The following is a 98,753-nucleotide window of genomic DNA, read 5'->3' on the forward strand; positions in this document are numbered from 1 at the left end:
GGGCGCTTACACGAATTTGGCTCAGATCGCGATTGGTATAGAGCAGCCGACCATCGGGCGCAAAGTGGATACTCCAGGGCACACCGCCCAGACCACTCTTAACTTCTTCTACCCGAAAGCTGATGAAGCCGGGAGGGGGATCGGTTTGTTGACAACCAATCAGGCCGAGGGTTAGCAACGCAAAAATGGAAAGTGGTCTCATGGACTCTCCTGGATAGGGTTTGACTACGAGCCATCGAACAAACTCTTGAGTTAAAACCTATGTCGAACTCCTGAGTGCTTTCTGAAATAGCGTTCAACAGTTCAAAACTGAAACAGGCTTTTTCGTATTCCCTTACCCTCTCCCCACGGTGGGAGAGGGTGGCAACAGTGCACGTTTGTTGGATTCCCCTTTTGATGGTCTGGAACTTTACCGACGGCAACCCCGTGTCGTCGGGTGAGGGGCTCTGCCCAAGACATCTAGCTGGATGATAAAAGCCTGAAACTGGACTTGCCTGATGGATGTTTGACCGTGAGCAGTTTAGAATGACGCGGAAGTACAGTAGAGGAGGAATCATGCGCCGTAGAGACGTACTAAAAGCAGGTTTGGTTGGCGGAGCAGCCCTGGCGGGTCTGACCAAGGCCCAGAGTGGTGGCAACTTCACCATGACCATCGTCCACATCAACGATACCCACGCCCGGCTCGAGCCGACCGGCGGCCTGACCTTAGGGGGCCAGCAGAACCAGCGCCTTGGGGGCTTTGCTCGAGTAATCTCCCTGTTCGACCGGCTGCGGGGCACCGCTATCAACCCTCTGTTCTTGCACGCGGGAGATGTGTTCCAGGGCACTTTGTACTTCAACCAGTACCAGGGGCTGGCTGACCGCTACTTTATGCACCGCATGGGTATTCGGGCCATGGCTCCCGGCAACCACGAGTACAACCTAGGGCCGGATGGCTTGGCGAACTTTTTGAACGGGGCGCGCTTTCCGGTGGTCTCGGCCAACACCGATGTCTCGAGGGAACCCAAGCTGGCGGGGCGCATCAAGCCCTATGCGGTGGTGAGCGTGGGAGGTCAGCAGGTGGGCATCATTGGCCTCACCACCCCCGAGACCTCCATCCTCTCGAGCCCTGGCCCCAATGTGCGCTTTACCGATCCGGTGGCCGCCACGCAACAGGCGGTAGTGGAGTTGCTGGCTCGTGGCGTGAAGAATATCGTGGTGCTGTCGCACCTGGGCTACCAGGAAGACCAGCAACTTGCTCGCCGGGTGACGGGCGTGCAGGTAATTGTGGGCGGCCACAGCCACACCCTCCTGGGCCAGACCCCTTTTCCGGAGCTGCGCCCAGGCGGGGCCTACCCCACCATTGTCAAGAACCCTGAGAACAAGGATGTGCTGGTGGTACAGGCCTGGGAGTGGGCCAAGGTAGTGGGCCGTTTGCAGGTCACCTTTAACGCCCAGGGTGAACTGGTGGCGTACCAGGGCCAGGTGATCCCGATGACCGCTAACCTGCCCGAGGATCGCTTCGCGCTGGACGCCATTACGGCCTATGGTCTGCCCATTGCCGCGCTGCGGGCGCAGGTGGTTTCCAGGGCGGCGGTGGCCCTCAACGGCGAACGCAACGATGTGCGCCGCCGCGAGACCAACCTGGCCAACCTGATTGCCGACGCCATGCTCTGGAAGACCCGCCAGGCTGGGGCTACCATCGCGCTGCAAAACGGCGGGGGCATCCGGGCCAGCATCCCGGCAGGGAACATCACCGTGGGGCAGGTCAACGAGGTACTGCCCTTTGGAAATACCCTGACGGTGCTCGAGCTAAAGGGCAGCGAGATTCTGGCGGCTCTGGAAAATGGGGTTTCCCAGTGGGAGCAGATTGCAGGACGCTTCCTGTCGGGTGTGGCCGGTATCCGCTACACCTTCGACCTGAGTCGCCCGGCGGGTAGCCGCGTGACCCAGGTTCAGGTTCAGACCCAGACCGGCTTCCAACCGCTTGACCCCAACGCCACCTACCGTGTTGTGACCAACAGCTTTACCGCCGCAGGCGGCGACGGCTTTACCTCCTTCCGCGACGCCAGAGGCTTCCGGGTAGACACCGGCTTCAGCGATGCCGAGGTGTTGATCGAGTACCTGCGCACCCAGCCCTCCTGGGAGCCCCGCCTGGAGAACCGCATCACCATCCTCAACGAACCCAGGGGCCAGCGCTGGGAGGGGCCGTTCTACGTGGATAGCTTCCTCCGGGTAGGGGTCTAGGCCACGAAGATAGCTCGACCTGAGCCAGCAAAACCTCCTTCCGCCCTCCCCCTGTACGGAGGGGGAGGGGTTTCTAGTGGTCTGGTAATCAATATTCCAGCATGATAACCCTACGAGACAAGCACCACCAGGATTCACCTGAGCGCCGGGGAACGTGGGCATTTGGAGCAGATGGTCAAGAAGATGGAGTGCGGGGCACGGAAGTACAAACGGGCCAGAACTCTGCTGCTCCTGGATCGAAGCCAGGGGGAACAGCGCAGTGGAAGGGAAGTGGCGAGGCTGATGGACTTGCGGCCCGGTACCGTGAGCCAGATCGCCCGGCGCTACGTCTCGGGGGGTTGGAGGAGGCCTTGGAAGACAGACCCTGCTAGGGCAGACTGCCCAAGATCACGGGTGAATGGAAGCGCATCTGATCGCCCTGGCCTGCCAGAGACCCGGGCAGGGCACAGGCCAGGCCCGGTGGACACTGCGGCTGCTGGCGGACAAGCTGGTGGAGCTGGGACAGGGCTTTTTATTGCCGGATGGCTCAAAAAATGTAAGAGCGCTCTAAACTAAGTTACCAGACCACTATTTTGGAAGAAAAAAACTTTCGATATCAGAATCTCAAATCAATATCAAAAGTCGCTTGGGCTTTTCGTTTAGCCTTCAACGCCCCCTCCAGAACTGTGAGGGCAATGCCCACCATTAAGTACACATCCCCCAGGCTTATCACATTGGTATAGCCCAGAATTCGTACCGGAATCACGTCGGCCAGAAACCACAGCCGGGAAGACTCGCTTATCAGGGTATGAACGGCGTCGTACTGCTGCTGGAGTTTGGGAATGAAGGACTCCATGCCCACCTTGTATAGCGCCTCGGCGCTCACCGGCATGTGCCCTTTGTTGGCGAAAATCACCAGCGCATTGCAGGCCAAGCCCAGCCCCACAAACCACAGCCCGCGCAGGTGGGCATTGGCCCACAACCCGTACCCCACCAGCAAAAGCACCAGTGTTTTGGCAGTGGGGCCTGCTATTTCGGGGGCAATCAGGCCGCGTGAGGTTGCAAAGGCCAGCCCGCCTTCTAGCAGCGCGGCTCCTACAAAAGCCCAGGCGGCCCTCAGCTCGATGTGGGCAAGGTCACGGAAGCTGGCCCGGAACGCGAGGGCGAGGACAATGCCGACAAGTGCGCTGGCGAGGTATAGCGTCGTAAGAATTCCTCCCGGTCTTTCCAGATGGGATCCTCGAGCCACAGCTCCTCGAAGAGCTTCACCACCTGCGGGTCGAACTGCCGCCCCGCAAGCATGATTATCTCATTCAGGGCTTCCTGGGGAGATTTGGCGGGGGAATAGGCCCGGCCCGCAGTCATGGCCTCGTAGGCATCGGCCAGCGCAACGATACGCGCCCATAGCGGTATTTTGTCGCCTTTGAGCCTGCTAGGATAGCCGGTTCCGTCCCAGCGCTCGTGATGGTGCACAATCACCCCTTGTACGTCCTTGGACAGCCGCTGTTTCATGGGGTGCAACACCTCCAGGCCCTTGCCTGTATGGCTCTTGATGAGTTCAAACTCATCGTCGGTCAGCTTGCTGGGCTTGAGCAGAACCGAGTCGGGGATGGCCACCTTGCCTATATCGTGAATACGCGCTGCGTAGGTGATGCGCTTGACATCCTGTTCGTCGAACCCCATCCTTTTGGCAATGCTCTCCGAAATAGCCGCCACCCGCTCGGAGTGCAGCCGGGTAAAGGGGTCTTTGGCGTCCAGCGCCGCCACCAGTACCTCGATGGTCTCGTCGAAGGACTCCTCCAGCTTTACCTTCTCGTCCCAGTAATAGCGCGAAAAGTAGAGCAGCAACATCATGAACAGCACCGTAAACCCGCCCCACCCCCCAATAAGCGGAGTCTGATACGCCTTGGCCAGCAACAACCCCACCGGTGCCTGAACCAGATAGCTAACCCAGAGCCAGCTATAGTTTTCAGACCAGATTTTGCGAATGCTGGCCCCACTAGCAAGGTGGATCACATATGTTACTGAAAACACATTAACCACAAAATATGTGATAGATGCCGCTACAATAGCCACAAAATCAAGTAAAACATGGTTCATACCACCAGTGAGACTGTTCGTTTGGAAAAACCACCAGGTCAAAGCTGCAAAACTTGTTGACAACGCGGACTGCGTCCGATTGAACAAATCCTTATACCACGGGTAAGAGGGTTTCCCTGCTTCCTTGTCAAAGTTAAAGAGGAATAGCAGCAAAGGTGCGAGCCAGGTAGGAAAAATCGTTACGCAAGCCAGGGCGACGATAAATGTATGGGACATTGCCGCATTGAAAGGTAGATTAATAGCCGTTCTTTTGGCAATGAATACGAGCGCTGCCCAGAATAGTATGTCGTGTACATTGAAATCGTATTTGTTTATGTTAGAAATATACGGAAGATAGAATTGCAAGAATAGATACACTAGCAGCAAGCCGAGAATGAACACGAGGACATTTTTAGGGGGAAGACTGAGGCCAGACTGCACAACTGAGAGTTTATGCCATCAGATAAATACAGCGGGTGCAGATTTCACACCCGCACCCGCAAAAGCGTTACGTAATTTATCGCCAGGAAGTTTCAGCGCCAGCAGCCACAGCCAGGGCAACAAGGGCGGCGACCAGGGTCATGATTTTGAAGGCGATCTTTTTCATGTTTTCCTCCTTCTGAACGGCTTGGAAGCGCTTTTATTTGTTTACTTCCAACCTTGGGGGAAACAATACGACAAGACTTCCCGTAAGGTCAAGACATACGGGAATATCTGCACTTGATTTAGAATGTATCAAGATTACAATATGCCTAATTTTGCAGCGCCTACCGAAGTAGACGTTTTTAGGGTAAAGGTTCTCCATAGCATGGGTGGTGATTTTTTCACCAAAAAATGGGCGTAAGCGTTACGTGCCGGAAGGGGAAGCCAGGGTTCAGGCGGATACAAAAAAAGCCGCCCTGGGGCGGCTTTGTGGGGGGTAAGGGCCCTTCAGGACAGAGCCACCTCGATGGTGGCTTGGTCGAGGGTGAGCTCGAGGCGGTGGGCGGTCAAGTCATTCACCACCATACGAAAACCTGTGTTGGGAGCAACTTCTTCAATCTGGAGCGGGGTGCCTTCGGGGCTGATCAGCGCAACTTTGGCCGAACAGGATGCTCCACCCTCATGCAATAGCTGGCCCAGCAAGAGGCCCTGCTTGCCGTCGTGCTTGTAGCTAAGGTCGAGGTAGTAGTCTCTGGCCTGGAATAGTTTGGTCCAGCCAGAGCCGTGTGAGGTAGAGCGAAGCGCTGGGCGGGTGACTCCATCCGATGCCATAATGAGAACGGCTTGTTCCTTCATCTTACCCTGCCTTTCAATGCCTTGCGAACGATGATCTTCTGCCCCTGGGTGTTATCTGTGCCGTAATCCGATGAAGTAGTGGATTGAAACAGGTTAGCCACACCTTTGAATGATTATAATCTAAAGAAGCGGAGTGCTTCTAGCGATTATGCCCAAAAAAACACCAGGACAGTATTTTTTGAGCAAGGGCATTTTGCCTGGCAAGCTCACCGATCACCTCGAGCGGCTCTACCCCCGCGAGCGTGAGGTCTTGTTGGCGCGGGCCTCGGGTGAAACCCTGCGGGCGATTGGGAAGCGCCTGGATCTGACCCCTGAAGGGGTACGCCAGGTTGAGTATCGGGCACTGAGAAAGCTGAAGGGCGAGAACACCAAAGAACAGGTTCAGGGCCGGCGCTTTCGCCTGGCCGTTGAGCAGCGTACAGGTGAGCCGCTGGAGCGGGTGGTTGAGCGTCTGTCCAGGGCTGAGCGAGAAGTGGTGCTGGCCTATGCCAACGGCGCTTCGCTGGCGGATCTGGCCCCTACGCTCGGAATGAGCGTCATCGAGGTCACTATTTTGCGAGACCAGGTAGTGGCCCGCTTGTTGGGTGAAGAGCGCGGCTCTCGGGCCGGGAAATGGGTGGAGTTGAAAGCGGCGGTGGCAGCGGCGCTGGCCGAAAGTCCCCTAACCTACGAGGAGCTCGAGGCGCGTTTTCCCATGTCCCGCCGCAGGCTGATGAGACTGATGCAAGAGCTTGTGGCGGAAGGCCGGGCTGATATAAGCGATGAGTATCCCTTCCGTTTTGTGGGCAAAGAAGAATCGGACACTGTCAAAGCATAAAAAATCCCCTCCTGGCGAGGGGACTGTGGTGGGCGCGACTGGACTCGAACCAGCGACCCCTACCGTGTCAAGGTAGTGCTCTAGCCATCTGAGCTACGCGCCCGCGTGGGTATGGTTTTTGCTCCAGGTTCGCCGCTAGCGGAAAACGTTGGAGGCGCTGACCGGATTCGAACCGGTGAATGGAGGTTTTGCAGACCTCTGCCTTACCACTTGGCTACAGCGCCGGGCTTGCCACCCAAAGCGACTTAGCAAACGCTAGGTTAGCATTTGCTGGAAGGTGTGTCAAACGGTTTTCGGGTACGATTGAAGCGTGCGCGAAGTGTTCATCAAAACGCCGGGGGGCTTTCGCTGGCCTTTTTCCAAGGGTCTCCTGGTGGAGTCCATGATGATGGCGGGGTTGAAAATGGAGCCCGCCTTGTCGGTGGCCCATACCATCGAGGAGCAGCTCAAGACCCGCAAGAAGCCCGAAATTACGGCCCTAGCCCTCAAGAAACTGCTGATTCAGGAGGTGGAGAAAAACTTTGGCCCCGAGCTGGCCGAGCGGCTCAGGGGCCAGACCCAGGCCTTTGAGGATATTGTGGTCAAGGAGGGGTATCGCCGCCGGCCTTTTTCCAAAGGGGTGCTGGCTCGCAGCCTGGAGGACGCAGGGTTTTCCATGCGCGAGGCGCAGGCGTTGGCCAGGGCGGTGGAAAACCGCTTGCGGCGCAGTGGGGTGCGTTCGATAGATGCGGACGAACTCGAGAAACGCATCACCACCGAAATAGAGGAGCTATTTGGCCCTGCTGCCCGAACCCGCTATGCGGGACGGCAGGCGCTGGCCGGGGAGATTTTTGTGGAGGAGCGTGAGGGCGAGCCTCGAGTGCCTTTCTCCAAGGGGGTGCTGGCCCAGTCGGTAATGGCGGTGGGGCTTTCACCCGACTCGGCTTATCGCCTGGCCCGCGATGTAGAGCGGCGGCTGCGCGATGCCGGTTCGACGGTGGTGACCCGCGACTACCTGCGCAAGGCGGTCTCGGAAGAGCTCATGGAAGAAGCGGGGGAGGAAGTAGCCCGCCGCTATCACCTGCTCCGCAGCATTCGGCGGGCGGTTAAGCCGGTGCACCTCTTGATTGGGGGGGTGGCCGGGGTGGGGAAGAGCGTGCTGGCCTCGGCGCTGGCTTACCGGCTGGGTATCACCCGCATGATTTCCACCGATGCAGTGCGGGAAATACTGCGGGCGACCATCCCCAAAGACTTGCTGCCCACCCTGCACACCAGCAGCTTTGACTCCTGGCGGGCCCTGGCCACGCCCCACACCGCCGAGCCCACCCCGGCCATGGTCATGCAAGGGTTCCGCGACCAGGTCTCGAGGGTGGCGGTGGGGCTTCGAGCCATTCAGGAGCGCAGCGCCCGCGAAAAAACTTCGCTGGTGGTAGAAGGAGTGCACGTGGTGCCGGGCTACATGACCCACCAGTATCAGAGCGAGGTAATCCAGATTCCCATCATGCTGGTACTTGAGGACGAAGCCCTGCACCGCGACCGCTTTGCCCTGCGCGAACGTGAAACCAGGGGCTCGCGCACCAGTGGAGCCTATGCCCAGCACTTCGACCAGATTCGCCTGATTCAGCAGCATCTGGTGGAGCTGGCCCGGGGGTCGGGCATTCCGCTAATTCCGGCAGAAAACCTGGATAGGGCCATTGACAAGGGCCTCGAGGTGATTGTGGATCGCTTGCAGGAAGCCTACTTCGACGTGGTGCAAGGGTAGCGGGGGTCGAGGGTCAAGGGTCGAGCGCTGGCCTGAGCAGTTGGCCTGAAACCGCTGGCTTTGGGTGGTACCAAACAGGCGGGGTTCCTGGCGCATTGTAGCCTTGAGGGGTGAATGACCTTATCCAGATCAAGGGGCTTCCGGCCATTCCACCGCTGGGTATTGGCACCTGGCAGTGGGGGGACAGGCTGGTCTGGGGCTATGGCAAGGGCTACCAGCAAGACGACACCCAGGCAGCCTACCAGGCGGCCCTAGAAGGGGGCGTGCGGCTTTTTGATACCGCGGAGTTTTACGGCTTTGGGCTCTCGGAAAAACTGATCGGGCAGTATTACCATGCCCACCAGCCCAAGCCCCTGGTGGTCAGCAAGCTGTTTCCCTACCCCTGGCGGTTTTCCCGCAAAACGCTTCTCGGGGCGCTTAAAAAGAGCCTCGAGCGCCTGCAGATGAAGCAGCTCGACTTGTATTTGCTGCACTGGCCCTGGAAGCCGGTCTCGCTCGAGGACTGGGCGCTTTCACTCGCCGAAGCCTACGAGCAAGGGCTGACCCGGGCGGTGGGGGTTTCCAATCACAGCCTGCCGCAGCTCGAGCGCGTGGCGCAGGTGCTGGCCAAACACAGGGTTCCCCTGGCGGTCAACCAGGTCGAGTACCATCTGCTGGAGCGCAAACCCGAGCAGTCGGGCCTGCTACGGGCCATGCAGGCCGAGGGTATTGTGCTGATGGCCTATAGCCCCCTGGCCATGGGCTGGCTTACCGGCAAGTATAGCCTGGAGAACCCCCCGCCGGGCCGCTACCGGGCGCAGCGCTACGTGACCCACAAGGCCCAGATTCCAGGGCTGCTACAGACCCTGGGTGAGATTGCCCAGAATCGGGGTGCGACTAAAGCCCAGGTGGCCCTGCGATGGTGTATCCAGAAAGGTACCCTGCCCATCCCCGGCGCCAAGAACGCGCGGCAGGCCGAGGGCAATGCAGGGGCTTTGCGTATTCAGCTCTCAGACCAAGAAATGGCACGACTTGATGCGGCCAGCGCCGGCGCTCTGGTAAGCTGGCACTCCTCATAAAAACCGAGCCATCCGGGATGCATTCTATTTTCAACGGCGCATAAGGTAGGGGGGAGTGGGAGGTGGGTTCCTACCCCCTACCTCCTGCTGTATACGATGTGCTCAAGTAAAAGCGGTATGACACACGCCTCGCAGGGTCTTTGGCTTTGAGCCTCATCGCTGGCGCAGGATGTAGCGCAGGGCTGCCTCGAGCTGCTCCTGGGGGTTCTCTTCTACCAGGTCAGGCTCCACCCCACGCCCTTCCCAGGTAGGGCCGCTAAGGGGAGCCAGCACACCGTTGGCTACCAGCGCCACGCCGCCATCGGGGAAGCAGTAGGGGGTGAGGGCTTCGGTGTTGCCTGCGCTGCGGGTGCCGATCAGGTAGGCCCGTCCGGCGTTTTTCAAGGCACCAGCCAGGCCTTCAGCGGCGGAGTGGACGCTGCCATCAATCAGCACCACCAGGGGTTTTTGGGTTTGGGGGCGACCCCAGAAGGGCGTGGTGGGAAAAGGAATGGCTCCAATCCCCCGACTGACGATACGCCAGGGTACGCCCCGCATAAAAACCCCTGCTACCTCGGCCATGCGCAGCACCAGCCCGCCGGGGTTGCCGCGCAGATCGAGTACATAGCCCCTGGCCCTGGCATCGTAGCGGCGGATGGCCTCCTGCAAGGCGTTCAGCCCCGCCACATCCACCAGGTTGCTGAGCCGAAAGATGACCACCCCATCGGTGAAGCGCACCTGTGGAGCCTCGAAGGTTGGCCTCGAGGTCTGGGTTGCAGATAGCGACATGTTCCCAGACTTGGCTAGGTTGGCTTTTGGCGGATCGGGGCTCAGGCTCGACGAGGACGGGGGGGCGGGTGGTTGAAGATCCTGATCCTTGAAAGGTAAAGGCATACACTGCCCACCGCGCAGATAGCGCCGGGCCTCTGAGGGGCTCAGCACCCTCGAGTGGTCGTCTCTCAGTTCGCTGTACATCTCGTCTAGCAAGCGATAGAGCCCCTCCCAGTCGCGTACTTCGCCCAGCCTGAGCCGGTAGGTATTGCCCACCGCTTCCCAGTTCACCCCGCCAAAACCCGTGTCGTAGTAGCGCTCCTTGACCAGCCGCCAGGCTTGCTCGAGGCGCAGCGCAAAAACCGGGTTGGCCTGGGCCAGCGCCAGATTGCTCAAAACTAAAAACCCCACCACCCACCAGCGCATAGCTGCATGATACGCGAAGGGCCTCAGGCAGAGTGTCGGGCAGGGCTCAGGGTTTTGATCGTTCCTTAGGCGTGGGTTTGTCTGGTGGGTTGTCAGCAAGGCAACCGGTATGTCTCCAATGAACCCAGCCTCTTCGATTGATTGTGATTAGACTTCGTCAGTCGATAGTCGATAGTCCATAGTCGATAGACTAAAGACTAAAGACTAAAGACGATTCCCATCGACCTTCCTCCCCTTTGACCTGAGACATGCGACCCGAGACCTGAAACTTTTAGTGCAGCTAGGACTCCTTCTCTTCCTCGTCGTGGCCTGCTTCCAGTTTGGCAAACTCTTCCAAGCGGGCTTTGATAAGGTCTTGTAAGCTTCGGAAGCCTTCCATGCGGGCGCCGGTGAGGAGCTCGAGGGCTTGCTCCACCGTCTCGACGGCGTAGATGTGAAACTGATTGGCCCGCACGGCCTCCAGCACCTCGGCCCGGAGGGTCAGGTTGGGGATGTTGGCCCTGGGCAGAATCACCCCCTGGCTGCCGCTCAGGCCCAGCGCCTTACAGACCTGGAAGAAGCCCTCCACCTTGGCGTTGATGGCCCCCACCGCCAGTACCTTGCCGGTCTGATCCACGGCGCCGGTCACGGCCAGGTCTTGCCGCAGGGGAAAGTTGCCGAGGGCCGACAGCACTGCGACCAGCTCGGCCAGCCCTGCGGAGTCGCCGTCAATGGAAACGTAGCTTTGCTCGAAGGCCAGACTGATGGTGGCGGGGAGGGGGCCGCTCTCGATGTACCGGCTGCGAAGGTAGCCGGCCAGGGTCAGCACCGCTTTGTGGAAAATTTGCCCACCCAGACCGGCCTCGCGGTCAATGGAGATCACATGATCGCGGCCAGGAGCGGCCCGCGCGGTGAGCCGGGCCGGACGCCCCCAGTAGGGCGCGGCCTCCACCACCACCAGGCTGTTGACCTCGCCCACCACCCGTCCGGTGGTGCGGAGGCTCCAGACCCCTTCCTTTACCGCCCGTAAAAACTCCTCCTCGGAAAGAAAGCTGCGCTGCTCGCGGGCCAAAACGGCCTGCTCCACAGCCTCTGCACTGAGAATCCCCCCACCCAAAACGGCGGCTTCTTCGGCCAGGGCCCGGATTTCGATCAGGCGGGCATCCATGCGGTCGCGTTGCTCGGCGCTGCGCCGGGCTTCGTCGTAAAGCCGGATCAGGCCGCCCTGGGTAAGCTGAAACCCCTGGGCCTGCAGCCAGCCCCCCAGGGCCATCATGTTTTCCGGGGTGGCGGGCAGGGTGGGGGCGAACTCCACCCGGATGCGAAATAGCTCGCTGAAGGCCGGGTCTTCCTCCAGCGACTCAAAAGCTTCCTGGGTGCCGACCAGCATGACCTGCATCTGGATGGGAAAAGGCTCGACCTCGAGGCTGGCCGGGGCTTGCGGCTCCGTGACCGGCTCGACCTGCCCATTGCGCAAGGCCCGCTTGAAGGCTTCCCAGGTGCCCTCGCGCTTGAGGCTCAGGGCATCCAGAATCAGATACCCTCCCTGGGCGCGGTGAACCGCGCCGGGGCGAATCAGGCTGACGTTGGTGCTCCAGACCCCTTTGTCCACGGTGTAGTCCAGCCGCCCAAACAGCCGAGGGGCGGTGGCATAGGGCTCAAACACGATGGGGGGCGGGCTGCCGCTGCTGGACGAGGTGAGCAGATTGGGCCGCCACTGGGCGGGGTCGAGGGGTTCGCCGGTCTCGGCATAGCGGGCCAGGCGACCGCGCAGGGCCTCGAGGTAGCCTCGAGCCTGGGGAAAGCGCTGAAACAACGGCTCGAAGCGGTTGTTCAGGTAGTGCAGCGCCCAGTCGCGGCGCAGCCGCCGGAGCGAGACCTCGAGTTCGGCGGCAGCGGCCAGGCTGCCCAGCGTGACCTCCTCGAGTCTTGCGCTGAGTTCGGCGGGCACCGGGCCGGGGCCGGTAAACTCCAGCCTTTCCCCATTCAGCGACAATGCAAACCCGGCTGCCTGGGCTTCTTGCTGCAGCGAGGCCAGTTGCTTTTCGCGGGCCTCCTTGAAACGGGCCTCGAGCTGGGTTTTTTCCCGCAGGAAAGAGCCCTGGCGGAACAGCTCGTCCAGCCGACTGACCTCCAGCAGCAGGTTCTCCACCGCGTCGGCCAGATGGGTTTCCTGCCCACTGGGCAGGGTCAGCACCGCCACCTTGCGCTCCGACAGGGGCACATACAGCAGATCCGGGGGGGTTTCGACGGTCTGGGTGCTCAAATAGGCCAGCAGCGTCTCGTGCTTGCCCAGGCTGGAAGGCCCCACCAGGTAGGCATGGAACCCCCCCCGAAGGGCCAGTTCCAGCGCCGCCCTGGCCCGTTCCTGTCCAAAAAAAGGGGGGGCTGGCGGGAACGAGACAATATCGCCCGAATCATCGGTAAATGTGCGCCACTCGAGCGCCTCGTAGGAAAGCCTCATGCTGGACAAGTATACCCACAGCCAGAATAGAGAATCTGGAAGCCCATCTTCTTGTCTCAGATCTCTTTCATCCTGCGGCTATAGACAATCGGCCATAGACCATAGACCATAATCTTTCGACCCACTGACCCGGCTTTCAGCCAAACCCCAAGCCTGTTATGCTGTTTCCAAAGGAGGCAACTTCGTCATGTCTATGCGAGTTCTGGGGATGATTCTCGCGGGGGGGCAGGGTTCCAGGTTGTTCCCCCTCACGGCCAAACGCGCGAAACCTTCGGTGCCCTTTGGGGCGCGTTACCGCATCATCGACTTTGTACTCAACAATTTCCTGAACTCAGGAATCTACGGCATTTACGTGCTCACCCAGTTCAAAGCCCAGTCCCTGACCGAGCATGTGCAGCGGCACTGGCGCTTTGGGGGCTTTCTGGAAGATGCTTTTATTTTGCTGGTACCCGCCCAGATGTACCGCTACGAGGAGCTGGGGCCGGTCTGGTACCGCGGTACTGCCGATGCCATCTACCAGAACCTGCACCTGATCAACAACCACAAGCCCGAGAACGTAGCGATTTTTGGGGGCGACCACATCTTCAAGATGAACATCGCCCACATGCTGGACTACCACAACGACCACCGCGCCGACCTGACCATCGCCGCCTACCCGGTGCCCATCGAGCAGGCCAGCCGCTTTGGGGTGCTCCAGGTAGACGACCAGTGGCGCATGATTGGCTTTCAGGAAAAGCCCAAGAACCCCACCCCCATCCCCGGCAAGCCCGATCTGGCCCTGGTTTCGATGGGTAACTACATCTTCCGCACCGAGCCTTTGGTGGAGAAGCTCGAGCACGACGCTAAAGACCCTAACTCCTCGCACGACTTCGGCAAGGATGTGATTCCCCGCGCCCTGAGCGAGGGCTACCGCATCCAGGTCTACGATTTCAAGCGCAATCCCATCCCCGGTCAGCAGGTTCCCAACACCTACTGGCGTGATGTGGGAACCATCGATGCCTATTTTGAAGCCAGCATGGACCTGATTCAGGTGACCCCGGAGTTTGACCTGTTCAACCCCGACTGGCCCCTGCGCGCCGCCAACTTCAACTCGCCCCCTGCCAAGTTTGTGCACGAGGCCGGCGCCCGCACCGGACAGGCCTTCAACAGCCTGATTGCAGGGGGTTGCATCATCTCGGGCGGCACCATCCGCGAGTCGGTGATCTTCCGCCGCTGTCGCATCAACTCCTACGCCCTGGTCGAGCGCAGCATCCTGTTTGACGAGGTGGAGGTAGGGCGCTACGCCAAACTGCGTAATACCATCGTGGACAAAAATGTGAGCATCCCGCCCCACACCGAGATTGGCTACGACCTCGAGGCTGACCGGGCCCGCGGCTTTACCGTCACCCCGGAAGGTATTGTGGTGGTGCCCAAGAGCTACCGATTCTAGCCCATTGCTGATAGCCTATAGCCGATAGCCTTGAGAGGTTTGGCTATAGACTATTGCCTATCGGCCATCGGCATTTATGGATAAGCATCCCGGTAAGATTTTTTATCGCCTGACGCGCATTTTCCCCGGAGATCAGCTACCGGGTGGGCGGGCGCCTGCGGCCAAGGTTTATGCCAATCCGCTGGAGTCGGTGGAGCTTTCGGAGCCGGTGCGCGACGGGGGCCCGGCGGTCTGGCGGGTGCTTTCCAGGGTGGCGCCCACCACACCTAAGGTGGGTTCTTCCATCACCCTGGCCGAGCTTTCGCAGGTGCTGGCCCCGCTGGCGGTGCGCCGCGGAGGGCGGGGCTATCCCTCGGCCGGGAGTGCCTATCCCCTCGAGGTCTACCTGGCCGTGCAGCATCTGCAAGACACCTTCCAAGGCATCTACCATTACGCGGCCAAGCAGCACCAACTGGAGCAGCTCTCGGGCCGCTTTGACCCCAAAAGCTGGAAATCGGCCCTGATGGATCTGGAAGCGGTGGAAGCCTCGGCAGCGCTGGTGGTTTTCAATGCCGTACCGGAGCGTTCCGAAGCGGTATTTGGGTTGCGCGGGTTTCGCTACGCCCTGCTGGAAGTGGGCTATGCGGTGGGCGAGGTGATGGTGGCCGCTACCGCCCTGGGCTTGCAGGCCTACCCCGCCGAGACCTTCTACGACGAAGAAGTACGCAAACTGCTCTCGCTGCCCGATGCCGAGTATCCGGTGGTGGTGTTGTTGCTGGGACGGTAGGTTTTCAAGTTTGACCCCAACGTTAGGCGTGTAGCTAACGTTCAGGGATGCACAAGATGGCAGTGGGTTTTGCGCTACTACCCCCTACCCCCTAACCCCTGTATGGCATGAAATGTGTTCGAGCAAAGATGGTACGAGCGTGAGTGGCTGACCGCCTGTAGCTACCAGCCACCAGCCACGCGCCACAAGCCATCCAGCATCGCCGTGAACGTGGCTTGACCCTGGATTTTTACCAGCCAGTATGCTTTACGGTAATGGAGTCTCCTGAAGCGGTTTTTGTGTACGGCACCCTGAAACAAGGGGAGCGCAACTTTGAGGTCTCGAGGCAGGCGGGCTGGCTGCGCTCGGAGCCGGCCTACCTCGAGGGTTTTCGGCTTTATCACATCCCCCAAAGCGACATTCGGCCCTATGCCTACCCCGGTGTGCTCAAAGGGGAGGGGCGGGTGTGGGGCGAGGTGCAGTGGTTTGCCGACCTCGAGCAAGCCCTGGGGCTGCTGGACCAGCTCGAGGATGAGGGCAGCGAGTACCAGCGAAGCCCCACCACTGCGTATCTTTCCGAGCGGGGCGGAGCGCCATGCAAGGTCTGGGTGTATGTTTATTCCAGCCTGCAAGCGATGCGAGGCGTGGGGGGCCTCTGGCTGCCGGAGGGGGTTTGGGGTGAACAAATGCGGTCAAAGGGGTAAACTGCCCATATTCGTATGAAGGTTGCCTTTGTCGCCTCCGAAGCCTTCCCCTTCGCCAAGGTGGGGGGCCTGGCCGATGTGATCGGCAGTCTGCCCCAGGCCCTACGGAAGCTGGGCCTAAAGCCCACCATCTTTCTGCCGTGGTACTGGGGTATCCAGGGCTACTATGTGGGCGAGGCCTGGTTCAACTTCGAGGGGCACCGCGAGAAAATCGGCATTGGTCACGCCGAGCACCAGGGGGTGCGCTACGTGCTGGTGGGGCTGGGGGATTTCGCCCGAGACAAACCCTACGGCTACGACGACGACTTCCGCCGCTTTGTGCGCTTTGCCATGGCCACGGCAGAACTCCTGGGCGATTTTGACATAGTGCACGCCCACGACTGGCAGGCGGCCCTGCTACCGCTGCTGCGGAACCTGGGCTGGTTCAGGGCCCGCACGGTGTACACCATCCACAACCTGGCCTATCAGGGGGTCTGGGGCTCCCAGGATTTTTATGCCTGGACGCGCCTGCCGGGTGAGACCTACTATGGCGCAGGCCTCGAGCACAACGGCGCAATCAACCTGATGAAAGCCGGTATTGTGAACGCCGACGCCGTCACGACGGTCTCGCCCCGCTATGCCTGGGAGATCACCACCCCCGAAGGCGGCGAGGGCCTGGATGGGGTTCTGCGCAGCCAGCAGGGGAAGCTCCGGGGCATCCTGAACGGCCTCGACACCGACTACTGGAACCCCGCCACCGACCGGTACCTGAAACACCACTACGACGCGACCGACCTCTCGGGCAAGGCCCGCAACCGGGCCGAATTGCTCTCAGAGTTTGCCCTGGAAGACCGCCCCACCCTGGGGGTGGTCTCGCGTTTTGCCCACCAGAAAGGCATAGACCTGATTGGTGACGCGGTGGATGGTCTGATGGGGATGGGGGTCAACCTGGTGGTGCTGGGCAGTGGGGAGCCGGGCCTCGAGCGCACTTTTGCCTGGATGGCCTCCCATCTGCCGGGCCGCCTGGCCTATGTGCAGGGTTACAACGAAGCCCTGGCCCACCGCATCTACGCCGGTTCGGATGGCTTTCTGATGCCCTCGAGGTTCGAGCCGTGCGGACTGGCCCAACTGATCGCCATGCGCTACGGCACGCTCCCCATCGTGCGGGCAGTGGGGGGCTTGCTCGATACCGTGAAGCACTGGGAAACCGGCTTCATGTTCGATTCGATGGACGCCGGGGGTGTTTTGCACGGGGTCAGCGAATTCCTCAAACACCCCGACCGCTTATCGGTGGCCCGAAATGCCATGCAGGCCGATTTTTCCTGGGATAAGCCGGCCCGCGAGTACGTGTCCCTTTATCAGCAATTGTTGGGTTAGGGAAAGCTATTGTTGGCGCGTTTTCTCGGACAGGCCCCCAAACGGCCATTCAGCTCAGCCCGGATTAGCTGGAGAGTTATTTTTGAATGGCGTTGATATACCCCTCATCCGCCGACACCCCAGATGCAGCAAGTGACGTCTCAGACAGTATTCTCCATAACTGCTGGCGGGGTGTTGCCACCTTCTCCCGCAAGGGGAGAAGGAAAGGGGTTCAGGTCAATTTTGTATCAAGGCCCAGGCCCCTCGGCTGGGCGGTAGCGGGAGGGGTAGTTGATGATTTTGTCCCACTCGTCTGCTGTCGAGCGGGCCACAAAGACCACCAGCTCTTCCTCGCCAATGTTGAAAACCTCGTGGGGTACGCCGGGTTTGATGTAGATGAAGTCGCCCGCCTGGTTGATGACTTCGTGCTCGAGGTTCTCGCCAAAGGTGTGCTTGACCCGGCCCTGCAAGACAAACAACATCACCTCGAAGCCATCGTGAATGTGGGCATAAGCAATTGCACCCGGAGGCACGGTGGCCACATTAATAGAAAGCCCTGTAGACCCCACATTTTTGGCCGACATGCCCTGCAGGTACTGGATGCCGTTCCACTGTCGCCGGTTGCCGCCTCCCCGAATGACCGTGATGCCGCCCAGGTCTTCCACAATGCCCTGGTCAATGGGGCCGGTGCCGAGGGTCTTTTCGCTCATAGAGACTCCTGTTTCCGACGAGGGATTTGGTTCACAGGTTAATCTTCCAGGGCCAAACGCACAAGGCGGTCGAGCAGGTCGGGGTAAGCGAGCCCGCTGGCCTGCCAGAGCTTGGGGTACATGCTGGTAGGGGTAAAACCGGGGATGGTGTTGAACTCGTTGAGATACAGCGCACCCTCGCCCGACAGGAAAAAATCCACTCGAGCCATCCCCCGCACACCCAGGATGCGGTAAGCAGCTATCGCAGTGGCCCGAATTTTTTCCGAAAGTTCGGGGGCGATTGGTGCGGGCAGGTGCAGTTGCGCCTTGCCCTCGGTGTACTTGGTCTCGTAGTCGTAAAACTCGGCCTGGTAGGTAATCTCGCCCACCACGCTGGCCTCCGCGTGGATGTTGCCCAGTAGCGCCACTTCCAGCTCACGCACCCCTTGCACGCCTTGCTCGACCAGCACTTTGCGATCCCAGGCGAAGGCTTCGGCCAGGGCTTTGGTAGCATCCTGGTCGGCCCTGACCTTGGAGATGCCCACCGAGGAGCCGGTGTTGGCCGGTTTGACAAAGTAGGGGGGCTTGAAGGGCGGCTCGGGGGTGGGCTCGCCTTTGTAAAAGGTTACCCAGGGAACTACCGGAATACCGGCCTGGTGCAGTACCCGCTTGCACAGATCCTTGTCCATGCACAGCGCCGAACTGGCCACGCCTGCGCCCACAAAGGGCAGCCCCAGCAGTTGTAGAAAGCCCTGAATGACGCCATCCTCGCCCACCGGGCCGTGTAGTAGAGGAAAGGCCACGTCGTAGCGCTGCCAGGGAATGTCGGGTGGAAAGCGGTGGGTGCCGTGTTCGGCCACTCCGGCCACCAGGGCTTCGCGGGCGTCCTCCCCCAGCAGCCAGAGGCCATCTTTGGCAATCACGGCCAACTCGGTGGGATGGGGCATGGCTGCCAGAACCCCCCGCGCTGATGATAGAGAAACCTCATGCTCCCCGGGCGGCCCCCCAGCGATGAGTAAAATGTGCAAATTGTTCACAATGTGTATTGTAGTGTGGTACGTGCGGTATGCAAACTTCAATCTGCTAAATTCCAATCCTTACGCCATCGCTTGATCTGCGAGAGGTGTGGGTAGTACGAAGAGAGGTTTCGGTTGAAATATGAACCTCATCGCGTTTTACACGAACACTCCAGATGCGATGCGGAGTGTTTTACCCAGAACAGCAAAACTCGCTGTTCTGGGTATTCGTGGGAACCGCTGTCACACATCACTTTTCCGCTGGTTTTTTACCCTCGTAAAACTCTTGCCAATGCGGCGCTCTGCCGTCTATATCGGTGAAGCCATACTCGCGGCTCAGATGCCAGGTGGCCAGGGCCTGGCCTGCTTTTTCGTGGATCTTGGGGTCGGAGGCCAGCGCCACCACGGCCCGCCCAATGTAATGTGGGGTCTCGGACTCGGCATAGTAGGGGTCTTTGGCAATCGCATCGCGCCAGTTGGCCTCGCTCACGCCAAAGTGCTCGAGCATCGCCTCCGAGCGCAGGAAGCCGGGCGTGAGGGCCAGAGCGGTGATGTGGGCCTTTGCACGGTTGGGCTCGCCACTGACGTTGATGCGTTGGCCCTTGAATTCCTCCGCCATGTTGTGGGCCAGACGAATTACGGTGGTCTTGACCAGATCGTAGAAAAAGTTACCCCGGTAGCTCAGGCTGTCGCCGTCAGTGACTTCGATAATCAAACCTGAGTTTTGCTCGACCATCAGCGGCACAGCGTAGCGGCTGGTGAGGAGGTGGCTGTATACCGAGCGCTCCAAGAGCCTCCAGCCCTGGGCCATGTCCAGCTCCCAGAAGGGCTTGCCCCACTCGATGAGGGCATCGCCACCCCACACATCATTCACCAGAATATCCAGCCTGCCCTGCTCGACCTTTACCTGCTCAAACAGGCTCCTGACCTGATCCTCCTGGGTATGGTCTACCCTTACCGAAATGCCTTTTCCACCGGACTGGGTTACCAGTTCGGCGGTTTCCTCGATGGTCTCGGGTCGGTTGAGGTCGGAAGGGTGGCCCCTGGTGCTGCGGCCCGTGCAGTACACGGTGGCCCCAGCCGCACCCAACTCTACCGCAATACCCCGGCCACAGCCCCTGGTGGCTCCTGCCACTACCGCAATTTTTCCTTTGAGATTAGACATGTTCCCTCCGCATCTCGACTACTTCTGGCTCCAAGCGAATCGCCAAGCGCATGAGTACCCTGGCCACTCGAGTTCGCCAGTCCAGCCCTATTGGTAAATGGGCCTGCAAGGTTTCGGGGTGGTCGGAAGTTTCGAACTGCTCTTGTAGGGCTCTCTGAGCTAGATATGTGTAGAGTACGTATTGGCAGTGATCCATTGCCCCCTCCACAACCTAGCCTAGACCGGTTATAGGTCACCTTCTGTCATATTGGTGGAATAGGGTTGAGGTATGCGAGCGGATCGTTTGGTTTCGATTTTGCTGTTGTTGCAGACCAGAGGGCAGGCCACCACCGCAGAGTTGGCGAAGAGGCTCGAGGTCTCGCCGCGCACCATCCACCGTGACATGGAAGCCCTCACGGCGGCAGGGGTGCCGGTCTACGCCGAGCGGGGTAACAAGGGTGGATGGCGACTGCTGGAGGAATACCGAACCAATCTGACGGGCCTGAGCCAGCCGGAAATCATGTCCCTGTTCGCTCTCAAACCCACTCAACTCCTGAACGACCTGGGTCTGGGGAAGGCTGGTGAACACGCACTAATCAAGATGTTGGCTGCCCTGCCTCCTACCCAACGCCAAGGGGCCGAGTACGCTCGCCAACGCATCCTGGTGGATATTCAGCGTTACCAGGAGAGTGTACCCCTGCTGCCGGTGTTGCAGGAAGCGATCTGGCAAGATCGAAAGCTATGGTTGGTCTACGAACCGATAAGCGGTAAACCTGCCGAGCGTACCGTTGACCCGCTGGGCCTGGTGGTGAAGGGGAGCGTGTGGTATCTGGTTGCCTCCAGGCAAGGTGAGCTGCGCTCGTACCGGGCTTCGAGAATCCAGGAGGCCAAAGTCCTGGACGAGCCCTCGTTGCGCCCTGCCGACTTCGACCTCGAGGCCTACTGGCGCCGGGCCCGCGCTGAATACAGAGCCCAGATTCCCACCTATCGAATCAAGGTGCGAATTCTGCAGAAAGTATTGGCCCGCACCAACCCCGCCAGCCACTGGGGACAGCTCGAGCACAGTGAACCTGTGGGCGATGGATGGCTGATAGCCCACCTTCGCTTCGAGTACCTCGAGCAGGCTTTGGGATGGGTCTTGGGGGCTGGGGCGGCGGTGGAAGCACTGGAACCGCACGAGTTTCGCCAACAGGTGATTGAAACCCTGGGTATGGCGCTCGAGTTATACCAACCGTGAGCCCGGGCTGTGGCTTGACGAAATTTGACATTACTGCACCGGGTTTATGCTTAAGTCATGAGCTGGGTTGTGGTTTTTTTGGCGCTCTTCGCGCTCATTGCCCTGTTTGGCCTGGTTAACTACTGGGGCTATCGCCGCATCGAGAAAGCCCAGCAGGCGTGGTTTCGCCAGATGCTAGGCGATGGGGTAGACCTTGAAACATTCCTCCAATCGGCCCCCTTCGAGTACAGGCCTCTCAAGGGCAGCAAGGCCTATGGCATCCTGGACAAGCGCACCGGCGAGGAAGTGTACAGGGTCAGAACCCCCGAGGAGGCTGAAGCCTGGATTGTGACCCACACCCTGGCCGAGCGCGGGCAGTTGCCTCTGGCCTCCGGGGAGCCCAGGCGCTAGGGATCCGGGTGCTTCTGCTGGATAGTTGTTACGCGACCTGCCGCTTGAAGACGCTGACACCTCGAGCAGAAGTGCGTTCCCCGCCCGCCTACCACCCTTTTGACGATGGTGCCTTTGCAGCCCGGGCGCTTACAGGGCTGGCCGGTGCGGTCGTAGGCGTTGTGGTGGAACTGGAAGTAGCCAGGTTCGCCGCCGGGCTGCTGATAGCTCTGGTCTGAGAGGGTCGAGCCCCCGGCCTCCACCGCTTTCGCCATCACCTCGCGGACGGCCTCGAAGAGTTTTCGAACCTCGGCAGTTGTGAGCGAACGGGCGGGGCGCTCGGGGTGGATTTTGCTCATCCACAGCGACTCATCGGCGTAGATGTTGCCCACCCCCGCCACCGCTTCCTGCGAGAGCAGCACTTCCTTGATTTTTCGAGTGGTTTGCAGGAGCGATTGTCTGAACCCGGCCAGGGTGAAATCTTGCGAGAGCGGTTCGGGCCCCATGCGGTTGAGCAGGTCAATCTCGTGGTAGTCGCCTGCTTCCACCACCCACCATTTCCCGAAGCGGCGGGGGTCGGTGTAGTAGAGGGTCTGTTTGGGCAAGTGCAAGGTGAGCCTGGTGTGCCGGTTCGGCTCAAAGCGAAAGCCTCCGGTCATGCCCAGGTGCACGATGGCTTCCAGCTGCTTGTCCAGATGTAATATCAGGTACTTGCCCCGGCGCGAGGTGCCCAGCACCTTACGCCCTTCGGCCAGTTCGGTACGGCGGTAGCGGGCGGGGTCGTTGTGCAGCAGTTTTTGGATGCGTTGGCCCAGCAGGTAGGGCTCGAGGATACGCCGGGTGGTCTCGACTTCGGGGAGTTCGGGCATTGCAGGGGTCAGGGTATCGGGGCTGGGGGAAAGGGAACAGCCGCAGGCTCACAGTTTGGCCCGCGTGCTCGGATAGTTTGCATCGAAAATGTGTGCTCTTCACAAACATGGCCGCCCGTCTAGACGGTCAGTGTTCTGTAGCCCTTTGGAGGCTGGATGTAACGCTCTACTCAGCAGCGCGTTCCTGGGCGCGGTTGTCTTCTAGGGCCCGGCGGCATTCGCGGAACACATACAGCACCAGCACCGGGAAGGGAATATCCTGCTCGAGGGCTTCCTGTACGGCAAAATAGCGCCCCGGATCGGCAGCGCGAACCTTAGGAGCCAGCATCGTCCATAGCTTGAGCAAGCCTTCGCGGCTGTGCGGAATCGCTTCCTCGAAGCGCTTGAGGGGGTCAGAGGGCGTGTTCATCTTCAACACATAAGGCCGAGCAGACTCAATCACGCTCTCAGGGTAGGCCGGCGGGTGTTTTTCAACAGTATTCCAGACTAAGCACTAACCAACCGTTTAGTTGTAAGGATTCCAGGTAACTCCACTTCCAGGGAGCGTTCCACTAAGGAAAAAGCGCCGCGCATGTGGGCGGGGTCGGCGGTATTGCCCATTTTGAGCTGCCGGTACTGATCCAGGGTGATGGGGCTCATGGGCAGGGGAGAGAGGAGCGGAACCACCCGATCCATCAGCGCCAGCGGGATGGGCAGCAGGGGTTTTCGAGAGCCCAGGGTATCGCGCACCAGCAGCAGTAATTCGCGGAAGGTGTACTCTTTGGGCCCCACCAGGTTGTAACTGCGGTGAAGGGTGTGGGGGCGGCTCAGGGCCTGTTCAAAAGCCAGGGCCACATCGCCCACCCAGATGGGGCGGAACACAAAGCTGCCATCGCCAATTTGGGGGATGAAGGGAATGGGGGCGGTGACCAGCCCTTTCAAAATGCCCCCAAAGAACTCGTCGCCCTGGCCGAAAATCAGGCTGGGGCGCAGAATGGTCCAGTCCAGTCCGGAGGCCTGTACCAGCTCCTCACCTTCGGCCTTGGTCTCGTAGTAGCGGCTGCCGGTACCCCGGGCGGTGCCCAGCGCCGACATGTGTACAAAACGTCGAATACCCGCGGCCCTGGCTGCTGCCAAACTGTGGCGCACCCCTTCCACGTGAGCCTGACGGAAGGTCTGGTCGCCCCGTTCGCGGATGATGCCCACCAGGTAGATCAGGGCTTCCTGGCCCTGGGCCGCCTCGAGCAGACCCTCGTCTTTGGCGGCATCGGCCATCACGTAGCGCACCCCTGCAAGCGGGCCTTCGCCCCGCCTCGAGGCCACCGTAACCTGGTGGCCCTGCTCCAGCAGGTGCCGCGCCAGGTGGGTGCCCACATAGCCGCTGCCGCCGACGATGAGTACCTTCATAAACCCTCTAAACGGCTTGTAGCATCCGGCTTTCGGCCTCGAGCTCCAGGGTCTTGCGGTCTACCAGGTAAATTTTGCGATAGCCGGTGTCCAGGATGCCCTCGTGGCGCAGGTCGGAGAGCAGCTTGCTGACCGACTCACGGGTGGAAGCGGTGGCGTCGGCGATTTCTTCGTGGCTGGCAGTAACGTAAACCCCGCGTTCGTCCTGGCCCTTGGCGGCGGTGGCGGCCAGGTAGAGCAGGTAGCGGCAGATGCGGCTGCGCAGTTCGCCCCACTGAAGGTGGGTCTCGTAGGCCTGTACCTGTACCATCTGGCTGGCCAGGCTTCCGGCCAGGGCCCGCAGGTCGTCGTTGGAGAGGGTTTTGGGATCCACGGCAAAAGCAGCCGCCTCGGTCAGGGCTTCGGCAGTGTACCGGTACTGCCGCTCCGAAAGGGCTTCTTCCCCGAAGTAATCACCCGGCAGCACGTGACGCAGGGTGAGCTGGCGTCCATCGGGCAGAATCTCGATGATGCGCACCAGGCCGCGCTCGAGGTGATAAAGCACCTCCGCACGGTCGCCAGCCCGATAGATCACTTCTTTTCTACGCACCTTTTTCATAAAGCCTCCTTGAACAGGACTTGCGAGATTGCAGCATGGCAGAAAGACGACGATTTTGCCCCACAGGGAGCGCCCCCCTGGAAAAGCCCAGCCCTACCACAAGCCTGCCTCCTTCAGGGCTGCCGAGAGCAGCTCGGCCAGCTCCCGGGGGTCGTTGCCCATGTAGCGTGCACCCAGCCGTTCCACCGAACGGGGGTCGTTGGCGGCGGCGCGCCCGCCCACCACAACCAGTGGGGCCAGGTGGCGGAGGGCCTGATGGGGAAGCGACTCGAGGGAAACCGGCTGGGCCGCAGAAAGCACAATGGCTTTGGCCCCGGTGCGCTCGGCGAAGGATTTGAGGTCGGCCAGGGGGGTATTGGGGCCCAGGTAGTGCACGGTGTAGCCGGCTCGGCGCAGGAACAATGCGGTAATCAGGCTCCCGATCTCGTGCTGCTCCCCCGGCAGGGTCGAGACCACCAGGGTGGGCCCCAGCGAACCGCCCATCAGATTGAGCAGGCCCTGCAAGGAGCCGCGCAGGTAGGTGCTGGCAAAGTGCTCCTGGGCGGTGCTGACCCGGCCGATGTGCCAGCCATCCCCAATGCGGCGCAGGCAGGGTGAGATGACGTCCATGATGACGGTCTCCATGGGGTGGAGCTTGTAAGCCTCCGATAGAATCCGTTCGGCGGCTTCGGTATCGGCGTGAAGCAGGGCTTCCTCGAGCTCAAGCGAGAGGGTTTCGGGGGGGCGGGGCCCTTCCTGGGTCAGGCCCTCGAGGTAGCGCCTGACCGCCTGGGCGGGGGCTACCCCCTCGGCAATCCATTGCTTGATCTGTCGCAGGGCCTCGAGGTCGGTCTCGCTGTACAACCTGTGTCCACCCGGCGAGCGCTCGGGCCGGGGAAAACCATAGCGCCGCTCCCACTGGCGGAGGAGCGCAGAAGACAGATTGGTGCGTTCCTCCACTTCGGCGATGGTGTAAACCCCTAGATCGTTGCGCATAAGTAAATCCCTTTGTTACAAAATAAGCTACACTACTGTCTAAGTTTTGTCAAGGATATACCCAATACTGTGCAAAATATGTACAAGTTTAGGAATGCCTCCGAAAGACGTACTCAACATGAACAAACCTATCCCTGATCAAAGAAAGCCCCTGCCCCTTACACTGGCCGCTCGAACCAACCTCTGGCCCATTACGGCCTACGGCTATGAGATCTGGCGCAAGCGAGCTCTCTCGCTGCTGGCCGGAAGACCCTTTCCCCTCGAGGAGGAGCTAGGCCTGATGGTCAGAGCGGTTCAACCCGTGGCCGGCCTGACCTTTTTGGATCTGGGCACTTCTACGGGCCTGTATGCAAGGGCTTTGCTCGAGGCTGGGGCGGCCAGGGCTTACGCCCTCGACCTGTCGCCAACCATGCTCAAAGTGGCGCTCCAGAAGGCCGGGGGAGATGCCGGTTTCGTACCCTTGCTGGCCCGTGCCGAGGCCATTCCCTTGCCCGATGTCTCGGTGGATGGGGTGGTGGTGGGGGGCAGTTGGAACGAATTCCCCCATCCCCAGTCGGTGGTGGACGAGATGTACAGGGTGCTTAAGCCGGGCGGGCGGCTCTGGATTATGTTTAGCCATCGTTCTGGAAGCTTTGTTCAGCGGTTGTTAGAGTGGAGCGGGTTGCGTTTTCCAGACCTGGTTGATTTACTAACAGTGCTTCGCGCAAAGGGTTTCAGGGTGGAAGGTTGGCGAGAGGGGTCGGTAGGATTTGTGACAGGGACAAAAGTCCCAACCCGTCAGTAGACGCATAGTAGGCCCATACGGGAGAGACAGGAGACCAGCATGGAACCCAACTGGCAAGCGGTATCGGAAATTATCCGTCGCCACTCGGCCACGTTTTATTACGGTAGCTTGCTGTTCAAGGGCGAGGCCCGCAAGGGCGCCTGGGCCGTGTATGCGGCTTGCCGCATTGGGGACGACGCCGTGGATGAGTCGACCAACCCGCTGGCCGATTTGAACGAATGGTGGGCCGGCATCGAACGGGCCTACGCCGGGATGCCCAGAGAAGACTGGGAAGTGGCCCTGGCCTGGGCCCTGGAGCGCTGGGAGATTCCCCATCAAGCCTTTGCCGACATGAAAGAGGGCTTTCTGGCCGACCTAAACCCGGTGCGCCTGGAAACCCTGGACGAGCTATACGCCTACTGCTACCGGGTGGCCGGCACGGTGGGTTTGATGATCGCGCCCATTGGCGGCGCAGGGGAAGCAGGCCGCGGGGCGGCCATCAAGCTGGGCCAGGCCATGCAGCTTACCAACTGCTTGCGTGACGTGGGCGAAGACCTGGCGCTGGGGCGGGTGTATCTGCCCGCCGAGCTGATGCACAAGCACGAGGTGTCCATCGAAGACCTGCGCCAGGGCTGTATCAGCCCGCGCTACGTGGCCTTGATGCGCGAACTGGCTGCCGAGGCCCGCCGGCTCTACCGCGAGGGCCTGGGGGGCCTCAAATACCTCCAGACCGGGCGCGGGGCCATTGCCCTGGCCGCCCTGCAATACCAGGGCATTCTGGACAAGCTCGAGCTGATGGGCTGGGACAACCTCTCGAGGCGGGCCTCGCTTTCCACCTACGAGCGGGTGATGCTCCTGCCCAAGGCCATCTGGCTGCGGGGCGCGTAGGGCTTGATCGTGGGATGAAAAGCCAGGGAATTAGCGGTTGCCAACAGACGGCCCCGCCGACCACTGGCGTATGATGCTGCCGGTATGCCGGATTTTGACGTGGTAGTTGTGGGCGCGGGGCACAACGCGCTGGTGACGGCGGCCTACCTGGCCCAGGCAGGGTACCGGGTGGGGGTGTTTGAGCGGCGCAAGGTGCCGGGCGGGGCGGTCTCGACCATAGACCACGAGGGCTTCCGCTTCGACCTGGGGGGCAGTGCGCATATTTTGATTCGCCTGACCCCCATCCCGGACGAACTGGAGTTGTACCAGCACGGGCTGGAGTACCTCGAGCTCGACCCCCTCTTTCACGCCTCCGACGCCAAAGAGAGCTGGTTTGTCTGGCGCGACCCCGAGCGCACGGCGGCAGAGCTGGACGAGCGCTACCCCGGCCAGGGGGCGGCCTACCGCCGCTTCATGCGCGACTGGATGCCCTTTGGCCAGGCTGTCAAAGAGGCGTTCCTGGCTTCGCCCAGCCCCCTCAACCTGGGGCAGAAGATGATCTGGGGGGCGGGCTTTGGGCGCGACTGGCAGAAGCGGCTGCCGCAGATTCTGCGCCCCTATGGCGACGTGGCGCGGGAGTACTTCAGCGAGGAGCGGGTGCGGGCCCCCCTGGTCTGGATGGCGGCGCAGTCCGGCCCGCCCCCTTCCGACCCGCTCTCGTCGCCGTTTTTGCTCTGGCACCCGCTTTATCATGTGGGCGGGGTGGCCCGGCCCCGAGGGGGCTCGGGGGGGCTGTCGCAGGCGCTGGTGCGGGCCCTCGAGGCCAAAGGGGGGCGGGTACACCTGGAGAGCCCGGTCACGCAGATAGTGCTCGAGGGTTCAAAAGCCGTGGGTATCCGCTTGCAGGATGGCCAGAGCGTGAGCGCCCGGGCAGTGGTGGCCGGGGCGCATATCCAGAAAACCCTGGGTCTGCTGCCCCCCGACCGAACCCCCGAGGTGGCCAGGGGCCTGCGGGTGGGCAACGGCTTCGGCCTGATTCTGCGGCTGGGCCTCTCTGAGAAACTGCGCTACCAGACCCACCCCGGCGATGAATCGCGCATTGGCCTGGGGCTTTTCATCACCGATGAGCTGCAACTGAACCGGGCCTACGGCGACTACCTTTCGGGCGAGCCCACCCGCGACCCGCCCCTGATTGCCATGAGCTTTAGCGCGGTGGACCCCACCCTGGCCCCACCAGGGGGCGAGACGCTCTGGCTGTGGGCCCAGTACTACCCCTACCGGCTGGCCTCGGGAAGCTGGGAAACCCGGGCCCAGGAGGCCCGCGAAGGGGTAATCCGGAGCTTTGAGCGCTTCGACCCCGAGATCCGCCGCAAGATTGTGGCCGAGCTGATCCAGACGCCGCTCTGGCTGGAAAACGAGTTTGCCATGCCCAGCGGCAACGTGATGCACCTGGAGATGACCCCCGACCAGATGTTCATGTTCCGCCCCTGGCTGGGGGCCCACGAGTACCGCTTCCCCGGCGTGAAGGGGCTCTACCTGACCGGGGCCAGCACCCATCCGGGCGGGGGCATTATGGGGGCTAGCGGGCGCAACGCAGCCCGCGTGCTGCTCAGGGATTTGAGCCGGAAGCGGGTCTAAAGAGACCCTTCAATCCAGGGCCTGGTTGGAACCCGGTGGCAGCAGGCTCAAAATCAGCAGATGCTCCGGCAGAATGATGTAAATCAGGCGGTAGCCTTCGCCGAAGACCGCTTGACGAACATCGCTGCGTCCAGATCTGCTGATGGGGGCGATGGGGGCCGATTCCTCAAACATCTGGATATGCTCGAGGGTTCGATTCAGCGCGGCCTCGAAGCGCTCGAGGCGCTTTGGGCTCAGCTCGAGACGAAGAGAGTCACGTTGTTCTTCCGCCCCGGTGGCCCACTCAACGCTTCGCACGGGGCCGGACTCCCTCAAAGGCTGGGTGTTCACCCTGCGCCAGCTCCATCAAGCTGTCCACTGCCTGCCGAGCCGCCTCGTAGTTGCTGATCAGTTCCTGATATGCCTCGATGCTCATGATTACCGCAGCAGCCCGTCCGCTCTGGGTTAGCAGCACCGGGCTTTTGCGCTCGCGGATGCGCTGCATAATTTTGGCCAGGTTGTTGCGAAAATCGGTCAAGGGGACGATATCTTCCTGGGGATTTTGAATCTTGATCACAAATCTAGTGTACACCTTTATGTACAAAACCATGTTGAGAAAAACGACGTTGCATTGCCAGGCTTCGGTGCAAGGAGGGGTTGCAACCAGAGTTTGTGCAGGGGCATTGTCCGGCTTTGTAATCTCGGCTAGTCCGGGCCTGCTGTGGGGGCGTAGCCTGGTACAAGGTGAGCGAGCTTTACGACTACATCATTGCCGGAGCGGGCGCGGCGGGCCTGAGCCTGGCCTACCACCTGATAGAGGCCGGCTTGCATGAACAGCGTATTTTGTTGCTCGACCGGGCGCCCAAGACCGCCAACGACCGCACCTGGTGCTTCTGGGAAGTGGGGGAGGGCCCCTTCGAGCGCGTGGTGTTTCGCAAGTGGAACCAAATCTGGTTTCACGGTGAAGGGATTTCCAGGCGACTGGAGATTGCCCCCTACGCCTACAAGATGATCCGGGGGCTGGACTTTTACGCGTTCATGAACCGGTGGGTTGCGGAGCAACCCAACATTACCGTTCGATACGGCGAAATCTCGCACATCGTGGAACGGGAGGGAGGGGTAGAGGTGGGGCTCGAGGGGCAGACCTTCCGGGGCCGGTGGGCCTTCAGCAGCCTGTACCAACCGCCCCCCCGGAACCCCCGCTATCACTACCTGCTCCAGCACTTCAAGGGCTGGGTGGTCAAGACCCCCGGGACAGTGTTCGATACAGAGGCGGCCACCTTTATGGACTTCCGGGTGGCGCAGCAGGGGGCGGTGCGGTTTGCGTATGTCCTGCCCTTCGATGCCCAGACCGCGCTGGTGGAGTACACCCTGTTCTCGCCCGAGCTGCTGGCCCCGGAAGCCTACGATGCGGGCCTGCGCGAGTACCTCGAGGGTATTCTGGGCCTGGGAAGCTACGAAATCCTCGAGAGCGAGTTTGGCATCATCCCCATGACCGATGCCCCCTTTCCCCGCCGACAAAGCGCCCACATAATCAATATCGGCATGGCCGGGGGCCGCACCAAAGCCTCGACCGGCTACACCTTCCGGCGCATTCTGAAGGAGTCGCGCCGCATTGCCCAAGCGCTCCGCCAGACCGGGCAGCCCTTTTACCCGGAGCCCGCCTTCAACCGACACGCCTTCATGGACAGCGTGCTTTTGAACGTCCTGGAAAAAGAGCGCAGCCCCGGCAAGCAGGTTTTTAGCGACCTCTTCCGCAAAAACCCCCCCGAGCGGGTGCTGCGCTTTTTGGACGAAGAGACTGGCCTTCTCCAGGATTTGCAAATTATGGCCAGTGTGGACATACCGGCCTTTGTGGAGGCGACGCTCGAGGTCATCGGGCGGCGCCTAGGCAGGCGGGAGCCGGGCCGGGTGGCCCCCAGGCGAGGGTAGCGGTGGACATTTTGTTGCTTACGCTGGGGATGCTTTTGCTGGCCTGGGGCGGCCTGGCCTGGCTGCGGCCACAGGGTTCTATAGCCGGCCCGGCCTGGCTGCGCTGGCTGGGGGGCCTGGGCGGCATGGGCCTGGCCCTCCTGGGTGCGGTGCTGCTGGTGCTGGGCTGGAATGGGCTATTGGGCGCGGCCCTGGCGGTGTGGGGCTGTGGGCTGGCGGTGCTGGCGGTCTGGGGTGGCGACCTGCTCTGGGCTCTCCGCCGAACGCTGGCCGTGGTAGCGGGGGGGGCTTTGCTGATGGGCGGGGGGCTCTCCTGGTTGGCGGGGGGCCGGGTCGAGCTGGGGGTCTGGGCGCTGCTATCGGCAACCGTGGCGGCGCAGGCGCTCTGGCTTTTGCGGCAGCCCGAGGCCCTGGCACGGCTCCGGTGGCTGCAAACCCACCTGAAGCCCTGGATGGTGCTCCTGGCCCTGGCGGTGCTGGTGCGGATTCCGGTGCCGCTGTGGCTCGAGGGCTTTGCCCTGATTAGCCTGGTGCAGATGTCGCTCATCAGTCTGGCCGCGCTGTGGTGGGGCTTCACGCAGATAGGGGCCCGGATTGGCCTGCTGTTTGGCCTGGCCTTTGCCCTGGGCTTGGGGGTGGAGCTTTTGGGCAGCAAAACCGGCCTGCCCTTTGGGCTCTACACCTACCAGGGGGCCCCGCCGCCCACCGTGCTGGGCGTGCCCCTCATCGTGCCGCTGGGCTGGTTTTCCCTGGTGCTCTCGGCGCATGGGCTGGCCGGGGGGCGGCCCTGGCTGACCGGGCTTCTGGTGGTGGCCTGGGATCTGGGCCTGGAAGCCCTGATGCCTGCCAAGGGCTACTGGACTTGGCAGGATCCCCACCCCCTCTGGTACGGCGCACCTTTGCAGAACTACCTGGCCTGGTTTGCGGTGGGTTTTGTGATTTCCTGGATGTATGGTCGGCTGGGGCCCGGGTTGCACCGGAACCGGTCTTTTGGCTGGGCGTACCGCCTCGAGGCCCTGTTTATTCCGGTAGGGCTGGCCCTGTTTGGCCTGTGGCCGGCGGCTTTGGTGTGTGGCCTGGCCATGAATCTGCTGGCCTGGAGTGAATATCTGCGCGGATGGGCGGGGGAGAGATTCGGGCGGATAGCCGATAGCCGATAGCCGGCGCAATGAAGGAAGCGAAACGGGCCGTGCTCACCCTTGCAGTACCTGAAGCTGAAGGCCGAAAGCCACTCGGCTCGAGGCCTACGACCGCTCTCGCCGCACAAGCCTTATATCGTTTTCCCCTTACCCTCTCCCCTTGCGGGAGAGGGTGGCGACACCGGCCAGTTTGGTACTGATTTTGCCGAATAAAACGTCTCTAACGGTAACCCGGTGTCGACGGGTGAGGGGTTGCAAAAACGATGTCCATGCAAATGATAAGAGCCTCTCTCGCTGCACTACCCCCTCGACCTTCGGCGGTTGGCCCTGGTAGGGTGTAACCGTTATGCGACCCTGGGAACGATTGCTGGCCGCCTTCTTCCGGGTGCTGTTTGGGCGTTCGGTGCGGCGGGGGTTGCGGGGGGTATGGGTGCGAGGTGCGCTGCCGGAGGGGGCTTTTGTGCTGGCGAGCAACCACCATTCCTGGTGGGATAGCTATCTGCTGCCGGTTTTGTTCTGGAACGCCCGACGGCCTTTCAAAATTGTGGTGGGGGAGCGTCGCCTGCGCGAGTTCGCTTTTTTTCGCCACCTCGACACGGTCTCGGCGGCCAGGCCCCGTGAGGGCCTGCGGGCCCTGGCGCACGGCGAGGTACTGATCGTTTTTCCGGAAGGTGAGCTGCGGCCTCCGGGGGCGCTGGGTGAGCTGAACAAAGGGGTGGTCTGGTTTGCCGAGAGGGCAGGGGTGCCGGTGGTGCCGGTGGCCTCGAGGGTTGCCCTGCGCGGGCACGAGTTTGCCGAGGCTTACCTGGTGTTCGGCGAACCCCTGGGGCCCGACCTGAACCGGCTGCGTCTGCAGCTAGAACAGATGCTCACCGAGCTGGACCACCAGATTCGCACCGCCCCCGCCGAGGAACCCCTGCCCGGCTTCGAGCGACGTATCGCCGGGCGCCAGAGCACCCACGAGCGCATGGCGGGCTGGGGGGCGGCGCTGGGTAAACTGACGGGAGGACGCTGAAAGCCGAAAGCTCAAACAAGGCCGATGGTTGACCGCTAGTTGACCCCTCGACCCCTGACCCCTATGCCCGCTCTCCTCGATTACGTCCTCTACACAGTCCTGGCCTGGCTGGGCCTGAAGCTCGGCATTCTCCTCCTCAACCTGGGGTTTTTTCCGGTGTTGCGGCGGGAAAAGTTGCGGGGCCCACGCCCCACGGTCTCGCTCCTGGTGCCCGCCCGCAACGAGGCCCACAACTTGCGCGAGACCCTGCCGGGGATGCTCCTGCAAGGGGTGCAGGAGATTCTGGTGCTGGACGACCACTCCACCGATGGCACGGCCCAGGTGGTCGAAGCGTTCAGCCGCCAGGACGCCCGGGTGCGCCTCTTGCCGGGCCTGCCCAAACCCGAGGGCTGGATGGGCAAGACCTGGGCCTGCTTTCAACTGGCCCAGGCCGCCCAGGGGGAGGTACTGCTCTTCAGCGATGCCGACGTGTACTGGCGCAAGCACGGGGTGCGGGCGGTGCTGGCCCGGATGGAGCGGGAGCGCGCCGGGCTGGTCTCGGTCTACCCTCGCCAGATTACCCCCAGCCTGGCCGAGCGGGTACTTTTGCCCCTGATTGACGATGTGCTGCTGTGCTACCTGCCTTATCCGCTCATCGCTACGCCCTTCCCTTCGGCGGCGGCGGCCAACGGGCAGGTGATGGCCTTTACGCGACAGGCCTACCTGTCTGCGGGGGGCCATGCGGCGGTGCGGGGGGAGGTGCTCGAGGACGTACGCCTGGCCCAGAAGACCAAGGCTGCCGGCGAACGCCTGGCAGTAGCCCTGGGGGGCGGGCTGGTCGCGGTGCGGATGTACCGGAGCTTCGCAGAAATTATCGAGGGGCTGGGCAAGAACCTGATCGAGTTCCACGGGAAGAGCCGGGTGTTGCTGGCCCTCTCGTACCTGGGCCACCTGACGGCCTACACGCTGTGCTGGCCGCTGGCCCTGCTCGAGCCGGGGTGGCTCTGGGTGGGTGGTCTGGGGCTCCTGGAGCGCTTGTTGCTGGGCCTCAAGACTGGGCGCGAAGGGTGGGAGTGGGTGCTGGTACCGCTGGCTCCGCTTTTCAGCACGCCCATCTATTTGCGCTCTGGGCAAAAAAGATACACCTGGAAAGGGCGAGAATATACCCGATGAAGGCCATGGTGGTGGGGGCGGGTTTTGCCGGGCTGGCCGCAGCCTTGCGGCTCCGTAGGGCCGGGCTGGAAGTAACGGTGCTGGAGCAGTTTGACCAGCCGGGCGGCAAGGCCATCGGCTGGGAGGGCGTGCCCACCGGCCCCACGGTGCTTACGCTGCCCGAAATTCCCCGCCAGATTCTGGGTGCCTTTGGGCACGAGTTACCCGGGCTCAAACCTGTTTCCCCCCTCACCCGCTATGCCTGGCCCGATGGCCGGGTCTTTGCCCCTGAGCTCGAGCTAGGGGCCACCCTGGCCCAGCTTTCGGCCCAGGAAGCCCGCGATTACCGGCGCTTGCTGGACCAGGCCCGTACGATGTACGAAGGGGCCCGGGAGACCTTCATTTTTGGCCCGCCCCCACAGGTTTTCCGACTCCTGCAGTACGGCTTGCGCGAGGGTGTGAAGGCCCACCCCCTGCAACCCCTCTCGGCCCTGGTGCAGTCGGGCCCCTACCTGACCCCTTTTTTCCTGCGCTTTGCCACCTACCTGGGCGCCAACCCCTACCGGGCCCCGGCGGTGCTGCACAACATCGCCTGGGTGGAGCTGGGGCTGGGGGTGTTTCACCTGCCGGGCGGGATGCGGGCGCTGGCCCAGCAACTCTACGCACTGGCCCGGGCCCAGGGGGTCGAGTTTTTGTTCGGGCACAAGCTGCTCCAGATGCAACACCTGCCGGGGCGGGTGGGGGCCCTGCAAACCGATCAGGGCTGGCACAGCGCCGACCTGTATGTATCGGCGGCGGATCGGCACTTCACCCTGGGGTGGCTCGGCCTGCCGGTACCCCAGGAGGCCCTGGGGGTCTCGGGGTTTGCCGTGCTGATGAAGCTCTCCGAGGCCGTGCCGCTGGGTCATTTCATCTATTTTTCGGCGGACTACCACGCCGAGTGGAACCAGATTGCCGCCGGGCGCTGGCCCCAGGATCCCACCCTCTACCTGCACACCGACGGCGACACCGCCTTCATGCTGGTCAATGCGCCCCCTTTGCCGCCAGGCACCTCGAGCCCGCCTGAAAGCCAGGCTTACGCCGAGCACTTGCTCCAGAAGCTAGCCCGGCTACACCCCCTTCCCATTCGAGCGTGGCGGGCGCTGAGCCCGGTGGACTACAGTCGCACGGCCTACCGGGGTGCGTTGTACGGGCGGGCTCCGCACGGGTTGCTGGGGGCGCTGCGCCCCGGCTGGGCGGTGGCGGGTCTGCGGAATCTGGTGCAGGTGGGCGGCACCGTACACCCGGGAGGAGGGGTGCCGCTCTCCATGCTCTCGGGTTGGAACGGGGCGGGTTGGCTTTTGAGCAGAGCCTCGGGGCAGAGGGGAGGGTTCGCTTGAGGCTCGAGGGGGTGGCTGTGGGGCGGCCCCTGCCGCAGCCCAGAGGCTATCCCTGGGGTCCTCTGGCCCATCTGCCGCGCTGGGCCGGTGAGCCGCTGGCGCTGCTAGAGGAAGGGGCGGCCCTGGGGCCGGTTTTCGGTTTGGGCCTGGGCCGCAAGGCCGTGGTGGGCTATAGCCCCGAATGGAATAAAAGGTTGCTCACCGACCTGGAAACCTTCCGCTCCAAAGGCAGTTTTTCCAGCCTGACCCCCTACCTGAACGGCGGCATCATCACCACCGACGCCCCGGCGCACAAGCCCCGGCGCCAGGAGCTGAACCCCTATTTTCACGCCAAAGCGCTGGTGGGCCTGGAAGGGCGAATTCGGGCCGCCCTGGAAGAAATACAACCCAGGGGCGAGTTTGAGGCCAACGCCTGGGCCTCCCAGGTTGCGCAGACCAGCCTGAACGTGGCCTACTTTGAAGGCCGGTTTCCCCAAGGGGAGCTGGCCCGGTTTCTGGCCCCCCTCAAAAAGCCCTTTCCGGCCCCCCTGCTGCCGCGCCCGCTGCTGTTTGCGCGGGTTCGGCGGCGGGTAGGGGAGATGCAGGCTGCCGGGTATGGCCTGGCGGGCCATCTGCCCGCCGACGAAGTGCTGATCGGGCTGGCAGCAGGCTACGATACCACCGCCCACACCCTGGTCTGGGCGCTCTGGCACGCCGCGCATTATCCCGACTGGCACCACCCGGCAGGCCATGCCCTGCTCGTCAAGGAGACCCTGCGCCTGTACCCGCCCGGTTTTATCGGGAGCCGCAGGGTGGTGAGGGGGCTAAAGTTCGAGGGGTACTTCATCCCCAGAGGTGCCCTGGTTCTCTACAGCCCCTACCTGACCCACCGCCACCCCGACCTGTGGGAAAGGCCCCTGGTCTTCGACCCGTCGCGCTTCCAGGGGCGCATTCCGGCCTGGGGCTACCTACCCTTTGGCGGGGGGGAGCGCACCTGCCTGGGGATGCACTTCGCCCAGATGGTGTTGGAGATCGCCCTTTCGCTATTGGGGCCGCTCGAGCCCCTCCAGGGTGACCCCCAGCCCAGACCCGGCCTGACCCTGGCGCCCAGGGGGGCGCTATGGTTGCGCCCCAGGGGATATACCAAATCTGCCCAGAAGTGACACAAAAGCGATATACAAGTCCCTCGTACGCGCCCCCTGGCGCGGCAAGTGAGGGGCGCGTTTAGCGCCGCTCACGCGCAGAGTTGGTAATAGGTTTGGGATAGGGGTACAAAGCCTCAAAAACACTCCCAATCTTCCCGGGTTATTTCCATCGGCACAAACTCGGATTTGGGGGCCAGCCCAAAGTTGAAGCGAGGGGTGGGTGCTGGCGGGGTGGGCACGTGCCGAAAACCCGCTTTCTCGAAGGCCCGTTGGGCGCGCAGGTTGTGCTTGTAGGTGCGCAGCTTGACCTTTTGCAGCCGCAGGGTGCAGAAGGCGTATTCCAGCACCGCCTTGACCGCGTCGGTGCCGTAGCCCTGCCCCCAGCGGTTTTTGGCCCCGATCAGAATACCCAGGGTGGCCTCGGTGCGGGTCATTTCGTAGAGCTCCACCGTGCCCAGCCACTCGCCCTTTTCGTCCAGAATGCCAAACCCCATGCGGTCGCCCCGGCTGACCTCGCCCATCACCACCCGCTTGAAGAGCCAGAGGGGCATTTTGAGCGGACGGCTGCCGTTCCACTCGGCAATTTCGGGGTCGCGGAAGCACTCGTAAAACCGCCGCCACTCCGTTTCGGTGAGGGTTTCGGTGAAGGGCTTGAGGGTGACTTTCCCGTGGCGGGGCCAGGTGTTGCTGAGCGTCACCTTTTTAGCATACGGCAAAGCCCACGGGACAATGGTTTGGGCGGGCAGGATTGCGGTATAGACTGAATGGGTCATGCTCGAGCAAGCCGCACAAATTGCCAGAGATGCCGTGGAATCGGGCCGGATTCCAGGGGCCGCGCTGGGGGTGGTGCATCTGGACGGTTCCACGGAGATGTTTTGCGCGGGTGTGAAGCATCTGCACAAACCGGGTGCGGTAGACCCCGACACGCTGTTCGACCTGGCCAGCCTGACCAAGGTGCTCTTTACTGTGCCCCAGATACTCCGCCTGGTGGAGGAGGGATTGGCCGACCTGGACGACCCGCTTTCGCGCTTTCTGCCCGAGATGGCCTGGATGCAAGGCTCGGAGTTGCCCCGTCGCACCCTGCGCCAACTGCTCACCCACGTCTCGGGCCTGCCAGCCTGGGAGGCCATCTATACCTGGGGCGGCGAGGCCCATACCCTCAAACACCGGGTTTTGCAACACCGCTGGGAGGTGGGGCCGGTGGGTGCCCACCTCTACTCGGACATCGGCTACATCTTGCTGGGGCTGGTGCTCGAGCGCGTCCGAGGCCAGAACCTGACCCGTTTCGCGCTTCCAGAGGGGTTTTGCTTCAATCCCACCCACCCCGACGACTGCGCCGCAACCGAGCAAGACCCCTGGCGTGGGCGCATCTTGCAAGGCGAAGTACACGACGAGAACTGCTTTGCCCTGGGGGGTGCCACCGGACACGCAGGGCTTTTCGGTAGCCTGCGGGGGATTCTGGCCTATGTCCACCGCCTGATGAAGGGCGAGGTGCTTTCCCCGGCAGCCCTGGCGGAGATGCGTCGCCCCCAGCACGCCGAGCGAGCCCTGGGCTGGCTGATTCCATACCCCCCCTACAGCGGCGGCAGCCTGTGTAGCCGCCAGACCCTGGGCCACACGGGCTTTACCGGAACCGGCGTCTGGATGGATTTTGAGCGGGGTTATGCCTGGGTTTTGCTGACCAACCGGGTGCACCCCAGCCGACACCGGGAAACCGGCATCCTGGAGTTGCGGCGGGCAGTCGGGAACGCCATCGCCGCAGCGTGGAAGGGCTGATTGAGAATGAGAGGTTGGGCAAAAACCTGCCCTGCTCAGTCCAGCACTTCATCTGCCGGGCTGTTCTCGAGAATCCCCCGCCAGACCAGCGCTACCACGGGCAAGGCGACTACCAACAAAAGCAGTGCGGCCAGTAAACTTTCCACATTTCAAGGGTAGGTTGGCTTGGTCAGCGTGGGGTCAGTGTGGCGCTGACAGAACCTCAAGAGGCTTCGTCTTTGCTGGGGTTTTTGGACAGGGCCCGCTGGCTGGCTTTGATGCCGGCATCGAAGTCAATCTCCATGGGCGGTTTGTCGTCCATATCCACAAACACCGAAGGGTTGTGCGGCTGAGAATTACGGGAATCTGAGGCTGGGTGGTTGCTGGGCGGGTTTCGTTTGCTCAAGTAGTACACCACAGCACCTAACAACACCAGAAGCCCCAAGAGCGCCACCACCCACACCCAGGTCATAGGGCTATGCTACCGCAGTTCGGTTGGAGGACGGGTTTACGTGTGCAGAGGGGTGGGTTCTGCTGGAACATCACACCGCACAAATCTGGCTCAGTTCAGGTAATACGCTCATCAAATCACCTCGCGGAAACCAATGGCCTCGGCCCGGGCTTGAAGCTCGCGCTTCAGGAGGGCGTGTTCAGGGTTATCCAGGTAGGGGTCGGCTTCCAGAATGGCCCTGGCCAGCGCCCGGCTCTCCTCGATGATGGCCTGGTCGGAGGCCAGGTCGCCGAGCCGCAGGTCGGGCATACCCGACTGGCGCACCCCCCGCAGTTCGCCGGGGCCGCGCAGCTTCAGGTCTTGCTCGGCAATATAGAAGCCGTCGGTGGATTCCTCGATGACCCGCAGGCGCTGCATGGTGCGCTTGGAGGTTTCACCCGCAATCAGGATGCAGTAGGACTCGAGCCCTCCCCGCCCCACCCGCCCGCGCAACTGGTGAAGCTGGGCCAGCCCGAAGCGCTCGGCGTTTTCGATGATCATCAGAGTAGCCTGGGGGATGTCCACCCCCACCTCAATCACGGTGGTCGAGACCAAGAGGTCGAAGGCCCCCTGTTTGAAGCGCTCCATCACGGCGTCCTTTTCGTCGGGCTTCATCTTGCCGTGGAGCAGGTCTATGCGTACATCCGGCAGAAGCGTCTCGAGCTCCTCCCGCAGCTGGGTGGCGGCGGCCAGCTCGGCGGTGGCCTCCGACTCGCCCTCCTCAATCATGGGCGTGACCACAAACACCTGGTGGCCTTTCTGGATTTCCTGCCGGGCAAAGGCGTAAGCCTGGGTGCGGGTTTTCTGGGTGAGGATTTTGGTCTGGATGGGGGTGCGGCCTGGGGGCAGCTCGTCAATCTGGGAGACCTCGAGGTCGCCGTACAGGGTCAGGGCCAGCGAACGCGGAATGGGGGTGGCCGACATCACCAGCACATCGGGCCGCTGGCCCAGGAGCCGGCGGCGTTGCAAGACCCCAAAGCGGTGCTCCTCGTCTATCACCGCCAGGCCCAGATCGCGGAACGCCACCCCGTCCTGGATGAGGGCATGGGTGCCCACCACCACCTGGGTTTGGCCGCTCTGGAGCCGCTCCTGCACGGCCCGCTTCTCGCTTCCGGTCATGGAGCCCACCAGCAGATCCACCGAGACCCCCAGCGGGTAAAGGTAGCGGGTCAGGTTGTCGAAGTGCTGCTTGGCCAGAATCTCGGTGGGGGCCATCAGGGCCCCCTGGGCGCCGTTCTGGGCAGCCACATAAAGGGCGGCGGCGGCCACGGCGGTCTTGCCCGAACCCACATCCCCCTGCACCAGCCGGGCCATCTGCCGCTCGGACTGCATGTCTTCGAGTATCTCGTTCAGCACTCGCTCCTGTGCGCGGGTCAGGCGAAAGGGCAGGGTGGAGCGGAAGCGCTCGACCATCTCGGGGGTTACCCGGAACATCCGGCCCAGCAGGGCCGAGCCGCCCGACTGAATCATCACCTTGAGCTCCAGCAGCAAAAACTCGTCGAACTTGAGCCGGTAGAGGGCTTGCTCGAGCTTCGCCTCCGAATCGGGGAAGTGGGCCTGGCGCAGGGCTTCGTCCAGGGTCAGGGCGCCGGTTTGCAGGGCCCGGTTTGCGGCCCCCTGTCCCCGCCGGTAGGGCTCGAGGGGGTCGGGTATGGCGGTGAAAGCCTCCAGAGCCCGCCAGACCGCCCGGCGCAGGAAAGCCTGTCCAATGCCCTCTTTGGCGGGATACACCGGCACGATGCGCCCGGTGGAGAGGGATTCGCCGCCTTCGTCCTCGAAGTATTCCACCATGAGCGAGATGTGGCCCCCGCGCTTTTGCACCCGTCCCGAGAGCACGATGCTGGCCCCTTCGGACATCTGCTTGAGCACCCAAGGCTGGTTGAACCAGACCCCGGTAAACTTCCAGCCCCACCCGTCCATAAAGCGCACCTGCACCAGTTGCAGTCCTTTTCTGGGGGTCTTGACCAGCTCCCGGCTCAGCACCTTGCCCACCACGGTAGCCTTGGTGCCGTCTTCCACGTCGCGCACACTTTGCAAGGTGCGGCGGTCTTCGTAGCGGCGGGGGTAGTAGTGGAGCAGGTCGCGCAGCACCCGAAGGCCCAGCTCGGCCAGCTTTTTTTTGCTGCCCGGCCCCAGGTTCAGGGCCTCGAGGGGGGTGTCGAAGTGAAGGGGGGTAGAACGGGGGTTTTCTGTTAACGGGCTCCTGTCCCCTAACCCCTGACCCCTGACCCCTGACCCCTGTGCCCTGTCCCCTCCTATTCCCCCCAGCAGCGCAATGGCCTTTTGGAGCTGGGTTTTGCGGGCCTCGGGCTCCATCTGTCGGTAGCCGGCCAGCATCCGGCGCACCTCGGGAAAGGGCTGGCCCAGGTTCTCCAGGAGCCTTTCCAAACCCCCCGCCACCACCCGATCCTGAGCGCCATCGGCGAGTTCGCGCTGCAGGGGGCGGAGCAAGCGGGCTTTGAGTTCTTCGCGGGTCACGGCTTCCTCGTCAAATAACAGCTACATTGTACCCAGGCCAAACCGCTAACTTTGCGGTTTGGGGCAGCCAAGTTGCGCTTGTATAAGGTTTAGAGATGAATCCAGACTGCGCTAGAAAATCATGCTCCGGGCGCAATACCCGTGTGATTTTCAATCATCCCAGTAGCCAAAACATAGGCGGGAGGTACTTATCTGATGATGCGGTTGAAGCTGATGGAGGATTCTGGTTCGCAATGTAACGCTTCCCAGGGGGCCCAATGTCTCAAATGTCATGGTCTGGGTGGGGTGGGCTCGTATACTTGGTGGGTATGGCGGTATCGCAAGTTGAAACTTTGGCCAATGGCCTGACGCTGGCCGTGGAGGAACAGCCCTGGAACCCCGGTGTGGCCATGCAGTTACTGGTGCCGGTAGGCGCCGTGAACGACCCCGAGGGCATGGAAGGAGCGGCCAGCTTGCTGGAGGGCTGGCTCTGGAAAGGGGCGGGCAGCCGGGATGCTCGGGCCCTGGCCAATGCTTTTGACGACCTGGGGGTGCGCCGGGGCAGCAGCAGCGCCCTCGAGTACACCACCTTTGCCGCACAGTTTCTGGCCGAAAAACTCCCCGCGGTGCTCTCGCTCTATGCCGATGTGCTGATGCGCCCCCACCTGCCCACCGAGGCCCTGGAAGCCGTGCGCCAGATTGCCCTGCAAGAGCTGGCCTCGCTGGAAGACCAGCCGCCCAAAAAGATGTTTGCCGCCCTTCGCCGGGCGGTGTTTGCCAGCCCCCACGGGCGCAATCCCAGCGGACAGAAGGCCCACCTGGAAAGCATTTCCGCCGAGGCCCTGCGGGAAGACTTTGCCCATCGCTATGCCCCCCAGGGGGCGATTCTGGCCCTGGTGGGGGGTGTACGCTTCGAGGAGGCCAGGGAAGCCGTCGAGAATGCCCTGGGTGACTGGAAGGGGGCCGGGGCGGGGTATCCGGCCATTGAGCTACGGCCCGCCCATACCATCCACCTCGAGCAAGACACCGCCCAGACGCAGATTGGCCTCATCTACCCCGACATCTCCTTCGACCACCCCGAGTTTTACAGCGCCCGCCTGGCCGCCCAGGTGCTCTCTGGGGGCAGCAGCAGCCGCCTGTTTACCGAGGTGCGTGAGAAGCGGGGCCTGGTCTACTCGGTGTATGCGGCTCCCAATGGCATCAAGGGCTATAGCTACCTGACCGCCTATGCCGGCACCACCCCGGAGCGGGCCGACGAGACCCTGCAGGTGATGCAGGAAGAGATCGCCCGGCTTTCGCAAGGCGTCTCCGAGGCCGAGCTGGAACGCACCAAGATTGGCTTGCGGGCCGCCCTGGTGATGCAGGATGAGTCGTCGCGCTCGAGGGCCAGCAGCATCACCCGCGACCTCTACCTGCTGGGCCGGGTACGCACCCTGGACGAGATCGAGGCCCAGATTGCCGCCGTGGATGTGCCGCGCATCAACCGCTACCTGGCCGCCAACCCCTACCGAAACCCCTGGATAGCCACCCTGGGGCCGAGAAAGCTGGCCGTTACCGAGTAGCGGGGGGAGAAGCGGAAAGCTTGTGGCCCAAGCCCGAAAGCCGATTTTTTCGAGCCACCTGCGTTTGTGGAGTAGATATGACCCAGACCCAATCTGCCGTTGAGTTCAAGCAGGCCACCCTGGAGAACGGCCTGACCGTGATTGCCGAGATCAACCCCGAGGCCAAGAGCGTGGCCCTGGGCTATTTTTGCAAGACCGGAAGCCGTGACGAGACCCCCGAAATAGCCGGGGTGTCGCACTTTTTAGAGCACATGCTGTTCAAGGGCTCGGCCAAGCGCGATGCCCTGGGGGTGAACCTCGAGTTCGACCAGATGGGAGCCCAGTACAACGCCTACACCTCCGAAGAGAATACCGTCTACTACGGAGCGGTGCTGCCCGAGTTTGCTCCCCGGCTCCTGGAGCTCTGGACCGACCTGATGCGCCCGGCGCTGCGCCCTGAAGACTTCAACACCGAGAAGCAGGTCATCCTCGAGGAGATTGCCCTGTACGAAGACCGGCCCAATGTGATGCTTTTTGATTGGGGGCGGGCGCGGTATTTTGCCGGGCATCCCCTGGGCAACAGTGTGCTGGGTACGACCGCTTCAATCTCGGCCCTGACCCGTGAGCAGATGGCCGAGTACCAGGCGCGGCGCTACACCCCCGGCAACCTGGTGCTGACCCTGGCGGGCCGGGTGGACTGGGAGCGAACCCTCGAGCAGGTGCAAGCGCTCACGGCTGGCTGGCCCCGGGGGGAGGCCAGCCGGGCCTACCCGGAGGTGAAGGCCCAGGTTGGCGAAATGCGGGAACCCTATCCCAAAGCCACTCAGACCTATCTGGTGCTGCTGGCTCCAGGGGTTTCGGCCCAGGATCCGCGCCGTTATGCGGCCAACATCCTGGCCAACATCCTGGGCGAGGAGGGTAACAGCCGCCTCTTCTGGGCCCTTACCGACAAAGGCCTGGTGGAGTCGGTGGGGGCAGGGGTGGACGAGGCCGACCGGGCCGGGCTCTTTTACATTTATGCCCAGACCGACCCGGTCAACGAGGAAGCGGTGAAGGCCGTGCTCCGCGAGGAGCTGGGCCGCCTCGAGCGCGAGGGGGTGCGCCCGGACGAGCTCGAGCGGGCCAAAAACAAGCTGGCCACCGCACTGGTGTTTGCGGGCGAGACCCCCATGCAACGCCTGATGAGCGTGGGCCTGGGTTATGTTTACAACCAAACCTATGAGCCCCTGAGCGAGATTGCCCGGCGGGTCGAGGCGGTCACGCTGGACGATGTTAACGCCTTGTTGGAAGAAAAGCCCTTTAGCCGCAGCTTTTGCTACAGCCTCGTACCTGCGTAGGTAGCACGATGCGAGGGGCCTGGCTGCTGGGGTTGATGCTGTTGTGCAGCGCTGCCCTGGCCCAGAGTGCCCTGGAGCTCGAGGTGCTCCAGCGCACCAACCAGGTACGCACCGAGCGCGGTCTGCGGCCCTTGCAGTGGGATGCGCTGGCCTACAAGGCAGCCCTGGGCCATGCCCAGGACATGCTCCGGCGCAACTTTTTTGCCCACCAGAACCCCGATGGTCTGGGGGCCGCCGAACGGATGCGGGCTGCCGGGGTGCTCGAGGTCACGGTAGGCGAGAACCTGGCCAGCTTCGAGGGCTACCCCGACCCCGAAATTCCCCGCCGCTCGCTTTTGGGCTGGATGAACAGCCCCGGCCACCGGGCCAACCTGCTCAAGCCCGAGTTCACCCATCTGGGGGTGGCCCTGGTACGTCAGGGGCGGCAGGTGATGGTGGTGCAGAACTTCATCGGGCGGCCCTTCGACCCCCAGGTGCGCCTGACCCCTGCCCAGGCCGAACGCACGGTACTGTTGCTCACCGGTACGGCTGCCGGTACGGTGGGGGTCTTTGTGGGCAACAACCTCTATGCCCGTTTGAACCCGCCCATCCAGACCCGCCTCGAGCTCCCCCCCAAAGCCGAGGTGAGCTTTGCCGTGTTCGACGGCCAGACCTGGTGGGCTACCCGCAACGGCGAACGCGGTTTGCGCTTGGAGACCACCCTCGAGCGAAGTTTGGTGCCGGGCCAGCAGGTCTTGCTCAACCTTCCCGCCGGTAACTACACCCTGGCGGTGGGGGCAGAGCCGCGCTTCTGGCAGAATCTTGCCGGGCCGGTGCGCCTCGAGCTCGCCCTCCCCGGTACGCTGGAAGCCCTGTGGCTCGGTATCCGTCAGGGGAACCAAATCAGCTACAGCCACCGGATTCCACTAAAGCCGTGAGCCATTTGGCGTTTGGATTTTGCGGGCATCGTTACGGGTGGCTGCTGTCCTCCATGCGGTCTTCGGTTGTTTTTGGCAGGGCGAGGGGCCTTTTGCGGGCTACCGGATGAATCTTTTCGAGGCCTTGCTGGCCGTGCAAGCGGGCCCAGAAGAGGGCCATCTCCACCACTGCTTGCAGGCGTACTTCCAGGGGCAGCGCCTGCCAGCGCTCTTTTTCGGAGGGCACCTCGTCGAAACGGTATTTGCGAGCAACAGGTTTCATAACTCCTCGACATCGCGCAGGTCAATGCTGCGCCCAAACGCTTTTTTCAGGCGCACAAAATCCTCACGAGACACCACCCGCACGGTAACACCCCCTACCTCGTGCGTCTGGCTATGGGCATAGGCTTCGTCGAAATCGGGCTCGTTGAGTAGCACCAGGTCTACCTGATTGGGTTCGTAGCCCAACTGCACAACCCCCGGCGTACTCAAGTCTTCTAGCGTAAGCCCCAGATCGTCTCCACCAAAAAAGGACTTGATAGCTTCCAGAACGCGGGGTGCCTCTTGCATGTCTATCCACAAATCGAGGTTTTTGGTGTAGCGGGGAACCCCCAGGAAGGCTAGGGCGTAGCCGCCGATAACCATTGAACGCGCGCCCTTTGCGTTCAGGTGGCGGATTAACTCGAGCATTTGGTGGGTCATGGGCGCTAACGATATGCTACTATCCCCCGGTGGATTCTCGAGTCCTTCTGGCGATTGGCCTCACCATCCTGCCCTGGGCCTCGGCCTTTGCCGGGATACGGGCGGGCCTTCAGGACTACAGCCCGGCCCACCTGACCCTGCTGCGCTTTCTGGTGGCCTCGGCAGTGATGGTGGTTTACGCCCTGTGGGTGCGGATGCCCCTGCCCGAACGGAGGGACTGGCCGGCCATTCTGGGGCTGGGTTTCCTGGGTATTACCGCCTATCACACTGCCCTCAACTTTGGCCAGGTTAGCGTGAAGGCCGGGCCTGCCGCGCTCCTGATTGCGGTGGGGCCGGTGTTTGTGGCCCTGATGTCCTATTTTTTCCTGCGCGAACGGCTTTCGGCCTGGGGCTGGCTGGGCATTGGGGTGGCCTTTGCAGGCGTGGCCCTGATTGCGGTGGGCAACCACCCCGGTAGCTTTGAACTCGAGCCCGGCGCCTTGCTGATTGTGTTGGCGGCCTTCGTCACCTCGGTTTACTTCGTGTTCCAGCGCAGCCTGGTGAAAAAATACAACCCCCTCAACTTCACCGCTTACACCATCTGGGCCGGAACCCTGCCGCTACTGGTGTTCTGGCCGGGCCTGGTGTCCGAGATGCAGGCCGCCTCGGCCCAGGCCACCTGGAGCGTGGTGTATCTGGGCGTGGTGCCGGGTGCGCTTTCGTACCTGACCTGGAACTACGCCCTGAGCCGCGCCCCGGCCTCGCAGGTGACCAGTTTTTTGTACATCTCGCCGGTGCTCGCTACCCTGATTGCCTATGTCTGGCTGCGGGAAGTGCCCGGTGTGCTGGCCCTGGTGGGGGGTGGAATCGCCCTGGCGGGCGTGGTCATTGTGAACACCCTGGGGAAAGTGGCGCAGAGTGGCATAGACAAGCGCCCCTAGACCGTAGACAATAGTCCACGATGGCCCAGGTTCTGCCCATCCGCCTGTACGGCGACCCCGTTTTGAAGAAAAAAGCCCTGCCCGTGCAGGATTTTAGCGGTATTCCGGCGCTGGCTGAGAACATGCTCGAGACCATGTTCGAAGCCCGAGGGGTGGGGCTGGCGGCCCCCCAGGTCGGCATTAGCCAGCGGCTCTTTGTGGCCGCCGAGTACCTCGAGGACGAGACAGAAGAAGGCCCCGAGGCCGACCTCAAAACCCGCGTCAAAGAGCTGTACGTGATGGTGAACCCGGTCATCACCTACCGCTCGGGCCAGCAGTCCATTACCGAAGGGTGCCTGTCGCTGCCCGGCCTCTATGCCGAAGGGGCCCAGCGCGACTTGCAGGTGCGGGTCGAGTACCAGAACGAAAAGGGCGAGCCGAAGGTGCTCGAGGCCGAGGGCTACCTGGCGGTGGTGCTGCAACACGAGATTGACCACCTGGACGGTATCCTCTTCTTCCAGCGGATGGCTTTTGCCGACAAGCAAAAGTTTCTCGAGGAGCACCGCGAAGACCTGGCCCTTTTCCAGCGGCAGGCCAAGGCGTTCTTGCGCGAGGAGGCCGCACGGCTGGGGCAGGCCAGGTGAGGTCAATGGTGAATGGTCGATAGTCGATAGTCGATAGTCGAGGGTCTATGGTTGATTGCCTTCTAAACAACCTGTCATGAACTCCCAACCCCTGCGCCGCCGACTGGCTTTTTTTGGCTCCCCTGCCTGGGCCGTGCCGGTGCTGGAAGCCCTGCACCGCCACCATGAGGTGGTGCTGGTGGTCACCCAGCCGGATAAACCGGCGGGGCGGGGTTTGCAAATTACGCCCTGCCCGGTGGCGGCGTGGGCCGAGGCCAGGGGCTTGCGGGTAGAGAAGCCTGCGCGGCTCCGCAAGAACCCCGAGTTTTTGGCGCTTTTCAAAAGCCTGGGCCTCGAGGTGGCCGTAACCGCCGCCTATGGCAAAATCCTCCCCGCCGAGCTGCTGGAGGTGCCCCGCTTTGGCTTTCTGAACCTGCACCCCTCCGACCTGCCCAACTACCGGGGCCCCGCGCCGGTGCAGTGGACGCTCATCAACGGCGACGCCGAGACCGCCGTCTGCATCATGCAGACCGATGTGGGCATGGACACCGGCCCGGTGGTGGCGCGCTGGCGTACCCCGATTGGGCCCGACGAAACGGCCCTCGAGCTTGCCGACCGCCTGCGCGACAAGGGCATCGAGCTGCTTCTGGACGCTCTGGCTCACCTGGAATACCTGCAACCCACCCCCCAGCCCCCTGAGGGCACTCACGCCCCCATGCTGCAAAAGGACGATGGCAGGATTGTCTGGGAGCGCACCGCACAGGCAATCTACAACCGCCACCGGGGGGTGCTGCCCTGGCCGGGTAGCTGGTTTGAGCACCAGGGTAAGCGGGTAAAGGTGATCAAAATGTCGAGGGTTGAGGCTCGAGGGGCCGGTGCCGAAAGCCTCGAGGGGCAAGCACCCGGAACCGTGGTTCGGGTGGCCGAGTACCTGGAAGTTGCTACCGGGCAGGGTAGCCTGCGCCTGGAGGAGGTTCAGCCCGAGGGCAAAAAGCCCATGCCTGCCGTAGACTGGGCCAGGGGTGCCCGCCTGCAACCGGGCCACCGGCTGGGCTAACCCCGGCTCGATTTTTAGGGTTTCGTAGCTCATGAGTCCCATGGAAAAGGTGAAGCTGGCCGGACGCTACAGGCTTGTGGCCCCCCTGGGCGAGGGGGGTATGGCCGAGGTCTGGCGGGCCACCGACGAGCGCATGGAGCGCCCGGTAGCGGTCAAGATTCTGCACACCTACCTGCACCCCAGTGAGCGCAACCGCTTTTTTCGGGAGGTCAAGGCCCTGTCCAAGCTCTCGCACCCTGGGGTGGTGCAGGTCTTCGACCTGGGGGAGGAAGAGGGCCGCACCTACTTCGTGATGGAGCTGGTGGAGGGCGGCAGCTACGACCGCCTGGGCCCCTTCGAGGATGGCCTCGAGGGGCTGCGGCTGCTTACCGCCTCGGCGCGGGTACTGGAAGCCCTGGGGCACCTGCACGAGCGGGGTGTGATCCACCGCGACCTGACCCCCCGCAACATCCTGGTCACGCCCGAGGGCCAGCCCAAGGTGATGGACTTTGGCCTGGCCTACCTGATGCAGGAAAGCCGCCACTTTACCCGCACCGGCATTACGGTGGGCACGCCAGAGTACATGGCCCCCGAGCAGGCCAGGGGCCTGCCCCTTACCCCCCAGGCCGACCTCTACAGTTTTGGGGCGGTGCTCTACCGCACCTTCACCGGCCAGCCTCTGTTCGAGGGCGAAAACGACCAGTCGGTGCTGTACCAGCACGTTTACGAACCTCCCAGACCCCCCCAGAGCCTTAACCCGGCCATTCCCGCCGAGGTATCGGGTCTGATACTTTCGCTCTTGCAGAAAGCCCCTGCCGACCGGCCCGCCAATGCTGCCGCCGCCCACGCGGTGCTGGAAGAAACCCTGCGCCACTACCGTGAGACCCTCTCGGCCACGCCACGGGCAGGGGCCAGCCGCAGTGGGCACTACCCTACCGGGCCGGCCCAGCCCGAAAAGCTGGAGCTGCGCGGCACCTTCGACCTGGCCGGACAGGTGGCCTGGCCGGGGGAGCTGATTGCCCGCGAGGGCAGCCTGTGGGTAGGGGCCGGGCAGGGCACCGCCCGCCTCGACCTGACCGATGGTTCGGTCTACCGCCAACGCCTGGGTGACGAGGTCTCGGCCCCACCGGTGGTGGCGGGTGAGCGGGTGTATGTGGCCGCCTGGGATGGCCGCCTGACCGGGATGTCGCTTTCGGGGCGGCCCATCCTGAGCTTTCCCACCCGCGCCGAGATTACCGCCGCGCCCCTGGTGGCCGACCTGATCTACCTGGCCGGGCGCGACGGCTTTTTGTATGCCCTGGATGCCAGCGGTACCCTGCGCTGGGGTTTCCAGGCCGGCAGCGAGCTTTCGGCCTCGCCTACCCTGTACCGGGGGCTTCTGTTTGTGGCCAGCGAGGGCGGCTGGCTGTACGCCCTCGACCCCCTGAGCGGACACCTGCGCTACAAGGTAGAGGCGGGGGCGGTGCATACTGCTATGCCTGCCCGCGGAGGGCTGCTTTTCATCCCCACCTGGGCCGGGGAGGTTCACGCCTTCGACCCCCTGACCCGCGAGGTGCAGTGGAGCTTCGACCTCGAGGGCGAGCTCTGGGGCGCCCCGGCCCTGGACGAGCGGAACCTCTATGCGGCCAGTTGGGCCGGAAAGCTATACGCCCTCAACCAGAAAACCGGCGACGAGGTGTGGGCCCTCGAGGTCGGCCGGGTGACCGCCGCTCTGTCTATTGCCCACGGGGTGCTCTACCTGGGCACCGAGGAAGGCCGGGTACTGGGGGTGGACACCCAGAGCGGGCGTCTGGTCTTCGAGGCCACCGGCCTGGGCCCCATCCAGGTGCCGCCCCTGCCCTACCGGGGGGCGCTCTACGTGGCCACGCTGGCGGGGAAGCTGTACCGGTTCGCTTAGACGGTGGGTTAGGATAAAGCCATGGCCCTTACCCAGCTTTTGGTTCGCAACTATAAAAGCCTGGGCAAAATTTCTCTCCAGCTTGGCAATTTAGCCGTTTTTGTAGGCCCTAATGGTTCTGGTAAGAGCAATTTGTTGGATGCTTTGCGCTTCGTTTCCGATGCCTTGAGCGTTAATCTCGACTACGCCCTGCGCGAGCGTGGGGGCATAAATGAGGTTCGCAGACGGTCAAGTGGTCGACCCAATAATTTTAGAATCGAGCTACACCTTACCCTTGAACATTGGTACGCGAAATACGCCTTCGATATTGAAGCAGTTAGGGGTTACGATTTTCAGGTGGCTCGTGAGGAAGCCCGGGTGTCGCCACGCGACCTTATATCACAGGAGCGTTTCTTTCTTGTTGAAAGAGGCATTCTCAAAGGTTCCACACCTAAGCTTAGTGCAGCCAGCAGCCCACAAGATCTGTACTTGAGAGCTATTTCGGCAGAGGAGGGTTTTAGAGAGGTATTTGAGTATTTGACCCGCGTAGCGGTTTATAATCCTAATCCAGCCACTATACGAAATCTGCAAGACCCTGACGCCTACCCGATTTTGCGTAGAGATGGTAGCAATCTTCCTGGTATTTTGCGCCAGATGCGTACGGCACCTGATCGTTTGGAGCGGGTTCAAGAGTTTCTCTCCAAGATTGTTCCAGGTGTTATGAAGGTAGAGCCGGTGGTGTTGGGTCCCAAGGAGACCTTGCATTTTTTCCAGAGAATGGATAATAAAAACGACTGGCGGTTTTACGCTAGTTCGATGTCGGATGGTACGCTCCGCGCATTAGCGGTATTGGTAGCAGCCTTCCAGACTGCTGTTACGGTAGCGGGTGTGGAGGAGCCCGAGGTAGCACTTCATCCGGGTAGCACCTTTGTACTTGCCGACGCACTGATTGAAGCAAGCGACAGCCGACAAATTTTACTGACTACCCATAGCCCAGATTTATTAGACCACGAGGACATTCCGCCGCAGTCTTTGTTTGTTGTTGGTATGCAACGAGGGGTGAGCGAGGTTCAGCCGATTCCAGAAGAACAAAAACAAATCATCCAAGAGAAGCTATTCACGGCAGGCGAGCTGTTGCGGCAAAGGAAGCTCGAGCTTCCAACAGAATTTCAAGACACGTTGTTATGAAATTAGTGCCAATAGTAGAAGGGCACGGCGATGTGGATGCACTCCCTGTACTTATACGAGGCTACTTTCCCACAATAAGGGTATTGAATCCGCTTAGGATTTCTCGCAATCGTTTCATAAATAGCTCGGATGAGCAAGATCGCTTCCTCGAGCTTGCCCGAAAGAGTTTGGGGGAATTCGGCTCGGTCTTGGTACTGCTGGATGCGGACTCAGACTGTCCGGCTGAGCTTGCTCCACAGCTGAAAAGGAGCCTTGAGTCCAGGTCAAGCCTTGGTTGCCATGTGGTGCTTGCAAAGTGTGAGTTTGAAACGTGGTTTTTGGCGGCTGCAGAATGCCTGGGATTGGGGGAAGCACCGGCGGATTTGGAGGAAATTCGCGGAGCTAAAGAAGAGGTCAAACGCCGATTAGGGCGTTACTCCGAGACCATAGACCAGGCTAAGCTGACAGGAAAGCTGGTCAAAAACTGCGATCCGTCCATTCTTCGCAGACGCTCGGCTTCATTTGATAAGCTCTGGCGCGAGCTGGAGGGAATCGCTAGAACCCAAAATGGTTAGCCTTCAACTCACCGACGAGCAGCAAGCCATCGTGGCCCACAACGAAGGGCCTGCGCTGGTGTTCGCCGTGGCCGGGGCGGGCAAGACCACCGCGCTGGTGCACCGCTTGGAGCGCCTGGTGCGCGAACGGGTCTTTGAGCCGCGCAAGATTCTGGCCACCTCCTTCAGCCGCATGGCGGTAGACGACCTCAAGCGGGCGCTCTCGAGCTGGCCCCACACCCAGGGGGTGCAGGTCTCCACCCTGCACGCGCTGGGCTACCGCATTGTGCGCAAGGCCGCCTCAGAGGGGCTTTTGAAGCTGGCCGAGGTAAAGGAAGAAGGCGCCGAGCAGGCCCTTTTGCAGCGCACCCTGCGGCGGGCCCGCGAGCTCAGAGTGCCCTGGGCCCAGGAACTGGAAAACCTCGAGCCCGAGGATTTCCTGAGCTATCTGGGGGCCTGCAAGGGCAACCTGCAGTACGCCGACCTGAAAGGGGCTGCCCTGCCCCCGGAGGCCCTCAAGGTAGCTTCGCAAGCCGAGGCGCCAAAGGCCCTCGAGTGGTACCTGGATCTGTACCGGCTCTTCGAGCAGGTGCGGCAGGCCGAAGGGCTCCTCACCTTCGACGACATGCTCATGCAGGGCTGGGAGGTGCTGGTGCGCTACCCCGAGATCCTGCAAACCGTGCAGAAGGCTTTTCAAGCGGTGCTGGTGGACGAGTTCCAGGACGTGAACCTGGCCCAGTCGGAGCTGCTCGACCTGATTACCGCCCCGCACCGCAACTACATGGCGGTAGGCGACGACGACCAGACCATCTACGAGTGGCGGGGGGCCAGCCCCCGCTTCATCCTGGAGTTCGCCCAGCGCTACCAGGCCAAAAAATACCTGATCCGCGACACCTTTCGCTGCCCGGCCCCGCAGGTGGCGCTGGCCGGACGGGTGATTGCACAGAACCAGCAGCGCGAACCCAAGCGCCTGAGCCTGACCAGGGGTTTTGTGGGCCGGGTGCACCTGCGGATGGAGCCCCACATGCCTGCCCAGGCCCAAAGCCTGGTGAGCGACATAGCCGGGCTGCTGGCTGAAGGCCGCAAGCCCGCCGAGATGGTGGTGCTGGTACGGCTCTACGCCCAGACCCCCTACCTCGAGCAGGCCCTGATCGAGCGGCAGATTCCCTACCGGGTGGTGGGCAGTACCCCCTTTTACCAGCGCCCCGAGATTCAAACACTCCTGGCCTACTTGCAGCTGGCCGAATCCGCCACTGTTACGCAGAACCCCCTTGAAAAGGGGGCCAAAGACGCAGCGGTTTCGCCCCCTGTGCATGAGGGGGGTGGGGGAGCGCACCGGGGAGACCTCAAACGCCTCTGGCTGCAGATCTACAACACCCCCAAGCGCTACCTGACCCGCGCCCTGGCCGATGCCATCTGGCGGCGGGTGGAGCAGGGGGGCTCGCTGCTGGAGGTGCTCCGGGCCGAGGCGGCGGGCGCGGAGGAGCGGGTGGCCCGGCGGCTTTTGGAACTGGCCGATTTGTTCGAGTGGCTGGGCGGGGCGGTGCAGCGGGGTTCGGCCCACGCGGTGCTGGAGGCGCTCGAGGCGCGCCTGGACTACCGCCGTCATCTGTTGCGTTCCTCGGGCTTCTGGGAGGTGGGGGCGGGTAAGGCCGAGGGGGTGCGGGCTTTTCTGGAGTACGCCCGCGACAAGGGCAGCGTGGGCGACCTGCTACGGCATATCGAGCTTCTGGCCCAGGAACACTTTGGCGACGACCCCATTCAGAACCCCCGCGAACGGGTCAGCCTGATGACCATCTTCCGGGCCAAGGGCCTCGAGTGGCCCCTGGTCTTTATTCCGGACTGCAACGAGGGTACCCTGCCCTACAGCGGTTCGGAGAACCTCGAGGAAGAGCGCCGCCTCTTCTACGTGGCCCTCACCCGAAGCTCGGCGCACACTTACCTGTACGCCCTTTCCAGCCTGCCGCTCTCGCCGTTTTTGAAGGAAGCCGAGTATCTGCAGGTGCTGGGGGCCGTGGAGCGGGTGGGCGAGGCCCTGGCCCTCCCGCCCGAAGAACTCTCTACCGCCCAGACCCTGGCCCTGGCCCAGGGGGCGCACAAGCTGGGCCTCGAGCGCTACCTGTACCACTGGTGGAACGCCGCCCAGGCCCCCGCCGTGGCCGCCAAGGTGCTGCGGCTGTTTTCCCACGCCGAGCAGGCCGGCTGGCTGGAGGCGCTGGGGCTTTCGCTCGAGGCCAGAAGTCTCTGGGAAGCCTTCGATGTGGAGCCCGGCCAGGGGCCAGCAGACGAGTTTGCCGACCTCGAGCGCTTCCTCCTCAAGCGCCCGGCTCCAAGCAGCCCCCCCGCCCTCAAACCCGGCCAGAAAGTCCGGCACATCCAGTTTGGCACCGGGCTGGTGGTGGGTCTGGAAGACGGGGTGGCTATGGTGGCTTTTGGGGATGGGGTTCGCAAACTGGCCCTGCGCTACGCGAGGCTCGAGGTGGTGGGGTGAGTATCTTTGGCTTCAGCCTGGTTTCAGCGGATGGGGCTAGTCTGAAGGGGCAGGAAGCATGGTAGGCCATGTTTTGAAAGGCCGAAAAAAGCCCAAGGTAGCCCGTCCTGAGAACTCTCCTGCGACTCTGGCTTCAGGCATTACACCCTGTGTTGCCCGATTCTATTTTGGGCTGGTTCCGGTCATGATGGTGAAGGTGAAACCACTTCATCTATTTCTTATGGGGCTCGCCAGCCTGGTCTGGGCCCACGGGGGGCATTATCTGCCCGCCTCCGGGCCGGGGGCTGCCGACTTCAGGCCGCCCCGAACCCTCCCCAGCGTGGAGCTTCGTTCGCACGAAAACAAGGCGTTTGCATTTCCCCCCAAGGGCCCGGCGGTGGTGCTCTTTGGCTACACCCAGTGCCCCGACGCCTGCCCCCTCACGCTGGGCCGCCTGCTACCCGCCTACGAGGCCCTGGGCGCACCACCCCACCTGCAGCTCTTGCTCCTGAGCGTGGACGAGCGCGACACCCCCCAGACCCTGCAAAAATACCTGCGGGGCTTTGTGCCGGTGCAGGGCCTGACCGGCAAGCCCGAAGCCATTCGCCCCATTGCCGAAGCCGCCAGGGTCGAGTACAACCTGGCCCCCGGTGGGCGGTTGGTCTTTCATACCGATGCGCTGGCCCTGCTGGATGCCCAGGGCCGTCTGGTGCGGATGCTCTACGGGGCCAGCCGCCTTTCCACCGCTAAACTCAAGGAAGAAATTGCCCAACTGTTGAGGTAAATATGCCGAGACCTTTGCTACTGCTGGTTTTTTTGGCACTGGGTTCGATGGGAGCCGGGCCGGCCCAAGCCCCCACATACCACGGGGAAGTGGCCGAAATCCTGCAAGCCAACTGTGCGGGTTGCCACACCGAAGGGGGTATTGCCCCTTTCCCCCTGGACGATGCCCGCTGGGCCCGCAACATGGCGGCGGCCATTGCCGACTCGGTGAAGCAGGGCCGGATGCCGCCCTGGCCCCCCGGCGAAGGCACCCCACCCCTGAAGGACGAACGCAAGCTTTCCGCCAGCGCCAAAGCTGCCCTGATTGCTTGGGCCGAGGCGGGCGCCCCGCTGGGCGAGCCCAGACCGGTGGCGGTGAAAGCCCCTGCGCCTACTCCAAAGCCCGATCTGGTGGCGGCGCTCAACCCCCCCTACACGCCTGACGATGCGCTGCTGGACGATTACCGCTGCTTCCTGATGCCGGTCACCTTCGAGCACGATACCTACATGACCGGCTACAAGATTATTCCGGGTGACAAGCGTAGCGTGCATCACGTGATTTTATTCCTGATTGGCCCCGATATGGTGGGGGCCGCCGAGGCCAAAGACCGCGCCGAGCCCGGCCCCGGCTGGAAGTGCTTTGGCGGGCCGGGCCTGAGCAGCGACCCCCGCAACATCGGCGGCATTCTGGGCTTTTGGGTGCCGGGTGGGGGCGCTACGCTGCTGCCGGAGGGTACGGGCCGGTTCCTGCGGGCCGGCAGCCGGGTGGTGATGCAGGTGCACTACAACACCGCCTCGGGCGCCAACCCCGACGCTACCCAGATGGCTTTGTACCTAGCCCCCAAAGGGGTGCAGCTCAAGCGCCTGGTGGGCATGACCCTGGCTGCTCCGGTGGAGATTAAGTGTCCGCCGGGTATGTTTGGGGAAGCCTGTACCCGCGAGTACGCTCGAGCCCGCACCGAGCTGGGCTTTATTGCCGACTGGATTCACCTATTGTGCAACACCTCCATCGAGGAGTACGCCCGGCGCAACGTGGGTGATGGCAGCCGCCAGGCCACCTCCTGCGACTGGACGGCCCAGAGCGCCATGGAGGTGTATGGGGTGACGGCCCACATGCACCTGCGGGGGGTGGAGTTCAGGGTGGAGGTCAACCCCGGTACGGCAAACGCTCGGACGCTCCTCAACATTCCCCAGTGGAACTTTCAGTGGCAGGGCGAGTACTGGTATCAGACCCCCCTGCGGCTGCGCCAGGGGGATAGGGTGCGGGTCACCTGCGTTTACGACAACAAATCGGCCATCCCCGGCCCGGGTGGGGAGCCCTTGCCGCCCCGCTATATGACCTGGGGCGAGGGGACTACCGACGAGATGTGTTTGGGTTCGCTCTTTGGGGTGCGCGAGTAGGGGAGAAGCTGTGGGGCGCAGGGCCATTCTGCCGGCGATAGCCCTCTGGGTTTGGGGTCTAGGGACGCTGGGCTGGGCCCAACCGAGCGAGCCGCCGGTGATGGATCGCTGCCTGGCCCTTTTCCAGACCCTGCGCCCCCAGTTTGCCTATGCCGAGCGGGTGGCACCCCAGCGCTTCTTGCTGCGGGTGGTGCTGGGGGCGGAGGGTTTGCCGGTGTCGCGCCTCACGGTGAACATAGACCTGGCCCCGGTGCCGCTGGGCCTCGAGGACATTGTGGTGGTGGCGTTTGACCGCCCCGTGCAGGATGCCCTGCGATTGCGCAACCAGCTGGCCCGGCGCTTTGAGGGGGTGGCCCAGACCCTCAACCTGGGCAACTGGTACGTGAGTGAGCCCAGGGGTTACCGCTGCTTTCTGACCCACCAGGGCCGGGTGGTGGGGGTGCTGGCGCTGGGGCGGAACCTGGAACCCCTCTCCGACCCCCGTTGGCTGGCGGCCTACCAGCGTTCGCCGGTGCGGTTTCCGGCGGTGGAGCCTGCGATGCGGTAGTTGTGTGGATGTATCCTTTCTGGCGGAATGTAGGCGGGTGACTGCGAGCATATCCGTTCCAAAGAGGGTAGCCCAGGAGACTGGGAAACCCTACGGGTCTTTTGACCGGGTTGAACTCGGGAGGTAGAGCCGGGTTTATCGGCTTCACGGGCCTATGAGGGGGCCGATATAGTGAAGCTATGCACCTCCTCGTAGGCCCTCCGGCCTCCGGCAAAACCACCCGTTTGCTCGAGGTCGCGCATTCTTACCTGCAACAGCGCAAGCGGGTCTGGTGGGTTTGTTTGCCTGCGCAAAAAGCCTACGTCTACCGCCGGGCTACCCAGCGGGGGGCGGTGCTGGGCCTCGAGGTGCTTACCTCGCAGCAGCTTTACTACCGCCTGCTGGCCGCCAGCTTTGGCCTCAAGCCCATTCTGACCGGGCCGGGCCGGGTGGCGCTGGTGGGGGAGGCGCTGATGGAAGGCGAAGGCCCCCTGCCCAGCCCCGGCGAGGCTCGGCTGTTTGCCCGTGCCATTGCCGAGGCCAAACGCAACGGGGTGAAGCCCGAGGCCCTGCCGTTCCACAGCCCCGAGGCCCGGCGTTTGCAAAAGGTCTACGCCCGATACGAGGAACTTAAGGCCAGTTGGGGCCGCTGGGACTACGACGACTTCCGGGCCGCAGCACTGGCTTTACTGGAGGGGCAGGCTCCGCTCGAGCGTCAGACGAGGCCTACGCAGTCTGTGGAGCCCGCCTCCTCGCGCAGCGGGCTCGCGCCTATCGGCCTCGAGCGTCAGACGAGGCCTACGCAGTCTGTGGAGCCCGCCTCCTCGCGCAGCGGGCTCGCGCCTATCGGCCTCGAGCGTCAGACGAGGCCTACGCAGTCTGTGGAGTCCGCCTCCTCGCGCAGCGGGCTCGCGCCTATCGGCCTCGAGCCCGACCTGGTGGTGGTGGACGGCTTCCGCGAGTTGGGGGTGCTCGAGCTGCGGCTCTTGCAGGCGCTCTCCCGTCACATTTCGGTCTGGGTCGGCCTGCCGGAAGCGCCGCCGGGTTTGCTGCCCCAGGAGGCGCTCCCACCCAGGCCGGTTGCAATCCAGACCTACCGCGCCCAGAACCCGGTTAGCGAGGCCCGCTGGGTGCTGCGTTCGATCAAGCGCGACCTGACGCAGGGCCTGGAGCCTCTGGATATTGCGGTGATTACGCCGGAGACGCGAATTCCGGCCTTGCTAACTTTGGCCGATGAGTATGGTCTTCCCCTCGTAGACCAGCGGGCTGGTACGGCTGCCGAGACCCCCGAGGGGCGGCTGTTGCTAGAGCTTTTGGAGCTGCCCGACTACCCCACCCCTTCGCGCCTGCTGGCCGTGCCCGACCTGGCCCCGCTGGGCCGGGCGGCCCTGGAACGCAGCCTGGTGGGCCCCCTGGCCATCAGCCGGCTGGCCGCCGAGCTGGGGATGCAAGGGGTCTGGGCCTCCTGGCTGGCCCGCCTGCGGCCTCCCGGCGAGGAAGGGTCGGGGTTTGACCCGGCCCATACCCCCGACCTGCACCCTTCCCTGGCCTGGGCCAACGAACTTCTGGACTCATTGCCCGAAGTGCGGCACAGCCCCCGCCGGGCCACCCTGATGGAGCGGGCCATGGAGGCCCACCGCATCGCCACCGGCCCCGATTTTCGCCACTGGTGGGCGGCCCTGCTGGCCGAAACCTACGAGCCGCACCGCCCGCCAGGGGGGGTGGCCCTGCTCACGCCCACCCTGGCCGCCGGGCAGCGCTGGAAGAAGCTGTACCTGACCTACGCGGTGGAGGGCGCCTACAGCACCGGCGAACAGGAGGACTACTTTGTGCCCGAGGAACTGCGAATGGGCCTGGAGGAAGCCCTGCGGCAGGCAGGGGGCCTCTTGCCCAGGCGTTTTTTGGGGCGGGATCGGCTACTCTTGCAGGAACTCCAGGCCCGTGCCGATGAGGTAATCATCACCTACCCCGAGGCCAGCCAGGAGGGGCCCCTCGAGCCCGAACCGGCCCTCCTCTCCCAGCCCAGGCCGCCCTACCTGCCCAAGCTGCCCCCGGCCAGCCTCCTGGAGACGGCCCGCGCCGAAGGTTACAAGGCCCCCCTGAGCCGGGTTCTTTTGGGGCAGGCGGGTGTCGAAGACTTGCGTTATTACGACGAGTGTGGCTTCAAATTCTGGGCCTCGCAGTTTGCGCCGGACGAGGCCGAGCCCCCGTGGTGGCAGCAGTGGGTGCGCGAGCTGCGCAAGGCCGAGAAACTGGTGCCGGCCCGCCTCGAGGCCCTCTCCCAGCAGTTCCCCCAGACCGAAGGCTGGATGCGCCACCACTATGGTCTTCTGAGCGAACTGAGCCTGGGCTTCAAGCTGGAGGGTCAGGGGCTGGAAGCCTACCTGGACGGGGTGCTGCGCAAGGGCAGCGAGGCCCACCTCTACCGCTTCGTGGCCCCCGAGACCCATCCCGAGGAGGCCGAACAAGCGGTGCGCGACCGCTGGAGTGAGCGCTGGGCCGCTGGGTACCTGCTCTCGGCCTTCAAGGGGCGCATTCGACAGGTGCATATCTGGGCCTGGCCGGTGCTGGGGGAGCCGGTGCGGGTCTATGGCAAGCCCATCGAAAAGGTCTGGGGGGCGCTCGAGAATCTTCTGAACAAAACCCAGCAAGTACACAGCCGCTACAAGGCCGGGGTGGTGGAACCCAACCCCGGCTTTCGTTGTCGTAGCTGCAGCGTGAAGGACGTGTGCCGCGAGGGAAGAACAGGTTAGGCCGGTTTATCCGCCATCAGCTCGCGTGCCAGGGCCATTACCTTTTCGCTAAAGCTCCAGCCCTCCTGCGCGGCTTTTTCCAACAAGCGCCGCTTTTCCTCACGGCTCATGGGCAGCCACAGGGCCACCTTTTCCTGTCCGTTTTCCACCATGTACTCCCCGCCAAACTCGTCGCGTATTACCTTGCCCTCCATCTCCTCGCCTCCTTGCTCGAGCCAGGCCATAAGCCGGCTTCGTACAAACCGCCACTCCCGCCCCACCTTGCGGGCGGGCAACGCCCCACTGCGGGCCAATTGGTAAACCGTCGCGTCCGACACCTTAAGAAAGTGTGCGGTCTCCTCTAGGGTCAGTACCTCGTCGTTCAAATTCTCACTCCTCCCTGGAGGTATCAATAAAATATATCATCTAATAATAAAATGCAATATATATCAACAAAATAATGAAAGAACGGAACCCCTTCGGGCTCCGTCGTTCCAGTGAACTACCTTTAGAACCTGAACGAGAACGCGAAGCTAAAAGGGGTGGCCAGGCGGGGAGTGGCGAAATAGTCGTCTGGGGGCAGCAAAAAGAGCGAAATTTCCGGCGTAAACACAAACCGCCCCACCGGGATGTTGACCCCCATACCAAAGCCAGGGTTCAGGCGCAATCCACTGCACTGCAAAGGGGCGTTGTTCAGGCTCTGGCACTGCACGTAGCTGTACATTTGGGGCCCGATGTAGCCCTGGCCGGTTTCCAGGGGAATCGGCCAGAAGTACCCCAGGTCCAGCCCCACCCCGCCACCGCTCACGGTTTCGGGAATGTAGTTCATCCCGTCGTAGCGATAGGTGGTGTAGGTCTCCCAGGCCACGCTGAAGGCAGCGGCCAGGCCCTCTTGCAGGTAGGAAGCCCGGGCAAATGCCGAGGCGCCTCCACGCGGGGCCACAATCAGCTCGGCGCCCCAGGGCCCCTGGGTGTACTGGAACCCGAAACCCTCGGGGCCGCTACGCAGGCCCAGGGCCGCCGCGCCGTCGGCAGCCTGCACCCTTGCGGCCAGCGGGGTAGACACAAAAGGCACGAAGCCGCTGCCGTAGCCTATCGCCCCCGGCGGGGCCACGTTGGAGGGGGCGCAGGCGGGAGCAATTACACAAGCAGTACTAACAGAATGAGGTGGGTTCCGTACCCTTCATCCCACGCAACCCATCCAGGGCGACAAGTTCAAATGCCCTTAGAGCCGGAGGTTTCGCGTTGTATTGCTCGTTGGTTCAGGTAGGCTTCCAGGTGCTTCTGAAAAGCCGCCATCAAAGCCCGGGCGTAAGGCCCCACCTGGCCGCTACCTACGGGCCTGTCCTCGATCCGGGTAATGGGCATGACCTGCCGGGTGGCGCCCGTGAGGAGCACCTCGTCGGCGGTAAACAGCTCCTCGAGGGCAATGGTGCGCTCCTCGATGGGCAGAAGGGGCTTTGCCACCTGCAGCAGGTGCCTGCGGGTGATGCCCGGCAAGACCCCTTCCCGGGCGGTTATCAGCACCCCGTTCTTGATGACGGAAAGGCTGCTGCGGCCCCCTTCCGAGACCCATTGCCCGTCGTGGTAAATCACCTCGGTGGCTCCCTCGGCCCGCACCCGCCGGGCGAGGCGCACCGCTACTAAGTAGTCGGTGGTCTTGGCCTCGGGCAGCTCGCGCAGGTTCTGGTGCAGAATCACCTTGCCGCCCTGCTCGTAGAGGTGGGGCGGGGGTGGGTTGACCGCAATGGGGGCGATGACCAGGTTGGGCCTACTGGGGGTAAAGGCGTCCTCGGAGTAGCCGCCTGTCAGGAGCATCTGGATACCACCCTGCTCCAGATGGTTCATCCGAATAAGCTCCAGAATGTAGCCCTCGAGCGTATCGCGGCTGTAGGGCACCTCGAGCTCCAAAAGCCGGGCGGAATTCTCGAAGCGCTCGAGGTGGTCTTCCAGAAAAACCGGAACCCCCCGCAGAATGCGGAAAAACTCGAACACAGCGTAGCCCCGCCGCAGGCCCAGATCCGAGATGTGCAGGGTGGCCTGGGTGTGCTCGACAATCGTTCCGTTGATGTGGGCGTACTTCACGTCAGGTTTCTCCCGCTACCAGTCTATGGGCAATTTGCTCTTTTGAAAGGTTCCCCTGGGCTACCTCCAGGGCCAGCTCGAAAAGCTCGTCCTGGCCAATGGTGGGGGAAAGCCCATTGAGTTCTAAAAAGGTGAGGGCGGCCAGCACCGCCGTTCGTTTGTTGCCATCGTTGAAGGCGTGAGCCTGGCTAATGTGAAACAGGTAAGCTGCGGCTTGATCTGGCAAGGTGGGGTGGAAAAGGGTCTCTTTGAAGCCAGCCTGCGGTTGGGCCAGGGCGGACTCGAGTTTGCCCAAATCCAGTACGCCGGGGTCGCCCCCGTCTAGCTCGAGCGCAAGGTCATGCAGCAGGAGTACTTCTCCCAGGGTCAGCCAGCGGCTCATGCGGGGTCTTCACCCCGGTCGTGAGCGGCCAGGCGACGCAGGGTTTCGCGGTAACGCGCCAGCACCGTTCGTAGGGCTTGTTCAAAGTCGGAAGCGACCGCTCGGGGCGGGCGAATCAGCAGGCCCTGCTCGGTATTTTCTACCTCGACCAGATCCCCCGCTTTCAGGTTGTTTTGCTCGAGGAAGTCTGGTGGTAAAGTGACGGCTGTGCTGTTGCCCAAGGTGATTAAGGTGCGCTTCACGGTAACATTATAACGCAATATATACACCATGAAAGTTCGCGTCGCCTCCGCCGGAACCGGCAAGACTGCCAGCCTGGTCTTGCGCTACCTGGAGCTTATTTCTTCCGGTACGCCCCTGCGCCGCATCGCGGGCGTGACCTTTACCCGCAAGGCCGCCGACGAGCTACGGGTGCGGGTGGGGCAGGCCATCGAAGAGGTGCTGAGCCGGGGGCGGCATCTGGACTTTGCAGCCCAGGCCGCAAGCCAGCCTGCTTTTCTGGAGGCCGCCCGCGAGATTACCGGGGCCACCCTCAGCACCATCCACGGCTTCATGGGCTGGTGCTTGCGGCTTGCGGCCCCCATGCTGCACCTCGACCCCGACTTCTCCATGCTGGGCGACTGGGAGGCGCAAGCCCTGTTCGAGGAGGAGTGGAACACCCTGCGCTACCTGGCGCAGGAGCCGGGCCATCTGCTCCATGGCATGGCCACCGACGACCTGACCGAACCCCTCCTGTACCTGTTTTCCAGGCGCTCTCTGGCTGAAGCCTTTGAGCCGGGCGAAGGCGAAGCTAACGAGCGCTTGTTACGCGTTTATAAGGCCGTATACGCTGCTTACGAGGCCCGCCTGGGAAGCAACCTGCTCTCGCCCTCCGAACTCGAGCGCCGCGCCCTCGAGCTCACCCGCCACCCCCGCGCCCTGGAACGGGTACTCGAGCGGGTGCAGGTGCTTCTGGTGGACGAGTACCAGGACGTAAACCCCCTGCAAGGGGCTTTTTTTGAGGCCCTCGAGCAGGCCGGGCTGCCCATCGAGATGGTGGGCGACCCCAAGCAGTCTATCTACGCCTTCCGCGACGCCGATGTGGGGGTTTTTCGCAAGGCCCTGCGGGAAGGCCAGCTTCTGCCGCCGCTGGCCCGGAGCTATCGGCACAGCCAGACCCTGGCGCGCTTTTTGAACCGCCTCACCGCCCATCTGGCCGCCCAGGGGCAGGGTTTTGCCCCCGAGGAGGCCCCGCCGGTGGAAAGCACCCGGCCCGAGCAGGGGCGGCTGGAGATTCACTGGGTAGATGGCGAACTGCCCATGGACGATTTGCGCAGATACGAAGCCTGGGTGCTGGCCCAGCGGCTGCGGGATTTATCGAGCCAGACCGCTTTTTCCGAGATGGCCGTGCTGGTGCGCTCCTACCAGAGCGTACCCTTCCTGGAAGAAGCCTTTAGCGCTGCCCAGGTTCCCTACGTACTCCTGCAAGGGCGGGGCTACTACGAGCGGCAGGAGGTGCGCGACCTCTACCACGCCCTGCGGGCAGCCCTCGACCCCAGGGGGCTTTCGCTGGCGGTTTTTTTGCGGAGCTCCTTCGGGCAACATACCGAGGAAGGGCCGCTAAAGCCCCTGGAGCTGGCCGAAATTGAGGCGGTGCTGCGCTCGAGCGACCCCCTGCAAGCCCTGGAGCTCCGGTGGCCCAGCGTGCATGCGCGCCTGCGGCAAATCCAGTCGCGGCTGCGCCTGGAAGCCCCCCTCGAGGTGCTCAAGTACCTGATCCGCGCACCCCTGATGGCGGGCCGCGCCTACCACGATTTTCTGGAGCCCAGGGCCCGCGAGAACGTGGATGCCCTGCTCTTTTACTTTGCCCCGCGCCCGCCGCAGAGCCTCGAGGCTTTGCTCGAGCGCCTCGAGCGCCTCTCCCGCCAGGCCGACGCCGGTGACGTGCCGCAGTCGGGCGAGGGCGTGCAGATCCTGACCATCCACCGCGCCAAGGGGTTGGAGTGGCCGGTGGTGGCGGTGTTCGACCTGGGTCGAAAGAACACCCACCAGGCCCGACCGCTTTACCTGGGGCGTAAGGAGGACGCAGGCAACCGCCTGACGCAATGGGTGGCCCTGCCTGATACCCCGCAGTTTGCGGTGTTCAAAGAGCAGGTCAAGGCCCAGGAGGAAGAGGAGAGCTACCGCCTCTTCTACGTGGCGGCCTCGAGGGCCCGCGATACCCTGCTGCTCACCGGCAGCGTGAGCAAAGGCAAGCCCGAAGGCTGGGTGAGGGTGCTGGAGGCGCTGAACCTGGGGCCTTACAGCCCGCCCTACAACCGGCCCGAGTTTGTGCTCCACACCTGGCGCTACCAGCCCATACCGCCGTCCCCGGTCATCGGCCCGTCCGAACCGCCCGAGTCCTCGCCCTGGGTGGAGGCCCGCTTCGACCTCGAGCCCTTTCCCCCGCTCTTCTCGCCCTCGGCCTACAAGCGCCTCGAGGCCGAGCCCTTGCCGCTCCCCGACCCCGAGGAGGGGGAGGCCCTGCCGGGCCGGGCCAGGGCCATCGGGACGCTGGTGCACTACGCCATCGGGCAAAACTGGCACCCCGACAACCCCGTGCACCTGGCCAACCTCGAGGCCCAGGAGGTTATGTTCCCCTTCGGCCCCGACGAGCGCTTCAGCATCATGGACGAGGTGAAGACCCTGCTGCAAAACTACCAGGGGCTTCTGGGCACACAGCTCCCCTGGCCCCGCGACGAAGACTACCCCGAGTTCGCGGTGGCCCTCCCGCTAGGTACTACCGTCTGGCAGGGGGTCATAGACCGGCTCTACCGGGTGGGCGGGCAATGGTACCTGGAAGACTACAAGACCGACCAGGAGATGCGGCCCGAGCAGTATTATTTCCAGCTTGGGGTCTACCTGGCCGCCGTCCGGCAGGCCTGGCAGGTAGAACCCGAGGTGCGGCTGGTATACCTGCGCTTTGGCGAGGTCATCCGGCTGGAAAAGACCCTCCTGGAGGCTGCCCTGAACGAGATCCGGCCCTCTGAAAAGCGAAACGCGTTTTCGCAGCCTGGTTCCTGACCCCCGGGTTTCCCAGCAATCAGGTGATTTATACCTACTGAAGGCGTGTAGCCAAGGTTCAACGGCGCACTAGGTGGGGATGGGTGGTGGGGAGTAGGCGGTACCTCTCTAACCCCTACCCCCTAACCCCATATTCCCTAAACAATTGAATGGCCTTTCCGCCCAACGCCTTCGGCCTTCGGCTTTGAGCCTTCAGCAATCGGCGGCTGCTAACCGTTACAGACCGGCTTAGGCGGCAGGCTCCGGCTGTAGCTCACCGTCAGCCGGCAGGCCAGATCGGCGTAGAGGGCCCGGATGGCCTCGCCCTCGAGGTCCAGGAGCCAGCGCCGGATGGCCTGGGGGGTGTTGGCCATCAGCCACTTTTTGGCCTCGTCGGCCTGGCCGGTAATGAGCCCGCGTCCGTAGTAGCCCAGCGCGGCGCTGCGGGCGTTGACCTCGTCTTTCTGAACCAGGGCGTCCTGCAGGGCCGCCCGGTAGTACGACAGGGTGCGGAAGCCCAGGGTGGGGAAACGGGCGGTGGCGTCTACGTAGCGCACCCCGTCCCAGGCCAGGATGTAGGTCAGGCGGGGGTAGACTTCCCTGGGCAGGCCGCCAAAGTCGGCGAATACATCGGTGCCCACAATAATCTCGGGCCGCCGGTCGCCGTCCACATCGCGCACTTCCAGCACCCCGGCGGTGCGGCCCCGGTAGATGAGCAGGTTGCGAAAGCCCTGCTCCTGGGTGAAGAAATAGGCGGTGGTGTTCGGCCCCGAGACCTCGTTAATCCAGAGTTCGGCGGGCACCTGGCCGGTCAGCTCGAGCTGCCTGACCTCGAAACGGCTTCCCTTGATCTCGACCTGTGTCCGATCTGAACGAATAATTCGCAGCAGGCCCGGTTCTTGCCGGAGGGTATACGAACCCCAGGCGATGGGCGAATTAGAAGCAGGCTGAGCCAGGGTAAGCCCGGACAAAACCAGTGCAGTAGCTAAAATTGGCACTCTCATGGGGCAACGCTACCAGAGCCTTGCATGAGAGTGCGTGGGGGTTTGCTCTAGAAAAATTTACTGTTGCTGCTGAAGTTGCGGCTCGCCTTGCCAGGGCTCTACCACCACCCGGGTCTCGATGTGGGCGTTCAGGGTGGCCGAGACCGAGCAGTACTTGGTGTGGGAAAGCTCCACGGCCCGCTCGAGGGCCTCCCGGGTCACGTTGGGCCCGGCGCCGTAATGGGTGACCACGATGTGGGTGTAGCGCTTGGGGTGCTCCTCGGCCCGTTCGCCTACAGCCTCTACACGGTAGCGTGCCAGGGGCTGGCGCTTTTTCTCCATAATGTCCACCACATCGTAGGCGGTGCAGCCGGCCAGTGCTGCCAGCAAGAGTTCCATGGGGCGCATCCCGGTGGAAGGCTGGTCGCCATCCACCATCACCTTGTCGCCCTGCTCGTTGATGCCTACAAACCGGTGTCCTCCCAAGCGATGCAATACCACTTTTTTCGTCGCCATAAGCCTCCTAAGGGCGGTTCACGGATTGAGCGTAGCCATAGACCGCCACTCCAGCATCTGCTTAACCGAATAGGGACGCTCCAGAGAGCTACCCTGTCTGGATAATATCCCAGGCCCAGGGGTAAAATGACCCGATTTCTTCACAATGCGCGCCGTAGCATCAGGAGCAAAGTGAACCGCAGCTTTCGCCTGTTCTCCATTGGCCCCCGTATTCAAAAACAGGGGGTGCGTTTGGTAGTGACTTCTGCCCTACGGCTGCGGATTCTGAGCCTGGGCGCTTTCAGCCGAGAGGTGGTGGTGGAGCCGCGCAAGGGCTGGCTCATGATCCATGACCGTCAGTTCTGGTTTGTGGAACGTACCCGTCTGATCCCTTTCGAGCAGGTAGAGGTCGTCACCTATGGCTTCGAGGACTGGACCTTTGGGGGTTGGTTTTCTCGGGCCAGGGATACCCAGGAACTTTTTCGTGTGGGGCTGCGTTTGCGCAATGGCAAAGAGTTCGATCTGTTCAGGTTTTATGGCGAGGGCCATTTTGTCAACGAAAGCTACTTCCCCGACTGGTGGTTCTGGGAAGATTTCCTCACCGATTTGAGCGGTACCCAGGAGCAGGAATCGCGGGCGCTGGTGGAACTCTTGAGCAAGATGATGGGGGTCAAGGTGGATCGCCCCAGGTTTTGAAGCTGAATGTAAGCATAAAGACATGCGATGGCGGGCGTTGAGGCCCATAATTAGGTCATGCAAGCACTTCAGGACAAGGTGTACCTCCTTACCGGCGGCGGAGGAGCTATTGCCGGGGCGATTGCCCAGTCGTTCATCAAGGCCGGAGCGAGACTGGCCTTTGCGGATGCCTACGAAACCACTATCGCCCAACGAGCACAGGAACTGGGCGGTCGGGCGTTTGTGGCTAACCTGACCCACTACCCCGACGCCGAGATGCTGGTGCGGCAGGTCAAGGCGCAGATGGGGCGGGTGGATGGTCTGATTCACACCGTAGGGGGCTTTGCTTACGCTCCTGTCAAGGACACCGATCCGAGCCTCTATGACCGGATGTTTGACCTCAACATGCGTACCCTGTTTTACATGACCCGGGCCATATTGCCCGAGCTCCTGGGCCAGAAAGACGGCTTTATTGCAGGTATTTCGGCGGCGGCTGCCTGGAATGGAGTGGGGCCTGGCGTGGCCCTGTACGCTGCCGCCAAAGCCGCCGTGGCTACCTACCTGCGCTCGTTGGATGCCGAACTGACGGGCACGGCAGTCCGGGTGGCGATTGTCTACCCGATGGGCGCCGTGGACACCCCGGCCAACCGCAAAGAGATGCCCGATGCCGACCCCATGGCCTGGGTAGACCCCGCTGAAATTGGTGAAAGCCTGGTCTACGCCGCCAGCCGCAGCCCCCGGGGCCGGGTGTTGGAGTTGCAGATTTTCCCGCCTCGGTAAAACACCCTTACCGTAGGAATCTGCACACATCTCTCATTGAGCTTCTCGATAAGACGTGCTTGAGCTGTTCTGACCGCCAATCCCTTGGGTGCCGGGGGAATCCGGGAGGGTAGATTGGGTCGAATGCACCAATGAATGTGGCGCAAAACCCCTCTTGGGAGAGTCAAGCGCCGTTAGCTCCAGCGTAACCCAAAGTTAAGGTTCGACTCTGCTTGCCTGCTGGGCGTCTTTTAGATTAGGGTGGAGCTCATGGATGTAACGGCGTATGTGCAGGCAGTGGGGTATCTGGGCATTTTTGCTACGGTATTTGTGGAAACGGGATTGCTGGTGGGCTTTTTCCTACCGGGCGACTCGCTTTTGATCGCGGTAGGGCTTCTGGCAGCGGCCAAGAAGATGCAGCTTTCCCTCGCCCTGATGGCCCTTTTCATGGGCTCGGTGCTGGGCAACAATCTCGGGTACTACCTAGGGCGCAAGGTTGGGCCCGCCTTGCTACACAAGGCCAGGGTCAAGCCGGAAGACCTCGAGCGCACCCGGCGCTTCATGGCCCGCTTCGGGCCGCTTTCTCTATTGATCGGCCCCTATGTGCCGGTCTTCCGGGCGGTGGTGCCTTTTCTGTGTGGCACTGTTAGGATGCCCTGGCCGCGCTTTTTCGTGTTGAGCCTCCTGGGCAGCGTGCTCTGGACCCAGGGCCTTACCCTGGTGGCCTACTATGTGGGCTCCAAGATTCCGCACCTCGAGCGCTACGTGTACCTGATACTGCTGGCCGGGGTGGGCTTTGCCGTTCTGCTGGCCGCCTGGCGGGCCTACCGCTCGGGGAACCTGCGCTGGCCCAGCCGCAAAGCCGAGTAGGCTACGCGTGGGCCTCCACCAGTTCGACCAGCACCCCCCCCGACCATTTGGGGTGAATAAAGGCAACCAGGTGCCCCCCAAAACCGGGGCGGGGGGTGGTATCTATCAGGGGCGTGCCGTTGGCGGCCAAACGTTGTAATTCGGCGGTGAGGCTGGGGGTGGCGAGGGCGATGTGGTGCATGCCCGGCCCGCGTTTCTCGATGAACCGGGCAATGGCTGAGTCGGGGCGGGTGGCCTTCAAGAGCTCGAGCCGACTGGGCCCGCTTTTCAGCATCCAGACCTCGACCCCCTGGCTCTCGACCGTACCCTGGGCCTCGAGGGTGTAGCCAAGCTGCTGGTAGGGTTTTGCAGCCTGTTCCAAATCCTCAACCGCGATGCCGATATGGTGGATGTTCATATTCCCAAACTACCCCAATCGCGGTTAGCTGGACAGGGATATTTGGTAATGCAAGCGCGCAAACCGCTTTTAGGAGTCTGACCCACTGGCCGTGTCGAGCAAGGCGGGGGTGGGTGGTTGGAGGGTGGGGATGGGTTCCAACGCCTGCTCCTACGCCCTACCTCCTATCGGCCGCGAAGTGTTCGATAAAGACCTACTCCACCGGTATAAAGGCCAGGCTGGCAATGCGCTCCTGAAAGGTGCCCAGCGAGGAAGAGCGAACCCCGGCGCTGGTGAGGGCACTGGCAATATTGACGGTCAGATCAATCACCAGGAGGGTGGGGGAGTCCAGATCGGCGATGTACAAAAACTGGTCAATGCCTACCGTGGCCGTACTGTAGCGGCGAGTGCGCAGAAGCCCACTCTCGGTTTCGCGGGGCAGTTGAAAACCCCCTTCAAAACGGGCCAGTCCGGTACCCAGCACAAAGACCGGAGGGGCACCCCTGGCAAACTGCCGGGCGGCGATGTTGCTGTCCCGCACAAACCCCACCTCGCTGGTGGCGCCGAGGTTCCAGGCAACCAGGGTGGTGTCGGTGGTGGTGGTGTCGTTGTCGTCGAACAGGCCCAGGGCCTGGCCGTTCACAAAAATCAGGTCGGTAGGGCTCGAGGCGGCGAGGCTCAGGGGCCGTTCGATAAATGGGTTGATGAAATCGTATTGTCCGAACTGGTTTGGCGTCAGGTAGAGCAGTTGGTCGTTTTGCCCCAGGGTTAGCCGCACAGGAGCGGTCAGGCGCACCAGGTTGGGGTTGGTGAAATCAATGGAGCCGGGAAGGGCCGTGGCCGTGAAGGGAATAATCCAGGCCCGGTATTCCTCGATGGGGCGCGGGGGGGTGGCAGATGCGGGGGGGCAGACCAGTAAAACATTGCTCTGCCCCTGACGTAGATAACCCCTCGAGCAGTCTACTGTCAGGGCCTGGTCAAAGCCGTCGAGCTGGGGGGTTCCCACATCATCCACACTGAGGTTGCTGGCGTTGTATCGGCGCAGGCGGCTGGGGGTGAGCACCCAGAGCTGGTCGTTGACCCCTTGTTGCAGGCTACGGCGGTAGAGCAGGGCTACGATGGGCTCGTCCAGATCCCAACTGCCCACCCGGCGGGGTGGGTCGAAATTGCCCGGCTGAAGGGTGCTGCTCTGGAAGAAGCGAATCTGGTAGGCGTTGCTGCTGGAGTTGTTGATTCCGGCTACCAGCAGGGCGCGGGTAGGTTCCTCGCTGCTGCCGGTGCAGGCGGCGAGGGTCGTGAGGAGCAGACCCAGGGTGAGAGTTTGGACTGCCTGCTTCATCTAGCGACCTCCGGGGCTGGGGAGTTTGATGCCGCCCGGCAGAACGATGTTGTTCTGGTTGAAGAGGAACTCGGCGGCGTCGCCCCCCAAGGCAAAGGAAAACTTGAACTCCTGCTTAAGGGTATCCAGGCTGGCCCGAAAAGCCCAGCAGCAACGGTCAATAATCAGGTCGAAGCGGGGGCGCAGGATGGTGCCCTCGAGGTTGGGCAAGAAGAATTCTCGAGGGTTGGTGCCACCGCTTTCGGGGGCGTTCCACACCATGCGGTAGAACAGGCGGGTTTTTTCGAGGCCCATAAAGCTAAAGGTGGGGCCGAACTCGCGCAAGGTCACGCGGAAGCGTCCGCTGTTGTCCGTGAGGCGCTCGAGGGCCACAAACCCCTGCAACGAAAGGCCAGGGGGGTCTTCCATCCGCAGCGGCGCGGGGAAAATTTCCAGCTCCCCGCTAAAGCGCACAAAGCGCAGGAAGGCCTGGGTGTCGTCCTCGAGGGTGAGGGGGTTGGGGCTTTCGGGGAAGTGAAACTCCGCCGAGACCTCGTTGATGAACACCTCGGGTTCGCGCACGGCGGCCCGCATAGTCAGGCGGGGGTTTCGCAGCAGGCCCTCGCGGTAGTTCCACAGCAGGTCGGCCTGGAAGAGGTCGGCGCTGTACTGGTAGCCCAGCCGGAAGCGGGTCTCGCTGCCGGGGCTAAAGCCGATGGTGTGGGTGAACACAAAGGTATGCAGGCTCAGGGTGAGCTGGGCCAGGCCATCCAGGAAGGCCGGGGTAGGGGCGGGGTTGGGGTTGGTGACGGAGGGCAGCGGTGCGTACAGGTGGGTGAAGCTCTGGCGGAAGCGGAAGCTATCGGGGGCTTCTTGAAGCACCACGTTCAGCTCGGTGCGGATGGCCTGCCCGTTGTTCAGGTCGCGGCTGTGGCTGAGCGAGGTGGTGTTGCCGGGGGGGTTGTAGCTGGCGGCGAGCTCCAAAGGGTCGTAGCGGGCAATCAGGGGAATCTGGTTGGGGGGCCGGGTTTCTTTTTCCTGCACGTCCCAGTAGCGGTAGCCGCTACGCAGCGAGAAGTTGAAGGGGGTGGGGTTGTAGGCGGCGCTCAGGGTGAGCAGGCGATCCAGGCCCAGCTCGAGCTGGCGCTCGTAGACCAGGTTCAGGCTGAAAGGGGCAGGGGAGAGGCCCAGGCTGGAGCGCAGCAGGCCCCAGCGGCCCTGCTCGAGGTCGCGGCTAATGCTGGTGGTGAGGTTGAACCAGGGGAAGGGGCGCGAGGTCAGGGCGAACTCGGCGGGGGGGTCGAAGAGGCGGCGCTCGAGGTCGCGGCTGGCCCGCGCGGTGAAGGAAAAAATAGGGTCGGGGTTGAAGCTAAGCGAGCCCTCCAGCCGGCTGGTGCGCTGGGGGCGCTCGAAGTCGAACTGAAAGGGGGTTTCGCCCTCCACCACATTGCGGCTCACGCTCAGGTTCACGCTAAAAGCCCCCAGGGTCTGGCCTACACTGGCCCGGGTATCCCAGCGGATCAGGCGCTCAAACTCGGTGGGGTTGCCCTGGGGGTCGAAGTTCTGGGTAGTGTAGTACCGCCCGATAAAGGTGTTCTCGACGCTAAAACTGAAGCCTGGCCAGGGGGGCGTCGTCGGGCGGTAGCTGCTGCGGTGCTCTACCCAGAGCCGACCCGCGCCAATGTAGGGCCCGAGCCGCCGGGCACTGCGGTTGAGGGGGTTGGAGGGGGCTTCGTAGTAGCCCAACAACACCCGCCCGTTGAGGCGGAACTCGCCCTCGATGCCCCTGGGAAAGCTGATCTCGGCCTCGGGCAGGCGCTTGGGGGTGGTGCGTTCGTTGGGCAGGGCCAGGGGGTTGTGGTCGAAGTAGCCGTCCAGCGTGACGCGGTAGAGGGGCTCGCTGCTGGTGGGGGTTTGCCGGGTGGCCCCCTCGATCAGGAAGGTGGTGTAGTCGGGCTGGCCCCCCGCCCCCTGCAAAAAGCGCGGCTCGGCCTGCGAGCTATCGTCGCGCACGACCTGCCCCTCCAGGCGCCAGCCGGGTTCTTCCAGCTTGTAGCTGAAGCGGTACTTGAAAATGCCGTCCTTACGCGGGTCGCTGTCGGGCAGCACCAGCCCGGCAGGGGGGGGCAGGTACAAAAACTGATAGCGCTCCAGGGCCGCCCCGATGCCGTAATGGTCGAAGCCAAAGCCCCAGCCCCGCCGCTCGAAGTAGCGCAGCAGGGTGAAGCCAATGCCAAAGTCCGCGACATAGGGCAGGTCGGCGGTTACGAACACCCCGTCGGTCTCGCTCTGGCCGAACTCGAGCTTGGGTCGCCGCTCGTTCAAAAACAAGAGCAGCACCGGCAGGTACAGGGTACGTTCACCGCGCAGGAGCACCCACACCCCCCGGGCAATAATCCGGTCACCCGGATAAAGCAGCACTTCCTGGGCCTGGAAGGCATAATCGGCCACCTCCTGCTCGCAGCGCTGGCAGGGGGTCAGGTAGCCCTCTTGCAGCAGGATCTGCCCGGCGGCCCGCTGGCAGATGGGCCCCTCCAGATAAAACTCGCCCGACTCGATCTTGACCTGGATGGCCTCGAAGCTTTCGTCGTCGGTGAAGAGCTCGAGCTCGTCGGCTTCGATTAGCTGGCCCTGCTTGTCCTTGTAGCGCACCCCGCCCATCAGCATAATGCGCTTTTGGGTGCGGTTATACACCACCCGGGGGGCCTCGATGCTTTCGCCGTCCCGATCCATCTTGACCGGGCTGCCCACCAGAATCACCAGTTCCTCGTTATTCTCGTTTCTGAGTTCTAAACGTTCGGCCTCGAGGATTTTCAGGCGCTTACCCCCCGTGGCCGGGGCCTGCTCGGTCTCCTGCGCCAGGCCGGGGGTCCACAGCATAACAATCAGCACCAGCAGGGGAAGGCCCAGGCACCGGAAAAGGCGGGGTTGCCAGCCAAACCCTGACCTTTTGGCCCCTAACGCCCGGTGTCTGGTGCCTTCATTCATCGCTTCCCCAGTCGCAATAGCGCCAGACCGGCCAGCGCATAGAGCAGGTTGGGCCCCCAGGCGGCCAGAATGGGGTGCAGCACCCCCTGCTCACCCATAATGCGGCCCACGCTCCAGGTGGCGTAGTAGATGAAGGTGAGAACCACGACCCCCAGCATGCCCAGGCTGCGGCTGCCTCCCAGCAGGAAAAAGGCCAGCCCCACCGCAAAAATGGCGAACGAGTACACCGCGGCGGGTTCGGCCCATTTGCGGTGCAGGGCGGTTAGCTCGGCGTGGTAGGGGAGCCCCTGGGCTTTGTACTGGGCGATGCGCTGGCGCAGTTCGGCCACCGTCAGGCTGAAGAGGCCGCCGGGGGGCTCGAGGGAAAGCTCCACCAGCGGCACCGTAGCCCGCTCAAACCGTGCCACAGTGCGGGGCCGAGCACCCCCATAGGTCACCCGCAGCCCCTCCGAAAGAATCAGCGCGCCCTGCTCAAAACGGCCCTTCTCGGCCAGCAGAATTTCTTCTGCGGTAATCACCCGCACCTGGCCGATGCCGCTCTCGCTTACTTCACCCACGTACACAATGCGCCCGTACGCATCCACCAGGCGGGTGCCAGGCTGTAGCAACGCCCTGGGTTTTTGCAACACCGCCTGCCGCAAAACGTTTTGCCCCTGCTGCAAGCTGCGCGGTACCAGACTGTCGGCGGCCACCAGGCACACCCCAAACAGGAAACTGCCCAACAAGAGCAGGGGAAACAGCACCCGCAGCTTGGAAACCCCTCCGGCCAGCATGGCCTTGAGCTCGGACTCCTCGCCCATACGCGAGAGCACCAGCAACAAAGCAAACAAGAAGGCCAGCGGCATCCCCCGTACCAGCGCCTCGGGCACCCGGAAGGCCAGGTACTGGCTCACCACCCAGGGGTCGGCCCCCCGGGCCAGGAGCGGCGCCAGCACCTCGTACAAAGCTCCGCCCAGCAAGGCCAGCACCACCACTGCCAGCGCACCCAGCACGGAGGCGCCCACTTCCCTGGTCAGGTAGCGGTCGAGGGTGTTCACGGCTGCCTCCAGGTCGGGGCAGGGGCGAGGGGGTGCAGGGGCGAGGGGGCGCTGTATCCAGGCGTTTTCCCCAGAGCTACCGTGCCGCTTTTCATCTGGCCAGCCTCCAGGTGCCAAAGAGGGCCAGTCCGCCATAGACCAGGTTGGGCAGCCAGGCTCCATAAGCGCCCCACAGGTCGAAGCGGGCAAACTGCGCCGAGAGGGTAAACAGGGTCCAGTAGCCAAAAATAAGCCCCACCACCGCAATAAAGGCCCAGGCCGATTCACGTAGCGAGAGGCCAATCACAACCGCCAGCCAGGCCAGCACCACCGTACCGGCGGCGTTGGCATAGCGCCGGGCCAGCGGGAACTGCGCGGCAGGGTCGGCTTTGGCCACCGCGTGCAGGTCGGGCATCCGCATGGCCTCGTAGGAGACGGCTTTGGGCTGCACGCCTAGGGGGAAGGGCAGGGGATGTTCGGCCTCCTGGAAGATTTTGCCGTTGGGGTCTACCCGGTAGGCATTCTGCAGCCGCCAGGCGCCACTGACCCAGACCCCCCGCTCGGCGCTCCAGACCGAGCCCCCCGGCTCCACCACCCGGACGCCTTCCAGCCTCGAGCCCACCCCCCCTTCGGGCGGCGGGTAGATGCGCTGGGCGTAGTACACGCCCAGACCCTGGGGGGTGTAGGTGCGTTCGGTCAGGACGCCGGAAGGCTCGGAGCCGTAGTAGATTTTGTACTGCAAGGCCTCAAAGCGCTCCTGGGCAATGGGCTTGAGCCAGCCTTCGTTGTAGAGCACCACCGCCCCCACCACCAGCCCCAGCACCAGCACCGGCCCGATGAAGGTGCGGGGGGGTACCCCGGCTGCGTAGGCAGCCTTGAGCTCGGACTGGCGAATCCAGCGGGCCAGCGCTACCAGCAGCGCAAACACCAGCCCCAGCGGTAGTGCAATGCCCAGGGTGTAGGGCACTCGATAGGCCACCATCTGGGCTATTTCGGCCACGGGGGTTTTGGCCCGCAGGAAGGCCCCCGAGAGCGAGGAGAGCAGATCGAAGGTGATCAACCCCACGAATAGCAGCACGCCCAGCAGATACAGCGACAACGTTTCGCGCAATAGATAACGCTGCAACATCCCAGAGCGAAGTATAAGGCGCTGCCAGGTGAGAAGCGGTCAATTTGACCCTCTATGGCGATAATCTCGGGAGGTTCGAGCAGTTTGGGGTTGGTTTTCGCCCATTGGTGTTGATCGAGAACCAGCGCGTGAGGCTTTTTTCACGCTTCATTCATGCACAAAAAAGCGCCCCCGGCTCCCTGACGGCACCCGCTCCGTGGCGCTTAGGGCTGCTGCCTTCCGGCCCTGACCCGGTTCACGCTGGTGCGCCGCGTCAGACCGAGGACGCGACCTCGAGGATAGCACACCAGCGCCCAAAGGCAAGATGGGTGCAACCCCTTCGTTGAAAGGCCTCCCACCTGCACCATCCAAAATGCGGATTTCAAGATAGTTCCTGGCTTGCCCACCCTGCCCGACTTGTTCCATCGGCCATGGACTAAATTTCGGCTATGGACAATAGACCATAGACCATCGACTATAGACTTCTAGCCGCCTCGTTACGTCCAACACCCATCTGCCGGACGTGAACCAGGCCCGGCGCGTTACCTGCGTATAATCACACCCATGAGTGAAGCTGTGGCAACCAGCACCCCAGGCGCTGCCCTCGAGGCCCAGAAGCTGGGCAAAAAGTACGGGCGCAAACCCGTGCTGGAGAACATCACCTTTGCGGTGCAGCCGGGCGAGGTCTATGCCCTGGCCGGGCCCAACGGCTCCGGCAAGACCACCCTGATTCGCCTGCTCACCGGCCTGGCCTTCCCCACCTCGGGCGTGGTGCGGATGCTCGGGCAGGATATCTACAACGGTGGCTATGTGGCCCGGCGGGCGCTGGGGGCGGTGGTGGAGGCCCCGGCGGCCTTTTACCCCCACATGACCGGGCGGCAGAACCTCGAGATGATTGCCTTCCTGACGGGCATGTCCAACGTGGATACCCGCATCCGCGAGGTACTGGCGCGGCTCGAGTTGCTGGCGGTGGCCGACCAGCCGGTGCGTACCTACTCGCTGGGCCAGCGCCAGCGCCTGGGGTTGGCTTCGGCCATTCTGCACGAGCCGCAAATCCTCATCCTGGATGAGCCCACCAGCGGCCTCGATCCGCAGGGCATCAGCAAAGTCCACGAAATTCTGTCCGAGCTGGCCTGGAAAGGGGTGGCGGTGCTCTTGTCCACCCACCATTTGCGCGAGGTCTCGGCCTACTCCGACAAGGTGGGCATTCTGGGCGGGGGGCGGCTTTTGGAAGAGGTCAAGCTGGGCTCCAGGGGCGAAACCTACCGCCTGCGGGTGGACGACCCGCCTCGGGCAGCAGCCTTCCTCAAGACCGTACCGGGGGTGCAAAACGTGAGCCTGCGCGACGTGAATGTGATCTTCGAGGGGTCGCCCAATGTGGCGTTGGCGGCGCTGGTGCGCGAGAACTACCAGGTGCAGTTCCTGGAGCCCGATTACTTCGACCTCTACGACTACTACCGGGAAAGGGTGAAAAATGCGTAGCCATAAAGCAGGGGGCAGGGCTCCGGGGTCAGGGCCTGGCGAGGGACAGAGGGGTTTGCCTGCCCCTTTTTCTCCCTCGAGGGCTAACCTGTTGCTGCTATTTCAGTCATCCATGTCGAGAAGGAGCGCCCTATGCTGCGGGTACTGATCTGGGAATTTGGCAAGCTGGTGCGGCTGCGCTCGGTGCAGATTGGACTGCTGGCGGCTTTGGTGCTGCCCATTTTGTGGGCTTTTGCGCCAGGCCTTCGGGCGCAGTATGGCCTCGAGCTGGTCTCGGGCTGGCAGGTACCGGCTCTTTCGCTCCTGACGGGTATGGACTTCCTTTTTCCCTTTCTTACGGCCATGGCGGCAGCGGAAGTCCTGGGTTCGGAAGTCTCGATGGGAACCCTCAAGTCGGTGCTGTTGCGCCCCAGTCCGCGCAGCCGCTTGCTGGGGGCCAAAATCATCGTTGTGCTGGTCTATCCCTTCATTCTGCTGCTGGTGAGCCTGGTAGGTTCGCTGCTGGCCGGCTTGCCCTTTGGCCTGGGGAGCTTCTTCGGCGGCACGGGCCTGGGAGAGGGCAGCTTTGCGGGCGTGGGCCAGCTTACGCCTTCAGCGGCCTTAATGGAGTTGCTGCGGGCCCATGCCCTGGCTGGAGTGGTGCTCTGGCCGCTTTCGGCCCTGGCCATGCTTTATGCAGTGGTCTTCCTCAGTACCACCTCGGCAGCGCTGGCGGCGGTCTCGACCCTGCTCCTGATGCGGCTTCTGGTTGCCTTTCCGGCCATCCAACCCTTCCTGCTTACCAGTTACCTTGACCTTTACATTCGTCCAGAGGCGGTTTCCTGGGGCGTGTCGTTGCTCATCATTTACACGATAGGCTTCTCGATCCTGGCCCTACTGATTTTTGATAGAAAGGACATCTGATACCTACTTTGCCTGAATGGTTATTTTTTCAGGGGTATTCCTATACCCCTCATCCGGCGATTCCCCAGACGCAGTTAATAACGTCTGAGGCACTATTATCCCGCACTGCTAACAGGTTGTCGCCACCTTCTCCCGCAAAGGGAGGAGGAAAGGGGTTCTGGTGGATTTTGTATGAAGCAGGCTTTCGGCTTTCGGCTTTGGGCCTTAGGCTTTGGGTATGGGCAAACTGACCCATTTCCAAGATGGCAAGCCGCGCATGGTGGATGTGAGCGAGAAGGCCGCCACTTTACGTACCGCGACTGCCGAGGCCACCGTAGTGTTGCAACCGGAGGCGGTAGAGGCCCTACGGGAAGGCGGGGTGGGGAAGGGTGACCCCCTGAGCGTGGCCCAGCTTGCGGGCATTCTGGCGGCCAAAAAAACCGGGGAGCTGATTCCCCTGTGCCACCCGCTACCCATCACCAGCGCCGATGTGGAGCTTCGCTTCCTACCGGAAGAAGCCCGGGTGCACATCACCGCCACCGTCAAGACCAGGGCCGAGACGGGGGTCGAGATGGAAGCCCTCACGGCCTGCGCGATAGCGGCCCTGACCGTTTACGACATGCTCAAGGCGGCCAGCAAGGGCCTGGAAATTACCGACCTGCGCCTCTTGCACAAGGCCGGGGGCAAGTCGGGGGAGTGGAAGCGGGGGCAGTAGAATCGGCCATGCCCAGAGTTGTGCGCCCCAGGCCGTCCCGGCTTCAGATCAGCTTCACCGATGCGGCCATGCAGAAGCTGGCTTTGAAGCATGGCCCCGCGCCTTTTGCGCCCCACCCTTTTCCAGAGCGTTCGCCGTATGTGGTGCTTCTCAGTTCCATTGTGGGCCAGCAGCTTTCCAGCAAGGCTGCCGATACCATCTGGCAGCGCATGGCGAGCCGCTTTGAACTGAAGCCCGAGGTGCTGTACCGGGCCCCAAGCGAGGATTTACGGGCAGCAGGGCTGTCGAATGCCAAAGCCCGGTACGTGCAGGATCTGTCGCGCTTTGCCCTGGAGGGGGGCCTCGAGGGCATTGAACACCAGCCCGACCCGGAGGTGATCCGCCACCTGACCCAGGTCAGGGGCATTGGGGTCTGGACGGTGCAGATGTTCTTGATGTTTGGCCTGGGCCGCCCCGATGTCTGGCCGGTGCTGGATTTGGGCATCCGCAAGGGGGCGCAAAAGCTGTACGGCATCGGCGAGCGGCAGGCGCTCGAGGAACTGGGGGAGCGTTTCCGGCCCTACCGCTCCCATGCGGCCTGGTATTTGTGGCGGGTGCTGGAGTGAGGGTGATCAGAGCCTCGAGAACACCAGCAACATGCCATTGCGGTCATCGGTGATGTAGATTTTCCCGTCGGGTCCCTGCTTCACATCCACCGGCGCCCCCAGTTTGCCGTCGGGGAAGACCCAGTTGCCGATGAGCTCCCGTGCAGGGCCGCTGGGGATGCCCTGCCCGTTTACCCGGAAGGCCAACAGTCGGTGTCCGGTTTTACGATAGCCGTGATAACCCACCACCAGCCAGCCGTCGCCCCACTCGCTTTGGGCATTCAGATACGTCATGCCCAGGGGGGCCGCATGGGCCGGCAGGAGCAGGGTGGGTTTTCGGGTCTGGGCGCAGTTATAGCGGGGAAATTCGGGAGCGTTCCGGCCGTTTTCGTAGCAGTAGGGCCAGCCGTAGTGGGCGCCCGGTACTAGCACGTTCAGTTCGTCGGCGGGGTGGGCCTCGTCGGAGATGCGCGGGTCGGCAGCCTGGATGGCGTCGCGGGAGTTCTCACCCTGCAAGAGCGTGCCCGAGGGGTGGAGGGCCAGCGCCATGGAGTTGCGCAAGCCGGTGGCATATACGCTCCAGCCGCGCACGATGCCCTGGGGCCACTGGAGGGTGTACTTGCGGATCAGGCCGTTTCGCGCCGCCTCGGCACAGACTGCCTTGCCCCTGTCCTGCTGGCAGTTGTCCGAGGCCGAACCCACATTGACCAACAGGTTGCCCGCCTTGTCGAAGACCATCTGAGTGAGCGGATGCCGCCCGTTTCCGGGCAGGTCGCGCAGGATGTACGCCTTCTGGGGCTGGGCTTGTTTGGGATCGAAGCGGAAGATGCGCCCGACCTCCCCCACATACACCCTGCCGTCCGGGCCAAGGGCAATGCCGTGGGGCCGATCCAGCCCGCTAAAGAGGCGCTGGATGCGGTACCGGTTTCCCTGCTTGAAGAGCTGTGCCAGCGAGCCCTGGTTGGCGCTCCAGCCGTTCATCTCCACCACCAGTAGGTCACCCGAGGGCAGGGGCAACAAGCCCCTGGGAAAGCGCAACTCGCGGCTGACGATGCCCACGCAGAAGCCGCTGGGGGTACTGACATTGAGCCGGGGCAGCCCCGCACAGGTCTGGGCGCTGGCAAAGCCAAGACCCACCAGAAGGGCCAGATAAAGCAGGCGCATGACTGAGATTAATCTACTTTAGCCCGGAAAGGATTGGATGATTTTGCCAGCAATCCAGGCAACAGGCTTTTATCGTTTTCCCCTTTCCCTCTCCCCTTGCGGGAGAGGGTGGCGACAGCGCCGGCCAGTTTAGTGCTCCTTTTGCCGGATGAAACAACTCTGGCGGTAACCGCTGTTGCCGGGTGAGGGGTTGAAACGACGATGTCCAGGCAAATGATAAGAGCCTGTTCAGGCAAAGGGATTGGCAACTCAAAAGGCAGTATGCAGGCCGGTTCCCGGGTCTTTATCCGGATTGCTTTGTCGGGCTGCGGCCTCCTCGCAATGACGCACGTCTTGCCAGGAGACTGGTACTGGAATAACTTTCGCAACTCACGTCAGTGTCCACCGCAAGTTGAATGGAGTCCTGAGCAATGCCACACATAACGCATCGCTGCGTCATCTGACCCAGACCGTGCTGGAAAGCGTTCTACACTTGCAAAAGAGGAAGCCATGGTCGAGTATATCGCCTTTGATGCCGATGACACCCTGTGGCAGAGCGAAACCCACTTTCGCGAGGCCCAGGCCCAGTTCAGGCTGCTGATGCAGGAATATCTGAATGGTTCGTATGACGACCGGTATCTCCACGAGACCGAGCGCCGCAACATCCAGCACTATGGTGTTGGGATCAAGAGCTTTGGCCTTTCCATGATCGAGACCGCCCTCGAGCTCACCGGGGGCCGCATTTCGCCAGAGCACATTCGATTTCTGGTCAATATCACCAAAGAAATGCTGGCCGCCCCGGTGCAGGTACTGCCGGAGGTCGAGGCTGTGCTGGATGAACTCTCGGGCGACTATCCCCTGATGGTGATTACCAGTGGCGACCTGCTGGATCAGGAGGCCAGGTTCGTGCGCTCGGGCCTGAGCGAATATTTTCGTTGCCTGGAAGTGCTCAGCACCAAAGACCCTTTCAGCTACAGCCGCATTCTGCGGCGCCACCGCATCCGCCCTGAGGTTTTTCTGATGGTGGGCAACAGCCTGCGTTCGGACATCTGGCCGGTGCTGGAAATTGGGGGTCAGGCGGTTTACATTCCCTCGCCAGGGGCGCGAAACGAGCCATTGCAAATGGAGGAGCCCAGGCCAGGGTCGTACGTGAGGCTCGAGCACATCGGTCAGTTGCCGGAGTGGCTGGAAGCCCGCCTGCTGGCTGCTTGAGCTGGGTCAAATAACCCATCTGCGTTCCTGTTTAGCGCTAGTCTGAAATAGAAGCCAGGTGCACTCATGCCTGCCGATAGCCTGGCCCGCCTTCCGTACCCCAATGCCCGCCAGCCGCCTCCCTGGCGGGGTTGGTGTTTTAGTGAGTGCACAATGGGCTTCGGGATTGAACAGTAGACTGTAAGGCATGATTTTTTCGCTCGAGCAAGCCCCACCTGGGTATTTCGAGGTGGATGCGCTGCAAACCCTGCAAAGGGCGGGCTTGGTCGTGGCCCCTACCTGGGTGTTGGTGGGCCTCGAGGCCGAGTTTTACCAACTGGGCAACCTGGCCGAGCAGATCCGGCGGGCGTTTGAGGGGGTATTTGGTGCACGGCTGGACGAAGAAAAGCTGGAAAGGGCCTGCGCCTTTGCCGAAAAACTCCTGCGCGAGTCGTACCTGCTGCCCGAGCGTGCCGACGAGCTCCGGGCGGCCCTGCCGGAAGGCCCGGTGCTGGTGCGCTACGCTGCAGAGCCGCCCTTTGCCCTCGAGGCTGGCAAGCAGGAAACCCTGTGGGCGCTCAAGCGCCTGTGGGCCAGCCGCTGGCAACTGGATGCCGTTCTTTCCCGCCAGCCCGAACTGGCCCCGCCGGAGGCGGCCAGTCTGGTGCAGACGGTGGGGCATTCCCTGCACCTCGACGAGGCTTTGTCGGCCCAGGCCAGCGCAGTGCTGGGGCGGCCCGTGCAGGTCTGGGCCAGCCTGGGCCAGGTGGTGCGGGTGGGGTAAACTGGGGGAGAAGCGCCGTGTACGACAGCCACATGCACACACCCCTTTGCAAGCACGCAGTGGGGGAACCTGCTTTGTATGTAAAAGCCGCTCTGGAGGCGGGTTTGCGGGGTATTGTCATGACCGACCATAGCCCCATGCCGGCCTGGTTCGACCCCGAGGTTCGCATGGAACTGGCAGAGCTGCCTTTTTACCACGCCATGCTGGAAAAAGTGCGTTCGGAAGCGGGTAGCTTTTATGTAGGAATTGGCCTCGAGGCCGACTTTCACCCCGGCACCGAGTACTTTGTGCGGCGGCTACGCCAGCAGTACGACTACGACTACATCATCGGCTCGGTGCACTACATTGGGGCCTGGCCCTTCGATAACCCCCATTACCAGTCCGAGTTCGAGGAACGCGACCTGCGCGAGGTGTACCGCACCTACTTCAGGCTGGTGGCCGAGGCCGCCCGCACCGGCCTGTTTCACGCCATTGGGCACCTGGATCTGCCCAAGGTGATGGGCTTCCGGCCTCCCGAGGGCTACGCCGATCTGGCCGAAGAGGCCTTGCAGGTGATTGCCGGGGAAGGGCTGGCGCTGGATGTGAACACCGCCGGATGGCGTAAAAAGGCCGCCGAGATCTACCCCAGCCCCGAACTCCTGTCCAGGGCGGCCCAGCTTCAAATCCCGGTGGTGCTGGGCTCCGATGCCCACCGCCCCGAGGACGTAGCCCACCGTTTTGCCGATGCGGTGGCCCTGCTACGGTCGGTGGGCTACCGGGAAGCGGTGGTGTTCAAGGCCGGCAAGCCGGAGGCTTATGCGCTTACAGGCGCCGATAGCTCAAGATGAATGACCCTCGACGCTTGACCCCAGACCCTCGACTCCTTTCTAGCGTTAGGCTATGGGCATGAACCGTAAAGACCTGGCGGGGATGCTCGAGTACGCCGCCGACCTGATGGAAGTGCTGGGCGAGGGGGAGTTCCGCGCCAAAGCCTACCGCACCGCCGCCCGCAACCTCGAGCAACAGGAAGCCGACCTGAGCGAGCTGGCTGCCCGGGGTTTCAAGGGCGTGCCGGGGGTGGGGCCGGCGCTGGCCCCCATGCTCAGCGAAATTGTAGAGACCCAGGAGTTTCCCTACCTGGCCGAGCTCGAGGGCCGCGTACCGCCGGGGGTGCTCGAGCTCTTTCGGGTGCAGGGCCTAGGCCCCAAGCGCATCCGGGCCCTGTGGGACAACGGGGTGAACAGTCTGGAGGAGCTGGTGCTGTTTGCCGAACAGGGCCGAATTCGCGCTTTGCCGGGTTTTGGCGCTAAAAGCGAGGCCAGCCTGCTAGAGGCGGCCCGCTACGCCCTGGCCAACATGCGGCGGGTGATGCTGCCGGTGGGGCTCGAGGTGGCCCGGCTGCTCCTGACCGACCTCGAGAACGCCGGGCTCCAGGCCGAGCTGGCGGGGAGCGTGCGGCGCGGCCTGGAAACGGTGGGCAACCTGGATCTGGTGGTGGTGGGCACCCCCGAGCAGGTGCGCCCGGTGTTGGGCCGCTACGTGGAAGAAGTGCAGGGAGAGGTGTTGCTGGGGCGGCTCGAGGGCCTGCCCTTGCGGGTTTTCTGTACCCCGGCGGGGTCTTTTGGCTCGGTGCTGGTGCAGGCGACGGGCTCGAGGGAATGGCTGGAAGCCCTGGGGCCCATTCCGCCTTCCCTGGCCAGCGAGCAGGCCGTGTTTCAAGCCCTGCACCTGCCCTTCGTCCCGGCCTACTGGCGCGAGAAGGAGCACATCGGGTTACCCGCGCCGGAAACCACCCTAAAGCCCTCCGAGCTTCGGGGCCTGATTCACGTACACTCCACCTACTCCGACGGTAGCGGCACCCTGCGCCAGATGGCCGAGGCCGCCATGGCCCAGGGCTTCGAGTACATGGTCATCTGCGACCACTCCCGGACGGCGGCCTACGCTGGGGGGCTGCAAAGGGAGGATGTGCTGCGCCAATGGGCCGAGATCGAAGCCCTGAACGCCGAACTGGCCCCCTTTCGCATCCTGCGCGGCATCGAGTCCGATATTCTGCCCGACGGCTCGCTGGATTATCCCGACGAGTTGCTGGCCCGGTTCGAAGTGGTAGTAGGCAGCCTGCACGCGGGGCTTAATCTGGGCAGGGCCGAGCAAACCCAGCGTCTCTTGCGCGCCCTGGACAACCCGTACCTGAGCATCCTGGGCCACCCCAGCGGGCGCCTGATCCTGCGGCGTAAAGGCGCCGAGGCCGACTGGGAAGCGGTGCTGGAAAGGGCGGCCCAAAACCAGAAAGTAGTGGAGTTCAACTGTAGCCCCTACCGCCTCGACCTGGACTGGCGGCTAATGCTGGCCTGGCGCGACCGCCTTTCCTTTTCGCTAGGCCCCGACTCACACAGCGTCGAGAGCATTTCCGAGATTCAATACGGCCTGCTCTTTGCCCACAAGGCCGGTCTCTTCCCCGACCAGATTGCCAACACCTGGCCCGCCGAGCGGCTTTTGGCGCTGAAGAAGATGGACTGAACCTCTGTAGAGCCTTGGGCTTTGCGCTTTAGGCCATCCATCAAAGTTGACCGTCCGGTTGGAACTATGGGTTTTCTGCCCCCACCAGCAACTCGGCCTCGCGTTGCAGGAAGGCTCTCAGCACGTCGGTCACGGTCACGATGCCCACCAGCTTGTCGTCGTGAACCACCGGCAGGCCCCCCACCTTGTGCTCGAGCATCAGCTTGGCGGCCGCCTGCAGCGGGAGTGTATCGCTAACGGTAATGGGGTCGCGGGTCATGATTTCCCCCACGGTGAGCTTGGAAATTAGGTAATTGAGCTCCCAGATGGAAAGCGAAGTAGCATCCGAGGGCATGGCCTCTTTGAGGTCGCGGTCGGTCACAATACCAACCACCCGACCCTCCTTGACCACAGGCAGACGGCGGAAACCCCCCTTTTTCATGATCTGTGCAGCCTCGGGCACCGTAATATCCGGGGTGACCACTTCCGGGTTGGGGGTCATACAGTCCTTGACCAGCATCGCTATCACCTCTCCTCCAAAGGTACTCTCCCAGGCCGGGGGCAGATGTCTCTACAGGCCCGGCTGCGGTGAACCTAGCCTTAGGTTGTGGGGAACTGGCGCGTTCTGATCGCCTACGCCAGCCGTCTGGGCAGCACCCGTGAAATTGCCCAGGCCATTGCCCAGGTGTTGACCCAGCGCGGGGCGGTTGTGGATGTGCGAGCGGTGGACGAAGTAGAGCATATTCAAGGCTACCAGGCGGTGATGGTGGGCAGCCCCATCCGAGAAGCACGGTGGCTCCCGGAAGCCAGGCATTTTGTAGAAACCCACCGCGAGGTGCTCCGTAAGGTACCCCTGGTGTACTTTGCGGTCTCGGGCCTGATGAGCCAGCCAACGCCGGAGCATTTTCACGAGGTCTACGAATACCTGGCGGAGGTTCGGGATATTGTGGAGCCCCTCGAGGTCGGCATCTTTGCGGGCCTGCTGGACTACGACCGCCTCGACCCCGCCCAGATGACCAAAGTGCTGAGCAAGGGGCTGCCCGAAGGCGATTTTCGTCGCTGGCAGGATATTCGGGCCTGGGCCGAGGACGTGGCCGATCGCCTTTTGCTCGAGCAAGCCCGCCGTCAGGCTTCGGAGTAAAGCGCTCTTTAGACCAAATTCCTCAGAACCTCTTGTCTTCTGCCCGTTCAGGCGAGAGGGTGGCAGCACCCCGACTGCGTTATTTGCGAACCTTGATGAGTACGCGATTGACTGTACCTGGGGTGTCACCCGGGTTACGTCTGTGAAGGGTGCAATGGTTAGGCGAATTTTTCCTTGACGGGGCTACTTTCTGCGCTTGCTTCCGCCTCCCAGCAACCCCCCCAGCACTCCGCGCACAATGCGCTGGCCCTCCCGGCTGGCCAGGAACCCTACCGCCCCTTTAGCCAGGTCGCCCAAAAGGTTGCCCCCAGCGGGCCGGGCCGGGGCTTGAGTTTTGGGCGTTGGGGGGGCTGGCTGCACCGACTCGGCGGCCCGGCTCCGCAGGATTTCATAGGCCGACTCGCGGTCCAGGGCCTTCTCGTAGTGCCCGTAGACCGGGGACTGCCGGATCACCTGCTGGCGCTCCTCAGGGCTGAGCGGGGGTAGCTGGGTGCGGGGCGGGTAGATCAGGGCCCGCTCCACCACGCTGGGGATGCCCTTCTCGTCCAGGGTCGAGACCAGCGCCTCGCCCACGCCCATCTCCAGGATCACGGTGGCCACCTCCAGCTTGGGGTTGGGCCGGAAGGTTTCGGCGGCGGCCTTGACGGCTTTCTGGTCGCGTGGGGTGAAGGCCCTTAAGGCGTGCTGCACGCGGTTGCCTAGCTGCCCCAGCACCTCGTCGGGGATGTCCAGGGGGTTCTGGCTCACGAAGTACACCCCCACCCCCTTGCTGCGGATCAGCCGCACTACCTGCTCGATCTTCTCCCGCAGGGCCTTGGGGGCCTCGTCGAAGAGCAGGTGGGCCTCGTCGAAGAAGAAGACCAGCCTGGGCTTCTCGGGGTCGCCCACCTCGGGCAGCCGCTCAAAGAGCTCGGAGAGCATCCAGAGCAAAAAGGTGCTGTAGAGCTTGGGCGACTGCATGAGCTTGTCGGCAGCCAGGATGTTGACCACGCCCCGGCCATTCTGGGTCTGGATCAGATCCTCGAGGTTCAGCGCCGGCTCACCAAAAAACCGGCTGCCGCCCTGCTCTTCCAGGGCAATGAGCCCCCGCTGGATGGCCCCGATGGAGGCCGCCGAGATGTTGCCGTACTCGGTCTTGAACTGTTCGGCGCGGTCGCCCACGTACTGTAGCATGGCCCGCAGGTCTTTTAAGTCCAAGAGCAGCAAACCGTTGTCGTCGGCAATCTTGAAGACTAGGGTGAGCACCCCGCTCTGGGTCTCGTTTAGGCCCAGCAGGCGGGCCAAAAGCAGCGGCCCCATCTCCGAGACGGTGGCCCGCACCGGGTGGCCCTGCTCGCCAAACACGTCCCAGAACACCACCGGGCAGGCTTCGTACTGGAAATCTGCAAGGCCCAGCTTCTGCACCCGCTCGGCGACCTTGGGGTTGTCGCCCCCCGGCTTGCACATCCCGGAGAGGTCTCCCTTCACATCGGCCATGAAGACCGGCACGCCAATGCGGGAGAGCTGCTCGGCCAGCACCCGCAGGCTCACGGTTTTGCCCGTGCCGGTGGCCCCGGCAATCAGGCCGTGGCGGTTGGCCATCTTGGGATACAGGAATACTTCCGATTCACCTTTGGCAATGGGGATGGGCTCTGGCATAGTGGGCTCCTGCTGGACATAATACTTTTTAGTGTTGAAAAAGCTGCAAAGCCCCTGGTCGCGTAGCTTGCAGACGGCCATCTGGCGGCGGGAATGGGGCCGGTTGTATGCACTGGTAGAAGCCGAACTGCCAGCCGAGGTTGTTGAGCGGCTAGCCCATCCACCAGCCTTTGCCGACCCCGCTGAGGCCCGCTTCGGCCTGGAAACAGTGCTCTTGTCGTGGGCATTGCCCGACTTTGTGGCCTACGTGGAAGCCCTCAATGCATAGCTGGGGAAAAGCGTGTTCCTCGAGCCCCACACCCCCCAGCCCTGGCTTTCGCACTGGCCGGGCGATCTGAAACCGCCCCTCGCCGAACCCCCGGCGCTTTGGGGCGAATTGCGCCAACCCAACCCGGAGGGTTTTGTGGCGGCTGTCTTGCTGCAACTGATGGCGACGGCTCGAGGCGTTGTTCGTTACCGTGAGCGCTTGCTTCAGTAAACCCGCCCGCCCAGCGGCACTTCGCGCTCTGCCGAGAGCAGCACCACCCGCCCCTCTTCGTCAGGCAGCCCCAGTACCAGTACCTCGGATTTGAAGCCGGCAATGTTGCGCTCGCCAAGGTTGGTTGCACAGATCACCAGCCGCCCCACCAGGGCCTCGGGAGTATAAAGGTCGGTCAGCTGGGCGCTGCTCTGCTTGAGGCCCAGGGGGCCCAGATCCACCCAGAGCTGGTAGGAGGGCTTGCGGGCCTTGGGGTGGGGCAGGGCTTTCTGGATACGTCCGACGCGCAGCTCGAGGAGTTCAAAGGCTTCGTAGGGCGTCATGAGGAAAGTGTCTATAGCCAATAGCCAATAGTCAATAGCCAATGGTCTAGCGCTTAGAGGGGATGGCCTTTCGCTGGCGACCCATAATTCGAGGTCTTGCTCGAGGGGGTCAATTTGCCCATAACCCAAAACGATAAGCGAAACTTCGACTTGAGACCTGCGACCTCTGGCCATCACTGCTTCGCTGTACGGAGCGCTTGCAGGCCGATATACTTGGGCTGTGCAACGCTTGCTCGACCAGGCTGCCATTTTGATTCGGGATGCCCGCGAGTTGCCCCCAGAGCGGGCGGTGGGTTCGCTGAAAGAGTCGGTGGGTTTATTGGAGGCGGTTCGACCCTCCAAGGAGCGCGATGGCATGATGGCCCTGGCCTATTTGCGGCTGGCCCAGGTGCAGCGTCAGCTAGGCAAACGTCAAGAGGCCGAGCGGGCTTTCATGCTGGGCTACAGCTATGCCCGGAGCTCGAGGGAGGAGCGGGTGCGCCGCCTGGCGGAAAAACTTGGTCAAGAGTTCACAAATAGCGCTCAGGGATAAATGTCCTTTGCCGGAATAGGCTATCTTGAATCGGTTACAGGGTATACCTGTGCACCATCGGGGAGGAAATTAGCATCATGGGTCAAATGTTGGGCGATATCGCCGCCTTGCTGATTGCTTTGTCGGGTCTGGCGGTCATCATCGGGGTCATTCTCATCAAGCGGGGGGATCGGGTCTGGCATCCTCGAGTGATGCTGGTAGCCACCGGCCTGGCCGCGCTTTTTCTGGTGTTCTACCTGCTCAAGTGGGGGCTCTATGGAACCACCCGCTATGTGGGGCCGGAGGAGTGGCGTGGGGCCTATTACGCCCTCCTGATAAGCCATACCCTCCTGGCAGCGATCAACGGGCCGCTGGTGCTGTGGCTGATCTACAACGCCGTCAAGCAGCGCTTTAGCATACACAAGGCCTGGGCCCGCTGGACGGTGCCGGTCTGGCTCTATGTGGCGGTTACCGGCTGGGTGATTGACCAGATTCTGCGTAACTATGGCGAGTCGGCGGGTGGAATTGGCTTTTGAACAGATGTGAAGCCTGTTCTCAGGCTTTCTTGCCCCAGGCTTCCAGCACAATCCGGCCCTCCACTACCCTGGCCCGCTCGGGGCCACGGGTGCTTTTTTCGCCGTCGGGGGCCTGGGCTACGTGGTGGGCAATGCGAAGCTGCTTGGCTTCCAGGCTCATGGCCCAGATAGCGGCCTCTTCCTGTCCGGTGGCCCCAGCATGGGCCAGCCCCCGCAGCTTCCCTACCACGATGATGTCCCCTGCGGCAATTATCTCGGCGCCCGCATTGACATCGCCCAGAACCACCACCGTGCCGGGGGACTCCACCCGGGCGCCCGAACGCAGGGTCTGGTCAATCACCTCGGTGTAGGGGATGTATTTTTCGCCCCGTTGGGGCCTGAACTGTAGACCCCGTTCACGGCCTAGCTCGAGCAAGGCTTCCAGAGTTGCCTGGTTTACCACCCCAGCGACTTCCACCTCGAGGGGCAAATCGGGCAGCTCTGCCAGGGCCTTGCGAAGCATCTCGGGGGTTTCGTTGCCATCGAGCCGCAAGGCCAGCGCATTGAGGGTCGCACGAATCCGCATCGTGGCTAGTTATACCAGCCCCGAAGGGCCCTCACAAGTCGCAACTTATTCCAAATTTCCACGAGCCACTAACCACGTGCCACAAGCCAATCTCAACGATTGGCAATATGGATGGCCTGACGGTGCAGGTGCTCGGCAGCCTCCATGATGCCCTCGGAAAGGGTGGGGTGGGCATGGACGGTCAGGCCCACATCGGTCACGGTGGCCCCCATTTCCAGCGCCAGCGCCATCTCGGCAATCAAATCGGAGGCGCTTGGCCCGACCATATGGGCGCCCAGCAGCAGGTCGGTTTCGGCATCGCCGATCAGCTTGATCAGCCCCTCGGTGGCCCCCAGGGTCATGGCCCGGCCCGAGGCCGAGAGGGGGAACTTGCCCACCTTGACCTTGTAACCGGCCCTGGTGGCTTCCTCCTCGGTCAGGCCGACGGCGGCCCACTCCGGGCTGGTGTAAACCACATTGGGGATCTGGTAGTCCATGGCGGCGTTGCCCCCAGCCGCGTTTTCGGCGGCAATCAGGCCCTCCTTCATGGCTTTGTGGGCCAGCAGGGGGGGGCGGGTCACGTCGCCGATGGCGTAGATGCCGGGCACGTTGGTTTCCATGCGCTCGTTGGTGGGGATGTAGCCGCGCTCGTCCACCCTGACGCCGATGCCCTCGAGGCCCAGTCCCTTGCCCCGGGGCCGCCGCCCGGTGGCTACCAGAATCTTGTCCACCACAAGGGTTTCTTGTTTGGCCGCCTTCAGGTCTTCCAGCGTGACGTGGAGGCCGTCTTTTTTCCTCTCCACCTTCACGCCCTTGGTCTGGGTGCGGATGGCAATACCCTGCTTGCCCAAAATTTTGGCCAGCAGGCCGGCGGTCTCGGGGTCGGCGGCGGGCAGAATCTGGCCCATGAACTCAATCACCGTGACCTCGGCCCCCAGGCGTTTATAGACCTGGGCGAACTCGAGGCCAATCGCACCCCCGCCAATACAGAGCAGCCGCTTGGGGAACTTTTCCTCCACCCGCAGGGCCCCGGTAGAGTCCACAATGTCCTTCTGGTCTACCTCGAAGCCCGGCAGGGTGTTGGGCTCGGAGCCGGTGGCCACGATAAAGGTTTGGCCCTGGATGCGTTCACCCCCGACCTCGATGGTGTTCTTGTCAACAAACCTGGCAAAGCCGATTTTGAGGTCTACCTTGTTGCCCTTCAGAAGCTGAGAAACCCCGCCGGTGAGCTTTTTGACGATGCCGTCGCGCCAGCCGCCCAGCTTTTTGGTGTCGAGCCTGGCTTCTTTCACCTCGAGGCCAAACTCGCCCCCGTGGCGGATGCCCTCGAGCTCCTCGGCGGCATGCAACAGGGCCTTGGTGGGAATACAGCCCACGTTCAGGCAGACCCCGCCCACGTACTCCGCTTCCACAGCCAGCACTTTCTTGCCCAGTTGGGCCGCCCGGATGGCCGCGTGGTAGCCGCCGGGGCCGGTTCCGATCACAATTACATCGTAGATAGTTGACATAGACACCCCATTCTAGTGAGTGCTTAGTTGAAAAACAAAATCTGCTAGATGAAAAACTATAGCGCTTCCAGGAAGAGCCGCTCGGGTTTTTCCAGGAGCCGGATCACTTCCTTGCAGAACCGCGCGGCCTCGGCGCCGTCTACCAGCCGGTGGTCGAAGGAGAGCGAGAGGTACATCATCTGCCGTACCACAATCTCGTCACGTTGGTTCACCACCGGGCGCTTCTGGATGGAGTGCACCCCCAGGATGGCTGCGTCGGGCACGTTGATGATGGGGAAGCTGAACAGGGCCCCAATCGAGCCGATGTTGGTCACGCTGAAAGTGGAGCCGCTCACCTCCTCGGGGGCCAGCTTGCCGGCGCGGGCCTTTTCGGCCAGGTCGGCAATCTCGCGGGCCAGTTGCAGCAGGCTTTTACGATCCACGTCGCGAACCACCGGCACAATCAGGCCGTTCTCGGCGGCCACCGCCATCCCGATGTTGATGTAGTGCTTGAGCACCACCTCTTGCCGGGCCTCGTCCAGCGAGCTGTTCAGGGAAGGGAACTTCTTGAGCGCCACCGCGATGGCCTTGAAAATAAACGGCAGGTAGCTGAGCTTGACCCCCTGGGCTTCGGCTTCCGGCTTGAGCCGCTCGCGCAGGGCCACCAGCTCGGTCAGGTCGGCTTCGTCCACCGAGAGGGTGCGCACGGTATAGAGGTGCGAGGCCACCATCTGCTGGGCAATGGCCCGGCGCAGGCCGCGCAGGGGTACGCGGGTCTCGAGGTCTTCGTAGCCCTTGGGGGGCTTGTACTGCACCGGAGGGGGGAAGCCGGTAGCGGGTGGCTTGTGGCCTGTGGGTTCTGGTGCTGGAGCGGCAGGGGCCTGCTCTTTGCTTTGTGCATAGGCCCGTACATCCTCTACCCGTACCCTGCCCCCTGGCCCTGAGCCCGGAACCTGGGCAATGTCCAGGCCCAGCTCGCGGGCCAGTTTGCGGGCCGCCGGCACCGCAATTACGCGCCGGGGCTGGGCCACGGTGGTGCTCTCTACTGCCTGGAGTGGGGCTGCCTTGCTGAAGGGGTTTTTCACCTGCTCCGGCTTGCTGTCGGGTTTGAACAGGGAGAGGTTGGCGCCATCGTCCTCTACGACCCGGCCCGGCTCTACGATGGAGCGCTCTTCCTGGGCCTGCACGCTCGGCGCGGGGGCGGGTTTTTGGTTCGAGATGGGGGCGGTCACTTCTCCCGGTTCGGCCACCAGGGCAATGGGCGCATGGACGGGCACCACGTCGCCCTCCTTCACCAGCTTTTGCAGGAGCACCCCCGCCAGGGGACTCGGGAGTTCCACCGTCACCTTATCGGTCATGACCTCTACAAAAGGCTGGTCTTTTTGCAAGGCGTCGCCTTCGTTCACCAGCCACCGAAGAATTTCACCTTCTACCACAGATTCTGCCAGTTCGGGTAACACCACTTCTTTGGGCATGCGTCCTCCCTAGTAGTCGAGTAAGCGCTTGGCGGCGTTCAAGATGCGCGTCACGGTGGGCATGTAGAGCTTGTCCTGGGCCAGCGGATAGGGGGTATCGAAGCCGGTCACCCGCAGGGGCGGGGCCAGCAACTGGTCGAACAACTCTTCCGAAACGGTGGCGGTTACTTCGGAGGCCACGCTGGCCGTGCGCGGGGCCTCGGAGATCATCAGCAGGCGTCCGGTCTTAGCCACCGAGTTCAGCACCGTCTCTTTGTCCCAGGGCATCACGGTGCGCAGGTCAATCACCTCCGGGTCTACCCCGACGGCGGCCATTTCCTCGGCGGCCCGCAGGGTCTCGACCATGGGCCCCCCATACGAAACCAGGGTGATGTCGCTGCCTTCGCGGCGGATGGCGGCCTTGCCGATGGGAATCAGGTAGTCGTCGGACGGCACTTCCTCCTTGACCGCGCGGTAGAGCCGCTTGGGCTCCATGAAAACCACCGGGTCGTCGTTGCGGATGGCCGCCTTCAGAAGCCCCTTGGTGTCGTAGGGGGTGGAAACCACCACCACCTTAAGGCCGGCGGTATGGGCAAAGTGGGCCTCGGGGCTTTGCGAGTGGTGGTGCCCCCCCTTCACGCCGCCTCCGGTGGGCATTCGCACCACCATGGGGGCGGTGAACTGTCCCCCAGAGCGGTAGCGGAGCTTGGCTGCCTGGGAGAAAAGCTGGTCAATGCCGGGGAAGACGTAGTCGGCAAACTGAATCTCGGCCACCGGGCGCATTCCGTGGGCAGCCAGCCCCACGGCGGCCCCCAGAATGGCGGCTTCAGAAAGGGGAGAGTCTATAACCCGGTCAGGGCCATACTTCTGTTGCAGGCCCTCGGTCGCCAGGAAAACCCCCCCGCGCTTGCCCACATCCTCCCCCAGCAACATTACCCGCTCGTCGCGGCTCATCTCTTCGTCCAGGGCGGTATTGATCGCCTGGATCAGGGTCATGGTTGGCATACAACCTCCATTACGGGTCGCAAGTCACAAGTCTTCAAAAAGAGGACAGAAACCTTTACCGTCAGGATTGCAATTCGTCCATCACCAGGCGGCGCTGCTCTTCCAGATGCCAGGGGCGGGCAGCGTACACATCGTCGAACATTTGCAGGGGGTCGGGCTCGCCCGCTTGCAGGGCTTCTTGCAAGGCGGCTTCCTGTTCTTTGGCAAGTTCGATGCGTAGTTCGTTGGCCCACTGGGCATCCCAGAGCCCTTCTTTCTCCAGGAAACGCTGGTAGCGCAGCAAGGGGTCTTGCTGGCGTTCGGCGGCCAGCTCCTCGCGTGAACGGTAGCGACTGTCGTCATCGGCAGAAGAGTGCGCCCCAAAGCGGTGAACCACCAGTTCGACCAGGCTGGGCCCGTGCCCGGCCCTGGCCCGCTCGATGGCTTCCTTCATCACGAAGTAGCTGGCCAGCACATCCAGCCCGTCCACATAGTAGCCGGGAATCCCGTAGGCATGGGCCTTGACGGCGATGTTTTCGGAGGCGGTTTGCTTGGAGATGTTCACGCTGATGGCATAGCGGTTGTTTTCGCACACAAACACCGCTGGCGCACCCTGCACAGCGGCAAAGTTGATGCCGGCGTGCCAGTCGCCCTCGCTGGTAGCCCCGTCGCCAAAGGTGCAGATCGCGACCTGCCCGGTGCCGCGCAGCTTCATGCTGATAGCCGCCCCCGCCGCAGGGGGTACGTGCGAGGCGATGGCCGAACACACCGTAAAAATATTCAGACTTTTGCTGCCGGGGTGCGAGGGCATCTGGCGGCCCTTGGCGGGGTCGGCGGCGTTGCCCAGGGTCTGGCCGAAAATCTCCACCAGGGGCACCTCCATGGCCAGCACCAGGCCCATGTCGCGGTAGTAGGGAAACAGCCAGTCGTGGCCCTTTTGCAGCGCATGGGCAATGGCGACCTGAGCCCCTTCGTGGCCTGCGTGAGGGGCTATGAAGCTGGTTTTGCCAGTGCGAATCAGGATGACCAGCTTTTCGTCCAGTATCCGTGCTGCCAGCATGTCGCGGTAGAAGCGCTGGAGCTGCTCGGGGGACAGCCCGTGCTCAAAGGGCGCGATCCAGTGGCCCTGTTCGTCTACCAGCCGGATGGGCTCTGGGCTAAAGGGTTGGAAGCGTATTTTCTCTTGAACCATGTTTCCTCCCGGCCTGCTGGGGTGACCAGCCGGCCCGACCTGCCAAGCCTTGGGTAAAGGCTTTTTTGTCCGGGGCGCCCTGGGTAAGGACTGCCACGGGGAATAACCACCCAGCCAAACCAAAAGACCTCCAGCGGGGGAGGTCTGCGCTTGGGTTTTGGTATACCGGGCTCGAGGTTTCGGGAGAGCCAATCACTGCCGGTAGCGCAAGGCTCTTTCCCATACCGACCTCTTGGTACCCAAGATTATAGCCGGTTTTTCCCCAGGCCGATTGGGGGTCAAGTAGGCTATGCAGACCTCATACCAAAATGCTTGGATAGTTATCCAGGGGGGCATGTCTAACCCCCTCATCCGGCGATGCTCCATACGCAGCTATTGACGTCACCGACGTCATTCCTACATGCCGCTGGCGAGATGCCGCCACCTTCTCCCGCAAGGGGAGAAGGAAAGGGGTCTGGTGATTTTGGTACAAGGCATCCAAAAATGCTTCCCGTGGGGGCCCCAGATGGGGAGGATCAAATGAAGGGCACTTTGCTACGAAGCCCTGACGGTTCCGGTAGACTCAATCCCGCTGGGTATATCATCACGGTGGATCGCCCCATGAAACTGCGAGTCTGTGTCATAGGTAAACCCAAACTGGCCTATGCCAAAGCGGGTGTGGAGGAGTATACAAGGCGCTTGCAGCGCTACGGGAAGCTCGAGCTCCTCTACCTCAAGGAGGGCATCCCGGTTCAGGAAGGGCAGCGTTTGCTGGAAGCCTCCGAAGGCTACCGGCGGGTGGTGCTGGACGAGCGAGGCCAGTTGCCCGATACCCTGGCCTTCAAGGCCCGGCTCGAGGCCTGGGAGTTGGAGGCCGAAAAAGGCGTGGCGTTCCTGATTGGGGGCGCCGAGGGCCATACCCAGGCCGTGCGAGACGAGGCCGACTGGCTGCTGTCCCTGTCTAAACTAACCCTTCAGCACGAGCTGGCGCTGGTGGTGCTCCTGGAGCAGCTTTACCGGGTCGAAACCCTCAAGCGGGGCGAGCCCTACCACCGATAAATGCCTCCAAAATGCGACTTTCCGAGGTGGGGGCCCCCACCGTAAGCGTTGTAAACCGATGTGCGCAACTCAATGGCTTCACTGCAAACGCGCCTTGAACAAGCTTACCGTGGGGTATCTTCGCGGGCCGGGTAGCCCATCTGTTTTAGCCACTTTTCGCGGGTGAGGGTGGTGGAGAGGACGGGCTCGAGCACCACATTGATGTTGCTGGCATCTGGCATCACCGTCGCAATGTTGCCATTAACCCTATACCACCCAAACAGGTCGCCCACATCCTGGGTGCCGTTGTCGTTCACATCCTTCCAGGCCGAGATGCGGTAGCCCACCAGCCCGGTGGTTGAAAGGCTGCTGCGGCTGTAGGGCGCCTGGGTGCCGGTCTGGGTGATGACCACCGGACTAAAATCCAGCAACAGGCTCAGGGTGGGGGTTTCGCGCAGCACCGCGTCGAAGTAAATCCGGGTGCCCTGGATGTTCTGGGTGGGCGGGGGGGTGGTTGGGGGCTGTACCACGGTCAGGGTAATGCGGGTCTCGCCCTGCACGGTCTGTCCGCTCACGCTGGCGCTGCCGCTGACCACCAGGGTGTAGGTGCCGGGGGTGCTGCCCGCCGGAATGGTCAGGGTGGTGCTGCTGCCGGATACGGGGCTGGCGGGGCTGAAGCTGGGGGTGGTGCCGCCGGGCTGCCCGCTCACGCTCAGGGCCACCGGCTCGGTGAAGTTGGTACGGATGATGCCGATGGTAACGGAAGCGCTTGCGCCGGTGTTGAGGGTCAGGGCGTTGGGGCTGGCCGAGAGCACTAGCGAGCGAGGGGGTGGGGTGTTCAGGCGGGCCAGGGCGGCCTGCGCGTTTATGAGCCCCGCACCGCACTCGAGGCCGCTGGGGCGGTTGCACTGGGCCGGGTTCAGGGGCCGGGCGGTGTCTTTCAGGATGGAGAGCCCTTCGGCGGCGGTCAGGGCAGGCTTTTTGCTTTTCATCAGGGCCAGCACGCCGGCCACGTGGGGCGCGGCCATCGAGGTGCCCGCCTTACCCCCATACTGCCCACTGCCCAGGGTGCTCACCACCTGCTGTCCGGAAGCTTCACCGCCGGGGGCCATCAGGTCAATCCGGGTGCCATAGTTGGAGTACGGGGCCCGGTCGCCGGCGGCATTGGTAGCGCCCACCGTTATCACCCCGCTGCACCCGGCAGGGCTGAAGGTGCTGGCGTCCACATTGGAGTTGCCTGCCGCCACCACGATGATGGCACCGGCGTTATTCGCATCGTTGATGGCCTGTTGTAGGGCAGGGGCGTTGGTGCAGGCCACCGGCCCTCCCAGCGACATATTAATCACGCTGGCAGGGTTCGCGTTGGCCGGAACGCCAGACACACTCAGTCCTGCAGCCCATCTCAGGGCATCGGCCACGTCGGCCAGGGTTCCACTGCCGCCGCTCAGCGCGCGAATCGGAACCAGGCGCGCACCCCACGAGACCCCGGCCACCCCCAGGCTGTTGTTGGTGGCGGCTCCCACCGTGCCGGTGACGTGGTTGCCGTGGAAGTCGGTGCCGGGGCTGGTGTCCTCGGGGTTGGGGTCGCGTCCATCGCCGTCGCCGGAGTCGGCAGCGTTGGAGTAAAAGTCGTAGCCGGGTAAGAGCTTCCCGGCCAGGTCGGGGTGACCGGCCACCACGCCCCCGTCAATGACCGCTACCCTGACCAGGTTGGAAGCGCCGGTTTCGATGTCCCAGGCGCCCGGTAAGTTGATGGCCTCGTAATGCCAGCGCTGGTTGGGGTACTGGGGGTCGTTGGGGGTGGCCTGAGCAGAAAGGATGTAGTTGGGGTGCGCGAACTCCACATCACTCCGGCTTTGCAACGACTGCAACAAAGTGAGGGTGTCGGTACGGTTCAGGTTGGCGCGGTAGAGATAGGTGCGCTCGGTGCCCAGCGGTCTGACCTGTTGGATCTCCACCCCCGAAACCGAAAGCCGGTTTAGCGATTGCAGGCTGACCTGAGGTTTGAACCTCACGATGAGTTCGCCCTCCACAAAGGGCGCGGTCAGGTCGGCATTTTGCAGAGAGGTTTGCAGGGCAATGCTGACCGTTCCGCTGATGACCCCATTGCCTGGGGGAGGAGGGGAGGGGGGCTCGAGTACCGTCACCCCCACCGAGGCGCTCCTGGTAGGGTCGGCCACGCTGCGGGCGGTGATGGTAGCCGTTCCGGCGGACTCTCCGCGCACCACGCCGTTGTTTACCGAGACGATGCTGGGATTGCTGCTGCTCCAGGTGACGCGGGTGTCGCTGGTGCCGGTCACTGTGGCGGCAATTGCTCTTTGCTGGCCAATATCCAGGGAAAAAGCGCTGCTTGGGTTGAGGCTGACCGTGATGTTTGGGGGCGGTGGGGGAGCAGGGTTGGGGCAGGCGGTGAGTACAAGGGCTAATAGGCCAAGCCAGTAGGTGCGGGTCATGTTGCCAGCATACTGTTTGGACTTGCAGAGGCCATGAAAACTGGCTAAAGACCAGGCTTTTATCATAATCACATATGAAAGCTGTCTCCATCCCCAGTCCGTTGCCGTATCTAGCCCAGATACCCGATTCCCGCGAGTACTTGAAAACCCATCATCGCTGGCAAGACCTGCTGCTGATC

Annotated in this window: 96 protein-coding genes, 2 tRNA genes and 1 other RNA gene (1 of these 99 only partly in view); 53 read left to right on the forward strand and 46 right to left on the reverse strand. The window is 62.8% G+C overall.

What is annotated here, in order from left to right; all coding sequences use genetic code 11:
- Positions 1–202, reverse strand: partial view of a PQQ-dependent sugar dehydrogenase gene (locus J3L12_RS03390; protein ID WP_208013638.1) — the start only. Its footprint begins 890 nt before the window's first position; 202 of the gene's 1,092 nt are visible here — the first part of the coding sequence; it begins with the start codon at positions 200–202; its stop codon lies off the left edge, out of view.
- Positions 203–555: 353 nt separating this feature from the next.
- On the opposite strand from J3L12_RS03390, the gene J3L12_RS03395 reads away from it, so the two are divergent.
- Both J3L12_RS03395 and J3L12_RS03400 read left to right on the forward strand, forming a co-directional pair.
- A complete protein-coding gene (locus J3L12_RS03395) occupies positions 556–2,226 on the forward strand; it encodes a bifunctional metallophosphatase/5'-nucleotidase (protein WP_208013639.1) in 1,671 nt (556 codons plus the stop codon).
- Positions 2,227–2,623: 397 nt separating this feature from the next.
- Positions 2,624–2,776 (forward strand): helix-turn-helix domain-containing protein, encoded by a 153-nt coding sequence (locus J3L12_RS03400; protein WP_208013736.1) that lies wholly within the window; start codon positions 2,624–2,626, stop codon positions 2,774–2,776.
- Positions 2,777–2,821: 45 nt separating this feature from the next.
- Here J3L12_RS03400 and J3L12_RS03405 read toward each other — a convergent pair whose 3' ends face one another.
- The 3 genes from J3L12_RS03405 to J3L12_RS03415 form a co-directional block, all read right to left on the reverse strand.
- Positions 2,822–3,436, reverse strand: coding sequence for a DUF5317 domain-containing protein (locus tag J3L12_RS03405; protein ID WP_243454895.1), 615 nt, complete (start codon positions 3,434–3,436; stop codon positions 2,822–2,824).
- Positions 3,322–4,725, reverse strand: coding sequence for an HD-GYP domain-containing protein (locus J3L12_RS17055; RefSeq protein ID WP_208013640.1), 1,404 nt, complete (start codon positions 4,723–4,725; stop codon positions 3,322–3,324). Before J3L12_RS17055 ends, J3L12_RS03405 begins: the two co-directional genes overlap by 115 nt.
- A 489-nt stretch (positions 4,726–5,214) precedes the next feature.
- Entirely contained in the window at positions 5,215–5,562 is a 348-nt protein-coding gene (locus J3L12_RS03415) for a hypothetical protein (RefSeq protein ID WP_208013641.1), read from the reverse strand.
- A 148-nt stretch (positions 5,563–5,710) separates the two neighbouring features.
- Between J3L12_RS03415 and J3L12_RS03420 the strand changes: the two genes are divergently transcribed.
- On the forward strand, positions 5,711–6,379 hold the full coding sequence (locus J3L12_RS03420; RefSeq protein WP_208013642.1) for a sigma factor-like helix-turn-helix DNA-binding protein: 669 nt from the start codon (positions 5,711–5,713) through the stop codon (positions 6,377–6,379).
- A 26-nt stretch (positions 6,380–6,405) separates the two neighbouring features.
- Here J3L12_RS03420 and J3L12_RS03425 read toward each other — a convergent pair.
- Positions 6,406–6,482, reverse strand: a tRNA-Val gene (locus tag J3L12_RS03425).
- A gap of 46 nt (positions 6,483–6,528) precedes the next feature.
- A tRNA-Cys gene (locus tag J3L12_RS03430) sits at positions 6,529–6,603 on the reverse strand.
- 86 nt (positions 6,604–6,689) lie between these two features.
- Here J3L12_RS03430 and J3L12_RS03435 point away from each other — a divergent pair.
- Positions 6,690–8,120, forward strand: coding sequence for an ATP cone domain-containing protein (locus J3L12_RS03435; protein WP_208013643.1), 1,431 nt, complete (start codon positions 6,690–6,692; stop codon positions 8,118–8,120).
- Between the two features lie 110 nt (positions 8,121–8,230).
- Positions 8,231–9,178 (forward strand): aldo/keto reductase, encoded by a 948-nt coding sequence (locus J3L12_RS03440; protein ID WP_208013644.1) that lies wholly within the window; start codon positions 8,231–8,233, stop codon positions 9,176–9,178.
- A 153-nt stretch (positions 9,179–9,331) separates the two neighbouring features.
- On the opposite strand, the gene J3L12_RS03445 is transcribed toward J3L12_RS03440, so the two are convergent.
- Together J3L12_RS03445 and J3L12_RS03450 are read right to left on the reverse strand one after the other, a co-directional pair.
- On the reverse strand, positions 9,332–10,354 hold the full coding sequence (locus J3L12_RS03445) for a S41 family peptidase (RefSeq protein ID WP_208013645.1): 1,023 nt from the start codon (positions 10,352–10,354) through the stop codon (positions 9,332–9,334).
- Between the two features lie 280 nt (positions 10,355–10,634).
- Positions 10,635–12,797, reverse strand: coding sequence for an AAA family ATPase (locus J3L12_RS03450; RefSeq protein WP_208013646.1), 2,163 nt, complete (start codon positions 12,795–12,797; stop codon positions 10,635–10,637).
- 187 nt (positions 12,798–12,984) lie between these two features.
- Here J3L12_RS03450 and glgC point away from each other — a divergent pair, with 187 nt between their 5' ends.
- The 4 genes from glgC to J3L12_RS03470 all read left to right on the forward strand — a co-directional run bounded on the left by glgC (position 12,985) and on the right by J3L12_RS03470 (position 17,031).
- A complete protein-coding gene (glgC, locus tag J3L12_RS03455; protein ID WP_208013647.1) occupies positions 12,985–14,226 on the forward strand; it encodes a glucose-1-phosphate adenylyltransferase in 1,242 nt (413 codons plus the stop codon).
- Positions 14,227–14,302: 76 nt separating this feature from the next.
- Entirely contained in the window at positions 14,303–14,992 is a 690-nt protein-coding gene (locus tag J3L12_RS03460) for a SagB/ThcOx family dehydrogenase (protein ID WP_208013648.1), read from the forward strand.
- A 254-nt stretch (positions 14,993–15,246) separates the two neighbouring features.
- Entirely contained in the window at positions 15,247–15,675 is a 429-nt protein-coding gene (locus tag J3L12_RS03465; protein WP_208013649.1) for a gamma-glutamylcyclotransferase family protein, read from the forward strand.
- Positions 15,676–15,690: 15 nt separating this feature from the next.
- Positions 15,691–17,031 carry a glycogen synthase gene (locus tag J3L12_RS03470; protein ID WP_208013650.1) on the forward strand — a complete coding sequence of 447 codons (1,341 nt, stop codon included), beginning with the start codon at positions 15,691–15,693 and terminating at the stop codon, positions 17,029–17,031.
- A gap of 227 nt (positions 17,032–17,258) precedes the next feature.
- On the opposite strand, the gene J3L12_RS03475 is transcribed toward J3L12_RS03470, so the two are convergent.
- The 3 genes from J3L12_RS03475 to J3L12_RS03485 form a co-directional block, all read right to left on the reverse strand.
- Positions 17,259–17,720 carry a cupin domain-containing protein gene (locus tag J3L12_RS03475; protein WP_208013651.1) on the reverse strand — a complete coding sequence of 154 codons (462 nt, stop codon included), beginning with the start codon at positions 17,718–17,720 and terminating at the stop codon, positions 17,259–17,261.
- A gap of 38 nt (positions 17,721–17,758) precedes the next feature.
- Positions 17,759–18,727 (reverse strand): D-alanine--D-alanine ligase family protein, encoded by a 969-nt coding sequence (locus J3L12_RS03480; RefSeq protein ID WP_208013729.1) that lies wholly within the window; start codon positions 18,725–18,727, stop codon positions 17,759–17,761.
- 238 nt (positions 18,728–18,965) lie between these two features.
- Complete coding sequence (locus J3L12_RS03485) at positions 18,966–19,880, reverse strand: SDR family oxidoreductase (RefSeq protein WP_208013652.1); 915 nt, start codon at positions 19,878–19,880, stop codon at positions 18,966–18,968.
- Positions 19,881–20,148: 268 nt separating this feature from the next.
- Here J3L12_RS03485 and J3L12_RS03490 point away from each other — a divergent pair, with 268 nt between their 5' ends.
- Both J3L12_RS03490 and J3L12_RS03495 read left to right on the forward strand, forming a co-directional pair.
- Complete coding sequence (locus tag J3L12_RS03490; RefSeq protein WP_208013653.1) at positions 20,149–21,096, forward strand: YafY family protein; 948 nt, start codon at positions 20,149–20,151, stop codon at positions 21,094–21,096.
- A gap of 57 nt (positions 21,097–21,153) precedes the next feature.
- A complete protein-coding gene (locus J3L12_RS03495) occupies positions 21,154–21,486 on the forward strand; it encodes a hypothetical protein (RefSeq protein ID WP_208013654.1) in 333 nt (110 codons plus the stop codon).
- Here J3L12_RS03495 and J3L12_RS03500 read toward each other — a convergent pair.
- The 5 genes from J3L12_RS03500 to J3L12_RS03520 all read right to left on the reverse strand — a co-directional run bounded on the left by J3L12_RS03500 (position 21,483) and on the right by J3L12_RS03520 (position 25,293).
- Positions 21,483–22,334, reverse strand: coding sequence for a DNA-formamidopyrimidine glycosylase (locus tag J3L12_RS03500; protein ID WP_208013655.1), 852 nt, complete (start codon positions 22,332–22,334; stop codon positions 21,483–21,485). The genes J3L12_RS03495 and J3L12_RS03500 overlap by 4 nt on opposite strands.
- Before the next feature lie 166 nt (positions 22,335–22,500).
- The gene (locus tag J3L12_RS03505) at positions 22,501–22,743 is read right to left on the reverse strand and encodes a hypothetical protein (RefSeq protein ID WP_243454885.1); all 243 of its coding nucleotides are present in this window, start codon (positions 22,741–22,743) and stop codon (positions 22,501–22,503) included.
- A 77-nt stretch (positions 22,744–22,820) separates the two neighbouring features.
- Positions 22,821–23,720 carry a complex I NDUFA9 subunit family protein gene (locus tag J3L12_RS03510; RefSeq protein ID WP_208013656.1) on the reverse strand — a complete coding sequence of 300 codons (900 nt, stop codon included), beginning with the start codon at positions 23,718–23,720 and terminating at the stop codon, positions 22,821–22,823.
- A gap of 7 nt (positions 23,721–23,727) precedes the next feature.
- Positions 23,728–24,318: a cyclic nucleotide-binding domain-containing protein gene (locus J3L12_RS03515; RefSeq protein WP_208013657.1), complete on the reverse strand. Its 591-nt coding sequence runs from the start codon at positions 24,316–24,318 to the stop codon at positions 23,728–23,730.
- A 93-nt stretch (positions 24,319–24,411) separates the two neighbouring features.
- Entirely contained in the window at positions 24,412–25,293 is an 882-nt protein-coding gene (locus J3L12_RS03520) for a MerR family transcriptional regulator (RefSeq protein WP_208013658.1), read from the reverse strand.
- Positions 25,294–25,411: 118 nt separating this feature from the next.
- Here J3L12_RS03520 and J3L12_RS03525 point away from each other — a divergent pair, with 118 nt between their 5' ends.
- The 3 genes from J3L12_RS03525 to J3L12_RS03535 all read left to right on the forward strand — a co-directional run bounded on the left by J3L12_RS03525 (position 25,412) and on the right by J3L12_RS03535 (position 28,561).
- Positions 25,412–26,077: a methyltransferase domain-containing protein gene (locus J3L12_RS03525; protein WP_208013659.1), complete on the forward strand. Its 666-nt coding sequence runs from the start codon at positions 25,412–25,414 to the stop codon at positions 26,075–26,077.
- A gap of 39 nt (positions 26,078–26,116) precedes the next feature.
- A complete protein-coding gene (locus J3L12_RS03530) occupies positions 26,117–26,944 on the forward strand; it encodes a phytoene/squalene synthase family protein (protein WP_208013660.1) in 828 nt (275 codons plus the stop codon).
- Positions 26,945–27,028: 84 nt separating this feature from the next.
- On the forward strand, positions 27,029–28,561 hold the full coding sequence (locus tag J3L12_RS03535; protein ID WP_208013661.1) for an NAD(P)/FAD-dependent oxidoreductase: 1,533 nt from the start codon (positions 27,029–27,031) through the stop codon (positions 28,559–28,561).
- Between the two features lie 9 nt (positions 28,562–28,570).
- Here the strand turns inward: J3L12_RS03535 and J3L12_RS03540 are convergent, their stop codons facing one another.
- Entirely contained in the window at positions 28,571–28,858 is a 288-nt protein-coding gene (locus J3L12_RS03540; protein ID WP_208013662.1) for a hypothetical protein, read from the reverse strand.
- Positions 28,845–29,117, reverse strand: a complete 273-nt coding sequence (locus J3L12_RS03545) for a type II toxin-antitoxin system Phd/YefM family antitoxin (RefSeq protein ID WP_208013663.1) — start codon at positions 29,115–29,117, stop codon at positions 28,845–28,847. The genes J3L12_RS03540 and J3L12_RS03545 overlap by 14 nt, the downstream gene beginning before the upstream one ends.
- Positions 29,118–29,284: 167 nt before the next feature.
- Here J3L12_RS03545 and J3L12_RS03550 point away from each other — a divergent pair, with 167 nt between their 5' ends.
- From J3L12_RS03550 to J3L12_RS03575, 6 genes are all read left to right on the forward strand, one after another.
- Complete coding sequence (locus tag J3L12_RS03550) at positions 29,285–30,472, forward strand: lycopene cyclase family protein (RefSeq protein ID WP_208013664.1); 1,188 nt, start codon at positions 29,285–29,287, stop codon at positions 30,470–30,472.
- 2 nt (positions 30,473–30,474) lie between these two features.
- Complete coding sequence (locus J3L12_RS16885; protein ID WP_347708825.1) at positions 30,475–31,632, forward strand: carotenoid biosynthesis protein; 1,158 nt, start codon at positions 30,475–30,477, stop codon at positions 31,630–31,632.
- Positions 31,633–31,957: 325 nt separating this feature from the next.
- Positions 31,958–32,626: a lysophospholipid acyltransferase family protein gene (locus J3L12_RS03560; protein ID WP_208013665.1), complete on the forward strand. Its 669-nt coding sequence runs from the start codon at positions 31,958–31,960 to the stop codon at positions 32,624–32,626.
- 63 nt (positions 32,627–32,689) lie between these two features.
- On the forward strand, positions 32,690–33,778 hold the full coding sequence (locus J3L12_RS03565) for a glycosyltransferase family 2 protein (protein WP_208013666.1): 1,089 nt from the start codon (positions 32,690–32,692) through the stop codon (positions 33,776–33,778).
- On the forward strand, positions 33,775–35,136 hold the full coding sequence (locus J3L12_RS03570; protein WP_208013667.1) for an NAD(P)/FAD-dependent oxidoreductase: 1,362 nt from the start codon (positions 33,775–33,777) through the stop codon (positions 35,134–35,136). Before J3L12_RS03565 ends, J3L12_RS03570 begins: the two co-directional genes overlap by 4 nt.
- Positions 35,137–35,153: 17 nt before the next feature.
- On the forward strand, positions 35,154–36,278 hold the full coding sequence (locus J3L12_RS03575) for a cytochrome P450 (protein ID WP_347708826.1): 1,125 nt from the start codon (positions 35,154–35,156) through the stop codon (positions 36,276–36,278).
- 116 nt (positions 36,279–36,394) lie between these two features.
- Here J3L12_RS03575 and J3L12_RS03580 read toward each other — a convergent pair whose 3' ends face one another.
- Complete coding sequence (locus J3L12_RS03580) at positions 36,395–36,958, reverse strand: GNAT family N-acetyltransferase (RefSeq protein WP_208013669.1); 564 nt, start codon at positions 36,956–36,958, stop codon at positions 36,395–36,397.
- 73 nt (positions 36,959–37,031) lie between these two features.
- On the opposite strand from J3L12_RS03580, the gene J3L12_RS03585 reads away from it, so the two are divergent.
- Complete coding sequence (locus J3L12_RS03585; protein WP_208013670.1) at positions 37,032–38,036, forward strand: serine hydrolase domain-containing protein; 1,005 nt, start codon at positions 37,032–37,034, stop codon at positions 38,034–38,036.
- A gap of 202 nt (positions 38,037–38,238) precedes the next feature.
- On the opposite strand, the gene J3L12_RS03590 is transcribed toward J3L12_RS03585, so the two are convergent.
- Positions 38,239–38,487: a hypothetical protein gene (locus tag J3L12_RS03590; protein ID WP_208013671.1), complete on the reverse strand. Its 249-nt coding sequence runs from the start codon at positions 38,485–38,487 to the stop codon at positions 38,239–38,241.
- 111 nt (positions 38,488–38,598) lie between these two features.
- Complete coding sequence (gene recG / locus J3L12_RS03595) at positions 38,599–40,983, reverse strand: ATP-dependent DNA helicase RecG (RefSeq protein WP_208013672.1); 2,385 nt, start codon at positions 40,981–40,983, stop codon at positions 38,599–38,601.
- 308 nt (positions 40,984–41,291) lie between these two features.
- On the opposite strand from recG, the gene J3L12_RS03600 reads away from it, so the two are divergent.
- From J3L12_RS03600 to J3L12_RS03610, 3 genes are all read left to right on the forward strand, one after another.
- Positions 41,292–42,524, forward strand: a complete 1,233-nt coding sequence (locus J3L12_RS03600; protein WP_208013673.1) for a pitrilysin family protein — start codon at positions 41,292–41,294, stop codon at positions 42,522–42,524.
- A 77-nt stretch (positions 42,525–42,601) separates the two neighbouring features.
- The gene (locus tag J3L12_RS03605) at positions 42,602–43,840 is read left to right on the forward strand and encodes a pitrilysin family protein (protein WP_208013674.1); all 1,239 of its coding nucleotides are present in this window, start codon (positions 42,602–42,604) and stop codon (positions 43,838–43,840) included.
- 8 nt (positions 43,841–43,848) lie between these two features.
- Positions 43,849–44,757 (forward strand): CAP domain-containing protein, encoded by a 909-nt coding sequence (locus J3L12_RS03610; protein ID WP_208013675.1) that lies wholly within the window; start codon positions 43,849–43,851, stop codon positions 44,755–44,757.
- Positions 44,758–44,788: 31 nt separating this feature from the next.
- On the opposite strand, the gene J3L12_RS03615 is transcribed toward J3L12_RS03610, so the two are convergent.
- On the reverse strand, positions 44,789–45,019 hold the full coding sequence (locus J3L12_RS03615; RefSeq protein ID WP_208013676.1) for a hypothetical protein: 231 nt from the start codon (positions 45,017–45,019) through the stop codon (positions 44,789–44,791).
- Complete coding sequence (locus J3L12_RS03620) at positions 45,016–45,438, reverse strand: nucleotidyltransferase (RefSeq protein ID WP_208013677.1); 423 nt, start codon at positions 45,436–45,438, stop codon at positions 45,016–45,018. Before J3L12_RS03620 ends, J3L12_RS03615 begins: the two co-directional genes overlap by 4 nt.
- A 29-nt stretch (positions 45,439–45,467) precedes the next feature.
- Between J3L12_RS03620 and J3L12_RS03625 the strand changes: the two genes are divergently transcribed.
- From J3L12_RS03625 to J3L12_RS03680, 11 genes are all read left to right on the forward strand, one after another.
- Positions 45,468–46,358, forward strand: coding sequence for a DMT family transporter (locus tag J3L12_RS03625; RefSeq protein ID WP_208013678.1), 891 nt, complete (start codon positions 45,468–45,470; stop codon positions 46,356–46,358).
- 20 nt (positions 46,359–46,378) lie between these two features.
- Positions 46,379–46,981 (forward strand): peptide deformylase, encoded by a 603-nt coding sequence (gene def / locus J3L12_RS03630; protein WP_208013679.1) that lies wholly within the window; start codon positions 46,379–46,381, stop codon positions 46,979–46,981.
- A 76-nt stretch (positions 46,982–47,057) separates the two neighbouring features.
- Positions 47,058–48,017 carry a methionyl-tRNA formyltransferase gene (fmt, locus tag J3L12_RS03635; protein WP_208013680.1) on the forward strand — a complete coding sequence of 320 codons (960 nt, stop codon included), beginning with the start codon at positions 47,058–47,060 and terminating at the stop codon, positions 48,015–48,017.
- Positions 48,018–48,057: 40 nt separating this feature from the next.
- Positions 48,058–49,893, forward strand: coding sequence for a serine/threonine-protein kinase (locus tag J3L12_RS03640; protein ID WP_208013681.1), 1,836 nt, complete (start codon positions 48,058–48,060; stop codon positions 49,891–49,893).
- Positions 49,894–49,914: 21 nt separating this feature from the next.
- The gene (locus J3L12_RS03645; protein WP_208013682.1) at positions 49,915–51,060 is read left to right on the forward strand and encodes an AAA family ATPase; all 1,146 of its coding nucleotides are present in this window, start codon (positions 49,915–49,917) and stop codon (positions 51,058–51,060) included.
- Entirely contained in the window at positions 51,057–51,614 is a 558-nt protein-coding gene (locus tag J3L12_RS03650; RefSeq protein WP_208013683.1) for a DUF4276 family protein, read from the forward strand. The genes J3L12_RS03645 and J3L12_RS03650 overlap by 4 nt, the downstream gene beginning before the upstream one ends.
- Positions 51,607–54,084 (forward strand): ATP-dependent helicase, encoded by a 2,478-nt coding sequence (locus tag J3L12_RS03655; RefSeq protein WP_208013684.1) that lies wholly within the window; start codon positions 51,607–51,609, stop codon positions 54,082–54,084. The genes J3L12_RS03650 and J3L12_RS03655 overlap by 8 nt, the downstream gene beginning before the upstream one ends.
- A gap of 196 nt (positions 54,085–54,280) precedes the next feature.
- Positions 54,281–54,847, forward strand: coding sequence for an SCO family protein (locus J3L12_RS03660; protein WP_208013685.1), 567 nt, complete (start codon positions 54,281–54,283; stop codon positions 54,845–54,847).
- A 2-nt stretch (positions 54,848–54,849) separates the two neighbouring features.
- The gene (locus J3L12_RS03665; protein WP_208013686.1) at positions 54,850–56,226 is read left to right on the forward strand and encodes a c-type cytochrome; all 1,377 of its coding nucleotides are present in this window, start codon (positions 54,850–54,852) and stop codon (positions 56,224–56,226) included.
- Between the two features lie 10 nt (positions 56,227–56,236).
- Complete coding sequence (locus J3L12_RS03670) at positions 56,237–56,773, forward strand: hypothetical protein (RefSeq protein ID WP_347708827.1); 537 nt, start codon at positions 56,237–56,239, stop codon at positions 56,771–56,773.
- A 179-nt stretch (positions 56,774–56,952) separates the two neighbouring features.
- Positions 56,953–59,505 (forward strand): ATP-dependent nuclease subunit B, encoded by a 2,553-nt coding sequence (locus J3L12_RS03680; protein WP_243454886.1) that lies wholly within the window; start codon positions 56,953–56,955, stop codon positions 59,503–59,505.
- On the opposite strand, the gene J3L12_RS03685 is transcribed toward J3L12_RS03680, so the two are convergent.
- From J3L12_RS03685 to J3L12_RS03705, 5 genes are all read right to left on the reverse strand, one after another.
- Positions 59,502–59,870, reverse strand: coding sequence for a helix-turn-helix domain-containing protein (locus J3L12_RS03685; protein WP_208013687.1), 369 nt, complete (start codon positions 59,868–59,870; stop codon positions 59,502–59,504). The two genes, J3L12_RS03680 and J3L12_RS03685, sit on opposite strands and share 4 nt — an antisense overlap.
- Before the next feature lie 122 nt (positions 59,871–59,992).
- On the reverse strand, positions 59,993–60,559 hold the full coding sequence (locus J3L12_RS16680; protein WP_243454887.1) for a hypothetical protein: 567 nt from the start codon (positions 60,557–60,559) through the stop codon (positions 59,993–59,995).
- A gap of 140 nt (positions 60,560–60,699) precedes the next feature.
- On the reverse strand, positions 60,700–61,569 hold the full coding sequence (locus J3L12_RS03695) for an aminotransferase class IV (protein WP_208013688.1): 870 nt from the start codon (positions 61,567–61,569) through the stop codon (positions 60,700–60,702).
- Between the two features lies 1 nt (position 61,570).
- The gene (locus J3L12_RS03700) at positions 61,571–61,951 is read right to left on the reverse strand and encodes a type II toxin-antitoxin system death-on-curing family toxin (RefSeq protein ID WP_208013689.1); all 381 of its coding nucleotides are present in this window, start codon (positions 61,949–61,951) and stop codon (positions 61,571–61,573) included.
- Positions 61,948–62,193 carry an AbrB/MazE/SpoVT family DNA-binding domain-containing protein gene (locus J3L12_RS03705; RefSeq protein ID WP_208013690.1) on the reverse strand — a complete coding sequence of 82 codons (246 nt, stop codon included), beginning with the start codon at positions 62,191–62,193 and terminating at the stop codon, positions 61,948–61,950. Before J3L12_RS03705 ends, J3L12_RS03700 begins: the two co-directional genes overlap by 4 nt.
- 28 nt (positions 62,194–62,221) lie before the next feature.
- Here J3L12_RS03705 and J3L12_RS03710 point away from each other — a divergent pair, with 28 nt between their 5' ends.
- The gene (locus tag J3L12_RS03710; RefSeq protein ID WP_208013691.1) at positions 62,222–64,993 is read left to right on the forward strand and encodes a UvrD-helicase domain-containing protein; all 2,772 of its coding nucleotides are present in this window, start codon (positions 62,222–62,224) and stop codon (positions 64,991–64,993) included.
- 209 nt (positions 64,994–65,202) lie between these two features.
- Here the strand turns inward: J3L12_RS03710 and J3L12_RS03715 are convergent, their stop codons facing one another.
- Together J3L12_RS03715 and J3L12_RS03720 are read right to left on the reverse strand one after the other, a co-directional pair.
- Positions 65,203–65,976 (reverse strand): hypothetical protein, encoded by a 774-nt coding sequence (locus tag J3L12_RS03715; protein WP_208013692.1) that lies wholly within the window; start codon positions 65,974–65,976, stop codon positions 65,203–65,205.
- 57 nt (positions 65,977–66,033) lie between these two features.
- Positions 66,034–66,471 (reverse strand): OsmC family protein, encoded by a 438-nt coding sequence (locus J3L12_RS03720; RefSeq protein WP_208013693.1) that lies wholly within the window; start codon positions 66,469–66,471, stop codon positions 66,034–66,036.
- A gap of 171 nt (positions 66,472–66,642) precedes the next feature.
- Between J3L12_RS03720 and J3L12_RS03725 the strand changes: the two genes are divergently transcribed.
- The 3 genes from J3L12_RS03725 to J3L12_RS03735 all read left to right on the forward strand — a co-directional run bounded on the left by J3L12_RS03725 (position 66,643) and on the right by J3L12_RS03735 (position 68,754).
- Positions 66,643–67,146 (forward strand): hypothetical protein, encoded by a 504-nt coding sequence (locus J3L12_RS03725; protein WP_208013694.1) that lies wholly within the window; start codon positions 66,643–66,645, stop codon positions 67,144–67,146.
- Between the two features lie 57 nt (positions 67,147–67,203).
- Positions 67,204–67,905: an SDR family NAD(P)-dependent oxidoreductase gene (locus J3L12_RS03730; RefSeq protein WP_208013695.1), complete on the forward strand. Its 702-nt coding sequence runs from the start codon at positions 67,204–67,206 to the stop codon at positions 67,903–67,905.
- 249 nt (positions 67,906–68,154) lie between these two features.
- Positions 68,155–68,754, forward strand: coding sequence for a DedA family protein (locus J3L12_RS03735; protein WP_208013696.1), 600 nt, complete (start codon positions 68,155–68,157; stop codon positions 68,752–68,754).
- A gap of 1 nt (position 68,755) precedes the next feature.
- Here the strand turns inward: J3L12_RS03735 and mce are convergent, their stop codons facing one another.
- From mce to ffs, 6 genes are all read right to left on the reverse strand, one after another.
- Positions 68,756–69,151 carry a methylmalonyl-CoA epimerase gene (gene mce / locus J3L12_RS03740; RefSeq protein WP_208013697.1) on the reverse strand — a complete coding sequence of 132 codons (396 nt, stop codon included), beginning with the start codon at positions 69,149–69,151 and terminating at the stop codon, positions 68,756–68,758.
- A gap of 193 nt (positions 69,152–69,344) precedes the next feature.
- Positions 69,345–70,469 carry a hypothetical protein gene (locus J3L12_RS03745; protein ID WP_208013698.1) on the reverse strand — a complete coding sequence of 375 codons (1,125 nt, stop codon included), beginning with the start codon at positions 70,467–70,469 and terminating at the stop codon, positions 69,345–69,347.
- Positions 70,470–73,328, reverse strand: a complete 2,859-nt coding sequence (locus J3L12_RS03750) for an LPS-assembly protein LptD (protein ID WP_243454889.1) — start codon at positions 73,326–73,328, stop codon at positions 70,470–70,472.
- A 104-nt stretch (positions 73,329–73,432) separates the two neighbouring features.
- On the reverse strand, positions 73,433–74,473 hold the full coding sequence (locus J3L12_RS03755) for an LptF/LptG family permease (protein WP_208013699.1): 1,041 nt from the start codon (positions 74,471–74,473) through the stop codon (positions 73,433–73,435).
- 91 nt (positions 74,474–74,564) lie between these two features.
- Positions 74,565–75,581, reverse strand: coding sequence for an LptF/LptG family permease (locus J3L12_RS03760; protein WP_208013700.1), 1,017 nt, complete (start codon positions 75,579–75,581; stop codon positions 74,565–74,567).
- A gap of 171 nt (positions 75,582–75,752) precedes the next feature.
- Positions 75,753–75,846: signal recognition particle sRNA small type (gene ffs / locus J3L12_RS03765), an RNA gene on the reverse strand.
- A gap of 278 nt (positions 75,847–76,124) precedes the next feature.
- On the opposite strand from ffs, the gene J3L12_RS03770 reads away from it, so the two are divergent.
- The 4 genes from J3L12_RS03770 (at position 76,125) to J3L12_RS03785 (ending at position 79,244) form a co-directional block, all read left to right on the forward strand.
- A complete protein-coding gene (locus J3L12_RS03770; RefSeq protein ID WP_208013701.1) occupies positions 76,125–77,042 on the forward strand; it encodes an ABC transporter ATP-binding protein in 918 nt (305 codons plus the stop codon).
- 132 nt (positions 77,043–77,174) lie between these two features.
- Positions 77,175–77,945 carry an ABC transporter permease gene (locus J3L12_RS03775; RefSeq protein WP_208013702.1) on the forward strand — a complete coding sequence of 257 codons (771 nt, stop codon included), beginning with the start codon at positions 77,175–77,177 and terminating at the stop codon, positions 77,943–77,945.
- A 217-nt stretch (positions 77,946–78,162) separates the two neighbouring features.
- The gene (moaC, locus tag J3L12_RS03780; RefSeq protein WP_208013703.1) at positions 78,163–78,639 is read left to right on the forward strand and encodes a cyclic pyranopterin monophosphate synthase MoaC; all 477 of its coding nucleotides are present in this window, start codon (positions 78,163–78,165) and stop codon (positions 78,637–78,639) included.
- A gap of 68 nt (positions 78,640–78,707) precedes the next feature.
- Positions 78,708–79,244 carry a DNA-3-methyladenine glycosylase 2 family protein gene (locus tag J3L12_RS03785; protein ID WP_208013734.1) on the forward strand — a complete coding sequence of 179 codons (537 nt, stop codon included), beginning with the start codon at positions 78,708–78,710 and terminating at the stop codon, positions 79,242–79,244.
- 6 nt (positions 79,245–79,250) lie between these two features.
- Here J3L12_RS03785 and J3L12_RS03790 read toward each other — a convergent pair whose 3' ends face one another.
- Positions 79,251–80,387, reverse strand: a complete 1,137-nt coding sequence (locus tag J3L12_RS03790; protein ID WP_208013704.1) for a PQQ-dependent sugar dehydrogenase — start codon at positions 80,385–80,387, stop codon at positions 79,251–79,253.
- A 489-nt stretch (positions 80,388–80,876) separates the two neighbouring features.
- Here J3L12_RS03790 and J3L12_RS03795 point away from each other — a divergent pair, with 489 nt between their 5' ends.
- The 4 genes from J3L12_RS03795 (at position 80,877) to J3L12_RS03810 (ending at position 84,837) form a co-directional block, all read left to right on the forward strand.
- Positions 80,877–81,578 carry an HAD family hydrolase gene (locus J3L12_RS03795; RefSeq protein ID WP_208013705.1) on the forward strand — a complete coding sequence of 234 codons (702 nt, stop codon included), beginning with the start codon at positions 80,877–80,879 and terminating at the stop codon, positions 81,576–81,578.
- A gap of 187 nt (positions 81,579–81,765) precedes the next feature.
- Positions 81,766–82,341 (forward strand): hypothetical protein, encoded by a 576-nt coding sequence (locus J3L12_RS03800; protein WP_208013706.1) that lies wholly within the window; start codon positions 81,766–81,768, stop codon positions 82,339–82,341.
- Positions 82,342–82,358: 17 nt separating this feature from the next.
- On the forward strand, positions 82,359–83,168 hold the full coding sequence (locus J3L12_RS03805; protein ID WP_208013707.1) for a histidinol-phosphatase: 810 nt from the start codon (positions 82,359–82,361) through the stop codon (positions 83,166–83,168).
- 58 nt (positions 83,169–83,226) lie between these two features.
- Entirely contained in the window at positions 83,227–84,837 is a 1,611-nt protein-coding gene (locus J3L12_RS03810; RefSeq protein WP_208013708.1) for a DNA polymerase/3'-5' exonuclease PolX, read from the forward strand.
- Between the two features lie 64 nt (positions 84,838–84,901).
- Here J3L12_RS03810 and J3L12_RS03815 read toward each other — a convergent pair whose 3' ends face one another.
- Positions 84,902–85,336, reverse strand: coding sequence for a CBS domain-containing protein (locus tag J3L12_RS03815; protein ID WP_208013735.1), 435 nt, complete (start codon positions 85,334–85,336; stop codon positions 84,902–84,904).
- Between the two features lie 87 nt (positions 85,337–85,423).
- On the opposite strand from J3L12_RS03815, the gene J3L12_RS03820 reads away from it, so the two are divergent.
- The gene (locus J3L12_RS03820; RefSeq protein ID WP_208013709.1) at positions 85,424–85,957 is read left to right on the forward strand and encodes a flavodoxin domain-containing protein; all 534 of its coding nucleotides are present in this window, start codon (positions 85,424–85,426) and stop codon (positions 85,955–85,957) included.
- Between the two features lie 183 nt (positions 85,958–86,140).
- Here the strand turns inward: J3L12_RS03820 and J3L12_RS03825 are convergent, their stop codons facing one another.
- The gene (locus tag J3L12_RS03825) at positions 86,141–87,595 is read right to left on the reverse strand and encodes a helicase HerA-like domain-containing protein (RefSeq protein ID WP_208013710.1); all 1,455 of its coding nucleotides are present in this window, start codon (positions 87,593–87,595) and stop codon (positions 86,141–86,143) included.
- A 31-nt stretch (positions 87,596–87,626) separates the two neighbouring features.
- Here J3L12_RS03825 and J3L12_RS03830 point away from each other — a divergent pair, with 31 nt between their 5' ends.
- A complete protein-coding gene (locus tag J3L12_RS03830) occupies positions 87,627–87,863 on the forward strand; it encodes a hypothetical protein (RefSeq protein WP_208013711.1) in 237 nt (78 codons plus the stop codon).
- A 12-nt stretch (positions 87,864–87,875) separates the two neighbouring features.
- A complete protein-coding gene (locus J3L12_RS03835; RefSeq protein ID WP_208013712.1) occupies positions 87,876–88,073 on the forward strand; it encodes a hypothetical protein in 198 nt (65 codons plus the stop codon).
- On the opposite strand, the gene J3L12_RS03840 is transcribed toward J3L12_RS03835, so the two are convergent.
- Positions 88,067–88,396 (reverse strand): tRNA-binding protein, encoded by a 330-nt coding sequence (locus J3L12_RS03840; RefSeq protein WP_208013713.1) that lies wholly within the window; start codon positions 88,394–88,396, stop codon positions 88,067–88,069. The two genes, J3L12_RS03835 and J3L12_RS03840, sit on opposite strands and share 7 nt — an antisense overlap.
- A gap of 220 nt (positions 88,397–88,616) precedes the next feature.
- Between J3L12_RS03840 and J3L12_RS03845 the strand changes: the two genes are divergently transcribed.
- Entirely contained in the window at positions 88,617–88,928 is a 312-nt protein-coding gene (locus J3L12_RS03845; RefSeq protein WP_208013714.1) for a hypothetical protein, read from the forward strand.
- 77 nt (positions 88,929–89,005) lie between these two features.
- Complete coding sequence (locus J3L12_RS03850; RefSeq protein WP_208013715.1) at positions 89,006–89,443, forward strand: DUF420 domain-containing protein; 438 nt, start codon at positions 89,006–89,008, stop codon at positions 89,441–89,443.
- A gap of 19 nt (positions 89,444–89,462) precedes the next feature.
- On the opposite strand, the gene minC is transcribed toward J3L12_RS03850, so the two are convergent.
- The 5 genes from minC to J3L12_RS03875 all read right to left on the reverse strand — a co-directional run bounded on the left by minC (position 89,463) and on the right by J3L12_RS03875 (position 95,104).
- Complete coding sequence (minC, locus tag J3L12_RS03855) at positions 89,463–90,008, reverse strand: septum site-determining protein MinC (RefSeq protein WP_208013716.1); 546 nt, start codon at positions 90,006–90,008, stop codon at positions 89,463–89,465.
- A 92-nt stretch (positions 90,009–90,100) separates the two neighbouring features.
- Positions 90,101–91,495: a dihydrolipoyl dehydrogenase gene (gene lpdA / locus J3L12_RS03860; protein WP_208013717.1), complete on the reverse strand. Its 1,395-nt coding sequence runs from the start codon at positions 91,493–91,495 to the stop codon at positions 90,101–90,103.
- Between the two features lie 56 nt (positions 91,496–91,551).
- Complete coding sequence (locus J3L12_RS03865; protein ID WP_208013718.1) at positions 91,552–92,949, reverse strand: dihydrolipoamide acetyltransferase family protein; 1,398 nt, start codon at positions 92,947–92,949, stop codon at positions 91,552–91,554.
- Between the two features lie 9 nt (positions 92,950–92,958).
- Positions 92,959–93,933: an alpha-ketoacid dehydrogenase subunit beta gene (locus tag J3L12_RS03870; protein WP_208013719.1), complete on the reverse strand. Its 975-nt coding sequence runs from the start codon at positions 93,931–93,933 to the stop codon at positions 92,959–92,961.
- A 61-nt stretch (positions 93,934–93,994) separates the two neighbouring features.
- Positions 93,995–95,104 carry a thiamine pyrophosphate-dependent dehydrogenase E1 component subunit alpha gene (locus tag J3L12_RS03875; protein WP_208013720.1) on the reverse strand — a complete coding sequence of 370 codons (1,110 nt, stop codon included), beginning with the start codon at positions 95,102–95,104 and terminating at the stop codon, positions 93,995–93,997.
- Positions 95,105–95,704: 600 nt separating this feature from the next.
- Between J3L12_RS03875 and J3L12_RS03880 the strand changes: the two genes are divergently transcribed.
- On the forward strand, positions 95,705–96,142 hold the full coding sequence (locus J3L12_RS03880; protein WP_208013721.1) for a 23S rRNA (pseudouridine(1915)-N(3))-methyltransferase RlmH: 438 nt from the start codon (positions 95,705–95,707) through the stop codon (positions 96,140–96,142).
- Positions 96,143–96,246: 104 nt separating this feature from the next.
- On the opposite strand, the gene J3L12_RS03885 is transcribed toward J3L12_RS03880, so the two are convergent.
- Positions 96,247–98,574 carry a S8 family peptidase gene (locus J3L12_RS03885; protein ID WP_208013722.1) on the reverse strand — a complete coding sequence of 776 codons (2,328 nt, stop codon included), beginning with the start codon at positions 98,572–98,574 and terminating at the stop codon, positions 96,247–96,249.
- Between the last annotated feature and the right edge of the window lie 179 nt (positions 98,575–98,753).

Origin of the sequence: Meiothermus sp. CFH 77666, from assembly GCF_017497985.1 — a bacterium.
In the GTDB taxonomy this organism is placed as follows: domain Bacteria; phylum Deinococcota; class Deinococci; order Deinococcales; family Thermaceae; genus Meiothermus.

Bases quoted from the DNA above. Each gene is read 5' to 3' on its own strand.
- J3L12_RS03395 (WP_208013639.1), top strand. From the start codon at position 556: ATGCGCCGTAGAGACGTACTAAAAGCAGGTTTGGTTGGCGGAGCAGCC.
- J3L12_RS03715 (WP_208013692.1), bottom strand. From the start codon at position 65,976: ATGAGAGTGCCAATTTTAGCTACTGCACTGGTTTTGTCCGGGCTTACC.
- J3L12_RS03865 (WP_208013718.1), bottom strand. From the start codon at position 92,949: ATGCCCAAAGAAGTGGTGTTACCCGAACTGGCAGAATCTGTGGTAGAA.
- J3L12_RS03710 (WP_208013691.1), top strand. From the start codon at position 62,222: ATGAAAGTTCGCGTCGCCTCCGCCGGAACCGGCAAGACTGCCAGCCTG.
- J3L12_RS03490 (WP_208013653.1), top strand. From the start codon at position 20,149: ATGCGAGCGGATCGTTTGGTTTCGATTTTGCTGTTGTTGCAGACCAGA.
- J3L12_RS03840 (WP_208013713.1), bottom strand. From the start codon at position 88,396: ATGACGCCCTACGAAGCCTTTGAACTCCTCGAGCTGCGCGTCGGACGT.
- J3L12_RS03415 (WP_208013641.1), bottom strand. From the start codon at position 5,562: ATGAAGGAACAAGCCGTTCTCATTATGGCATCGGATGGAGTCACCCGC.
- J3L12_RS03420 (WP_208013642.1), top strand. From the start codon at position 5,711: ATGCCCAAAAAAACACCAGGACAGTATTTTTTGAGCAAGGGCATTTTG.
- J3L12_RS03650 (WP_208013683.1), top strand. From the start codon at position 51,057: ATGAAATTAGTGCCAATAGTAGAAGGGCACGGCGATGTGGATGCACTC.
- moaC (WP_208013703.1), top strand. From the start codon at position 78,163: ATGGGCAAACTGACCCATTTCCAAGATGGCAAGCCGCGCATGGTGGAT.
- minC (WP_208013716.1), bottom strand. From the start codon at position 90,008: ATGCGGATTCGTGCGACCCTCAATGCGCTGGCCTTGCGGCTCGATGGC.
- J3L12_RS03560 (WP_208013665.1), top strand. From the start codon at position 31,958: ATGCGACCCTGGGAACGATTGCTGGCCGCCTTCTTCCGGGTGCTGTTT.
- J3L12_RS03720 (WP_208013693.1), bottom strand. From the start codon at position 66,471: ATGGCGACGAAAAAAGTGGTATTGCATCGCTTGGGAGGACACCGGTTT.
- mce (WP_208013697.1), bottom strand. From the start codon at position 69,151: ATGAACATCCACCATATCGGCATCGCGGTTGAGGATTTGGAACAGGCT.
- J3L12_RS03505 (WP_243454885.1), bottom strand. From the start codon at position 22,743: ATGAACACGCCCTCTGACCCCCTCAAGCGCTTCGAGGAAGCGATTCCG.
- J3L12_RS03880 (WP_208013721.1), top strand. From the start codon at position 95,705: ATGAAACTGCGAGTCTGTGTCATAGGTAAACCCAAACTGGCCTATGCC.
- J3L12_RS03730 (WP_208013695.1), top strand. From the start codon at position 67,204: ATGCAAGCACTTCAGGACAAGGTGTACCTCCTTACCGGCGGCGGAGGA.
- J3L12_RS03825 (WP_208013710.1), bottom strand. From the start codon at position 87,595: ATGCCAGAGCCCATCCCCATTGCCAAAGGTGAATCGGAAGTATTCCTG.
- J3L12_RS03735 (WP_208013696.1), top strand. From the start codon at position 68,155: ATGGATGTAACGGCGTATGTGCAGGCAGTGGGGTATCTGGGCATTTTT.
- J3L12_RS03775 (WP_208013702.1), top strand. From the start codon at position 77,175: ATGCTGCGGGTACTGATCTGGGAATTTGGCAAGCTGGTGCGGCTGCGC.
- J3L12_RS03510 (WP_208013656.1), bottom strand. From the start codon at position 23,720: ATGAAGGTACTCATCGTCGGCGGCAGCGGCTATGTGGGCACCCACCTG.
- fmt (WP_208013680.1), top strand. From the start codon at position 47,058: ATGAACTCCCAACCCCTGCGCCGCCGACTGGCTTTTTTTGGCTCCCCT.
- J3L12_RS03445 (WP_208013645.1), bottom strand. From the start codon at position 10,354: ATGCGCTGGTGGGTGGTGGGGTTTTTAGTTTTGAGCAATCTGGCGCTG.
- J3L12_RS03400 (WP_208013736.1), top strand. From the start codon at position 2,624: ATGGAAGCGCATCTGATCGCCCTGGCCTGCCAGAGACCCGGGCAGGGC.
- J3L12_RS03645 (WP_208013682.1), top strand. From the start codon at position 49,915: ATGGCCCTTACCCAGCTTTTGGTTCGCAACTATAAAAGCCTGGGCAAA.
- J3L12_RS03875 (WP_208013720.1), bottom strand. From the start codon at position 95,104: ATGGTTCAAGAGAAAATACGCTTCCAACCCTTTAGCCCAGAGCCCATC.
- lpdA (WP_208013717.1), bottom strand. From the start codon at position 91,495: ATGTCAACTATCTACGATGTAATTGTGATCGGAACCGGCCCCGGCGGC.
- J3L12_RS03465 (WP_208013649.1), top strand. From the start codon at position 15,247: ATGGAGTCTCCTGAAGCGGTTTTTGTGTACGGCACCCTGAAACAAGGG.
- J3L12_RS03565 (WP_208013666.1), top strand. From the start codon at position 32,690: ATGCCCGCTCTCCTCGATTACGTCCTCTACACAGTCCTGGCCTGGCTG.
- J3L12_RS03610 (WP_208013675.1), top strand. From the start codon at position 43,849: ATGCGAGGGGCCTGGCTGCTGGGGTTGATGCTGTTGTGCAGCGCTGCC.
- J3L12_RS03605 (WP_208013674.1), top strand. From the start codon at position 42,602: ATGACCCAGACCCAATCTGCCGTTGAGTTCAAGCAGGCCACCCTGGAG.
- J3L12_RS03770 (WP_208013701.1), top strand. From the start codon at position 76,125: ATGAGTGAAGCTGTGGCAACCAGCACCCCAGGCGCTGCCCTCGAGGCC.
- J3L12_RS03570 (WP_208013667.1), top strand. From the start codon at position 33,775: ATGAAGGCCATGGTGGTGGGGGCGGGTTTTGCCGGGCTGGCCGCAGCC.
- J3L12_RS03585 (WP_208013670.1), top strand. From the start codon at position 37,032: ATGCTCGAGCAAGCCGCACAAATTGCCAGAGATGCCGTGGAATCGGGC.
- J3L12_RS03750 (WP_243454889.1), bottom strand. From the start codon at position 73,328: ATGCTGTGGACCCCCGGCCTGGCGCAGGAGACCGAGCAGGCCCCGGCC.
- J3L12_RS03525 (WP_208013659.1), top strand. From the start codon at position 25,412: ATGAACAAACCTATCCCTGATCAAAGAAAGCCCCTGCCCCTTACACTG.
- J3L12_RS03700 (WP_208013689.1), bottom strand. From the start codon at position 61,951: ATGAGCCGCTGGCTGACCCTGGGAGAAGTACTCCTGCTGCATGACCTT.
- J3L12_RS03870 (WP_208013719.1), bottom strand. From the start codon at position 93,933: ATGCCAACCATGACCCTGATCCAGGCGATCAATACCGCCCTGGACGAA.
- J3L12_RS03460 (WP_208013648.1), top strand. From the start codon at position 14,303: ATGGATAAGCATCCCGGTAAGATTTTTTATCGCCTGACGCGCATTTTC.
- J3L12_RS03615 (WP_208013676.1), bottom strand. From the start codon at position 45,019: ATGAAACCTGTTGCTCGCAAATACCGTTTCGACGAGGTGCCCTCCGAA.
- glgC (WP_208013647.1), top strand. From the start codon at position 12,985: ATGTCTATGCGAGTTCTGGGGATGATTCTCGCGGGGGGGCAGGGTTCC.
- J3L12_RS03450 (WP_208013646.1), bottom strand. From the start codon at position 12,797: ATGAGGCTTTCCTACGAGGCGCTCGAGTGGCGCACATTTACCGATGAT.
- J3L12_RS03680 (WP_243454886.1), top strand. From the start codon at position 56,953: ATGCACCTCCTCGTAGGCCCTCCGGCCTCCGGCAAAACCACCCGTTTG.
- J3L12_RS03810 (WP_208013708.1), top strand. From the start codon at position 83,227: ATGAACCGTAAAGACCTGGCGGGGATGCTCGAGTACGCCGCCGACCTG.
- J3L12_RS03470 (WP_208013650.1), top strand. From the start codon at position 15,691: ATGAAGGTTGCCTTTGTCGCCTCCGAAGCCTTCCCCTTCGCCAAGGTG.
- J3L12_RS03520 (WP_208013658.1), bottom strand. From the start codon at position 25,293: ATGCGCAACGATCTAGGGGTTTACACCATCGCCGAAGTGGAGGAACGC.
- J3L12_RS03785 (WP_208013734.1), top strand. From the start codon at position 78,708: ATGCAGAAGCTGGCTTTGAAGCATGGCCCCGCGCCTTTTGCGCCCCAC.
- J3L12_RS03530 (WP_208013660.1), top strand. From the start codon at position 26,117: ATGGAACCCAACTGGCAAGCGGTATCGGAAATTATCCGTCGCCACTCG.
- def (WP_208013679.1), top strand. From the start codon at position 46,379: ATGGCCCAGGTTCTGCCCATCCGCCTGTACGGCGACCCCGTTTTGAAG.
- J3L12_RS03885 (WP_208013722.1), bottom strand. From the start codon at position 98,574: ATGACCCGCACCTACTGGCTTGGCCTATTAGCCCTTGTACTCACCGCC.
- J3L12_RS03850 (WP_208013715.1), top strand. From the start codon at position 89,006: ATGGGTCAAATGTTGGGCGATATCGCCGCCTTGCTGATTGCTTTGTCG.
- J3L12_RS03500 (WP_208013655.1), bottom strand. From the start codon at position 22,334: ATGCCCGAACTCCCCGAAGTCGAGACCACCCGGCGTATCCTCGAGCCC.
- J3L12_RS03815 (WP_208013735.1), bottom strand. From the start codon at position 85,336: ATGCTGGTCAAGGACTGTATGACCCCCAACCCGGAAGTGGTCACCCCG.
- J3L12_RS03495 (WP_208013654.1), top strand. From the start codon at position 21,154: ATGAGCTGGGTTGTGGTTTTTTTGGCGCTCTTCGCGCTCATTGCCCTG.
- J3L12_RS03790 (WP_208013704.1), bottom strand. From the start codon at position 80,387: ATGCGCCTGCTTTATCTGGCCCTTCTGGTGGGTCTTGGCTTTGCCAGC.
- J3L12_RS03795 (WP_208013705.1), top strand. From the start codon at position 80,877: ATGGTCGAGTATATCGCCTTTGATGCCGATGACACCCTGTGGCAGAGC.
- J3L12_RS03655 (WP_208013684.1), top strand. From the start codon at position 51,607: ATGGTTAGCCTTCAACTCACCGACGAGCAGCAAGCCATCGTGGCCCAC.
- J3L12_RS03760 (WP_208013700.1), bottom strand. From the start codon at position 75,581: ATGTTGCAGCGTTATCTATTGCGCGAAACGTTGTCGCTGTATCTGCTG.
- J3L12_RS03600 (WP_208013673.1), top strand. From the start codon at position 41,292: ATGGCGGTATCGCAAGTTGAAACTTTGGCCAATGGCCTGACGCTGGCC.
- J3L12_RS03620 (WP_208013677.1), bottom strand. From the start codon at position 45,438: ATGACCCACCAAATGCTCGAGTTAATCCGCCACCTGAACGCAAAGGGC.
- J3L12_RS03515 (WP_208013657.1), bottom strand. From the start codon at position 24,318: ATGAAAAAGGTGCGTAGAAAAGAAGTGATCTATCGGGCTGGCGACCGT.
- J3L12_RS03745 (WP_208013698.1), bottom strand. From the start codon at position 70,469: ATGAAGCAGGCAGTCCAAACTCTCACCCTGGGTCTGCTCCTCACGACC.
- J3L12_RS03800 (WP_208013706.1), top strand. From the start codon at position 81,766: ATGATTTTTTCGCTCGAGCAAGCCCCACCTGGGTATTTCGAGGTGGAT.
- J3L12_RS03475 (WP_208013651.1), bottom strand. From the start codon at position 17,720: ATGAGCGAAAAGACCCTCGGCACCGGCCCCATTGACCAGGGCATTGTG.
- J3L12_RS03590 (WP_208013671.1), bottom strand. From the start codon at position 38,487: ATGACCTGGGTGTGGGTGGTGGCGCTCTTGGGGCTTCTGGTGTTGTTA.
- J3L12_RS03535 (WP_208013661.1), top strand. From the start codon at position 27,029: ATGCCGGATTTTGACGTGGTAGTTGTGGGCGCGGGGCACAACGCGCTG.
- J3L12_RS03485 (WP_208013652.1), bottom strand. From the start codon at position 19,880: ATGTCTAATCTCAAAGGAAAAATTGCGGTAGTGGCAGGAGCCACCAGG.
- J3L12_RS03640 (WP_208013681.1), top strand. From the start codon at position 48,058: ATGGAAAAGGTGAAGCTGGCCGGACGCTACAGGCTTGTGGCCCCCCTG.
- J3L12_RS03665 (WP_208013686.1), top strand. From the start codon at position 54,850: ATGCCGAGACCTTTGCTACTGCTGGTTTTTTTGGCACTGGGTTCGATG.